Origin of the sequence: Nonomuraea thailandensis, from assembly GCF_024172165.1 — a bacterium.
In the GTDB taxonomy this organism is placed as follows: Bacteria; Actinomycetota; Actinomycetes; order Streptosporangiales; family Streptosporangiaceae; genus Nonomuraea; species Nonomuraea thailandensis.
Genome location: NZ_JAMZEB010000002.1, coordinates 10,673,638 through 10,784,919, shown reverse-complemented (window position 1 = coordinate 10,784,919; position 111,282 = coordinate 10,673,638). Strand labels below are relative to the sequence as shown.

At 71.5% G+C, this 111,282-nt stretch carries 106 protein-coding genes and 4 tRNA genes (1 of these 110 only partly in view); 61 read left to right on the top strand and 49 right to left on the bottom strand.

Features of this window, described 5'->3' with window-relative positions; translation table 11 throughout:
• Both HD597_RS54125 and pdhA read right to left on the bottom strand, forming a co-directional pair.
• On the bottom strand, positions 1 to 475 hold the beginning of the coding sequence (locus tag HD597_RS54125; protein WP_253755823.1) for an alpha-ketoacid dehydrogenase subunit beta. The gene continues 506 nt to the left of window position 1, outside the view; the window shows 475 of its 981 coding nt (coding positions 1-475); it begins with the start codon at positions 473 to 475; the stop codon falls past the left edge of the window.
• 60 nt (positions 476 to 535) lie between these two features.
• Complete coding sequence (pdhA, locus tag HD597_RS54120) at positions 536 to 1,618, bottom strand: pyruvate dehydrogenase (acetyl-transferring) E1 component subunit alpha (protein ID WP_253755821.1); 1,083 nt, start codon at positions 1,616 to 1,618, stop codon at positions 536 to 538.
• Positions 1,619 to 1,848: 230 nt separating this feature from the next.
• Here pdhA and purS point away from each other — a divergent pair, with 230 nt between their 5' ends.
• From purS to purL, 4 genes are all read left to right on the top strand, one after another.
• Positions 1,849 to 2,094: a phosphoribosylformylglycinamidine synthase subunit PurS gene (gene purS, locus HD597_RS54115; protein WP_253755819.1), complete on the top strand. Its 246-nt coding sequence runs from the start codon at positions 1,849 to 1,851 to the stop codon at positions 2,092 to 2,094.
• A 219-nt stretch (positions 2,095 to 2,313) separates the two neighbouring features.
• Entirely contained in the window at positions 2,314 to 2,700 is a 387-nt protein-coding gene (locus HD597_RS54110) for an ATP-binding protein (protein ID WP_185100353.1), read from the top strand.
• Between the two features lie 142 nt (positions 2,701 to 2,842).
• Entirely contained in the window at positions 2,843 to 3,523 is a 681-nt protein-coding gene (gene purQ, locus HD597_RS54105) for a phosphoribosylformylglycinamidine synthase subunit PurQ (RefSeq protein ID WP_253755817.1), read from the top strand.
• Positions 3,520 to 5,769, top strand: coding sequence for a phosphoribosylformylglycinamidine synthase subunit PurL (gene purL, locus HD597_RS54100; protein WP_253755815.1), 2,250 nt, complete (start codon positions 3,520 to 3,522; stop codon positions 5,767 to 5,769). The genes purQ and purL overlap by 4 nt, the downstream gene beginning before the upstream one ends.
• Before the next feature lie 48 nt (positions 5,770 to 5,817).
• Here the strand turns inward: purL and HD597_RS65415 are convergent, their stop codons facing one another.
• Positions 5,818 to 6,753 (bottom strand): collagen-like domain-containing protein, encoded by a 936-nt coding sequence (locus tag HD597_RS65415; RefSeq protein WP_276083265.1) that lies wholly within the window; start codon positions 6,751 to 6,753, stop codon positions 5,818 to 5,820.
• A 196-nt stretch (positions 6,754 to 6,949) separates the two neighbouring features.
• Here HD597_RS65415 and HD597_RS66290 point away from each other — a divergent pair, with 196 nt between their 5' ends.
• Genes HD597_RS66290 through HD597_RS54080 form a run of 3 tightly spaced genes read left to right on the top strand, consistent with a single transcriptional unit; the run spans position 6,950 to position 11,183 of the window.
• Entirely contained in the window at positions 6,950 to 8,971 is a 2,022-nt protein-coding gene (locus HD597_RS66290; RefSeq protein ID WP_253755813.1) for an adenylate/guanylate cyclase domain-containing protein, read from the top strand.
• Positions 8,972 to 9,004: 33 nt separating this feature from the next.
• Positions 9,005 to 9,667, top strand: a complete 663-nt coding sequence (locus HD597_RS54085) for a Crp/Fnr family transcriptional regulator (RefSeq protein WP_253755811.1) — start codon at positions 9,005 to 9,007, stop codon at positions 9,665 to 9,667.
• A gap of 46 nt (positions 9,668 to 9,713) precedes the next feature.
• Complete coding sequence (locus tag HD597_RS54080; RefSeq protein ID WP_253755809.1) at positions 9,714 to 11,183, top strand: MFS transporter; 1,470 nt, start codon at positions 9,714 to 9,716, stop codon at positions 11,181 to 11,183.
• Here the strand turns inward: HD597_RS54080 and HD597_RS54075 are convergent.
• On the bottom strand, positions 11,144 to 11,890 hold the full coding sequence (locus HD597_RS54075) for a methylenetetrahydrofolate reductase (RefSeq protein ID WP_253755807.1): 747 nt from the start codon (positions 11,888 to 11,890) through the stop codon (positions 11,144 to 11,146). The genes HD597_RS54080 and HD597_RS54075 overlap by 40 nt on opposite strands.
• Before the next feature lie 10 nt (positions 11,891 to 11,900).
• Complete coding sequence (locus tag HD597_RS54070; RefSeq protein WP_253759865.1) at positions 11,901 to 12,545, bottom strand: TetR/AcrR family transcriptional regulator; 645 nt, start codon at positions 12,543 to 12,545, stop codon at positions 11,901 to 11,903.
• A gap of 75 nt (positions 12,546 to 12,620) precedes the next feature.
• On the opposite strand from HD597_RS54070, the gene HD597_RS54065 reads away from it, so the two are divergent.
• On the top strand, positions 12,621 to 14,039 hold the full coding sequence (locus HD597_RS54065) for a DHA2 family efflux MFS transporter permease subunit (RefSeq protein ID WP_253755805.1): 1,419 nt from the start codon (positions 12,621 to 12,623) through the stop codon (positions 14,037 to 14,039).
• Here HD597_RS54065 and HD597_RS54060 read toward each other — a convergent pair.
• Together HD597_RS54060 and HD597_RS54055 are read right to left on the bottom strand one after the other, a co-directional pair.
• On the bottom strand, positions 13,997 to 15,880 hold the full coding sequence (locus HD597_RS54060; RefSeq protein ID WP_253755803.1) for an ABC transporter ATP-binding protein: 1,884 nt from the start codon (positions 15,878 to 15,880) through the stop codon (positions 13,997 to 13,999). The two genes, HD597_RS54065 and HD597_RS54060, sit on opposite strands and share 43 nt — an antisense overlap.
• A 34-nt stretch (positions 15,881 to 15,914) precedes the next feature.
• Positions 15,915 to 17,999 (bottom strand): PhoX family protein, encoded by a 2,085-nt coding sequence (locus HD597_RS54055; RefSeq protein WP_345694348.1) that lies wholly within the window; start codon positions 17,997 to 17,999, stop codon positions 15,915 to 15,917.
• 114 nt (positions 18,000 to 18,113) lie between these two features.
• Between HD597_RS54055 and HD597_RS54050 the strand changes: the two genes are divergently transcribed.
• The gene (locus HD597_RS54050) at positions 18,114 to 18,551 is read left to right on the top strand and encodes a sterol carrier family protein (protein WP_253755799.1); all 438 of its coding nucleotides are present in this window, start codon (positions 18,114 to 18,116) and stop codon (positions 18,549 to 18,551) included.
• On the opposite strand, the gene HD597_RS54045 is transcribed toward HD597_RS54050, so the two are convergent.
• Positions 18,548 to 19,843, bottom strand: a complete 1,296-nt coding sequence (locus HD597_RS54045; RefSeq protein ID WP_253755797.1) for a hypothetical protein — start codon at positions 19,841 to 19,843, stop codon at positions 18,548 to 18,550. The genes HD597_RS54050 and HD597_RS54045 overlap by 4 nt on opposite strands.
• A gap of 141 nt (positions 19,844 to 19,984) precedes the next feature.
• On the opposite strand from HD597_RS54045, the gene HD597_RS54040 reads away from it, so the two are divergent.
• From HD597_RS54040 to purM, 4 genes are all read left to right on the top strand, one after another.
• Positions 19,985 to 20,401: a MarR family winged helix-turn-helix transcriptional regulator gene (locus tag HD597_RS54040; RefSeq protein ID WP_253755795.1), complete on the top strand. Its 417-nt coding sequence runs from the start codon at positions 19,985 to 19,987 to the stop codon at positions 20,399 to 20,401.
• Between the two features lie 72 nt (positions 20,402 to 20,473).
• A complete protein-coding gene (locus HD597_RS54035) occupies positions 20,474 to 21,217 on the top strand; it encodes an SDR family NAD(P)-dependent oxidoreductase (RefSeq protein ID WP_253755793.1) in 744 nt (247 codons plus the stop codon).
• A 51-nt stretch (positions 21,218 to 21,268) separates the two neighbouring features.
• Entirely contained in the window at positions 21,269 to 22,705 is a 1,437-nt protein-coding gene (purF, locus tag HD597_RS54030) for an amidophosphoribosyltransferase (protein WP_253755791.1), read from the top strand.
• A gap of 67 nt (positions 22,706 to 22,772) precedes the next feature.
• Positions 22,773 to 23,798 carry a phosphoribosylformylglycinamidine cyclo-ligase gene (gene purM / locus HD597_RS54025; protein WP_308210893.1) on the top strand — a complete coding sequence of 342 codons (1,026 nt, stop codon included), beginning with the start codon at positions 22,773 to 22,775 and terminating at the stop codon, positions 23,796 to 23,798.
• Positions 23,799 to 23,992: 194 nt separating this feature from the next.
• On the opposite strand, the gene HD597_RS54020 is transcribed toward purM, so the two are convergent.
• Entirely contained in the window at positions 23,993 to 24,223 is a 231-nt protein-coding gene (locus HD597_RS54020; RefSeq protein WP_080047438.1) for a DUF3073 domain-containing protein, read from the bottom strand.
• Between the two features lie 151 nt (positions 24,224 to 24,374).
• Positions 24,375 to 25,454 carry a Leu/Phe/Val dehydrogenase gene (locus tag HD597_RS66285; RefSeq protein WP_253755789.1) on the bottom strand — a complete coding sequence of 360 codons (1,080 nt, stop codon included), beginning with the start codon at positions 25,452 to 25,454 and terminating at the stop codon, positions 24,375 to 24,377.
• Positions 25,455 to 25,561: 107 nt separating this feature from the next.
• On the opposite strand from HD597_RS66285, the gene HD597_RS54010 reads away from it, so the two are divergent.
• Together HD597_RS54010 and bldC are read left to right on the top strand one after the other, a co-directional pair.
• Complete coding sequence (locus HD597_RS54010) at positions 25,562 to 26,425, top strand: DUF8083 family protein (RefSeq protein ID WP_253755787.1); 864 nt, start codon at positions 25,562 to 25,564, stop codon at positions 26,423 to 26,425.
• A gap of 322 nt (positions 26,426 to 26,747) precedes the next feature.
• The gene (gene bldC / locus HD597_RS54005) at positions 26,748 to 26,951 is read left to right on the top strand and encodes a developmental transcriptional regulator BldC (RefSeq protein WP_013133571.1); all 204 of its coding nucleotides are present in this window, start codon (positions 26,748 to 26,750) and stop codon (positions 26,949 to 26,951) included.
• Between the two features lie 140 nt (positions 26,952 to 27,091).
• On the opposite strand, the gene HD597_RS54000 is transcribed toward bldC, so the two are convergent.
• Positions 27,092 to 27,742, bottom strand: a complete 651-nt coding sequence (locus tag HD597_RS54000; RefSeq protein ID WP_253755786.1) for a TetR/AcrR family transcriptional regulator — start codon at positions 27,740 to 27,742, stop codon at positions 27,092 to 27,094.
• Positions 27,743 to 27,909: 167 nt separating this feature from the next.
• On the opposite strand from HD597_RS54000, the gene HD597_RS53995 reads away from it, so the two are divergent.
• From HD597_RS53995 to HD597_RS53980, 4 genes are all read left to right on the top strand, one after another.
• The gene (locus HD597_RS53995) at positions 27,910 to 28,959 is read left to right on the top strand and encodes a LacI family DNA-binding transcriptional regulator (RefSeq protein ID WP_276083264.1); all 1,050 of its coding nucleotides are present in this window, start codon (positions 27,910 to 27,912) and stop codon (positions 28,957 to 28,959) included.
• A gap of 120 nt (positions 28,960 to 29,079) precedes the next feature.
• Positions 29,080 to 29,328, top strand: coding sequence for a hypothetical protein (locus HD597_RS53990; protein WP_253755782.1), 249 nt, complete (start codon positions 29,080 to 29,082; stop codon positions 29,326 to 29,328).
• A gap of 81 nt (positions 29,329 to 29,409) precedes the next feature.
• Positions 29,410 to 30,240, top strand: a complete 831-nt coding sequence (locus HD597_RS53985) for an N-acetylmuramoyl-L-alanine amidase (RefSeq protein ID WP_253755780.1) — start codon at positions 29,410 to 29,412, stop codon at positions 30,238 to 30,240.
• Positions 30,237 to 31,829: a beta-N-acetylhexosaminidase gene (locus HD597_RS53980; RefSeq protein ID WP_253755778.1), complete on the top strand. Its 1,593-nt coding sequence runs from the start codon at positions 30,237 to 30,239 to the stop codon at positions 31,827 to 31,829. Before HD597_RS53985 ends, HD597_RS53980 begins: the two co-directional genes overlap by 4 nt.
• On the opposite strand, the gene HD597_RS53975 is transcribed toward HD597_RS53980, so the two are convergent.
• From HD597_RS53975 to HD597_RS53965, 3 genes are read right to left on the bottom strand one after another with little or no spacing between them, the layout of a single operon-like run.
• A complete protein-coding gene (locus HD597_RS53975) occupies positions 31,826 to 32,380 on the bottom strand; it encodes a GNAT family N-acetyltransferase (protein ID WP_253755776.1) in 555 nt (184 codons plus the stop codon). The two genes, HD597_RS53980 and HD597_RS53975, sit on opposite strands and share 4 nt — an antisense overlap.
• An 18-nt stretch (positions 32,381 to 32,398) precedes the next feature.
• A complete protein-coding gene (locus tag HD597_RS53970; protein WP_253755774.1) occupies positions 32,399 to 33,451 on the bottom strand; it encodes a quinone-dependent dihydroorotate dehydrogenase in 1,053 nt (350 codons plus the stop codon).
• 6 nt (positions 33,452 to 33,457) lie between these two features.
• Positions 33,458 to 34,108, bottom strand: a complete 651-nt coding sequence (locus HD597_RS53965; RefSeq protein ID WP_253755772.1) for a response regulator — start codon at positions 34,106 to 34,108, stop codon at positions 33,458 to 33,460.
• Positions 34,109 to 34,129: 21 nt separating this feature from the next.
• Here HD597_RS53965 and HD597_RS53960 point away from each other — a divergent pair, with 21 nt between their 5' ends.
• Both HD597_RS53960 and lpdA read left to right on the top strand, forming a co-directional pair.
• Positions 34,130 to 34,504: a tautomerase family protein gene (locus HD597_RS53960; RefSeq protein ID WP_253755770.1), complete on the top strand. Its 375-nt coding sequence runs from the start codon at positions 34,130 to 34,132 to the stop codon at positions 34,502 to 34,504.
• Positions 34,505 to 34,543: 39 nt separating this feature from the next.
• On the top strand, positions 34,544 to 35,923 hold the full coding sequence (gene lpdA / locus HD597_RS53955; RefSeq protein WP_253755768.1) for a dihydrolipoyl dehydrogenase: 1,380 nt from the start codon (positions 34,544 to 34,546) through the stop codon (positions 35,921 to 35,923).
• 43 nt (positions 35,924 to 35,966) lie between these two features.
• On the opposite strand, the gene HD597_RS53950 is transcribed toward lpdA, so the two are convergent.
• Positions 35,967 to 36,773 (bottom strand): hypothetical protein, encoded by an 807-nt coding sequence (locus tag HD597_RS53950; RefSeq protein ID WP_253755766.1) that lies wholly within the window; start codon positions 36,771 to 36,773, stop codon positions 35,967 to 35,969.
• 223 nt (positions 36,774 to 36,996) lie between these two features.
• Between HD597_RS53950 and HD597_RS53945 the strand changes: the two genes are divergently transcribed.
• Together HD597_RS53945 and HD597_RS53940 are read left to right on the top strand one after the other, a co-directional pair.
• Positions 36,997 to 37,485 (top strand): hypothetical protein, encoded by a 489-nt coding sequence (locus tag HD597_RS53945; protein ID WP_253755764.1) that lies wholly within the window; start codon positions 36,997 to 36,999, stop codon positions 37,483 to 37,485.
• A gap of 149 nt (positions 37,486 to 37,634) precedes the next feature.
• The gene (locus HD597_RS53940) at positions 37,635 to 38,444 is read left to right on the top strand and encodes a hypothetical protein (protein WP_253755762.1); all 810 of its coding nucleotides are present in this window, start codon (positions 37,635 to 37,637) and stop codon (positions 38,442 to 38,444) included.
• On the opposite strand, the gene HD597_RS53935 is transcribed toward HD597_RS53940, so the two are convergent.
• Positions 38,441 to 39,301, bottom strand: a complete 861-nt coding sequence (locus HD597_RS53935; RefSeq protein ID WP_253755760.1) for a fructosamine kinase family protein — start codon at positions 39,299 to 39,301, stop codon at positions 38,441 to 38,443. The two genes, HD597_RS53940 and HD597_RS53935, sit on opposite strands and share 4 nt — an antisense overlap.
• 173 nt (positions 39,302 to 39,474) lie before the next feature.
• Here HD597_RS53935 and HD597_RS53930 point away from each other — a divergent pair, with 173 nt between their 5' ends.
• Positions 39,475 to 41,514, top strand: a complete 2,040-nt coding sequence (locus HD597_RS53930; RefSeq protein WP_253755759.1) for a cellulose binding domain-containing protein — start codon at positions 39,475 to 39,477, stop codon at positions 41,512 to 41,514.
• Here the strand turns inward: HD597_RS53930 and HD597_RS53925 are convergent.
• From HD597_RS53925 to HD597_RS53880, 10 genes are all read right to left on the bottom strand, one after another.
• A complete protein-coding gene (locus HD597_RS53925; protein WP_253755757.1) occupies positions 41,508 to 42,566 on the bottom strand; it encodes a DUF6461 domain-containing protein in 1,059 nt (352 codons plus the stop codon). The two genes, HD597_RS53930 and HD597_RS53925, sit on opposite strands and share 7 nt — an antisense overlap.
• Before the next feature lie 68 nt (positions 42,567 to 42,634).
• Positions 42,635 to 43,276 carry a response regulator gene (locus tag HD597_RS53920; RefSeq protein WP_308210892.1) on the bottom strand — a complete coding sequence of 214 codons (642 nt, stop codon included), beginning with the start codon at positions 43,274 to 43,276 and terminating at the stop codon, positions 42,635 to 42,637.
• Positions 43,269 to 44,417, bottom strand: coding sequence for a sensor histidine kinase (locus HD597_RS53915; RefSeq protein ID WP_253755755.1), 1,149 nt, complete (start codon positions 44,415 to 44,417; stop codon positions 43,269 to 43,271). The genes HD597_RS53920 and HD597_RS53915 overlap by 8 nt, the downstream gene beginning before the upstream one ends.
• A gap of 2 nt (positions 44,418 to 44,419) precedes the next feature.
• Positions 44,420 to 45,115 (bottom strand): ABC transporter permease, encoded by a 696-nt coding sequence (locus HD597_RS53910; RefSeq protein WP_253755753.1) that lies wholly within the window; start codon positions 45,113 to 45,115, stop codon positions 44,420 to 44,422.
• Positions 45,116 to 45,126: 11 nt separating this feature from the next.
• The gene (locus HD597_RS53905) at positions 45,127 to 46,017 is read right to left on the bottom strand and encodes an ABC transporter ATP-binding protein (protein ID WP_253755751.1); all 891 of its coding nucleotides are present in this window, start codon (positions 46,015 to 46,017) and stop codon (positions 45,127 to 45,129) included.
• 104 nt (positions 46,018 to 46,121) lie between these two features.
• Positions 46,122 to 46,889 carry an SDR family oxidoreductase gene (locus HD597_RS53900; protein ID WP_253755749.1) on the bottom strand — a complete coding sequence of 256 codons (768 nt, stop codon included), beginning with the start codon at positions 46,887 to 46,889 and terminating at the stop codon, positions 46,122 to 46,124.
• 457 nt (positions 46,890 to 47,346) lie between these two features.
• Positions 47,347 to 47,423 (bottom strand) — tRNA-Phe (locus tag HD597_RS53895).
• A 5-nt stretch (positions 47,424 to 47,428) separates the two neighbouring features.
• Positions 47,429 to 47,503 (bottom strand) — tRNA-Asp (locus tag HD597_RS53890).
• A gap of 97 nt (positions 47,504 to 47,600) precedes the next feature.
• A tRNA-Glu gene (locus tag HD597_RS53885) sits at positions 47,601 to 47,673 on the bottom strand.
• Positions 47,674 to 49,176: a metallophosphoesterase family protein gene (locus tag HD597_RS53880; protein ID WP_253755747.1), complete on the bottom strand. Its 1,503-nt coding sequence runs from the start codon at positions 49,174 to 49,176 to the stop codon at positions 47,674 to 47,676.
• Between the two features lie 93 nt (positions 49,177 to 49,269).
• On the opposite strand from HD597_RS53880, the gene HD597_RS53875 reads away from it, so the two are divergent.
• Complete coding sequence (locus HD597_RS53875) at positions 49,270 to 49,620, top strand: metallopeptidase family protein (protein ID WP_276083262.1); 351 nt, start codon at positions 49,270 to 49,272, stop codon at positions 49,618 to 49,620.
• A gap of 110 nt (positions 49,621 to 49,730) precedes the next feature.
• Positions 49,731 to 51,011, top strand: a complete 1,281-nt coding sequence (locus HD597_RS53870; protein WP_253755743.1) for an MFS transporter — start codon at positions 49,731 to 49,733, stop codon at positions 51,009 to 51,011.
• Here HD597_RS53870 and HD597_RS53865 read toward each other — a convergent pair whose 3' ends face one another.
• The gene (locus HD597_RS53865; protein ID WP_253755741.1) at positions 51,012 to 51,299 is read right to left on the bottom strand and encodes a PspC domain-containing protein; all 288 of its coding nucleotides are present in this window, start codon (positions 51,297 to 51,299) and stop codon (positions 51,012 to 51,014) included. It abuts the gene before it with no gap.
• Between the two features lie 90 nt (positions 51,300 to 51,389).
• Here HD597_RS53865 and HD597_RS53860 point away from each other — a divergent pair, with 90 nt between their 5' ends.
• Both HD597_RS53860 and HD597_RS53855 read left to right on the top strand, forming a co-directional pair.
• Positions 51,390 to 52,544 (top strand): acyl-CoA dehydrogenase family protein, encoded by a 1,155-nt coding sequence (locus tag HD597_RS53860; protein WP_253755739.1) that lies wholly within the window; start codon positions 51,390 to 51,392, stop codon positions 52,542 to 52,544.
• 49 nt (positions 52,545 to 52,593) lie between these two features.
• A tRNA-Lys gene (locus tag HD597_RS53855) sits at positions 52,594 to 52,669 on the top strand.
• A gap of 70 nt (positions 52,670 to 52,739) precedes the next feature.
• Here the strand turns inward: HD597_RS53855 and HD597_RS53850 are convergent.
• Positions 52,740 to 53,693 (bottom strand): NAD(P)-dependent alcohol dehydrogenase, encoded by a 954-nt coding sequence (locus HD597_RS53850; protein ID WP_253755737.1) that lies wholly within the window; start codon positions 53,691 to 53,693, stop codon positions 52,740 to 52,742.
• A 105-nt stretch (positions 53,694 to 53,798) separates the two neighbouring features.
• Between HD597_RS53850 and HD597_RS53845 the strand changes: the two genes are divergently transcribed.
• From HD597_RS53845 to HD597_RS53825, 5 genes are all read left to right on the top strand, one after another.
• Entirely contained in the window at positions 53,799 to 54,383 is a 585-nt protein-coding gene (locus HD597_RS53845; protein WP_253755735.1) for a TetR/AcrR family transcriptional regulator, read from the top strand.
• 80 nt (positions 54,384 to 54,463) lie between these two features.
• Positions 54,464 to 55,207, top strand: coding sequence for a hypothetical protein (locus tag HD597_RS53840; protein WP_253755733.1), 744 nt, complete (start codon positions 54,464 to 54,466; stop codon positions 55,205 to 55,207).
• A 348-nt stretch (positions 55,208 to 55,555) separates the two neighbouring features.
• Entirely contained in the window at positions 55,556 to 56,863 is a 1,308-nt protein-coding gene (locus HD597_RS53835) for an MFS transporter (protein WP_253755731.1), read from the top strand.
• A 225-nt stretch (positions 56,864 to 57,088) separates the two neighbouring features.
• Entirely contained in the window at positions 57,089 to 57,388 is a 300-nt protein-coding gene (locus HD597_RS53830; protein ID WP_253755729.1) for a hypothetical protein, read from the top strand.
• A 194-nt stretch (positions 57,389 to 57,582) separates the two neighbouring features.
• Positions 57,583 to 58,140, top strand: coding sequence for a DUF6461 domain-containing protein (locus tag HD597_RS53825; RefSeq protein ID WP_253755727.1), 558 nt, complete (start codon positions 57,583 to 57,585; stop codon positions 58,138 to 58,140).
• Between the two features lies 1 nt (position 58,141).
• On the opposite strand, the gene HD597_RS53820 is transcribed toward HD597_RS53825, so the two are convergent.
• Positions 58,142 to 58,903 (bottom strand): IclR family transcriptional regulator, encoded by a 762-nt coding sequence (locus tag HD597_RS53820; RefSeq protein ID WP_253755725.1) that lies wholly within the window; start codon positions 58,901 to 58,903, stop codon positions 58,142 to 58,144.
• A gap of 68 nt (positions 58,904 to 58,971) precedes the next feature.
• Here HD597_RS53820 and HD597_RS53815 point away from each other — a divergent pair, with 68 nt between their 5' ends.
• The 3 genes from HD597_RS53815 to dmpG are packed head-to-tail and all read left to right on the top strand — an operon-like array spanning position 58,972 to position 61,762.
• Positions 58,972 to 59,796: a 2-keto-4-pentenoate hydratase gene (locus HD597_RS53815; protein ID WP_253755723.1), complete on the top strand. Its 825-nt coding sequence runs from the start codon at positions 58,972 to 58,974 to the stop codon at positions 59,794 to 59,796.
• Positions 59,793 to 60,737 (top strand): acetaldehyde dehydrogenase (acetylating), encoded by a 945-nt coding sequence (locus HD597_RS53810; RefSeq protein WP_253755720.1) that lies wholly within the window; start codon positions 59,793 to 59,795, stop codon positions 60,735 to 60,737. Before HD597_RS53815 ends, HD597_RS53810 begins: the two co-directional genes overlap by 4 nt.
• A complete protein-coding gene (gene dmpG / locus HD597_RS53805; RefSeq protein WP_253755718.1) occupies positions 60,737 to 61,762 on the top strand; it encodes a 4-hydroxy-2-oxovalerate aldolase in 1,026 nt (341 codons plus the stop codon). The genes HD597_RS53810 and dmpG overlap by 1 nt, the downstream gene beginning before the upstream one ends.
• 10 nt (positions 61,763 to 61,772) lie before the next feature.
• On the opposite strand, the gene HD597_RS53800 is transcribed toward dmpG, so the two are convergent.
• The gene (locus HD597_RS53800; RefSeq protein WP_253755716.1) at positions 61,773 to 62,417 is read right to left on the bottom strand and encodes a TetR/AcrR family transcriptional regulator; all 645 of its coding nucleotides are present in this window, start codon (positions 62,415 to 62,417) and stop codon (positions 61,773 to 61,775) included.
• A 171-nt stretch (positions 62,418 to 62,588) separates the two neighbouring features.
• Between HD597_RS53800 and HD597_RS53795 the strand changes: the two genes are divergently transcribed.
• The 8 genes from HD597_RS53795 to HD597_RS53760 all read left to right on the top strand — a co-directional run bounded on the left by HD597_RS53795 (position 62,589) and on the right by HD597_RS53760 (position 69,562).
• Positions 62,589 to 64,133 carry a bifunctional 3-(3-hydroxy-phenyl)propionate/3-hydroxycinnamic acid hydroxylase gene (locus tag HD597_RS53795; RefSeq protein WP_253755714.1) on the top strand — a complete coding sequence of 515 codons (1,545 nt, stop codon included), beginning with the start codon at positions 62,589 to 62,591 and terminating at the stop codon, positions 64,131 to 64,133.
• Between the two features lie 30 nt (positions 64,134 to 64,163).
• Positions 64,164 to 65,096 (top strand): VOC family protein, encoded by a 933-nt coding sequence (locus HD597_RS53790; protein WP_253755712.1) that lies wholly within the window; start codon positions 64,164 to 64,166, stop codon positions 65,094 to 65,096.
• Complete coding sequence (locus HD597_RS53785) at positions 65,096 to 65,941, top strand: alpha/beta fold hydrolase (protein WP_253755710.1); 846 nt, start codon at positions 65,096 to 65,098, stop codon at positions 65,939 to 65,941. Before HD597_RS53790 ends, HD597_RS53785 begins: the two co-directional genes overlap by 1 nt.
• A gap of 141 nt (positions 65,942 to 66,082) precedes the next feature.
• The gene (locus HD597_RS53780) at positions 66,083 to 67,105 is read left to right on the top strand and encodes a zinc-dependent alcohol dehydrogenase family protein (RefSeq protein WP_253755708.1); all 1,023 of its coding nucleotides are present in this window, start codon (positions 66,083 to 66,085) and stop codon (positions 67,103 to 67,105) included.
• 248 nt (positions 67,106 to 67,353) lie between these two features.
• Positions 67,354 to 67,560, top strand: a complete 207-nt coding sequence (locus HD597_RS53775) for a cold-shock protein (RefSeq protein WP_253755706.1) — start codon at positions 67,354 to 67,356, stop codon at positions 67,558 to 67,560.
• Between the two features lie 217 nt (positions 67,561 to 67,777).
• Positions 67,778 to 68,008: a hypothetical protein gene (locus HD597_RS53770; RefSeq protein WP_253755704.1), complete on the top strand. Its 231-nt coding sequence runs from the start codon at positions 67,778 to 67,780 to the stop codon at positions 68,006 to 68,008.
• 105 nt (positions 68,009 to 68,113) lie between these two features.
• Positions 68,114 to 68,503 carry a hypothetical protein gene (locus HD597_RS53765; RefSeq protein ID WP_253755702.1) on the top strand — a complete coding sequence of 130 codons (390 nt, stop codon included), beginning with the start codon at positions 68,114 to 68,116 and terminating at the stop codon, positions 68,501 to 68,503.
• A 90-nt stretch (positions 68,504 to 68,593) separates the two neighbouring features.
• Positions 68,594 to 69,562, top strand: a complete 969-nt coding sequence (locus tag HD597_RS53760) for a threonine ammonia-lyase (protein WP_253755700.1) — start codon at positions 68,594 to 68,596, stop codon at positions 69,560 to 69,562.
• Positions 69,563 to 69,693: 131 nt separating this feature from the next.
• Here HD597_RS53760 and HD597_RS53755 read toward each other — a convergent pair whose 3' ends face one another.
• Complete coding sequence (locus tag HD597_RS53755; RefSeq protein ID WP_253755698.1) at positions 69,694 to 70,371, bottom strand: DUF4386 domain-containing protein; 678 nt, start codon at positions 70,369 to 70,371, stop codon at positions 69,694 to 69,696.
• A 116-nt stretch (positions 70,372 to 70,487) separates the two neighbouring features.
• On the opposite strand from HD597_RS53755, the gene HD597_RS53750 reads away from it, so the two are divergent.
• From HD597_RS53750 to HD597_RS53740, 3 genes are all read left to right on the top strand, one after another.
• Complete coding sequence (locus tag HD597_RS53750) at positions 70,488 to 71,300, top strand: class I SAM-dependent methyltransferase (RefSeq protein WP_253755696.1); 813 nt, start codon at positions 70,488 to 70,490, stop codon at positions 71,298 to 71,300.
• A gap of 138 nt (positions 71,301 to 71,438) precedes the next feature.
• Positions 71,439 to 72,542: a hypothetical protein gene (locus HD597_RS53745; RefSeq protein WP_253755694.1), complete on the top strand. Its 1,104-nt coding sequence runs from the start codon at positions 71,439 to 71,441 to the stop codon at positions 72,540 to 72,542.
• 134 nt (positions 72,543 to 72,676) lie between these two features.
• Positions 72,677 to 75,826 carry an amidohydrolase family protein gene (locus tag HD597_RS53740; RefSeq protein ID WP_253755692.1) on the top strand — a complete coding sequence of 1,050 codons (3,150 nt, stop codon included), beginning with the start codon at positions 72,677 to 72,679 and terminating at the stop codon, positions 75,824 to 75,826.
• A gap of 55 nt (positions 75,827 to 75,881) precedes the next feature.
• On the opposite strand, the gene HD597_RS53735 is transcribed toward HD597_RS53740, so the two are convergent.
• Both HD597_RS53735 and HD597_RS53730 read right to left on the bottom strand, forming a co-directional pair.
• A complete protein-coding gene (locus tag HD597_RS53735; protein ID WP_253755690.1) occupies positions 75,882 to 76,748 on the bottom strand; it encodes an LLM class flavin-dependent oxidoreductase in 867 nt (288 codons plus the stop codon).
• A 25-nt stretch (positions 76,749 to 76,773) separates the two neighbouring features.
• The gene (locus HD597_RS53730; protein ID WP_253755688.1) at positions 76,774 to 77,793 is read right to left on the bottom strand and encodes an aldo/keto reductase; all 1,020 of its coding nucleotides are present in this window, start codon (positions 77,791 to 77,793) and stop codon (positions 76,774 to 76,776) included.
• 103 nt (positions 77,794 to 77,896) lie between these two features.
• On the opposite strand from HD597_RS53730, the gene HD597_RS53725 reads away from it, so the two are divergent.
• Complete coding sequence (locus tag HD597_RS53725) at positions 77,897 to 78,496, top strand: TetR/AcrR family transcriptional regulator (protein ID WP_372513601.1); 600 nt, start codon at positions 77,897 to 77,899, stop codon at positions 78,494 to 78,496.
• Between the two features lie 6 nt (positions 78,497 to 78,502).
• Here the strand turns inward: HD597_RS53725 and HD597_RS66280 are convergent, their stop codons facing one another.
• The gene (locus tag HD597_RS66280) at positions 78,503 to 79,156 is read right to left on the bottom strand and encodes a TetR/AcrR family transcriptional regulator (RefSeq protein ID WP_253755684.1); all 654 of its coding nucleotides are present in this window, start codon (positions 79,154 to 79,156) and stop codon (positions 78,503 to 78,505) included.
• 131 nt (positions 79,157 to 79,287) lie between these two features.
• Here HD597_RS66280 and HD597_RS53715 point away from each other — a divergent pair, with 131 nt between their 5' ends.
• Complete coding sequence (locus tag HD597_RS53715) at positions 79,288 to 79,887, top strand: SRPBCC family protein (RefSeq protein ID WP_253755682.1); 600 nt, start codon at positions 79,288 to 79,290, stop codon at positions 79,885 to 79,887.
• Here the strand turns inward: HD597_RS53715 and HD597_RS53710 are convergent.
• Both HD597_RS53710 and HD597_RS53705 read right to left on the bottom strand, forming a co-directional pair.
• Positions 79,884 to 81,713 carry a serine/threonine protein kinase gene (locus tag HD597_RS53710; protein WP_253755680.1) on the bottom strand — a complete coding sequence of 610 codons (1,830 nt, stop codon included), beginning with the start codon at positions 81,711 to 81,713 and terminating at the stop codon, positions 79,884 to 79,886. The two genes, HD597_RS53715 and HD597_RS53710, sit on opposite strands and share 4 nt — an antisense overlap.
• A gap of 23 nt (positions 81,714 to 81,736) precedes the next feature.
• Positions 81,737 to 82,483 (bottom strand): SDR family oxidoreductase, encoded by a 747-nt coding sequence (locus tag HD597_RS53705; protein ID WP_253755678.1) that lies wholly within the window; start codon positions 82,481 to 82,483, stop codon positions 81,737 to 81,739.
• Between the two features lie 158 nt (positions 82,484 to 82,641).
• Here HD597_RS53705 and HD597_RS53700 point away from each other — a divergent pair, with 158 nt between their 5' ends.
• A complete protein-coding gene (locus HD597_RS53700) occupies positions 82,642 to 83,925 on the top strand; it encodes an acyltransferase family protein (RefSeq protein ID WP_253755676.1) in 1,284 nt (427 codons plus the stop codon).
• Here the strand turns inward: HD597_RS53700 and HD597_RS53695 are convergent.
• Positions 83,915 to 84,670, bottom strand: a complete 756-nt coding sequence (locus tag HD597_RS53695; protein ID WP_253755674.1) for a glucose 1-dehydrogenase — start codon at positions 84,668 to 84,670, stop codon at positions 83,915 to 83,917. The two genes, HD597_RS53700 and HD597_RS53695, sit on opposite strands and share 11 nt — an antisense overlap.
• A gap of 44 nt (positions 84,671 to 84,714) precedes the next feature.
• Positions 84,715 to 85,554 (bottom strand): helix-turn-helix transcriptional regulator, encoded by an 840-nt coding sequence (locus tag HD597_RS53690; RefSeq protein ID WP_253755672.1) that lies wholly within the window; start codon positions 85,552 to 85,554, stop codon positions 84,715 to 84,717.
• Between the two features lie 138 nt (positions 85,555 to 85,692).
• Between HD597_RS53690 and HD597_RS53685 the strand changes: the two genes are divergently transcribed.
• Entirely contained in the window at positions 85,693 to 86,919 is a 1,227-nt protein-coding gene (locus tag HD597_RS53685) for a cytochrome P450 (protein WP_253755670.1), read from the top strand.
• 54 nt (positions 86,920 to 86,973) lie between these two features.
• Here the strand turns inward: HD597_RS53685 and HD597_RS53680 are convergent, their stop codons facing one another.
• Entirely contained in the window at positions 86,974 to 87,807 is an 834-nt protein-coding gene (locus HD597_RS53680) for an SAM-dependent methyltransferase (RefSeq protein ID WP_253755668.1), read from the bottom strand.
• A 248-nt stretch (positions 87,808 to 88,055) separates the two neighbouring features.
• On the opposite strand from HD597_RS53680, the gene HD597_RS53675 reads away from it, so the two are divergent.
• Positions 88,056 to 88,706, top strand: coding sequence for a TetR/AcrR family transcriptional regulator (locus tag HD597_RS53675; RefSeq protein ID WP_253755665.1), 651 nt, complete (start codon positions 88,056 to 88,058; stop codon positions 88,704 to 88,706).
• Between the two features lie 31 nt (positions 88,707 to 88,737).
• A complete protein-coding gene (locus HD597_RS53670) occupies positions 88,738 to 90,291 on the top strand; it encodes a serine/threonine protein kinase (RefSeq protein WP_253755663.1) in 1,554 nt (517 codons plus the stop codon).
• Between the two features lie 579 nt (positions 90,292 to 90,870).
• Here the strand turns inward: HD597_RS53670 and aroQ are convergent.
• Positions 90,871 to 91,557, bottom strand: a complete 687-nt coding sequence (gene aroQ, locus HD597_RS53665; protein ID WP_253755661.1) for a gamma subclass chorismate mutase AroQ — start codon at positions 91,555 to 91,557, stop codon at positions 90,871 to 90,873.
• A 68-nt stretch (positions 91,558 to 91,625) separates the two neighbouring features.
• Between aroQ and HD597_RS53660 the strand changes: the two genes are divergently transcribed.
• Positions 91,626 to 92,390 carry an MBL fold metallo-hydrolase gene (locus HD597_RS53660; RefSeq protein WP_253755659.1) on the top strand — a complete coding sequence of 255 codons (765 nt, stop codon included), beginning with the start codon at positions 91,626 to 91,628 and terminating at the stop codon, positions 92,388 to 92,390.
• Positions 92,391 to 92,452: 62 nt separating this feature from the next.
• Here HD597_RS53660 and HD597_RS53655 read toward each other — a convergent pair whose 3' ends face one another.
• On the bottom strand, positions 92,453 to 92,614 hold the full coding sequence (locus HD597_RS53655) for a hypothetical protein (RefSeq protein WP_253755657.1): 162 nt from the start codon (positions 92,612 to 92,614) through the stop codon (positions 92,453 to 92,455).
• A 112-nt stretch (positions 92,615 to 92,726) separates the two neighbouring features.
• Between HD597_RS53655 and HD597_RS53650 the strand changes: the two genes are divergently transcribed.
• From HD597_RS53650 to HD597_RS53640, 3 genes are all read left to right on the top strand, one after another.
• Positions 92,727 to 93,191 (top strand): RrF2 family transcriptional regulator, encoded by a 465-nt coding sequence (locus HD597_RS53650; protein WP_253759860.1) that lies wholly within the window; start codon positions 92,727 to 92,729, stop codon positions 93,189 to 93,191.
• Between the two features lie 48 nt (positions 93,192 to 93,239).
• Positions 93,240 to 94,418 carry an MFS transporter gene (locus HD597_RS53645; protein ID WP_253755656.1) on the top strand — a complete coding sequence of 393 codons (1,179 nt, stop codon included), beginning with the start codon at positions 93,240 to 93,242 and terminating at the stop codon, positions 94,416 to 94,418.
• Positions 94,419 to 94,494: 76 nt separating this feature from the next.
• Complete coding sequence (locus HD597_RS53640) at positions 94,495 to 95,190, top strand: aspartate/glutamate racemase family protein (protein WP_253755654.1); 696 nt, start codon at positions 94,495 to 94,497, stop codon at positions 95,188 to 95,190.
• A 1-nt stretch (position 95,191) separates the two neighbouring features.
• Here the strand turns inward: HD597_RS53640 and HD597_RS53635 are convergent, their stop codons facing one another.
• Together HD597_RS53635 and HD597_RS53630 are read right to left on the bottom strand one after the other, a co-directional pair.
• Positions 95,192 to 96,565 carry a UDP-N-acetylmuramoyl-tripeptide--D-alanyl-D-alanine ligase gene (locus tag HD597_RS53635; RefSeq protein WP_253755652.1) on the bottom strand — a complete coding sequence of 458 codons (1,374 nt, stop codon included), beginning with the start codon at positions 96,563 to 96,565 and terminating at the stop codon, positions 95,192 to 95,194.
• Positions 96,562 to 97,518 (bottom strand): D-alanine--D-alanine ligase family protein, encoded by a 957-nt coding sequence (locus tag HD597_RS53630; RefSeq protein WP_253755650.1) that lies wholly within the window; start codon positions 97,516 to 97,518, stop codon positions 96,562 to 96,564. Before HD597_RS53630 ends, HD597_RS53635 begins: the two co-directional genes overlap by 4 nt.
• Before the next feature lie 115 nt (positions 97,519 to 97,633).
• Here HD597_RS53630 and HD597_RS53625 point away from each other — a divergent pair, with 115 nt between their 5' ends.
• Positions 97,634 to 98,602, top strand: coding sequence for a zinc-binding dehydrogenase (locus tag HD597_RS53625; protein WP_253755648.1), 969 nt, complete (start codon positions 97,634 to 97,636; stop codon positions 98,600 to 98,602).
• Positions 98,603 to 98,719: 117 nt separating this feature from the next.
• Here the strand turns inward: HD597_RS53625 and HD597_RS53620 are convergent, their stop codons facing one another.
• Positions 98,720 to 98,998, bottom strand: a complete 279-nt coding sequence (locus HD597_RS53620) for a helix-turn-helix domain-containing protein (protein ID WP_253755646.1) — start codon at positions 98,996 to 98,998, stop codon at positions 98,720 to 98,722.
• 192 nt (positions 98,999 to 99,190) lie between these two features.
• On the opposite strand from HD597_RS53620, the gene HD597_RS53615 reads away from it, so the two are divergent.
• Entirely contained in the window at positions 99,191 to 100,405 is a 1,215-nt protein-coding gene (locus HD597_RS53615) for an FxsB family cyclophane-forming radical SAM/SPASM peptide maturase (RefSeq protein WP_253755644.1), read from the top strand.
• Positions 100,406 to 100,409: 4 nt separating this feature from the next.
• Here HD597_RS53615 and fxsT read toward each other — a convergent pair whose 3' ends face one another.
• Entirely contained in the window at positions 100,410 to 102,872 is a 2,463-nt protein-coding gene (gene fxsT, locus HD597_RS53610) for an FxSxx-COOH system tetratricopeptide repeat protein (protein ID WP_308210891.1), read from the bottom strand.
• Between the two features lie 295 nt (positions 102,873 to 103,167).
• On the opposite strand from fxsT, the gene fxsA reads away from it, so the two are divergent.
• Together fxsA and HD597_RS53600 are read left to right on the top strand one after the other, a co-directional pair.
• Positions 103,168 to 103,359, top strand: a complete 192-nt coding sequence (gene fxsA / locus HD597_RS53605) for an FxSxx-COOH cyclophane-containing RiPP peptide (protein WP_253755640.1) — start codon at positions 103,168 to 103,170, stop codon at positions 103,357 to 103,359.
• Between the two features lie 200 nt (positions 103,360 to 103,559).
• The gene (locus HD597_RS53600) at positions 103,560 to 105,125 is read left to right on the top strand and encodes a tetratricopeptide repeat protein (RefSeq protein ID WP_253755638.1); all 1,566 of its coding nucleotides are present in this window, start codon (positions 103,560 to 103,562) and stop codon (positions 105,123 to 105,125) included.
• On the opposite strand, the gene HD597_RS53595 is transcribed toward HD597_RS53600, so the two are convergent.
• The 4 genes from HD597_RS53595 to HD597_RS53580 all read right to left on the bottom strand — a co-directional run bounded on the left by HD597_RS53595 (position 105,100) and on the right by HD597_RS53580 (position 111,155).
• Entirely contained in the window at positions 105,100 to 106,962 is a 1,863-nt protein-coding gene (locus HD597_RS53595; RefSeq protein WP_253755636.1) for an MFS transporter, read from the bottom strand. The two genes, HD597_RS53600 and HD597_RS53595, sit on opposite strands and share 26 nt — an antisense overlap.
• A 287-nt stretch (positions 106,963 to 107,249) precedes the next feature.
• Positions 107,250 to 108,053 (bottom strand): glycerophosphodiester phosphodiesterase, encoded by an 804-nt coding sequence (locus tag HD597_RS53590; protein WP_253755634.1) that lies wholly within the window; start codon positions 108,051 to 108,053, stop codon positions 107,250 to 107,252.
• A gap of 97 nt (positions 108,054 to 108,150) precedes the next feature.
• On the bottom strand, positions 108,151 to 109,050 hold the full coding sequence (locus tag HD597_RS53585; protein WP_253755632.1) for a sugar phosphate isomerase/epimerase family protein: 900 nt from the start codon (positions 109,048 to 109,050) through the stop codon (positions 108,151 to 108,153).
• A gap of 11 nt (positions 109,051 to 109,061) precedes the next feature.
• Positions 109,062 to 111,155, bottom strand: coding sequence for a PQQ-dependent sugar dehydrogenase (locus HD597_RS53580; protein WP_253755630.1), 2,094 nt, complete (start codon positions 111,153 to 111,155; stop codon positions 109,062 to 109,064).
• Positions 111,156 to 111,282: the final 127 nt, after the last annotated feature.

Sequence of the window (111,282 nt, the reverse complement as noted above, 5' to 3'; positions counted from 1 at the left end):
GGATCATGGTGTACGCGTCGGCCGGGTTGGAGCAGGAGACGACGCGCAGGCCGGCCGTGTGGGTGAAGTACGCCTCCGGCGACTCGCTGTGGTGCTCGACCGCGCCGATGCCGCCGCCGCAGGGGATGCGTACGACGACCGGCAGCTTGATCGCGCCCAGCGAGCGCATCGGCATCTTGGCGAGCTGCGTGATGATCTGGTCGGCGGCCGGGAAGACGAACCCGTCGAACTGGATCTCGCACACCGGCCGGTACCCGCGCAGCGCCAGCCCGATCGCGGTGCCGATGATGCCCGACTCGGCCAGCGGCGTGTCGATCACGCGGTCCTCGCCGAAGTCCTTCTGCAGGCCGTCGGTGACCCGGAACACGCCGCCCAGCTTGCCGACGTCCTCGCCCATGATGAGGACCTTGGGGTCGTCCTCCATGGCCTTGCGCATGCCCTCGTTCAGGGCCTTGGACAAACTGAGAACCGTCATGACGCCTCCTTCGTCGGCGCCATGAGAGTCACGCTGTGCCGAATGGTGCCTTCGCTCCGCTCAGTCACTGAACCCCTCCAAGTACGCGGCGAACTGGGCGCGCTCCTGGTCGATCAGGGCGTGGGGCTCGCGGTAGACGTGGTCGAAGATGTCGAGCGGCTCGGGGTCGGGCATGGCCAGGCAGCGCCTGCGCAGGTCCGCGCCGAGCTGGTCGGCCTCGGCGTCGATGGAGTCGAAGAAGGCCTGGTCGGCGTGCTCGTTCTTGAACAGGTACGCCTTGACCCGCTCGATCGGGTCCTTGAGCTTCCACGCCTCCAGCTCGCTGGCCACGCGGTAACGCGTGGGGTCGTCGGTGGTGGTGTGGGCGCCCATCCGGTACGTGAACGCCTCGATGAGCGTCGGCCCCTGCCCGGTACGAGCGGCTTCGAGCGCCTTGCGCGTCACCGCGAGGCAGGCGAACACGTCGTTGCCGTCGACCCTGATGCCCGGGAAGCCGAACCCGGAGGCCCGCCGGTAGAGCGGGATGCGGGTCTGCTTCTCCAGCGGCTCGGAGATGGCCCACTGGTTGTTCTGGCAGAAGAACACGATCGGCGCGTTGAACACGCTGGCCCAGATGAACGACTCGTTCACGTCGCCCTGGGAGGTGGCGCCGTCGCCGAAGTAGACGATGGTCGCCGCGTTGGCGTCGTCGCGCTGGATGCCCATCGCGTAGCCGACCGCGTGCAGGGTCTGGCTGCCGATCACGATCGTGTAGAGGTGGAAGTTGTGCTCGTTGGGGTCCCATCCCCCGTGGTTGACACCCCTGAACAGGCCCAGCAGCTTGACCGGGTCGACGTCGCGGCACCACGCCACGCCGTGCTCGCGGTAGGTGGGGAAGGCCATGTCGGTGTCGGTCAGGGCGCGGCCCGAGCCGATCTGGGCGGCCTCCTGGCCCAGCAGCGAGGCCCAGATGCCCAGCTCGCCCTGGCGTTGCAGCGCCACGGCCTCCAGGTCGATGCGCCGGACGAGCACGAGGTCGCGGTAGAGCGACCGGACCTCGTCCGGGGTCAGGTCGATGTCGTAGTCGGGATGCTCGACCCGCTCGCCCTCGGGGGTGAGCAGCTGGACGAGCTCAGGAGATGCTCCCGAGGCGTCTATGGTCATGCGCCACTCCTGCTGGTCAGGGGCCGGACTATGGATGGGGTTGCCACCTTAGGCCAGCCTTACCTAACGACGAACCGGTAGGTGGTGGTTCGTACGCGTTCGGGGCCATCGTGGCAGACGTCACAGCCCTGTGCGCAAGCCCCATGTCCTCCCCGTTCCCGTTGTAGTGACAGCCACACGCGCCGGTAGGCTGTGCTTCCCATCCACCCACCGCACCCAGGAGGAACGCAGTGGCCCGCGTCATCGTGGACGTCATGTTGAAGCCCGAGATCCTCGATCCGCAGGGCCAGGCCATCGCCAGGGCGCTGCCCAGGCTCGGCTTCTCCGGCGTCTCAGCCGTGCGCCAGGGCAAGCGCTTCGAGATCGAGCTCGACGGCCCGGCCGACGAGGCGGCGCTCGACGAGGTGCGCAAGATGGCGGAAACGTTGCTCGCCAACACCGTCATCGAGGACTACACCGTCCGGGTCGAGGGCTAAGGCACATTTGCCGCCCCGATTTCCCCTGGGGCGGTTAAAGCCCGGTTGCGACGTGCCACAATGCCACGGGCGTGCCAACACTAAATAACAACAACGTGATTTTGCGGTTAGCCCCGTTTTCTCAGGGAAACCTACTCCAGGTGAGATTCCGGCGCCCGGAGGAGTCCGGTGGATATTGAGTTCTCGTTGGCACTGCCTCGGGATGCGATCGGCATACCGATGGTCAGGCGAGTGCTTGGCGACGCCATGCGTTCACTCAACGTGAGCGAGACGTGCATCGCCGACATGCTGCTCGCCGTGTCCGAGGCGTGCTCCAACGCGGTCCGGCACGGAGGGCCGGCCAACCGCTACGAGGTGACGGCGGCCATCGGCGCCGGCCAGTGCGACGTGCGCGTGGCCGACAACGGTGACGGTGTCCCGACGATGCCGCATTCCTTTCCGCCTCCCGACACCGAGAACGGCCGCGGCCTGCTGATCATGCGCAGCGTCGTCGACGAGATCTCCTTCGGCGTCACCCCCGGCCGGGGCACCACGGTCCACCTGCGCAAGCACCTCGCCTGGGACGACGGCGCCGACGCCCGTCCCCGCGAGCTCGCCGCCGTCTGATCTGTAGCATCCGACCTGCGCCTTCGCTCGACCCCCGAGTCGATGCGGACCACCTGGGAGCACCCGATAACCTGAAGACACCGCCGTCCGCCCTGAAGGGACGGTGGTGCGCGCGCGCATTCCTCCGGAGGGGACCACAGTCATGAGCGCTGCCCGTGTGGGCGTAGTCACGTTTCCAGGAACTCTCGACGACCAGGACGCCGCCAGAGCCGTGCGCCTCGTGGGCGCGGAGGCGGTCCCGTTGTGGCACGCCGACCACGACCTGAAGGGAGTCGACGCCGTCTTCCTGCCCGGCGGCTTCTCCTACGGCGACTACCTGCGCTGCGGCGCCATCTCACGCTTCGCGCCGCTCATGGAGGAGCTCGTCCCCGCCGCCAGGGCGGGGCTGCCCGTGATCGGCACCTGCAACGGGTTCCAGATCCTGTGCGAGGCTCACCTGCTGCCCGGCGCGCTGACGCGTAACGCCTCGCTGCACTACGTCTGCCGCGACCAGCGGCTCAAGGTCGAGCAGAGCGCGACCGCGTGGACGAACTCGTTCACGCAGGGCCAGGAGATCACGCTGCCGATCAAGCACGGCGAGGGCCGCTACGTGGCCTCCGACGACACGCTGGCCGCGCTGGAGGCGGGCGGCCACGTGGTGTTCCGCTACGTCGGCAACCCCAACGGCTCGCTCAACGACATCGCGGGCATCCGCAACGAGGCGGGCAACGTGGTCGGCCTCATGCCGCATCCCGAGCACGCCGTCGAGGACCTGGTCGGCGCCCCGAGCACCGACGGTCTCGGCGTCTTCACCTCCATCCTGAAGAACCTGGTGAACGCATGACAGACAGTGTGAAGCGGGCGGCGGAGACTCCCGACGAGCCGATGCCCTTCGCCGAGCTGGGGATGAAGCAGGACGAGTACGACCGGGTCAAGGAGATCCTGGGCCGCCGTCCCACCGGCTCCGAGCTGGCCATCTACAGCGTCATGTGGTCCGAGCACTGCTCGTACAAGTCGTCCAAGGTGCACCTCAAGCAGTTCGCCACCAAGGCGCCCAAGTCCGAGGCGCTGCTCGTGGGCATGGGCGAGAACGCCGGCGTGGTCGACATCGGCGACGGCTGGGCGGCCACGTTCAAGATCGAGTCCCACAACCACCCGTCGTACGTCGAGCCGCACCAGGGCGCCGCCACCGGCGTCGGCGGGATCGTGCGCGACATCATGTCCATGGGCGCGCGCCCGATCGCGGTCATGGACGCGCTGCGCTTCGGCGCCGCAGACGCCGTGGACACCCGCCGCGTGCTGCCCGGCGTGGTCGAGGGCATCAGCAGCTACGGCAACTGCCTGGGCCTGCCCAACATCGGCGGCGAGGTCGTCTTCGACCCCTGCTACATCGGCAACCCGCTGGTCAACGCCCTGTGCGTGGGCCTGCTGCGCAAGGACCAGATCAAGCTGGCCACCGCGCCCGGCCCCGGCAACAAGGTCGTGCTGTTCGGCGCGTCCACCGGCCCCGACGGCATCGGCGGCGCGTCCGTGCTGGCCAGCGCCACGTTCGAGGACGAGTCGCAGGCCAAGCGGCCCGCCGTGCAGGTGGGCGACCCGTTCATGGAGAAGCTGCTCATCGAGTGCTGCCTGGAGCTGTACGCGGCCGACGTGGTCGTCGGCATCCAGGACCTCGGCGCGGCCGGCGTCTCCTGCGCCACCACCGAGCTGGCCGCCAAGGGCACCGGTGGCATGAAGGTGGACCTCAACCTGGTCCCGTTGCGCGACCCCTCGCTCAGGCCCGAGGAGATCCTCATGAGCGAGTCGCAGGAGCGCATGATGGCGGTCGTCCGCCCCGACGACATCCCCGCGTTCATGGCGATCTGCGAGAAGTGGGACGTGCCCGCCACCGTCATCGGCGAGGTCACCGACACCGGCCGCCTCGTCATGACCTGGGACGGCGAGGTCATCGTGGACATCCCGCCGGGCACCGCCGCCGACGACGGCCCCGTCTACGAGCGGCCCTTCCACGAGCCGGCCGGGCAGTCCGCGCTCAACGGCGACACGCCCGACCGCCTGGAGCGGCCCGCCGACCTGCGGGCGACCCTGCTCAAGCTGCTCGGCTCCCCCAACCTGGCCTCCAAGGCGTGGGTGACCGACCAGTACGACCGGTACGTGCGCTCCAACACCGTGCTGGCCCAGCCGGCCGACGCGGGCATGCTGCGCATCTCGGAGGTCATCGAGGGCGCCGAGCCGACCACCCGCGGCATCGCGCTGTCCACCGACGGCAACGGGCGTTACGCCAAGCTCGACCCGTACGCGGGGGCGCAGCTCGCGCTCGCCGAGGCGTACCGGAACGTGGCCGTGACCGGCGCCAAGCCGCTGGCCGTCACCAACTGCCTCAACTTCGGCTCCCCCGAGGACCCCGAGGTGATGTGGCAGTTCGCCGAGGCCACCCGCGGGCTGGCCGACGCCTGCAGGGCGCTCGGCGTGCCGGTCACCGGTGGCAACGTCTCCTTCTACAACCAGACCGGCTCGACGGCCATCCACCCGACGCCCGTCGTCGGCGTGCTCGGCGTCATCGAGGACGTCGCCAAGCGGGTGCCGTCCGGGTTCACCGCCGAGGGGCTGCGGGTCGTGCTGCTCGGCGACACCGGCGAGGAGTTCGGCGGCTCGGAGTGGGCCCACGTCGAGCACCGCCACCTGGGCGGGCTGCCGCCGCACGCGGACCTGGAGGCCGAGCAGGCGCTGGGCACCGTGCTGGTGGAGGCGGCCCGGCGGGGGCTGCTGGAAGGCTCGCACGACCTGTCGGACGGCGGGCTGGCCGTCGCGCTGGCCGAGTCCTGCCTGGCGCGGGGCGTCGGGGCGCGGGTCGAGCTGACCGGTGATCCGTTCACCGACCTGTTCAGCGAGTCCGCGGCGCGGGCGCTGGTCGTGGTGCGGCCCGAGGCCTACGACGAGTTCGCCTCGCTGTGCGGGCGGCACGACGTGCCGTGCTACGGGCTCGGCGTGACCGGTGGGGCGTCGCTGGCCGTCAAGGACGTGTTCGAGGTCTCCGTGGAGGAGCTGCGGGAAACGCACTCGGCTGCGCTTCCCGCGCTGTTCGGCTGAGGTCTTACGGGGAGGGCCGGCACGGGGTTTCCGTGCCGGCCCTCTCGCTCACGCCTTCTTCAGGCAGACGACGTAGATGTGACCGCTGACGCTGGCGCCGTTGTTGCCGCCGCCGTGGCCGTAGGTCTGCGCGTCCTTCTCGGCCGGTGTGTTCGTGGGCGTGGCCGTCGGGGCGGCGGCCTGCCTGTCGTAGTCGTTGCCGCCGCCGTTGTCGTCCTTGACCACGGTGACCGTCCAGCTGGAGGCGCCCGAGGGCGCGCTGCTGGTGACGGCCGCGTTCTTGAACGTGCTGAACGAGAAGCCGCCGCCCGTCACCACGCCGGTGCCGCAGCTCACGGTCTCGGTGCCGGTCCCGTTGACGAACTCCTTGTTGACGTAGGTCGTGTAGGCGGCGCCGGTGCCGGGGTCGCCCTTCGGCCCCTGCGGGCCGCGCGCGCCGGTGTCGCCCTTCGGGCCCTGGGGGCCGCGGGGGCCGGTCTGGCCGTCCTTGCCCGGCAGGCCGTTCTTGCCGTCGTCGCCCTTCGGCCCCTGCGGGCCCTGGGGGCCGGTCGCGCCGGTCTTGCCGGGCTCGCCCTGGGGGCCGGTGGCGCCGGTCTTGCCCGGCTCGCCCTGCTCGCCCTTGGGGCCCTGGGGGCCCGCGACGCCCTGCTTGCCCTGCGGCCCCACAGGCCCGGCCGGGCCCTGGACGCCCTGCTTGCCCTGGGGGCCGGCCGGGCCGCGCTCGCCCTGGCGGCCCTGCTCGCCCTGCTGGACGGTGGTCGTGGAGGTGGAGGAGCCGCCGATCAGGATCCGCTCCTCCGTCTTCCTGCACTTCGTCGTCGGGTTGACGATGCGGGCGTACCGCGTCTTCTTGTGCACGCAGGCGTGCACCTCGGAGCCGGCGGACGAGGCGGTGGCGACGCCACCCACGGTGAGGAGCGAGGCGGCCAGCGCCCCGACAGCGGCGAGCGTGATCGTGCGCCCGCCGCGAACCTTGATAGCCACGGCTTTCCTTCCAAGGAACGAGTGATGCCCAAGTGGTGCATGAGATTCACGCTTCGAACGTTCCAAGGGATGACGCAAACTACATAACGTATACATCACGAAACGGAGCGTTACTGACCGGATTGACGGATTGTCTCCGACTCGGGTGAGTAAAAGGACGCGTTGGCGAGACCGATCGCCCGTGGATAATCGGTCTGTGCCAACGCGCGGTCCCACGCCCTACCTTCCCCCGGCCACCCAGCCCGTACGCGGCGTGGTGTGGGCCATCCACCTGATCCTGCCCCTGCTCGGCCTCTGGCTCCTGCTGGCCCAGCCGCACATCAACGTCTTCTGGCAGCACAACGCGAGCCACTTCTGGCTGATCATCCTGGTCGCCGGCGTCAACGTGGTGCTCGGCGTGCTCATCAGCGAGTCCTCCAGGCGCCGGCAGGACGCGCGGCTGTTCCTGGTCTCCATGGTCTTCCTGAGCAGTGCCGGGTTCTTCTTCCTGCACGGCCTGGCCACGCCGAAGGTCATCCTGCCGACCGGCTCCATCGGGTTCGACCTCGGCCAGCAGGTGGGGCTCACGATCGCCTCGGCGTTCGCGTTCGCCTCGGCGCTGCCGCTGCGGGAGCGGGCCGCCAAGGCCGTGCTCGGGTCGCAGCACTTCATCCGCGGAGCGCTGATCGGGTTCATGGTGCTCTGGGGCGTCGTTTCGCTGGTCCCGGGCCTGACGCCGCTCAGCGAGCCGCCGATGGTCTCGCCGATGGACTGGCTGGTGTGGGCGTCGGTGCCCGGCCTGCTGCTGTACGTGGCGGCGAGCGTGATGATGTTCCTGCTGCACAAGCGGCGGCCGGCGGCCATGCTGATCAGCCTGATCACCGCGTACGCGCTGCTGGCCGAGTCGATGATCGCGGGAATGTCGCAGCTCAACTGGCACCTGTCCTGGTGGGAGTGGCACCTTCTGCTCACCCTGGCCTTCGTCTTCGTCGCCTACAGCGCCTACCTGCAGTTCAGGCGCGAGGGGTCGAGCGCGGGGCTGTTCGACTCGGTGGCGCTGTCGGCGACCGTGCGGCGCATCCAGCGTGACTACGACGAGGCGCTGGAGGAGCTGGTCGAGCACGTACGCCGGGGCGAGCCGCTGGCCGCGACCCGGCTGTCGGGCAAGTTCCGGCTCAACGAGGGCCAGGCCGCGGTGCTCGACCGGGCGGGCGAGGCGCTGGCCAACGAGCGGGAGCTGTCGGAGCGGCTGGCCGCGCTGGTGGCGGTGAGCGCGCAGACCAAGGTCGGGCTGCCGGAGAACGAGCTGCTGACGGTGTCGCTGGAGCGGGTGCGGCAGGCGTACGGGGACGTCAAGATCGCCCTGGTCTCGGAGGGCCGGACGCAGATCGGCTCGCGCGACTACGCGTTCACCGACGGCAACCCGATCAGGCGCGACCAGCTCCTGGCCTTCCCGCTGACCGTCAAGGGCAACCTGGCGGGCGTGCTGGAGGTGCCGGTCGGGCGGACCAACCAGGACGAGGCGCTGGCCGCGACGCTGGCGGGGCAGTTGTCGATCTCGCTGGAGAACGCCCGGCTCTACCAGGAGCTGCACACGCTCTTCCACCAGTACATGTCGCCGGACGTGGCGCACGCCCTGCTCGCCGACCCCGCGCAGGCGGAGCTGGGCGGCCAGCTCAAGGAGCTGACGGCGCTGTTCGCCGACCTCAAGGGCTTCACCACGTTCTCGGAGAAGGTGACGCCCGGCGAGATCGTCGAGATGCTGAACCGCTACCACACGGCCGCCGTCCCCTGCATCCTGAACAACGGCGGCACGATCGTGCAGTTCGTCGGAGACGCGCTGCTGGCCCTGTTCAACGCTCCCGCCTCGCAGGACGGGCACGCGCGGCAGGCCTGCAAGGCGGCGCTGCAGATGCAGCAGGCCGCCGCCGAGATCGCCGAGGAGATGGCCTGGAAGGTCGACACGGTCGAGTGGCCGACGTTCCGGGTGGGCGTCAACACCGGGCCCGCCCTGGTCGGCAACATCGGCAGCCCGGAGCTGCGCGGCTTCAACGCCATGGGCGACGCCGTGAACGTGGCCGCCAGGCTCCAGGCCCTGGCCGAGCCGGGCACGGTGGTGATCGGCGAGACGACGTACGGGCAACTGGGCGAGGGCGCGAAGGTGAACCCGCTGGGGCCGCTCAACCTCAAGGGCAAGGATGAGCTCGTTACGGCCTACGTTCTGACGGAATTGGCATAGTAGGACGGTGCAGGTACCGACATAATCGGGCGCATGGATTCAGAGCCCGGAGAGTTCCTCACCATGCTCACGGCCGAGGAGGTCGAGGCCCTGCGCTCGGCCGGTCGGCTGCGGCGCTGGGACCGGGGCACGACCATCATGACCGAGGGCGACACGTCCGACTGGGTGCTCGTGCTGATGGAGGGCAGGGTCAAGTGCTCCTCCCACACGAGCGGCGGCACCGAGGTGGTGCTGGCCGTGCGCGGGCCCGGCGCGCTGCTCGGCGAGCTGTCGGCCATCGACGGCTCACCCCGCTCGACCACCGTGACCGCGCTGGAGCCGATCGCCGGTCTGGTGGTGCGTGACTTCACCGGCTTCCTGGAGAGCCACGGCCGCATCGCCGTCCTGCTCATGCAGCTCATCAGCAACAAGCTGCGCGACTCCGACCGCAAGCGCATCGAGTACGGCGCGTTCGACACCACGGGAAGGGTGGCGACGCGGCTGCTGGAGCTGGCCGAGCGGTACGGCGAGAAGACCAACAGCGGCGTGCGCGTGGCGCTGCCCCTGTCGCAGGACGAGCTGGCCGGATGGACCGGCGCCTCCCGTGAGGCCGTCAGCAAGGCGCTGCGCACCCTGCGCGACCGGGGCCTGATCGAGACGGGCAGGCGGCGCGTGGTGATCCACGATCTCGAAGGGTTGCGCAAGCGAGCAAGGTGACCCCTGGGGAGAAACCGGACGTACGCCGTACGTCATAGTGGAGGGCATGGTCGCGGTAACCCCCCAAGACGACACCCGCCTGCGTTACGCCTGGCAGGTGTGCGCGGTCACCAGCCTGGGCCTCGTGCTCATCGGCATCGCCGGCAGCACGCTGAACGTGGCGCTGCCGACGGTCGTGCGGCACTTCCGGGCCGACGCGCTGGAGTCGGGCTGGATCCTGCTGTCGTTCCTGCTGGTCAACACGGCGAGCCTGGTGCTGTTCGGCCGGGTGGCCGACCTGCTCGGCAGGCGTGAGGTGTATCTCGCGGGGTTCGCGCTGTTCACGGTGGCCTCGCTGCTGGCCGGGCTGTCACCGGACGTGTGGTTCCTGATCGCGATGCGCGTCCTTCAGGCGATCGGCGCCGCGATGATCCTCGCGAACGGCACCGTGATCATCACCGACGCCTTCCCGCCCGACCGGCTCAGCCAGGGCATGGGCGTCTACATCGGCACGCTGTCGGTGGCCCAGCTCGCCGGCCCGACGCTCGGCGGCCTGATCGCCGAGGCGGCCGGCTGGCAGTGGATCTTCTGGGTGAACGTGCCGGCCGGGCTGCTCGCGCTCGGCGTGGGGGCGGCGATCTTACGCAAGATGCCCAGGCAGCCGAAGGAGCCGGTGGACGCGCTGGGCAACGTGCTGGTGTTCGCGGCGCTGTCGGCGCTGCTGCTGGCGCTGTCCACGGCGGGGTCGAGCGGGCTGTCCAGCCCCGTGGTGCTGATCGGCGCGGGCGTGTTCGTGGTGCTGCTGCCGCTGATCGTGCTGGCCGAGCGGCGCGCTCCGAACCCGGTCCTGGACCTGCGGCTGTTCGGCGGGCGGCTGCTGGCCTACGCGAACCTGGCCTCGTTCTGCAACGCGCTGGCCCGCTCGGCGCTGATCCTGGTGGTGGCGCTGTACTTCCAGGCCGCCCGGGGCGTGGACGCCTTCACGGCGGGGCTGAGCGTGCTGCCCGTGCCGATCGGGATCGGGCTGGCCTCGCCGATCGTGGGCATGCTGGGGCGGCGGGTGTCGCCGTACGCGCTGTCGATCGGCGGGGCGGTGCTGAGCGCGGCCGGGCTCGGCACGCTGATGCTGACGGCCGATCCGGCGACGCCGTACTGGGTGATCGGGATCGGCCTGTTCGTGGCGGGCTGCGGCAGCGGAACGTTCCTCACGGGCAACACCACGCAGGTCATGCGGGCGCTGCCGGTCGGCAGCCTGGGCGTGGTCAACGGGTTCCGCGTGATGGTGATGAACGTCGGCATCGTGATCAGCGTCGGCCTGTCGCTCAGCGTGCTGACCGCCTCCGTGGGGCCGGACGTGCGGGCCCAGGTGTACGCCGGAACCCTGTCCACCTTGTCACCGGTGGCGGTGGGGCAGCTCATGGACGGGTTCCGGCTCGCGTACGCGGTGCTGTTCGGGGTGGCGCTGCTGGGCGCGGTGCTGGCGGCCCTGGCGCGGCCTCAGAGGGCGGCGGCCAGCCGGGACTCGACGTCGCGGTAGCGGGCGACCGGGACGAGGTGAACGCCGGCGAAGGCGCCGGTGTCGCGCAGCGCGAGGACCTGCTCGCAGGCGGCCTCCACGCCCGCCATGCGGTCGGCCGCCACCCTCGCGATCAGCTCCTCCGGCAGGGCGATGTCCGGGATCGCCGCGGCCAGGGTGCGCGCGTGCCGCTCGCTGGCCAGGACCATGACGCCGGCGTAGACGGGCACGTCGACCGGGTGCTGCTCACGCCACCGGAGCTGGTCCTCCACCGAGAAGCTGACCTGCGAGAACAGGAAGTCGGCCGTGCGCTTCCACGCGGGCAGCGGGCGCAGCCCCGCGGCGGCCCCCACGCGGAGGTCCGGCGAGAACCTGCGCGCCTCCTCGATCATCGAGCGCACGTTCAGGTCGCTCGTCCGGTTGCCGCTCGTGGGCTTGTCGCCGTAGACGAAGAGGAACTGGTCCACCCCGTACGCCGCGGCCGTCAGCAGGTCGCGGCGGAAGCCGAGCAGGTTGCGGTCGCGCGAGTTGAGGCAGGCGATGCCGCGCCCGCCCATCGCCTCGACCTCGTGCACCACGGCCACGCTGGAGACGGTCGCGCGGCCGATGTGGTTGTCGGGGATGAGGAACGCGTGGGCGATCTTGCTCAGGGTGCCGATCTGGTGCCGTACGTGCTTCAGATCGGGCTTGGTGGGCGGTTCGATCTCGCAGATCAGCTCGAAGGGCATGATCTGGACTCTAACGTCTGGCCGCGAGCGCCTCTATGCCGCTCAGCACGAGGTCGACCCCAAAGGTGTCGTACAGCGCCGGGTCCGTGCCCTCCACCAGCGGCCCGGCCATCTCCACCAGGTGCGGGTACCTGTCCGTGGGCAACGACTGCAGCCCGACCCGCTTGAGCCTGACACGTTCGGCCCGGTCGGGCTCGGCCGCGCCGTGGACCGGGGCGTCGGCGATGGCGATGGCGCTCTGCAGCAGGTACTTGGTGATCAGGCAGCTCTCCTCCACGCCGAACCCGGCCTGCCTGGCCAGGCCGAGTGCCTGGTCCCACACGGCCAGGAAGCTCGGCACCGCGACCGGGTCGATCTGCTCCAGCACGTCCTTGGCGCAGGGGTGGACGCGCAGCGTCCTGATCAGGCCCTCGGTCAGCGCGCGGAGCCGGGCCTGCCAGGGGCGCTCGTCGGCGGGCTCGGGCGCGAAGCCGCCGATGAGGTGGTCGGCCATGCCGACGATCAGCTGTTCCTTGTTCTTGTAGTGCCAGTAGAGCGCCATCGGGGTCACGCCGAGATCCGTGGCCAGGCGGCGGATGGTCACGGCGTCGAGGCCCTCGGTGTCACCGATCTCCAGGGCCCGCTCCGCGATGCCCTGGGCGGTCAGTTTTCCCATCACGGTTGACAACTATACGCCGTACAAGTTCCATTATACGACGTACAAGTACGCTGTTTAGGAGGAGGAGCAGCGATGCGATGGTGGGCGTTGGTCGCCGTGACCCTGGGCACGTTCATGACGTATCTGGATAACAACGTGGGAAATGTCGCGTTGCCGACGATCCAGCGGGACCTGGGGCTGACGATCTCCGGGCTGGAGTGGATCGTGAGCTCGTACATCCTGGTCTTCGCCGGCCTCATGCTGGCCGGCGGGCGGCTCGCGGACGTGCTGGGCGCCCGCAGGGTCTTCCTCGGCGGGCTGGCCGTCTTCACACTGGCCTCGCTCGCGGCCGGGCTGGCCACCTCCGGCGGGACGCTGATCGCCGCGCGGGCCGTGCAGGGCGTCGGCGCCGCGCTGCTGACGCCCACCACGCTGTCGCTGATCAGCCAGATCTTCCCCGACCCCGCGGAGCGCGGCCGGGCGGTGGGCATCTGGAGCGCCTCGGGGGCGCTGTCCATGGCTCTCGGGCCCACCCTGGGCGGCCTCATCAGCGAGAACCTGCACTGGGGCTGGATCTACCTGATCAACGTGCCGATCGGGGCGGTCACGGCCGGGCTCGCGCTGTGGGCCGTGCGGCCCGCCGTCACGCGGGTGCGCCACAGCCTCGACCTGCCGGGCCTGGGCCTGTCGGCGCTGGCCCTGTTCGCGCTGACGTTCGCGCTCATCGAGGGCGAGACCCTGGGCTGGGCCTCGGCCCCGATCCTGGCCGCGTTCGGCGTGTTCGCGGCCGCGGCGGCGGGGTTCGTCGCGGTGGAGGCGCGGGCGGCCGAGCCGATGATCGCGATCTCCCTGTTCAGGTCGCGCGTCTTCACCGGCGGGGTGCTGACCAGCGGCATCTGGTCGTTCGGCGTCTTCGGGATCTACTTCTTCAGCGCCTTGTGGCTGCAGAACGTGCTCGGCTTCACCCCCACGCAGGCAGGCATCTCCTTCGTGCCGATGGCGCTGGTCATGGGCGTGATGGCGATCCTGTCGCAGCAGGTCAGCGCGCGGCTCGGCATCGGCCGCACGGTCGCGCTCGGGATGGCGCTGATGGGGACCGCGATCTACCTCATCTCCCGCGTCGGCGCCGACGGCGACTTCGCGGACGTGGCGCCCTGGTTCATCCTGTACGGCCTCGGCGGCGGCCTGCTCGTCCCCCTGACCTCCGCCGTCGTGAGCGGCATGCCCAAGGAGCGCTCAGGCGTCGCCTCGGGCGTGCTCAACGTCTTCCGCGAGGTCTTCGGCCTGCTCGGCATCACCGTGCTGGGAGCGCTGCTGACCGCCAGGCAGAACGCGAGCGGCCTGCCGCCGCTGCCCGCCTTCCTCGACGGGTACCGGTTCACGCTGGTCGTCGCCGCGGTCGTGGTGCTGGCGTCCATCCCGGTCGCGCTCTACTCGCTGCGCCCCCGGCCGGCTCCGCCCGGCGAGCCTCAGGCCGCGGCGACCCCGGAGGCCGTCGGGTCCTCGAACTGAGTGCGGTACAGCTCCTCGTAGCGGCCCCCGGCGGCCAGCAGTTCGGCGTGCGTGCCGCGCTCGGCCACCCGGCCGTCCTCGATCACCAGGATCAGGTCGGCGGCGCGGACGGTGGACAGCCGGTGCGCGATCACCACGGCCGTCCTGCCCTCCAGGGCCTCGCCCAGCGCCGCCTGCACCGCCGCCTCCGAGGTGGAGTCGAGCGCCGCGGTGGCCTCGTCCAGGATCACCACCCGGGGCCTGGCCAGCAGGAGGCGGGCGATCGTCAGGCGCTGGCGCTCGCCGCCCGACAGCCGGTAGCCGCGCTCGCCGATGACGGTGTCGAGCCCGTCGGGCAGCGACCTGATGAGCGTGGCCAGGCGGGCGCGGCCGAGCGCGTCCCAGATCTCCTCCTCGCCCGCCTCCGGCCTGGCCAGCAGCAGGTTGGCGCGGATCGTGTCGTGGAAGAGGTGACCGTCCTGGGTGACCATGCCGAGCGTGTCGCGGATCGAGTCGGCGCTCAGGTCCCGGACGTCCACGCCGCCGAGCCGTACGGCGCCGGAGTCGACGTCGTACAGCCTGGGCAGGAGCTGCGCGATCGTGGACTTGCCCGCGCCGGACGAGCCGACCAGCGCCACCATCTGCCCGGGCTCGGCCCGGAACGAGACGCCGTGCAGCACCTCGACGCCCCCGCGCGTGTCGAGCGTGGCGACCTCCTCCAGCGAGGCCAGCGAGACCTTGTCGGCCGCGGGATAGGCGAAGCGCACGTCGTCGAACTCCACCGGGACCGGCCCCTCCGGCACCTGCCGGGCGTCCGGCTTGTCCTGGATGAGCGGCTCCAGGTCGAGCACCTCGAAGACGCGCTCGAAGCTGACGACCGCGCTCATCACGTCCACGCGGGCGCTGGCCAGGGCCGTCAGGGGTGCGTACAGGCGGGTCAGCAGCATGGCCATGGCCACCAGCGCGCCGGGGGCGAGCTGGCCGGCCAGGGCGTAGAAGCCGCCGAGGCCGTACACCAGGGCCAGCGCCAGCGCCGAGACCAGCGTCAGCGCGGTGACGAAGGCCGACTGGGTCATGGCCGAGCGCACCCCGATGTCGCGCACGCGGCGGGCCCTGCGCGCGAACTCGGCCGACTCGTGGGCGGGCCGGCCGAACAGCTTGACCAGCGTCGCGCCCGGCGCGGAGAACCGCTCGGTCATCTGGGTGCCCATGGCCGCGTTGTGGTCGGCCGCCTCCCGCCGCAGCCGCGCGATCCTGGTGCCCATCCGCCGGGCCGGCAGCACGAACACGGGCAGGAGCAGGAGCGCCAGCAGCGTGATCTGCCAGGAGATGCTGATCATCGCGACGAGCGTCAGCAGGAGCGTCACGACGTTGCCCACCACGCCGGACAGCGTGTCGGTGAAGGCGCGCTGGGCGCCGATCACGTCGTTGTTGAGCCGGCTGACCAGCGCGCCGGTGCGGGTGCGCATGAAGAACGCGATCGGCATGCGCTGCACGTGGTCGAAGACGGCCGTACGCAGGTCGAGGATCAGGTCCTCGCCCAGGCCCGCCGACAACCACCGGTTCACCAGGCCCAGCCCCGCCTCCGCGATCGCCAGCCCCGCGATGGCCAGCGCCACCGTGACGACCACGCCGAGCGGCTCGCCGGCGAAGATGGCGTCCACCACCCGCCCCGCCAGCAGCGGCGCCCCCACCGCCAGGCCCGCCATCACCACGCTGAGCAGCAGGAACAGCGTCAGCCTGCGACGGTGCGGGCGCGCGAAGGCGCCGATACGCCTGAGCGTCGCCCTGGATACAGAGCGACGCTCGGGCCGGTTGTTCATCGAGTACAGCTGATGCCAGGCGGTCACTTCCATGCTCATGGCATGGACGCTAGGCCCTCAAGTTAAGTTGAGGTCAAGCCCCGATCTTCTTGCCCCTGCCGTGCCAGACCACGGCCACCGACGGGCGGGGCTGGCTGCTGCCGCCGTCGGGCCAGTGGCTGCTCGGGGTCTCCGGGCTGGCGTCGTCCGTCTCACCCGGGTGCTGCACCGCCACGAAGACGCTGCGCTGGTCGTCGGAGACGAGCGGGCCGCAGGTCTCGGCGCCGACCGGCACGGTGAGGAACTGGCGCACGTAGCCGCGCTCCTTGCCCCTGACCGGCATCACGAACAGGCCGTCGTTCTTCTCCAGGGCGTTGCCGTCCGTGGAGATCCAGAGGTTGCCGTCCTTGTCGAACGTCACGTTGTCCGGGCAGGAGATCGGCGAGACCTTGGTCTTGTCGAAGCCGGCGAAGTAGGTGGTGGGGTCGTTCGGGTCGCCGCAGACCAGCGGGAGCGACCAGGCGAACGTCTTCTCGCCCGCGTCGTTGCGCCGCTCCGCGATCTCCAGCACGTGGCCGTGCTTGTTGGACGGGCGCGGGTTGGCCTCGTCCACCTGGGCCGCGGTGCGGTTGGAGTTGTTGGTCAGGGCCACGTAGACGCCGCCGGTGACCGGGTTGCGCTCCACGTCCTCGGGGCGGTCCATCTTCGTCGCGCCGCCCTCCACCTTGTCGGCGGCCGAACGGGTGTAGACCAGGACCTCCTGGGCGGTCATGCCGTCCACGAACGACCTGTCGCCCGAGACCAGCGGCTTCCACTCGCCGTAGCCGTCGAACTGGCCGTCGGAGGGCAGCTTGCCGGAGCCGTCGAGCTCGGCGGCCGGGCTGTCGCCGGTGAACTTGGCCACGTACAGGGTGCCCTCGTCCAGCAGCTCCCGGTTGTGGCGGTCGAAGCCGGGGATGTAGCGGTCCTTGGAGACGAACTTGTAGATGTACTCGAAGCGCGAGTCGTCACCCATGTAGACGACCAGGCGGCCGTCGCGGGCCAGCGTCGTGGTGGCGGCCTCGTGGGCGAAGCGGCCGAGCGCGGTGCGCTTGATCGGCGTCGAGTCGGGGTCGAACGGGTCGATCTCCACGATCCACCCGAACCTGTTGACCTCGTTCGGGTGCTTGGCCAGGTCGAAGCGCTCCTCGACACGGTCGAACCGGCGGCTGGAGGAGGGGGTGCCGGTCGTGATCGAGTAGCGGGTGATGTACGGCTTCTGCGCCTCGGGCACCTTGTCGCCGTTGATGAAGTACTGGTTGAAGTTCTCCTCGGCGGTCAGCACCGTGCCCCACGGGGTGGTGCCGCCCGCGCAGTTGTTCAGCATGCCGATGGGCGTGGTGCCCTTCGGGTCGGCGGCCGTCTTCAGCAGATCGCTGCCGGCGGCGGGGCCGCTGAACCGCATCTTCGTCTGAGCGGTGATGCGGCGGTTGTAGCGGCGGCGGCCCCTGGTGACCAGCTTCCACTCACCGGTGTCGCCGGCCCGCTCGATCTCCACGACCGAGCCGCCGTGCGCGGCCAGCCCGATCCTGATCTGATCCTCGGTCGCCGCCGCGCCACCGGTGTAGCCGCGGAACATCAGGCTCTCGTCGGTGTACTCGTGGTTGACCCACATCAGCGCGCGGTCCCGGCCCATCGGGAAGACCGTCACGAAGTCACAGTTGTAGCCGAACTGCTTGTTCTGGGCGTCGGCGGTCTGGTTCTCGAAGTCGAACGCCGGCGCGTCGGGCAGCACCGGGTCGCCCCAGCGCACGACCACGGAGGACTTGTAGCCTTCCGGGATGGTCAGGGCGTCATCGGTGTTCGGCTGCACGGCGGTGAAGCGGATGTCGCTGTTGCCGCCGCCGCCGTTCCAGCCGTGCCTGGCGGCCTCCGCCTCGGGCTCGTCGGCCAGGGCCGGCACGGCGCCCGCCACGCCGGCGCCCACCACGACCGCGCCGAGCGCGCCCGCGCGCAGCACGCCGCGCCGGGACAGCGCCTCCTTCACCACGTCGCCGAAATAGGCGTTGTCGGCGGTGTTGGCCACGTCATGCGCGCACGCGTTGCCGCAGCGGAACTGACAGGTCAACGCGGAACGGCCACCTTTGTGCGGGGTGGAAAGCAGCGGCAGCAGCCGCGGCCCCGCGTTGGGGTTCGCCACAGGTCCTCCATATATGTGCGCGGTTGTACCGCCGGGAGGCTACGTTCGCCGTCGAAACCGGAGGTGAACGATGACCTCCGTCTCGATGAACGCTTCCCGGGAGAGAATGGCAGGGTGCCACCACGCAAGATGGATCAGGAGAAGCTGAGAGCGGCCCTCGACGGCCAGCTCGTCGCTCTGGACGAGCCCTCCTACGACGGGCCCGCCTCCACACTGGCCGACGCGCTCGTGGCCGCCGTGCTGGCGGCCTACGAGCGCGGGCTCCAGCCCGAGCGCGACGCGGCCAGGATGGCGGTGCGCCACCTGCTCGACAGGCTGGCGAGCACGGCGCCCGGGCGGACCGTCGAGGTGCGCGTGCCGCCGTACGCCGCCGTCCAGGCCATCGAGGGACCCCGGCACACCCGGGGCACGCCGCCGAACGTGGTCGAGATGGACGGGCGGACCTGGATCCGGCTCGCGCTCGGGCGGATGACGTGGGACGAGGCCATGGCGGAAGGCGCCGTGTCGGCCAGCGGCGCCCGAGCCGACCTATCCGGATATTTGCCGCTTTAGCGGGTGCCGCTCATCCAGGGGAACTTGTCCTCGAAGCACCGGTCGGCGAGCTGGCCGGGCAGATGGGCGCACTCCTGGACCACGTTCCAGAACCAGATGGCCACGATCGCGAACAGGATCAGCGACAGGACGCTGATCACGATGCCGGCGACGGCGCGGCCCTTGCCCGCGCGCTTCGCCAGCGCCACCCAGCCGAAGACGATCGACAGGATCGCGGTGATCAGGCCGGTGAAGCAGACGAACACCAGGAAGGGGCTGGCCACGCCGAGGACGAGCGAGGCCGTGGCCAGGCCGCTGCCCGGCTTGGCCTGCTCGTACTGCCCGTACTGGCCGTACTGGCCGTACTGACCGTACTGACCGTACTGCCCGGGCTGGCCGTACTGGCCCGGCTGGCCCGGCTGGGAGCCGTAGGGGGCTCCTGGGGGCGGGGGCGGCGGGTAGCCGGGCGGGCCGCCGTACGGGCTGGAGGGCGACGTGCCCGGCACCGTCGGATCGGGCTCCTGCCCGGGCGGGACGGCGTGCCCCTGGTCCGGCGTGCCGCCCTCGGGCGGCGTCCCCTCCTGACCGCCCTGCGCGCCTCCTGGGGGGACAGGGATCCCTCCGGGCGGCGTGTTCTCCCAAGGCGCCGGGCCCTCCCCGGACGGGGTGCTCTCCCAGCGGGACGCGCCCCCTCCCGACGGGGTGCTCTCCCAGCGGGACGCGCCCTCCCCCGACGAGGTGCTCTGCCGGGGAGACGCGCTCTCCCCGGACGGGGCGCCCGCCTCGGGTGGTGCGAAGTACGGCTGCTGCTGCGGCCGGTCGCCCTGGTCGTAGCGCGAGGGCTCCTGCCTGGCGGGCCGCTCCTCCTGCGGCGTTTCGCCCCAGCCCGGATAGGACGGGGTGGCGCCGGGGATCGGGTACACCTGGGTCGCCTCGGCGTCGCCGCCCGTGGGCTCCGGCGTCTCGGGCGAGGTGGGCAGGTCGGGGTGGGACGGCTCACCGGCCGGCCTGGGCTCGTGCGTCGGCGGCACGTCGGGGCGGGGCACCACCGGCGGAACCGGCGAGATCGGCTCCTCCTCCCCCGGCCCGCGTCCCGGCACGATCCCCGGCTCCTCCTCGGGCGCGGTGCCCGGAGCCGGCCCCTGCCCGGGCGTGACGTCCGGAGCCGCGCCCTGCCTGGGCGGCCGCTCGTCCTCCGGCAGCGTGCCCTCGCTCCACCACTCGGGCTCGTGCTGGGCGGGCGTGCTGTCTGGCTGGCCCTCCCGCGGGCGCTGCCCTTCGCGGGGCTCGTTCGGGTCCTCAGGTGTGGTCACGTCTGCGTCTCCCGAGGGTCTGCATGCCGGATACTTCACCCTTTCGCGGAAGCCGTCGGCTAAACCACGCGACACGGTAAGAGGCCGCTCATCGTTGGGTCACCATGCGCCAAAGCACCAGGCGGGAGGCAAGATGAGTGCATGCTGGACGAGACCCTGACGTACGCGCTCATCAAGCTCATGAAGGCCCACCGCAACCAGCTCGCCGCCGCGCTGGTGCCGCTCGGCCTGCACGTGGGCCAGGAGCTGCTGCTCAACCAGCTGTGGCGGGAGGACGGCCTGACGCAGGGCGAGCTGATCGCCAGGCTGGGCGTCGAGCCGCCGACCGTCACCAAGACCCTCCAGCGCCTGGAGCGCGGGGGCATCGTCTACCGCGCCCCCGACCCCGACCGTCCCCGGGTCGGCCGGGTGTACCTCACCGACACGGGCAAGGCCCTGCGCGAGCCGGTGGAGGGCATCTGGAAGCAGCTGGACGAGGACCTCCAGCGCGGCTTCACGGCCGAGGAGCGTGAGCTGCTGGCCCGGTTCCTGCGCGCCACGCCCGATTTTCACTGCTAGCGAAACGCCCTTGCACGCCGGCGCGGCGCACAGTTAGCTGGCTAATTAGTCGGCTAATTCAAGGAGTGGACCATGCACGTGCTCATCACCGGCGGCTCGTCCGGCATCGGCGCCGCCACCGCGCTCGCGTACGCCAGAACCGGCGCGGACGTCACCATCACCTACAACACGGGCGCCGACCGCGCCGCCGAGGTCGTCGCGCGCGTCGAGGAGGCCGGCGTCCGGGGTGCGGCCGTCCGTCTCGACCTGGAGGACCATGCCACCATCGCGCCGGCGGTCGCGCAGGCGGGCCCGGTGGACGCGCTCGTCGCCAACGCCGTCCGCTGGGGGAACGTCCAGCCGGGCAGCGTGGCGTTCGAGGACGTCCCGGCCGCCGAGTGGTCCGCGACGATGCACGCCAACGTGGTCGGCAACGCCCTGCTCGTCCAGGCGGTGCTGCCGGAGATGCGGCGCAGGCGGTGGGGACGGATCGTGCTGGTCTCCTCCGGCATCGGCGAGGAGGGCGTGCCGGGCCCCGGCCCGTACGGCACCGCGAAGATGGCCCTGCACGGCATGGCCAGGGCCCTGGCCTGGGAGGCGGGCCGGGACGGCATCCTGGTGAACGTGGCCGTCGCGGGCCTCACGGTCACCGGCGTGCGCCCGTTCCCGCAGGACGTCCTCGACCGGCTCGCGGCCCGCACGCCCACCCGCAGGCTCTCCACCGCCGACGACATGGCGGCGCTGATCGTCTTCCTCGGCTCGGCGGCCAACCACAACCTCACGGGAGAGATCATCCGAGACGGTTCGAATGCGGGCAGGTCAGCCCACGCCATCTGATCTCACACCCGGGTGTGCGAGCACGGAAGTGGCCGACCTAAACTGAGGCATGTGCTGAAGGGCGACGGCCGGCTCGGCCATGATCTGGACCCCCACGACCGCGCTCCTAAAGACGCCTGCGGTGTCTTCGGCGTCTGGGCTCCGGGCGAGGAAGTTTCCAAACTCACCTACTACGGGCTGTACGCGTTGCAGCACCGCGGCCAGGAGTCCGCGGGCATCGCGGTCAGCGAAGGCAGCCGCATTCTCGTCTACAAGGACATGGGGCTGGTCGCCCAGGTCTTCGACGAGTCGGTGCTCAGCACCCTGCGCGGTCACCTGGCCATCGGCCACTGCCGCTACTCCACGACCGGGTCCAGCGTGTGGGAGAACGCTCAGCCCACGCTGAGCTCCACCGAGGTGGGCGGCCTGGCGCTGGCCCACAACGGCAACCTGATCAACACCCCGGAGCTGGCCCAGCGCCTGGCGCCCGGCTCCATCCGCGCGACCACCGACACCGAGGTCCTCACCACGCTGCTCGCGCAGGACCGCAGCCGCTCGGTCGAGGACGCCGCCGCGGAGCTGCTCCCGCAGGTCAAGGGCGCCTACACGCTGGTGTTCATGGACGAGAAGACGCTCTATGCGGCCCGCGACCCGCAGGGCATCCGCCCGCTGGTCCTGGGCCGCCTGGAGCGCGGCTGGGTGGTGGCCTCCGAGACGGCGGCGCTCGACATCGTGGGCGCCACGTTCGTGCGCGAGGTCGAGCCCGGCGAGCTGCTCACGATCGACGAGCAGGGCGTCAGGTCCCGCCGCTTCGCGCTGCCGGAGCCGAAGGGCTGCCTGTTCGAGTACGTCTACCTCGCCCGCCCCGACACCACCATCGCCGGGCGCGGCGTCCAGGTCACCCGGGTCGAGGTCGGCCGCGTGCTGGCCCGTGAGCACCCGGTGGAGGCCGACCTGGTCATCCCCACGCCGGAGTCGGGCACGCCCGCCGCCGTGGGCTACGCCCAGGAGAGCGGCATCCCATACGGCCAGGGCCTGGTGAAGAACTCCTACGTCGGCCGCACGTTCATCCAGCCCTCGCAGACCATCCGCCAGCTCGGCATCAGGCTCAAGCTCAACCCGCTGCGCGAGGTCGTGGAGGGCAAGCGCCTGGTGGTCGTGGACGACTCGATCGTGCGCGGCAACACCCAGCGGGCCATCGTCAAGATGTTGCGCGAGGCGGGGGCGCGCGAGGTGCACGTCCGCATCTCCTCCCCGCCCGTGAAGTGGCCGTGCTTCTACGGCATCGACTTCGCCACCAGGGCGGAGCTGATCGCGGGCTCGCTGTCGGTCGAGGAGATCCGCGCCTCGCTGGGGGCCGACTCCCTCGGCTACATCTCGCTGGAGGGCCTGACCGAGGCCACCACGATCCCGGCCGACCGGCTCTGCCGGGCCTGCTTCACCGGCGAGTACCCGATCCCGATCGACCAGGACAACGTGGGCAAGTTCGTGTTGGAGAGCAAAGCGTGAGAGAGCGTAGCGAACGAACCATCAAACGCAGCAGTACAGTGCTCACACTGCCTCCGAAGGAGGCCGTGTGAGCACCTATGAGGCCGCCGGGGTGGACATCGAGGCGGGCGAGCGTGCCGTCGCGTTGATGAAGGACAAGGTGGCGCGCTCGCGGCGGCCCGAGGTGGTCGACGACGCCAGCGGCTTCGCCGGCCTGTTCGACGCCTCGGCGCTGCTGAAGTACCGGCGCCCGCTGCTGGCGACCTCCACCGACGGCGTGGGCACCAAGGTCATGATCGCCCAGCAGTACGGCAAGCACGACACGATCGGCATCGACCTGGTCGGCATGGTCCTCGACGACCTGGTGGTCTGCGGGGCCGAGCCGCTGTTCATGACCGACTACGTCGCCTGCGGGAAGGTGGTGCCCGAGCGCATCGCCGAGATCGTCGGCGGCGTGGCCGAGGGCTGCCGCCTGGCCGGGGCCGCCCTGGTGGGCGGCGAGACGGCCGAGCACCCCGGCGCGATGGGCCCCGACGAGTACGACCTGGCCGGGGCGGGCACCGGCGTGGTGGAGGCGTCCGCCATGCTCGGGCCCGAGCGGGTGGCCGCCGGTGACGTGGTGCTGGGGATGGCCTCCTCGGGGGTGCACTCCAACGGCTACTCGCTGGTCCGCCACGTGCTGCGGGAGAGCTCCCTGTCCCTCGACACCGTGCTGCCCGAGCTGGGCCGGCCGCTGGGCGAGGAGCTGCTGGAGCCGACGCGCATCTACTCGCTGCACTGCCTGGAGCTGGCCAGGGCGGTCGAGGTGCACGCCTACGCGCACATCACCGGCGGCGGGGTCGAGAGCAACCTCTCGCGTTCGCTGCCGGCGCACCTCGACGCGCTGCTGGACCGCTCGTCGTGGACGCCTCCGGCGATCTTCGGCGTGCTGTCGTCCTACGGGAAGATCGCGCAGCGCGACCTGGACCGCACCTTCAACCTGGGCGTCGGCATGGCGGCCGTGCTGCCCGCCGACGCGGCGGACGCGGCCGTCCGGCTGCTGGCCGGTCGCGGCCTCGACGCCTGGGTGATGGGCGAGGTCGTGCCGGGCAGCGGGCAGGCCCGCTACCGCTGAGGCACCGCGGACGGGTCAGGCGTGCGGAACGCCTGGCCCGGCACACACGGAAAGGGACGCATCACCAAGGATGCGCCCTGATTTCCGGCACACGTGACGAAAGCCCCACGGTTGCCCGTGGGGCCCGACGAACGTGAGCGAGGATCCCGGCACCTGCGCCGCCGGGCCCTCGATCACATCACTCAGGAGAACGGCTATCGACGGCCGGACGTACGGCCGTCGTCGTCGTCTCCGGCGCCATAGTCATCGGCGTAATCGGCATAGCGATCCGCCAGCTCATCGTTGAGGTCGTCGGCGTCGTCATTGCGGCTGGAGTCTCCGACCCCGAGTTCGTCGCGAAGACGGTCAAGATCCGTGCCACCGCTGTTGTACTTCAGCTGGCGAGCAACCTTGACCTGCTTGGCCTTTGCTCGGCCGCGCCCCATTGGCTCGACCCCCTCGTGTGGGGTCGTCCCCGACCCCTCGTCGCTAACGCACCACACACTGACGCCGCCTGACTACGGGCGTCAGCCTATCGTTCGCCTATTACCGTACCTGTTTTGTGCCCAGCTCGGTACGCCGTATGGGCGCGGGGCGTCAGCGGCCTAGCCAAATGGACCGAATACGCCCGACTTCCGACATTCTGCGCTCGGCCAGCCTATCTGCTGCGACCGCGGGTGGAACGCCCTCATCGGCCGCGATTCCGAAGATCTTCAGAGTCGTGTCGTAGATCTGGGCAGCCTTCGACCTGGCCCGTTCCATGACGAAGCCCTCGATCTCATCGGCGACCTGGATCACCCCGCCGGAATTGACGACATAGTCGGGCGCGTACAGGATGCCGCGATCGGCGAGCTGCTTCTCCACGCCGGCGTGGGCGAGCTGGTTGTTGGCCGCGCCGCAGACGATTTTCGCGCGCAGCGTAGCCACCGAGTCGTCGTCGAGCGCCCCGCCCAGCGCACACGGGGCGAAGACGTCGATGTCGGAGGCCATCAGCGTGCGCGCGTCGGCGACCACGTCCGCCTCCGGGTGCCGCAGCCGCACCCGCTCGACCGCCCTGGGGTCCACGTCGCAGACCACGACCTCGGCGCCGTCCTCGCGCAGGAGCTCGACCAGGCGGTGGCCCACCTTGCCGACCCCCTCGACGCCCACGCGCCTGCCGTGCAGGGAAGGCGTGCCGTAGACGCGCTCGGCCGAGGCCCGCATGCCCTGGAACACGCCGAACGCCGTGAGGATCGAGGAGTCTCCCGCCCCGCCGTGGGCCAGCGTGCGGCCCGTCACGAAGCGCGACTCGCGGGCCACGATGTCCATGTCCTCGCTGTAGGTGCCCACGTCGCAGGCGGTGATGTAGCGCCCGCCGAGCGACTGGACGAACCTGCCGTACGCGCGAAGCAGCGCCTCGCTCTTGTCGCGGGCCGGGTCGCCGATGATCACGGCCTTGCCCCCGCCCAGGTCGAGGCCGGCCAGCGCGTTCTTGTACGCCATGCCCTTGGCCAGGTTGAGCACGTCGGCCAGGGCCGCGGACTCGCTCTCGTAGGGATAGAACCTCGTGCCACCCAGGGCCGGGCCCAGCGCCGTGTTGTGGATGGCGATGATGGCACGCAGGCCGCTCTGCTCGTCAGCGCAGAAGACGACCTGCTCGTGAACGTCTTTGTGAGACGCTCCGAAGACGTCGGTCACGGTAGTGACTCCCTGTCCGGTCCGCCGCGCCGTCGCGGCGGAGATCGCTTCACAGAGTAGTAAGCCTCGACGGTGCACGCAGGTTCGCTTCGTGACACGATGCCTCCGTGCTGCCCTATGCCGCCTACCTCCGTGTCTATGAGCCACTGACCGCGTTCGCCGAGTCCGAGCGCAAGGTGTGGGCCGACTATGCCGACTCACGTGACCGACCGCGACGCGCGAACGCGCTCAATGCGGAGCACGGCGAGTCCGTCATGCGCCTGCTCGGCATGCCCCCTCAACCCGTTCCCGCCCAGGAGAGCCCCAATGCCTATCTCCGGCGCGTTGAGGACCGGCTCTATGTCTGCCCCTGGCAAACCCGTTTGCGCTCGTGGCTGGCGTTCTCACGGCTTCGTGGCACTACTCCCGTGAAACTGATGGACCATCTGGTGCCCAAGGCGATCGCCGAGCAGACGGCCGACGACTTCGACCGTTACAAGCGGCAGGCCGGTTCCGACGCGTTGCGCACCCACATCCGCACCACGGCGTGGCACGTGCCGCCATCGTGGTTCGTGCCGTTTGATGGGAACGAGCGCTGGCTGGTGCTCGGCTCCGCCAATCCGGGACAGGACGTGACCACCACTACCGGGCGTAACCTGATCTACGTCACCTCCATGGCCCAGGCCAGGAGGCGCACGGCGCGGGCGCTCAGCGTGCTGCGCAGGCACCTGGGCGACGTCGCGGCCAACTTCGACGTGGAGGACGTCGCCAGGTGGCTGGAGGAGTTCCACCCCCACTCGCTGGTGGAGCTCGACTACGGCGGGCTCGTCCACCTCATGGACGACGACGCGCTGCAGGCCGACCAGTCCGTCGCGGAGCTTTCGGCGGCCCTGACGGGCCTGGACACGGGTCAAGAAGAACTTGCCTACGCCATGTACCAGAGGGTCATCCTGCGGTGGAAGTCAATGCAACTGCTGGAATCTGCCAACTGAGCCCCAATACGGGTGTCTGACCTGCATGAGTAGGTCACGTCTCGCGGCTGCTCTCTTCTGCGAACTGAGTAGTTTGCCGTTTTCACTGCGATACCACGAACCGTGTCGCTAGAATCACCGAGCGTGACATGGCCACGGGGGCGGGCAGTTGGGTCAAAGAAGGGCTCGCCAATCGCTCTGCGTGGCGGTATGGTCACATCGGGTGATGCCGCATATGGCTCAGAAAAGCCGCACGCTCTGCGCCATAGGGGGACATCCGTGACACGCGCAAAGGCAGTCACAGGATCGCTACGCCGGTCCACACGGAGGAGAGGCCGCACAAATGTCAGCTCGTACACCCGAGGCCGAGCCACTGCTCACGCCCGCTGAGGTCGCGACCATGTTCAGGGTCGACCCCAAGACCGTTACGCGGTGGGCCAAGGCGGGCAAGTTGACGTCGATTCGTACCCTCGGCGGTCATCGGCGTTACCGGGAGACCGAGGTTCGCGCGCTGCTCGCGGGGATTCCGCAGCAGCGCTCCGAGTAGCGGGAGGTCGGCACCGACCTCAGGGGGGTTTGAAGGGGGTGGACCAGGTCGCCACGTGGCCCGGTCCACCGCTGAGACGACGGAAGGTTGGCGCCGCCCGCGCCGGCGCCACTCTTCCCCTGCCCCGCCTCGTTACCCGCTCACGCCAGCCGCTCCAGCAGCCTGGCGACGTCGCCGTCATGGGCGGCGGCGACACCGAGCAGCGCCACCATGTGCTGCACCAGCATTCGCTCCAGCATCGGCCGTTCGAGGTCGCGATGCTCCAGCCAGTCGAGGCCCGCCGTCTCGACGGAGGCGATCCACGACCGCAGCGTCGTGCGCAGCACCGGGCTCGGCTCCTCGACGCCCATCTGCTTCTGGATCAGGCGGAAGAGCCGCCTGCGCACCCCGTCGACGATCTCGCCGACCTCGCCGGTCCTGTTGGCCGGGCCGCCCCGCAGCAGCGCGGCGAAGCCCGCCGCGTGCTCCTCGACGAAGTCGAAGTACCGCTCCAGCCCTGAGGCCAGCTCGTCGAGCGGCCTGCCGCCCCCCTGGGGCCGCAGCCGGGACTCCAGCTGCTCCGCCGCGCTCCTCAGCGCGGCCACGTAGAGCTCCTGCTTGCCGCCGAAGTAGTGGTAGACCAGGGCCCGCGAAGCCCCCGCCGCCGACGCCACGTCGTCGATCGAGACGTCCTCCGCGTCGCGGGTGCTGAACAACTCCAGCGCCGCCGTCATGAGCTCTTCCCGACGCCGGTCCACGCTGAGCCTGCGCCGCGCCGGCCGTGCCGTCTCGGCTGACTTCCCGGGTGTCACATCTGTACGGTATCCGACGCCGTACCCAATAGCTGACGTGGAAGCTTTCAGTCAATAACCGGCTTTCGTCACTGAGCTTGGGCCAATCCGTAACGAAGGCCGTACCCTGCGGCTAACTCGATCGTTTGGTCAGACAGGTGCCCATATCCGCATCGCGGGGGAGACACATGTCAGGACCGCCCGTCAACACTTCAACCATCACTGAGCTAAGAGAGGTAGACGCACTGCCTCGGCCCAGACCTACCATCCGTAACGTCGCCGAACGAGCCGGCGTGTCGAAATCGCTGGTCTCACTCGTGCTGCGCGGATCCCCGCACGTGAGCGAGCACCGGCGCCAGGCCGTGCTGCAGGCCGCCCGCGAGCTCGGCTACCGGCCGAACGCGGTGGCGCGGAGCCTGGTCGAAGGCCGCACCCATCTGGTGGGCGCACTCGTCGCCGACCTGCACAACCCGTTCTACGCGGAGTTCCTCGACGGCCTGCAGGAGAGTCTGCACGGCGACGGGCTGCGCATGCTGATCGGGAACAGCCAGTGGGACCCGGCGTTCGAGGACGAGGCCGTGGAGGCCTTCCTCGAGCTGCGGGTCGACGGGCTGGTCCTGCTCGGCATCCCGCCGACCAGCGAGACGCTGATCGAGGCCACCGCGTACACGCCCACGGTCGTCGTGGGGGAACGTGACATCGAGCTCGACGGCGTCGACATCGTGGTCGACGACGACCAGCTCGGCGCCCGTCTGGCCATCGACCACCTGGTCGAGCACGGCCACAAGCGGATCGCGCACATCGAGGGCCGGCGATCGTCGCGCTGCGAGGGTTATCTCGTGGCGATGCGCAGGCACTCGCTGGCGCCGTACATCATGGTCGAGGCCGCCGACTCGACCGAAGAGGGCGGCAGGGAGGCGGCGATGGCGCTGCTGACCCGCGACCCCAGGCCCACGGCGATCTTCGCCGCCAATGACGTGGTTGCGCTCGGCGTGCTCTCGGCCGCGAGCGAGCTGGGCCTGCGCGTGCCCCAGGACCTTTCGGTGGTCGGCTACGACAACACGCACCTGTCGGCCTCCCACCACATCTCGCTGACCTCGGTCGACCAGGCCCGCCGCAGCATGGGCAGGTCGGCGGCGGCGTTGCTGAGCGACCGGATCGGGGATCCCGCCAAGGTCGCGCGCATGCGCGAGGTCCGCCCGGAACTGATCGTGCGACGGAGCACGGGACCTGCCTAAGGATGCCCCAAGGCTGGGTCAAGCCGTGTGGCGGCGCGGCCACACGGCGGTTTACTCGTCAGGGTCATGCTAAGGGTGGCCGGATTCGGTCCGGCCACGGTCTGATCCGGGGGAACAGTCATGCGTGATCCGGAACTGGTGTCCTGTGCCCAGCGCGCGGCGGCCGAGCTCGAGCGCGCCTGGGGACAGTGGCGGGCGGGCAGGGGGCGGGGCGCCGACGGCGGCGCGGAGTCCGTCGCCAGCTACGTCGCCCACTCGCTGGACCATCCGTGGGGCCGCCCCCGCGTCGTCCTCGGGCTCGACGCCGAGGACGCGCGGGAGCTGGCCGCGCTGCTCGAACGGCAGGAGGTCGGCGAGCGCGTCTGGTGACCCCTCTGGTGACTTCGTAGGGACTCGCCACGCTTGGCATAAGACGGGCTGCAGCTTCCGCTCTGCCGTAAGTTGGACGGCATGCGTGCTCTACCAGCCTCAGTCCTCGCCGTTTGCGGCCTGATCGCCTCCGCGTGTGGCGGCACCGGATCCGGTGGCGCCGCGGCAGGTCAGGCCGCCCCCGCGACCACGCAGGCGCAGGCTTCGCCCTCCTCGGCGCCCGCCAAGGAGGCTCCACCGGACGCCAAGCCGCTCGAAGGCAAGGTCATCGTCATCGACCCCGGCCACAACGGCGCGAACTACCGGCATCCCGCCCAGATCAACCGCAAGGTCAACGTGCTGACCCAGTGGAAGGCGTGCGACACCACCGGCACCGCCACGAACAGCGGTTACAGCGAGGCCGCCTTCACCTGGGACGTCTCCCAGCGAATGACCAAGATCCTCGAACGTCGCGGCGCGACCGTGAAGCTGACCAGGCACAACAACAACGGCGTCGGCCCCTGCATCACCGAGCGGGCCGCCATCGGCAACAGGGCCGAGGCCGACGCCGCGATCTCCGTGCACGCCGACGGCTCCGACAACACCAGCCACCGCGGCTTCCACGTTATCCTGCCCAAGAAGATCAACGGGCCTGTGGACAAGGTGGTGGGCGCCTCCAGCAAGCTGGGGATCGCCGTGCGCGACGCGTACCGGAAGGGAACGGGCATCCCCTACTCCAACTACATCGGCAGGAACGCGCTCGACTACCGCAGCGACATCGGCGGGCTCAACCTCTCCACGGTGCCGAAGGTCCTGTTCGAGAGCGGCAACATGCGCAATCCGGGCGAGGCTGCCAAGTTCGAGGATCCCAAGTTCCGCCAGAAGATCGCCCTGGCGCTCGCGAACGGGTTGCAGCACTATCTGGAAGCATGATTCCTCGTCCTCAGCTCCTCCGTGATCTCTCCGCCTCCTACACGCTGACCTCGGGCGCCACGGTGTCCGGCGATCTGGTGGACGCCGTGCGCACGGCGCTGGCCCGGCTCGACCCGCTGCCCGGCGACTCCGGCGAGATCGACGTGCGGCGGGATCCGGAGCTGGGCGAGGAGGCCTACCGGCTGACGGTCGGCTCCAGGGGCGTGGAGATCGCGGCGGGCGGCCGGGCGGGCGCGTTCTATGCGGCGCAGTCGCTGCACCAGTTGCTGCCCGACGCCTCCTACCGGTTCTCCGCCGGCGGCTCGTGGCCCGTTCCAGGCGTGCGGATCGAGGACGCGCCGCGCTTCTCCTGGCGGGGGCTGCACCTCGACGTGGCGCGGCACTTCTTCCCCAAGCGGGAGGTCCTGCGGCTGATCGACCTGATGGCCGCCCACAAGCTGAACCGGCTGCACCTGCACCTGGTCGACGACCAGGGCTGGCGGGTGGAGAGCCGGGCGTACCCGCTGCTGCACGAGGTCGCCTCCCACAGGCCGCGCACGGCCACCAACCACTACCGGGAGCCGGAGACCTACGACGACCTGCCGCACGGCGGCCACTACACGCTCGACGACCTGGCCGAGCTGGCCGCCTACGCCCGCTCGCGCTGCGTCACGATCGTGCCCGAGATCGACGTCCCCGGGCACGCCTCGGCGATCCTGGCGGCCTACCCCGAGTTCGGGGCCACCGGGGAGCGGCACGACGTGCTCGACCGCTGGGGCATCTCCCCCGCGATCCTGTCGCCGCTGCCGCCGACCGTGGAGTTCCTGACCACGATCTTCGACGAGCTGCTGGGAGCGCTGGGCGAGACCCCGTACGTGCACATCGGCGGCGACGAGGTCGTGCTCGACCACTGGGCGCAGTCGGCGGAGATCGTCGCCTACCGCGAGTCGCTGGGGCTGGAGACCTCCAACGACCTCCAGGCGTGGTTCCTGCGGCGGCTGGCGGACGCGCTGGCCGAGCGGGGCGCGCGGGCCGTGGTGTGGGACGAGGCCTTCGTCAGCGGCGGGCTGCGGCAGGACACGATCGTCATGCCCTGGCGCGGCATGAACGTGGGCCGCCGGGCGGCGGCCGCCGGGCACGACGTGGTGGCGACGCCGGTGTTCCCGCTGTACTTCGACTACGCCGAGGCCTCCTCTCCCGACGAGCCGATGGCCATCGGCGACGCGATCACGATGGCGGACGTGGCGGCGTTCTCGCCCGCCCCCACTGAGTGGTCGCAGGAGGAGCGCGACCGCGTCCTCGGGGTGCAGGCCCAGCTCTGGACCGAGCGCGTGCCCGACGCCCGCACGGTGGACTACCGGCTGTGGCCGCGCGCCTGCGCGCTGGCCGAGGTCGCCTGGTCGGGCGACACCTCGGCGGACTTCGACGGGCGCCTCGCCGAGCACCTGGGGCGGTTGGACGCGCTCGGGGTCGAATATCGTCCGCTGAACGGGCCGCACCCGTGGCAGCGGCGCCGCCCGCACCGGCCCAGCGGCGTGCGCGTCACCGAGGTGATGGCCCGCATCGACGCCATGACCCACCACGCGGAGTCGACGCGGCCCAGCATCTAGAAGGCCGGGCGGTCGTTGAGAATGAGCTGGAACAGCCGGTGGTCCTGCCACCGGCCGTCGATCTCCAGGTAGCGCGGTGCGGTGCCGAACAGCTCGAACCCGCACTTGCGCAGCACGCTCTGCGACGCCTGGTTGTGCAGCAGCGTGGCCGCCGCCACCCTGTGCAGGCCGAGGTCCTGGTCGGAGATCCTGCACACCTCGCGCACGGCCTGCGTGGTCAGACCGCGGCCCAGGTACTCGGAGTCGATCCAGTAGCCGAGGTGGGCGTTGAGGAACGGGCCGCGGACGATGTCGCTGAGCGTCATGCGGCCCACGACGCGATCGCCGTCGGCCAGCACCCAGGCCACCGCCTGGCCCCTGCCCTGCTGCTCCAGCAGGGCCTTGAGGCGCGTGGCCTGGCCTTCCACGGTGAAGAACTCCTCCGGCCTGCGCGGCTCCCAGGGCTTCAGGTGGTCGCGGTTGCGGACGTAGGCGGAGTGCAGGGCCTCGGCGTCCTGCTCGGCCGCGAGGCGGAGGACGATGTCGCCGGCGAGGGAAACTGGTTCGATCACCGTCCTACGATAGGGGCTTCAGGCGGTGCGGCCGATGGCCTCCGTGACCGACTTCAGGCCATGGCGGCGCACCCGGCGCAGGAGCTGCCGGTGGATGTGCGCGGCCCACAGGGGCCCGCCGTAGATCCAGCCCGTGTAGCCCTGCACCAGCGTGGCGCCGGCCAGGATGCGCTCCCAGACGTCGTCCACGTCCTCCACGCCGCCCGCCGACACCAGCGTGATGCGGTCGCCGACCTTGGCCCGCAGGCGGCGCAGGACCTCCAGCGAGCGGGCCTTGAGCGGGCGGCCCGACAGGCCGCCGGTCTCGCCCCCGTGCTTGATCGTGGTGTTGGTCGCGATGATGCCGTCGAGCCCGAGCTCCAGGGCCAGCTCGGCGACCGCGTCGACGTCCTCGTCCGCCAGGTCCGGAGCGATCTTGACGAGCAGCGGCGTACGGCGCGGCGTGGCGTCGGCGACCTGCTTGACGGCGGTGAGCAGGGGCCGCAGCAGCGCGACGGCCTGGAGGTTGCGCAGCCCCGGCGTGTTGGGCGAGCTGACGTTGACCACCAGGTAGTCGGCCAGCGGGGCGAGCTGCCTGGCGCTGGCCACGTAGTCGGCCGTGGCCTCGGCCTCCGGGACGACCTTGGTCTTGCCGATGTTCACCCCGATCACGACCGGCACGCCGCGCGTGCGGCGCAGCCTGCGGGCGGCGGCGACGGCGCCGGCGTTGTTGAAGCCCATCCGGTTGATCACCGCGTGCTGCCGCACCAGCCGGAACAGGCGGGGGCGCGGGTTGCCGGGCTGGCCGTGGGCGGTGATGGTGCCGACCTCGACGTGGCCGAAGCCGAGCGCCGCGACGGCCTCCGCGCAGGCGGCGTCCTTGTCGAAGCCGGCGGCCAGCCCGAACGGCCCGGGGAAGTGCACGCCGAACGCGGTCACGCGCAGGGCCGGGTCGTGCGGCGCGAACACCCGGTGCAGCAGCCGCTTGACCAGCGGCAGCCGGGCGAGGAGCGCCAGGGCGCTCACGGTGAAATGGTGCACGGCCTCGGCGTCGAGACGCTGCAAGACCTGCGAGAACACGAGGCGATACATCACGGGTCAGGCTACCAAGCCGGCCTCGTGGGCGATGATCGCGGCCTGTACGCGGTTGCGCACGTCGAGCCGCGTGAGGATGGCGCTCACGTACGCCTTCACCGTGCCCTCCACGATGTGCAGCTCGCGGGCGATCTCGGCGTTCGACAGGCCCGCCCCCAGCAGGGCGAGCACCTCGCGCTCGCGGTCGGTGAGTGCCCCGATGCGGTCGCGGGCCAGCGCGCCCCTGGACATCCTGCCGCCGGAGAGCTGGGCGATGACGCGCTGGGCGACCTTGGGCGACAGGTAGGCGGCCCCGCCGGCGACGGCGTGGATCCCGGCGATGAGCTCGCGCGGGTCGCCGGACTTGAGCAGGAAGCCGCTGGCCCCGACGTCGAGGGCCTTGGCGATGTAGTCGTCCTCGCCGAACGTCGTCAGCATCACCACGGCCGTGCCCGGCGCGGCCCTGCGCAGCTCCGCCGCGGCGGCGAGCCCGTCGAGCCGAGGCATGCGGATGTCGAGGAGCGCGACGTCGGGGTGGTGGCTGATGGCCAGGTCGACCGCCTGCCTTCCGTCACCGGCCTCGGCCACCACGGCCAGCTCGGGATCGGACTCGAGGATCGCCCGGACCCCTGCCCTGATCATGGCCTCGTCGTCGGCCAGGAGTATGCGGATCACAGTCCTCTATATTGGCCGACCATGGGACAAGTGAAGGTGTACGGGCGCAGGGACGTGTGGGCGGGGCGGCAGCGGGAGCTCTCGGATCTCCTGCAGTCTTGTCTGGTGGACGCGTGGGGGATGCCGGAGGAGAAGCGGTTCCACCGGTTCCTGCTGCTGGAGGAGGACGACTTCGTCTGCCCGCAGCGGAGTGAGCGTTATCTCATCATCGAGGTGCTCTGCTTCACGGGCCGCAGTGACGACGCCAAGCGGGCACTGATTCGTGCGATCTACGACAAATCGGGATTCGATCCTGAGGATGTGGAGATCAACATTATCGAGACGCCCAAGGTCAACTGGGGAATTCGCGGTGTTCCCGCAGATGAGCTCACTCTGTCGTACAAGGTGGAGGTCTGAGGTCAGGGGCAGAGTCAGGCGAGCGGTATGGTCCGACTCATGAGCACTCACTATGACGTCGTCGTCCTCGGCGCGGGTCCTGGAGGTTACACGGCCGCGGTCCGCGCCGCCCAGCTCGGACTGCGCACCGCGGTCGTCGAGGAGAAGTACTGGGGTGGCGTCTGCCTGAACGTGGGCTGCATCCCGTCCAAGGCGCTGCTGCGCAACGCGGAGCTCGCCCACATCTTCCACAACGAGGCCAAGACCTTCGGCATCAGCGGCGAGGTCACCTTCGACTACGGCGCGGCCTTCCAGCGCAGCCGGAAGGTGGCCGACGGGCGGGTCAAGGGCGTTCACTACCTGATGAAGAAGAACGCCATCACGGAGTACGACGGGCGTGGCACGTTCCTCGACGCCAACACGCTCCAGGTGAACGGTGAGACGATCACGTTCTCCCACTGCATCGTCGCGGCCGGCGCGACCACCAGGCTGATCCCCGGCACGCAGCTGTCGGAGCGCGTGGTGACGTACGAGGAGCAGATCCTCACCGAGGAGCTGCCGGGCAGCATCATCATCGCGGGCGCCGGCGCCATCGGCGTGGAGTTCGCGTACGTGCTGCACAACTACGGCGTCAAGGTGACCATCGTCGAGTTCCTCGACCGGGTCGTGCCGCTGGAGGACGAGGAGGTGTCGGCCGAGCTCGCCAAGCGGTACAAGCGGCTCGGCATCGAGGTGCTGACCTCCACCCGCGTCGACTCCATCGAGGACACCGGCTCCGGCGTCAAGGTCACCGTCACGCGCGGCGACCAGACGCAGGTGCTGGAGGCCGACAAGGTGCTGCAGGCCATCGGGTTCCAGCCGCGCGTGGACGGCTACGGGCTGGAGAAGACCGGCGTGGCGCTGACCGAGCGCGGCGCGATCGCGGTCGACGGGCGCGGGCGCACGAACGTGCCCAGCATCTACGCCATCGGCGACGTCACGGCCAAGCTCATGCTGGCGCACGCCGCAGAGTCGATGGGCATCATCGCCGCCGAGACGATCGCGGGCGCGGAGACCATGGAGCTCGACTTCGTGATGATCCCGCGGGCCACGTACTGCCAGCCGCAGGTCGCCAGCTTCGGCTACACCGAGGCGCAGGCCCGCGACCTGGGCTACGACGTGAAGGTGGCGAAGTTCCCGTTCACGGCCAACGGCAAGGCGCACGGCCTGGGCGACTCCGCCGGCTTCGTGAAGATCATCAGTGACAACACGCACGGCGAGCTGCTCGGCGCGCACCTGATCGGGCCCGAGGTGACCGAGCTGCTGCCCGAGCTGACGCTGGCGCAGCAGTGGGACCTGACCGTGCACGAGGTGGCCCGCAACGTGCACGCGCACCCGACGCTCGGGGAGGCCGTCAAGGAGGCCGTCCACGGGCTCGCGGGTCACATGATCAACATGTGAAGAGACCTCGACGGTGATCGGTACGGCCCCGCGGTCGTACCGGTCACAGGGTTCTTCCGGCGGCGACGGCCTCGCGCAGGGTGGCGGTCAGGGCGTCCGCCTGGGCGGTCAGGGCGCGCACGCCCTCCGTGTCGCCCGTCTGGGCCAGCAGGTCCAGGTACTTGTCGTTGCTCTGCTGCAGCTCGCTCGCCCGTAACGCGGAGTCGGCCGAGCGCACGCGGGAGGCGTACACCTCCAGCTCCCACACCCGCTCCGTGACCGCCGCCACCGAGCGGCGCAGCGCCTCCCGCTGCGGTTCCAGCACGGCGGTCAGCTCGGGGGTGATCACCTCGGTCAGCGCCTGGGCCTGCTCGGCGCGCAGGTCGGCGTGGATGCGGACGAGGCGGGCGATCTCCCACAGGCGCTCGGGCAGCACGACGTCGTTGGCGACGGCGTCGAGCAGGCCCCGGCGGTGCACGCGGGAGCCGGTCACGTCCATGACCGCTCTCCTGGCCCTGGCCAGCAGGTCGAGGGCGGGGTCGTCCAGCTCGGCGGGGATGACGTAGCGGCCGGCGTACCGGCGGGCCAGGCGCTCGGCCGGGTTCGGCAGCCAGACGCCGATGAACAGGACGCCGGTGAGGAAGGCCATCATGCCGATCAGGCTGTGGCGCCCGGCCTCGACCGCCGCCAGGCCGTGCACGGCCCCCGACACGGCGGCGCACAGGCCGCCGAAGCCGAACACGCGCCGCATCCAGCGCGGCGGCTCGGGATCGGACCGGCCGAGCAGGAGCGACACCGCCGCACTCAGCCGCCGCCCGTCCCGTCCGGGAACGGCGGGGTCGGTGATCGGCTGGTCGATCCAGTTCTCCAACGGCGGCACCCCCTCGTGGAACGTCCTCCTCCGAGCACACCCCGCGCGGCCCCGCACACTCCACCAGGCCCGTGTGCGGATGTCGTGAAGATGTCGTGCAGGGACCATCGTCCCCCGACTTCTCACCAGATCTTCAGAATTCGCCCAGATTCCTCTGAGGATGCCTGGAGACGTTTGAGGCGACTTCGAAAGAGACCCCTCGCATCGGACGGTGGTCCCGTACATGACCTCAACTCCCCCTCAGACGACCGCGCGGCCGTCGCGCCGGCTCGCCGCCCCGGGCACCCCGCTGCTCCGGCTCGGCCTGCTGGCGCTGGTCGCGATCGGCATCGTGGGCGCCGCGCTGGAGCTCGCCTTCGAACGCCACTGGGAAAGCCCCGTGCAGCTCATCCCCTGGGTGGCCCTGACACTGCAGGTCGTCGCGCTGGTGCTGCTCCTCCTGCGCGACGCCGGGCCGGTGCTCACCGTCGTGCGCGTGCTCGCGGCGATCGTCCTGCTCGCCTCGCTGTACGGCGTCTTCGTGCACGTGTCGGTCAACCACGGGATGGGGGCGATGGACCCCCAGTGGGACGCGTACTCGCCGCTCACCCAGTGGTGGAACGCGCTGACGAAGTCGGTCGGGATGGCACCGCCGCTCGCCCCCGGCATGCTCGCCCAGAGCGCGCTGCTCCTGCTGCTGGCCAGCGTCACGCCGAAGAGGCGGCAGGCCTGACCCCGCGCTTCCCGGTGCCGGCGCCCTCGATCGGGGGCGCGCCGGCACCGGGCGTTTTCTGAACGTCCGCTGAACGATTCGGAACCTTCATCGCTTTCCTCGCGTCTCACCCAGGCAAAAGCACTGTGACAGGTGAGGCTGGTGAGGTTGTGGCATTACGTCGCACAGTCATCGCGGCGGCCGTGATGGTGGCCACCGCGTTCAGCGCCGAAGGAGCGGCGGCCACGGTCGCGCCGCCCCGCCCGGCGGTCCAGAAGGCCCAGGCGGTGGCCACCGCGGAGCCGACCCAGGAGGCGGAACCGGCCGCCACGTCCACGGCCGCGTCCACGACGTCCGCCGCCGAGCCGGTGTGCGTGCGGCTCAAGGGCGCGGAGGCGTGCGTCGGCCCCGACGGGAGCGACCGGCCCGGCATCACGATCGAGGACACGGCCGACGACCACCGCCATCCCGCGGTCGAGTACTACCTGAACGGCTACCTCGGCACCAAGTACGTCATCCACAACCTGGGCCGTTCGGGCGAGGTGCGCGGCAACCGCGAGATCGGCAGGATCGTGACGTTCCGCGCCGCCGTGTACGAGGGCGGCCGGCGGGTCAAGTACGGCCGCTGGAAGACCGTCCGAAATGTCGCGAAATATCCCGTCAAGCGTGACACCCGGACCACCCCCGCCGGCGCCCGCGGCAAGTCCAGGACCTGCGCCTCGACGAAGGCCGCCGCGACCATCTGCTTCGGCGAGCGCAAGACGTTCGTCTACGCCTGCGACACCAGCGCCGACGAGTACCAGGCCCGCGCCGAGTACTTCGTGGCCGGAGACCCGACCACCCGCTACGAGATCCACCAGCTCGCCGGCGTCGGGACCTGCGGCAAGGCCGAGCACGGCGACCTGTCCATCAGCATGTACCGGGCCTCGGTGTTCGACCACGGCCGGCGCAAGGCCACCAGGCTGTACAGGTACAACTAGAAAGGGGCGATGATCTCCCGCACCTCCTCGGCGCACTCCCTGGTGTTGTCGTCGTGGGCGATGCTGCTCAGCAGCTCCCGCAGGTGGTAGATCCGCATGCGCTCCTGCCAGCCGTCCGGCAGGGGCGCGGTGGCCGCGTACACCTCGAAGAAACGGCCGGCGGCCGGCGGGCGCGGCGAGCACCACAACATGCTGAGGTCCGCCTCCGCCCAGCTGTAGGAGACGGCCGGGTCGATCAGCGCCGGGCCGCCGGCGGAGCCGGACAGGACGTTCTCGCGCCACAGGTCGCCGTGCGTGAGCACCGGTGGCGCGGGCGGCAGCAGATCGGGCAGGGCCGCGCAGAGGCGCTCCAGCGCCAGGCGCTCCTCGCGGTCCAGCACCTCCTCCACCAGCGGCTCCGGCAACCACCGCAGGATCCGGCGCTGGGCGAACCAGGCGTGCCCGTCGCCGTCCCAGGTGTTGTCCTGGCGCAGGCGGCCCAGCCAGCCGTCCCGGTGCCAGCCGAACCGCTCTCCCACCACGCCGCCGTGCAGGCCGGCGACCGCGAGCGCCAGCTCCTCCCAGAACAGCTCGTCCTCCTCGCGGCGCGGCGGCAGCGGCTCCAGCACGAGCAGGTCGGGCGTCACGGCCAGCACCTCGGGGGTGGTGACGCCGCCCAGCTCGCGCAGCGCGCGCAGCCCGGCCGCCTCGATCTCGAACAGGTCGGGAGCCGCCGTGCGCAGCGTCTTGGCGAACACCTGTGACCCGTCGCGCAGCCTCGCCATGCCCGCCGCGGCCACCACGCCGCCGGGCGCCGGCCGTACGGACTCGGCCTCGAACCCCGCCGCGCGCAACCGCGCCAGCAGCAGCTCCATCATCGGTCTCCTCCAACCTGGCTCGCCGCCCCGCATGCGGACATCCTCCCGCGCCCCGGGGCGTGAAAGTTTCAGCCTCGATTGACGCCCGTGCGGCCACCGCCCATGATCATGATGCTTCCTGGTCAGGAGGAGGCGTCGAGCTGAATACCCGCAATCCAGCACGAGGTGCGCCGATGCCGAAAGTCCCCCTGCGAGCCACGTTGGCAGCCCTGCTGACGCTGACCGCTCTGAACGCTCCCGCCGCGTACGCGGACGAGCCCGCCGCCGTCGAGGTGACGGTGAACGCCCGCGCCGCACTGGCCACCGTCCCCGAGACGGGCCTCGGCACCAATCACGCGATCTGGGACACCAACCTGGGTACGAACGAGACCGCCGACCTGCTCAAGGACGCGGGCATGAAGCTGCTGCGCTACCCCGGCGGCTCCTACTCCGACATCTACCACTGGGCCGACCACACCGCCCCCGGCGGTTACGTGGCGCCGAACACCGACTTCGACTCGTTCATGAGCGGCGTCCGCCGTACCGGGGCGCAGCCGATGGTCACCGCCAACTACGGCACCGGCACCGCCGAGGAGGCCGCCGCCTGGGTGCGGCACGCCAACATCACCAAGGGGTACGGCGTCAAGTACTGGGAGATCGGCAACGAGAACTACGGCAACGGCCACTACGGCACGGCCTGGGAGGCCGACGACCATGCCGACAAGAGCCCGAACGAGTACGCCCGCCACGTCGTCGCCTACGCCGACGCGATGAAGGCCGTCGATCCCACCATCAAGATCGGCGCCGTGCTCACCACGCCCGCGAACTGGCCCGACGCCATCGTGGCCGAGGGCGACAGCGGCTCCTGGAACAAGGTCGTGCTCTCCGCCGCCGGATCGAAGATCGACTTCGTCATCCTGCACTGGTATCCCGGCGCCCTCGACAGGACCGGGCACGTCCCCGACATGATCCAGCTCACCCGCGAGCAGATCGCCAGGTACGCCGGGCCGGGCTCGGAGCGGATCGGCATCGCGATGACCGAGTTCAACACCGGCTCGAGCAGCAACGGCACCAACACCCAGCCGGGGGCGCTGGCCGCCGCGGACGCGTACGCGACGCTGCTGGCCAACGGCGTGTTCACGGTCGACTGGTGGAACGTGCACAACGGCATCGGCACCGTCACCGAGGTCGAGGGCCACACCGACTACGGCGACTTCGGCCTGCTGTCCAGCGGCGCGTGCACCTCCGACGGCAGCGTCTGCGAGCCTGCGCTGAACACCCCCTTCGCGCCGTACTACGCGTTGCAGATGATGAGCAGGTTCGCCCGCCCGGGTGACCGCTTCATCCGCGCCGCCACGGACCAGCCGAAGGTCACCGCCCACGCGGCCCGCCGCCCGAACGGCGACCTGGCCGTCCTGCTGATCAACACCTCGTCGGACACGTCGTACCCGGTCGAGCTCGGCTACTCCGGCTTCAGCCCCGCGGCCGGCGCGCCCACCGTCCTGTCCCACACGAACGGCGCCACCGCCATCACCACCTCGGCGGCCGGCACCGCCACCGCCCAGACGCTGCCGCCCCTCTCCCTGACCACCGTCGTCCTCAAGCCGTCCGCCGTGCAGCCGGGCCGCCCCGGCGCCCCCGGCCAGCCGTCCGTCACCGGCGTCACGGACTCGACCGCCACGATCACCTGGCCCGCCGCCAAGCCGGGCAGCCGCCCGATCGCCAAGTACGAGCTCCACCGCCAGAACGGCGCCATCACCGAGCAACTCGGCGAGACCGCCGGCACCACCTTCACGGTCCGCAACCTCAAGCCCGGCACCCGCTACACGATCAACGTGATCGCCAGGGACGCCGGCGGCGCCACCTCCGACCCCTCGTCCCCGCTCACCTTCACCACCGGCACCCCCGCCACCAGCTCCTGCTCCGTCAAGCTGACCGTGCAGACGGACTGGGCCAGCGGCTACGTCGGCTCCATCGACATCACCAACAACGGGGCGCCGCTCAACGGCTGGACCCTGGCGTTCAGCTGGCCGCGGCAGTGGCAGAGCTTCGGGAGCGGGTGGAGCGCCGTCTGGACGCAGTCCGGCTCGGGCGTCAAGGCCGTCAACGAGGCGGCCAACCCGTCGCTCGCCACCGGGGCGACGACCACGATCGGTTACGTCGGCAACTACAGCGGGCCCAACGTGCTGCCGTCCGTCTTCACCCTGAACGGCACGGTCTGCACGACTCAGTGACCCTCTCCCCGGAGCACGCGCACGATCGCCGCCGCGTGCTCCGGGTCGGTGGCGGCCACGGTGAGATGCACGTCGTAGGCGGCCTCGCGCTCATCGGTCGCGAACGCGCTCCGCACCGCCGTGGCCGCCTGCCACCGGGCACGGGCCCGATCACGCTCCTCACCGCTCGGACGCCGCCAGGGCGCGCACGTCGGGCACGTCCGCTCCCCTGTGCGGGAGTCGACGAACGTCACCGTGTACCTGCCGCCCGGCGAGCGGTGGACTCCTCGCACGGATCGACGATCCGCTCGCCGGTCTCCCGATCGATCGGCCGGCCCGTGGCCTCGGCCTCCCAGACGCGTACGAGCCTGTCCAGAGCCGGGCCGTCGCCGCCCTCCCCCCGCTGCGCCCGCCCCAGGGCCTCGGCCAGTGAGCGCGTGGCCGGCCAGCGGGTCCGCCGCGGGCGGCGGGTCGTCCGGCACCGGAACGGTGATGACCCCGCCGAACAGCGGCTCCCCCAGCATCCCGTCGTCGAACAGCACCCCGCTGATCCGGCTGGCCAGCGCCAGCGAGGCCGGCACCGCCACGTTCCAGTCGTCGAGCTCGTCGTCCGGCTCCGTCGGCAGCCCGAGCTCCCTCAGGTGCCCGTTCAACGCGTCGGGCAGCGCGCCCCACCGCTGCTGCGGCCACTCCGGGCGGAAACCCGTCCGCTCCACTCCGTCCACGGCGTGCATGAACCGGTGAGAGGCCGCGTAGTCGTGCCGCATGACCGTCACGGCCTCGCCGCCGCGCGACAGCTCCCGCAGCGTCTCCCACCTGATGCCCTGCCAGCCGTTGAGCTCGAACGCGACCGTCCAGCCACCCGCGCGCGCCGCGACCACCACGTCACAACAGCCGTCGGTCTCCTCGACGCGCTCCCATAACTCCTCCCACGCGTACGAGCGCATGTCCTGATCGGCGACGCCGAACCTGCGCAGCGTCTCGCGCTCGTCCAGCCCCCGGACGAACGTGACGGTGTAGATCTCCTCCCAGCCGTGCTGCCAGGCGTAGTCCTCGACGGTGGCGTGCGACATGCGGGGCTCTCCCTCGCTCGGTCCCTGCGGTACGGCGGAAGTTACCGCACGCTACCGACACCCCCGAGTCAGTCGTTGTCCACCGCGAGCAGCCCGCGCCGGAAGGCCGTGGCGACGGCGGCGGCGCGGTCGTTGACCCCCAGCTTGGTGTAGATGTGCAGCACGTGGCTCTTGACCGTGGCCTCGCTGATGAACAACCGCGCGGCGGCCTCGCGGTTGGTCGCGCCGTCGGCGATGAGCCGGAGGATCTCCAGCTCGCGGGCGCTCAGCGGGTCGGCGGGGGTGCGGACCTGGCCGAGGAGGCGGGTCGCCACCGACGGGGAGAGCACGGCCTCGCCGCGGGCCGCCGTCCGGACGGCGCGGACGAGCTCGTCCCGGCCGGTGTCCTTGAGGAGGTAGCCGGTGGCGCCGGCCTCGATGGCGGGCATGACGTCGCGGTCGGTGTCGTAGGTGGTGAGGACGAGCACGCGGGCCGGGCTGCCCAGCCTGGCGAGCTCCTTGATGGCCGCGACACCGTCCGTTCCCGGCATGCGCAGGTCCATGAGGATCACGTCCGGGCGCAGCGCCCGCGCCAGCTCGACGGCCTGCGCGCCGTCGGCGGCCTCGCCGATCACCTCGAAGCCCGGGTCGCCGGCGAACATGCCGCGCAGGCCGTCGCGGACGATGGGATGGTCGTCGGCGATGAGCAGCCGGATGCGGGGCTCAGCCACGGGCCACCGCCGGGAGGCTCGCCGAGAGCGCGGTGCCCGTGCCGGTCTCGGACTCGATCTCCAGCGTGCCCGCCAGCCGGTCCACGCGCTTGCGCATCGCGGTCAGTCCGAACGCCGTCAGCTTGGGGTCGAAGCCGATGCCGTCGTCGCGTACGTCGAGGGTGACCACGTCCTCCATGTACGACAGGGTCAGCCCGACCCTGGAGGCGTTCGCGTGCTTGGCGACGTTGGCCAGCGCCTCCTGCGCGGTGCGCAGCAGCGTCTCCTCGACCTCTGGGTGCATGGGTCGGACCGTACCAGTGACGGTGTATTCGGCCGGTGTCCCGTGCAGCTCGTTCCACCGGTCGACGACGTCCTTGAGCGCCTCGGGCAGCGGGGCCGCTTCCAGCTGGCCGGGGCCCACCGCGTTCACGGAGCGCCGGGCCTCGGCCAGGCTCTCGCGGGCCAGCCGTACGGCGAGGTCCACGTGATGCCAGTCCTGGCCCTGCCGGGCCGCCTGGAGCTGGGTGATGATGCCCGTCAGCCCCTGGGCGAGGGTGTCGTGGATCTCGGCCGCCATGCGTTGCCGCTCGTCGAGCACGCCCGCCTCGCGGGCCTGGACCAGGAGCTGGGCGTGCAGGCCCGCGTTCTCCCGCATGGTCTGCTCCAGCTGGGTCACCATGCGCTTGCGCTCGGCGCTGCGCTCCGCGGTGATCTCACCGACGAAGCTGAACAGCCCGACCCCGGCCACGATGGCGCCGGTGAAGAACAGGAAGGTGAGGATCGAGAACGGTGTGGGCTCCGGCAGGCCGCCGCTGTAGGCCGCGCTGCAGATCGCCGCCGTGCCGGTCACTCCGGCGAAGCGCCACTTGCCCTTCAGGTAGTGCCAGGAGTGGAGGTATCCGGTGAAGCCGAAGAAGCTGGCGAACCACACCCCCTGCGTGCAGAGCGCGCCGATCAGGGCGACCAGCCCCGTCACGTACACCGCGCCCCGCGGCACCAGCCACAACCACGCGGCGGCGAGCACGGCCAGCCCGACGGTGAGCCACGGCCGGCTGCCGGCGAGCAGGGCGAGGACCGTGGAGATCACCAGCAGCACGTACGGCGCAGCCGCGAGCTGGCGCTCCAGCAGCGCCTCCCATCGGTCGAGGCGACCGACCATCTTCACTCCCAGCGGAAGAACTTGGTTGCCACGAGGCCGATGACCAGGGTGTACGCGGCCATCACGCCCAGCGTCAAGAGGCTGGGAGCACTACCCGCCCAGACGTCCCGAAGACTCTCCACAAAAGCGCCCAGGGGAGTGAATGTCCCTACGAGCGCCACCATATCCGGCATCTGATCCACGGGCTGCATGAGTCCGGCGAGATAGGCCATCGGGAAGTACAGCAGGACGCCGAACCCGTTGGCCGCTCTGCCGTTCGGCGCCAGGGCCGCCACCAGCGAGCCGATCGCGAACATGCTCGCCGTACCGAGCAGGAAGGCCAGCACGCCGGAGAACACCAGGGCGGGCAGGTGCGCGCCCAGCACCGTGCCCGCGACCGCCATCAGCAGCCCGCAGGCGACCACCACCAGCACGAGCTGGAGCAGCAGCTGCACCACCAGCAGGCTTCCCGGATGCACCGGCGTGATGGACAGCCTGCGCAGGATGCCCCGTTCGCGATAGGTGGCCAGGGTGGTGGGGAGCAGGTACAGGCCCACCAGCCCGACGGCGATGGCCAGCGCCATCGGCAGCAGCACGGTGTCTCCCGGCTGGATGGAGCTGCCGAACACCACCAGGATGAACAGCGGGATGAGCAGCGAGAACAGCGCCCCCGGCTCGCGGGTGAGCAGCTTGGTCTCCACCAGGGCGAGCTTCATCATGATCCGTCTCCTCAGAAGGACTTGCCGGTCAGGGCGGTGAACGCGTCTTCCAGCGTTCGCTTGTCGATGCGCAGGTCACTGACCAGCACGTGGTGGCGGGCCAGGTGCGCCGTGACGGCCGTGGCGAAGTCGCCCCTGCCCGTGACGACCACGCGGTTCCCCGTCCTGGACACCCCGGTCACCCCCGGCAGCCCCGCCAGGTCGCCCAGGTCATCCGCCTGCGCCGTGAACCGCATCTGGTGCTCGCCGCCGACCAGCCCCGCCGGCGTGTCCAGCGCCACCACCGTGCCGCGGTCGAGCACCGCGACGCGGTCGCACAGCTCCTCCACCTCGTCCATGAAGTGGCTGACCAGCACCACCGTCACCCCGTTCGCCCTGATCCGCTTGATCAGCTCCCAGGTCGTGCGGCGGGCCTGCGGGTCCAGCCCCGTGGTCAGCTCGTCCAGGAACGCCACCTTCGGGTTGCCCACGAGCGCCAGCGCGATGAACAGCCGCTGCTTCTGACCGCCGGACAACTTGCCGAACCTGGCGTTCCGCTTGTCCGCCAGCCCCCACTCCTCCAGCAGCTCGCGCCAGTCGCGGGGCCGGGCGTAGAACGAGGCGTACAGGTCGAGCGCCTCCCACACCTTCAGGTTCTCGGGCAGCTGGGTCTGCTGGAGCTGCACCCCGATCTGCTCGTGCACCAGGCGCGCGTCCTTCCCGACGTCAAGGCCGAGCACCCTGATCGTGCCGCTGTCGGGGCGGCGCAGGCCCTCCACGCACTCCACGGTGGTGGTCTTGCCGGTGCCGTTCGGGCCGAGAATGCCGAAGATCTCGCCCTCCTCCACGGAGAACGACACCCCGTCCAGAACCGTCTGGCCCGCGTACGCCTTGCGCAGGTCCGTGACCTCGATGACTGCCATGGCTCCAGCATGCTGCCGGGGCCCCTCGCGCCGAATCGACCTGTCAGCCACACTCGGCGGGGGATGATGCTGACCCGCGAATCCACCGAACGGTGGATGGACACTCACCTCGGGAAGCCGTACTCCCCGGCCAGTTCGGCGACGCTCAGCGTGCGTCCCGCGTGCCGCCCCACGTCGGGATCCTCCAGCAGGGCCCGCACGGCCCGCCCGGGGACCTCCACGGAGTCGCCCTCCGTGACGTCCTCCCCCAGCTCCGCCAGGATCGCCTCCGTACGCGTGAACCCGGGCGAGAGCGCCAGCGCCGTGACCCCGTGCGGCCGCAGGTCGTGGGCCAGCGAGCGGGCCAGGCGGCTGACGCCCGTCATGGCGAGATCGTAGAAGAGGTGCCCGGCGATCACCTCGGCGTCCGGGTCGGCGTAGCCCGTGAGGACGATCAGGCCGCCCCGCTCGATCAGCAGCGGCGCGGCGTGCAGGGCCGAGACGAGGTGGCTGCGCAGCCCGAGGTCGATCATGTTGTGCCAGTGGCCGAGCGGGAGCGTCCAGAACGGGCCGCCCCGGAACGGCAGGGCGTTGCCCGCGAAGGCGTTCGCGACCAGCAGGTCCAGCCCTGCGCGCTCTTCGCGCACCCGCGCGAACAGCGCCTCCACCGCCCGGTCGTCACCGTGATCGACCCGGACCGGCACCCCGCTGCCGCCACGCTCGCTCACCTGCTCGGCGGTGTCCTCCACCGTGCCGGGCAGTTCGGAGTGGCGCCGCTCGCGGCTCTCGCGGTCGGTGACGTAGACGGTCGCCCCGGCTTCGCCCAGCACCAGGGCGATCCCGCGCCCGATCCCGCGTGCTGCTCCGGTGACGACAGCGACCGTACCTGCCATGCGGGCCTCCTCGAAGCAGGCATCCCGTACTTCTCCTCAGGATCCCTCAGGCGAACGTGTGGCGCGCCGGTCAGCTCGGCGTGGCCCCTTCCGATCCGGGGTCAGCTCCGCTCCTCGGCGCAGAACACCGCCTTGCCGAGGTTCCCCAGCGCCGGCGGGAACTCCTTGAGCGCGTCCACGTTGGTCTCGCCGGGGGTGATCGAGCCTGATCAACGATCACTTCGAGTCGCCGAAACACGGACCCGATCGCCACCAGGCTTCCGATCGCGGCGCCAAGAGCAGCCCCGATCACATCGATCCACTGAGGCGTCACAGGTTCGGAGGCTGGTCACGCATCTTCAGTAGGTCAGTGATCGCCAGCGCCACAGTGGCCCAGGCGTCATCGCGACGTTGCTGTCAGCGGACATCAAAAAGCCCCGAACGATGACTCGCTCGGGGCATTTCTGCTGTTCGATGCTGGTGGTCAGGGGCAGGGTCGAACTGCCGACCTTCCGCTTTTCAGGCGGACGCTCGTACCAACTGAGCTACCTGACCCAGAGCGGTCCTGACGGGACTTGAACCCGCGACCTCCACCTTGACAGGGTGGCGAGCACTCCAAACTGCTCTACAGGACCTTGCATCTTGCGTTTCGTTCTGTTTGCGCTCGCTTAGCTTACCAGCTCTTCGGTGGCCTTCGACCATCCGTTTTGCGGGTGCGCTAGGCGCTCGCGGTGCCCCCAACGGGATTCGAACCCGTGCCGCCGCCTTGAAAGGGCGGTGTCCTAGGCCGCTAGACGATGGGGGCTTAGGTTTCCCTGTCGCCTTCCGTCGGGGACCTCTGAAGCATAGGGGACGATTGCCCTTGATGCCAAAGTGGCGGACCGGCGGCCGGCGAGGCGGGGGTGCCAGTGACTGTTCCCGTTGGCGACGGGGCGGTCGTTGGCTCCGGGGAAATCATACGTTGTGGGTCGGGCTCCACGTGACGCTGGATGTAGACGGACTGCTCCCCCAGGCCGCCCAGCGTGATGTCGTCCCACGCCTGCAGGCGTCTGGTCTCCCTGTCGAAGTACAGGACCGAGGCCTGGACCGGCGTGGGCTGGGCGTGTTCGAGGGCGCGCAGGCCCGCGCCGCCCGTCGAGCCCTGGATGAGCATGCGGGTGCCCGTCGGGAAGACGGTGGTGCGGCGTTCGTGGGTGTGGCCGGCCAGGATCATGGGGGCCGCGCCGGAGAAGCCGTTCCCGACCTCCCCGTCGTGCACGGCGATCAGGTCCGCCTTGCCGGCCTTGGCCTTGTGGGCGCGGCCGAACTCGGCGAGCGCCGCCGGGTCGGAGTCGACGGTGACGGACTTGTCCGGGGTGAAGCGGGGGTCGCCGAGGCCGTAGATGGTCAGGCCCGCCACCTGCTGCGCGGTGTCGTCCAGGACGATGGCGTTCTTCTGCTTCTCGACCGCCTTCTGGGTGGTCATCGAGTCGTGGTTGCCGCGGACGAACACGTACGGGACCTGGAGGGTGCGGATCTCGTCGACGAACTTGTTCTCCGCCTTCGTGCCGTGGTCGGAGATGTCGCCCGTGTCGACGATCAGGTCCACGGCGAACTGGTCCTTGAGCGAGCGGATGACGTTCCAGGCGATGGGGTTGAGGTGGATGTCGGAGATGTGCAGGACCCGGATGGTCTTGGGGTCGGCGTCGTAGAGCGGCAGGGTCGAGACCGTGTCGTACAGCTTCGAGACGTTCGTCACGAGTTTGGTGAGCTGGGAGCGGTACGACTCGAAGCGCGTGACGATCGACTCGGCGCTGCCCACGAGCGACGGGGCGGCGGCGACCAGGCCGGAGTAGCGCGGCTCCACGAGCGAGCCGGGCCGGAACGTGAGCGCCGCGAGGGCTCCGGTCGCGGCGAGGGCCACCGAGGCCGCCAGAAGGCCCACCAGAGCCGTTCTCGGGCGCCGGAAGACCATGAGGACGGCGATGAGGGCTCCGGCGCCCGCACAGAGCAGTGAGCGGATCACGAGGGCCCGCACGCCGTCCAGCAGATCGTCCTCGATCACGCCCGGCAGGCGGTCGGCGATGCGCGGGTCCTCCAGGAGGGCCTTGGCGCGGTCCTGGTCGATGTTCTCGAGCGTGATGCGCAGCCTGAGCGGGGCGCTGTGGGTCTGGAAGGTGAGGGTGCCGAGCGGGCTGGCGTCCACGACCGTCTCGCCGTCCCAGGCCGGGCGGAGTGACATTCCCGTCTCCACCGGGCCCACCTGGGCGCGTACGGTGCCGCTGAGGAAGATGCCGAGCCAGGCACCCACGGCGGCCACGAGGAGCACCGCCGCGATCCTCGCACCACGCGATCGAAGGACTGCCTTTGACCTGTGCACGAACTTCATACGGTTTCTTGCTTACCTGTCGGGCGGGGCAGAATGGCAGGTGTGATCGAGGTTTCGCGGGAGAAGTTCGAGGAGCTCGTGGCCGAGGCTTTGGACACGATTCCACCGGAGCTCACGCGCGCCATGAGTAACGTCGTCGTCACGGTCGTCGATGACCCGCCGGAGCCCCACCTGCTCGGCCTGTACACCGGTGTCCCCCTCACCGAACGCGGCGACTGGTACTCAGCAGTTCTGCCCGACCGGATCGAGATCTACCGCAATCCCATATGTGAAATTTGCGATACCGAGGAAGACGTGATCGACGAGGTCCGCATCACGGTCGTGCATGAGGTCGGGCATCACTTCGGCATCGACGACGCCCGGCTTCACGAATTGGGCTGGTAACCCTTTGCTTTTGGTTGGCTGCTTTCGGTTGCGGTCAGCCCTGGTCGTCGGGCACCTTAGGTCACATAGCGAGCACCCTGAGTCAGGCACAGCGGAGTCCAGTGGGGGCCATGCGGGCGCGACGGCCGCCGGGACGGCATCGCCGTGCCGGAGAAGTACGACAAGTCACATATCGGGAAGTCATCGCCGTCAAGGAGTTCCGGGCACTCTGGTACGGCCAGGGCCTGTCGCTCCTCGGCGACCAGCTCGCCCAGGTGGCACTCGCCGTCCTCGTCTACGACCGCACCGGCTCGCCGCTGGCCACGGCCGCGGTGTACGCGCTGACGTACCTGCCCTCCATCGTCGGCGGGCCGCTGCTGGCCGGGCTGGCCGACCGGTTCGCGCGCAGGGGCGTCATGCTGGCCTGCGACCTGCTGCGGGCCGCGCTGGTGGCGGTGATGGCGGTGCCGGGGGTGCCGTTCTGGGCGCTGTGCGTGCTGGTCTTCTTCGTCGTGCTGCTCAGCGCGCCGTTCTCGGCCGCGCGGGCGGCGCTGCTGCCCGAGGTGCTCGAAGGCGACGCGTACGTCATCGGCTCCGCGCTGCAGAACATGACGAACCAGGCCGTGCAGATGCTCGGCTTCGCCACCGGCGGAGCGTTGATCGCGACCATGGGCCCGTACCGCGCGCTCGCCCTCGACGCCGCCACGTTCCTGGGATCGGCGCTGATCCTGGTCTCGGGCGTACGCCGCCGGCCCGCGTCGGCGGGCGCGTCCAAGCCCTCCATGTGGTCGATGACCGCGAGCGGCGCCCGGCTGGTGTTCGGCTCGCCGAAGCTGCGCACGCTGGTGCTGTTCGCCTGGCTGTGCGGGTTCTACATCCTGCCCGAGGGCATCGCGGCCCCGTACGCGGCCACGCTCGCCGACGGCTCGTTGCCCGTGCCCGTGATCACCGGGCTGCTCATGGCGGCCATGCCCGCCGGGACGGTCCTGGGGGCGTTCCTGTTCAGCAGGTTCGTCTCGCCGCCGCGGCGGCTGCGGCTCATGGGCTGGATGGCCATGCTGAGCTGCGCGCCCCTGATCGTCACCGCGGTGCGCCCGCCGCTGGCCGTGGTGCTGGCGGCATGGGTGCTGTCGGGGATCGGCGGGGCGTACCAGCTCGCGGCGAACGCCGCCTTCGTCCAGTACGTACCGGCCGAACGTCGCGCGCAGGCGTTCGGCCTCGTGCAGTCGGGGCTGATGGCCGTGCAGGGCATCGGCATCCTGGTGGGCGGGTTCGCGGCGGAGAGACTCGGCCCCGAGCCGGTGGTCGCGCTGGCGGGGATCGCCGGGGTGATCAGCGCGGCCGTGCTGGCCCTGGTCTGGGCCGAGTCCCGTGACAAGACCGCCCGAGTGCCTGCCGAGGCCACCGCCTGATCACTGCTGCGGCTTCTGCTCGCCGCTCCAGTCGGTCGAGGTGGCCTTGTTCTGCTGCTTGTTGATGAGGTCCTGGACGATCGAGGTCTCGTGCTCCTCGTCCGGCATGAGGAGCCAGCCGATCGCGTACAGGGCGACACCGGCCCCGCCGAACAGGGTCGCGATCGCCAGCGCGATCCTGACCAGGTTGGCGTCGATGCCCACGAACTCGCCGACGCCCGAGCAGACACCCGCGATGATCCGGCCCTTGTGCGTCCGACGCAGCTTCTTGACGTTGTATTCGCTCATGCCTCAAGACTGCCCGGCGGCCCGGTGTTCGCACATCAGGATTGCCCCTGGTAGAACCCTGGTAGTCCCCCTTGCACGAGAGGACCCGCCATGGACGACCTGCTGCGCCTGGACGACAAGCTCAACCCTGACCAGCGGCTCATCCGCGACACGGTCAGGTCGTTCGTCGCCGACCGCGTGCTGCCCCACGTAGGGGACTGGTTCGAGGAGGCCGTCTTCCCCGCCCGCGAGCTCGCGCCCGAGCTCGGCTCCCTCGGTCTGCTCGGGATGCACCTCACAGGGTACGGCTGCGCCGGCACGGACGCGGTGTCGTACGGGGTGGCCTGCCGCGAGCTGGAGGCCGGCGACTCCGGCCTGCGCTCCTTCGTGTCCGTGCAGGGCTCGCTGGCCATGTTCCCCATCTGGAAGTACGGCTCCGACGAGCAGAAGGCGGAATGGCTGCCCCGGATGGCCGCCGGCGAGGCCATCGGCTGCTTCGGCCTCACCGAGCCCGACCACGGCTCCGACCCCGCGGGCATGCGGACGTACGCCAAGAAGGACGGCTCCGACTGGATCCTGAACGGCTCCAAGATGTGGATCACCAACGGCTCGATCGCCGACGTCGCCGTCGTCTGGGCGCAGACCGACGACGGCGTCCGCGGCTTCGTCGTCCCCACCTCCACCCCCGGCTTCTCCGCCCCTGAGATCCACAAGAAGCTGTCCCTGAGGGCCTCGGTCACCTCCTCCCTGTACTTCGACGACGTCCGCCTGCCCGCCTCCGCCGCCCTGCCCGGCGTCACCGGCCTGCGCGGCCCCCTGTCCTGCCTCTCCGAGGCCCGCTACGGCATCGTCTGGGGCGTCGTCGGCGCCGCCCGCGCCTGCCTGGAGGCGGCCGTCGAGTACGCCAAGACCCGCGTCCAGTTCGACAAGCCGATCGGCTCCTTCCAGCTCACCCAGGAGAAGCTCGCCTGGATGTACGTCGGCACCGCCCAGGCCGGCCTCACGGCCCTGCACCTCGGCGAGCTGAAGGACGCGGGGCGGCTGGAGCCGCGGCAGATCAGCTTCGGCAAGCTGGCCAACGTACGGGCCGCCCTGGACATCGCCCGCCAGGCTCGCACCATCTTGGGCGGGAACGGGATCACGCTGGAGTACCCTGTGATCAGGCACATGAACAACCTGGAGAGCGTCCTGACGTACGAGGGGACTCAGGAGATCCACACGCTGGTGCTGGGAGAGGCGCTCACGGGGATGGCGGCTTACCGGTGATGGAGGCGTCGCGGACAGGGCGGTAATCTCTGTACCCTTGCTGGTGCGAGGGGCGTTAGCTCAATTGGCAGAGCTGCGGACTTTTAATCCGTAGGTTCCGGGTTCGAGCCCCGGGCGCCCTACCACTTCAGCAGGCAAGAGTTCGCGCAGGTCACAGTTTCCCGAACAGGATCGTTGCGCCGCGGCGCGCACGGGTCAGCGCTGCATGTCGATGATGAGCTTTCCCCGGACTCCGCCGGCCTCGAGTCGCCGGTGAGCCTCTGCGACCTCGCCGATCGGGTAGACGGTGTCGATCACAGGGCGGATGCCGCCCGCCTCGGCGGCGGCGGTGAGCTCGGCGATGCGGGCGGGGGAAGGGTTGTTGCTGAAGAGTTTCATGCGCCGGGGCGAGAGGGCGGCTCGCAGTCCCGTGGTGGCCATGGAGGTCAGGATGCGGTCCTGGTCGAAGGCGAGGGCGACCATGCGGCCGCGCCGGCTGAGCCGGGACCGGTAGGCCCCGAGGTCGGTGCCGACGACGTCGAGGATCACCTCGTAACGGCCGAGGTCCTGCGGCCGGGTCGTGCGGTAGTCCAGGGCCGCGTCGGCGCCGAGTTCGGTGACCCAACCGAGATTGCGGGCGCCGGCGAGCGCGGTGACGTGGGCGCCGAGCGCCTTGCCCAGTTGTACGGCGATGCTGCCGACGCCGCCGGTGGCGCCGCGGACCAGGAGCCGTTCGCCGCTGGTGAGGCCGGCCTTGTCGGTCAGGGCGGTCAGGGCGGTGGTGCCCGACGAGGGCAGGGCGGCGGCGTCCAGCAGGGTCAGGTTCCTGGGGGCTCGGGCGAGCCGCTGTCCGGGGACGGTGACGTAGTCGGCGATGGCGCCGAAGGCGAAGTGCGGCATCAACCCCCACACCTCCTCCCCCTCGCTCCAGGCGTGCGCTCCGGGGCCCAGGGCCGCGACGCGGCCGGTGAAGTCGCCTCCCAGGCCGCGGGGGAATCGGGCTCGGGCGATGCCGCGCAGTCGGCCGGCGCGGAAGGCGAGCTCTCCGGCGTCCACGCTCGCGGCGCGGACCTCGACGAGCACCTCTCCCGGCCCGGGCCGAGGCGTGGGCACGTCGGTGACGCGCAGCACCTCGGGAGGGCCGAAACGGGTGTATTGCACGGCGCGCATGATCTCTCCCCCATCGTTCGGAACATAAGTGGGCTCGCGGCCCACTTACGGTTCGGCTACTCTAACCGGAGCGCCAGCCCACTTGTCAAAAGCCTGGAGGAGGCCATGCCCCACGCCGTCCAGCGACGGCCCCTGCGTGCGGACGCCCAGCGCAACTACGACCGCATCGTCAGCGCGGCCCGGGACGTCTTCGCACGTGACGGCGCTGAGGCCGCTCTGAAGGAGATCGCCCGTCAAGCCGGGACGGGGTCGGCGACGCTGCACCGCCTCTTCCCCTCCCGCCGGGCCCTGCTCGAAGCCGTCTTCCACGACCGCGTCGAGGAGCTGTGCGCCATGGCGGCGCGACGCGCCGAGGAGAGCGAGCCGGGCCCCGCGCTCCTGGCCTGGCTGGCGGACCTCAACGCCTACGCGAGCGCCAGCCGCGGTCTGGCCGCCTCGCTGCTGCACGGCAGCCGGGACGCCGACCTGCTGGAGCAGAACGAAGGCTGCCAGGCGATGATCACCGATGCGGCGCGCGAGCTCCTGCGACGAGCACAACAGGCGGGCGCCGTACGCCCCGGGGTCCGCGCCGAGGACCTGCTCGCGCTCGTCAACGCCATCTCACTGGCCACCGAGCAGCACGGCGACGACGAGCAGGCGGGCCGGCTGCTGGACATCGCGATCCAGGGCATCCAGGGCCGGGCCGCATGACGGATGAGGTGGACCCCGTCCCTGCCCTGTCGCGGCCGGGGCGCGGGGGGATGTCAGTGGCGCGTGGCAGTGTGACGTCCGTGAATACGAGCGTGCGTGAGGCCGTCCTCGACGCCGGGCGAGCCCTTGGGATACCCGAGCCGGTGACCGAGGCGTTCATCCGCCTCCTGCGCCCCTGCGTCTACCTCTGTCCCTACGACGAACTGCCGGAGGAGCTGAAGAAGGACGCCCGTCCGGCCGCCCGGGCCCGCGGGCTCGCCCATCTGCCCGAGCACGTGCGAGTGCCCTCGTACGTGCCGCACGTGGTGACCATCGACTGCGCCGCCCTGCCCACCGGCGTCCTCGACATCGACTTTCCCGCCGACGGCCACCTGGTCGTCCTCGCCGAGGTCACCGACTGCGACGAAGGCTTCCTCATCCACCTGCCGGCGGGCACCGAGACCGTCGAACGACGCTCGCAGCCGGAGTCTCACGAGCCGTTCCCGCTCTACGCGGTCCCGGGCACCACCAAGCCTGATCTCCGTTGGCCCGAGATCGCGGAAGCGGCCGACTACGCCGGGGACGACGCCGAGCGGGCCCGCCTCGTGACCAAGTTGATCGAGGAAATAGGGGAGATTCCCGGCATCCGGTGGAGATATGACATCCAGCTCGGCGGCTGCTCCCGCGCCTGGCACAACCCGGTGGAAGACCGCGGGAAGGTTCTGTTCCTCTCCATGCCGGAGAGCCCGGCCTTCGGGGACGGTTGCATCACCCTCGTCTCGGGGACCCGGGAGCAGATCGCGGAGCGCCGCTACGACGAGCTCGAGTTCGACGTCGAGTGCTGACGCTTCCAGGGCGGGCGGCCGGCGGCAGGGGCGACGACGCCCACCGGCCGGCGCCTGCCCTCATGCCCTCGAAGGGGGCTGCCGCCACGGCGCAGGTCTGGTTATGATCGCCGCATGCAGCTCATGGATGTCTAGCTGAGTGACCGAGCCTGTCGTGACAGCCGATCACGCGTCGCCGCAGAGGCGAGTTCTTCGTGCTCGTGCCGCTTGTCACGCGGGTTCCCTTCGGCTCCGCCCCGATGGTCGCCTCCTTGAGCGTTCTCACCCGCCGTGCACGCCGCGGCCAGGACGTCCTCGAGCCCAAGCTCGCCGACCCGGGATCCTCCTGCGCTGAATCCGAGGTCACCCATGTCATCCGCAACGCCGGCCGTCCTGCCGCGCCGCGGCTCGGCCGCCCTCATCGCGTCCGTCGTGCTCGCGTCCATCGGCAGCGGGCTGTTCATGCCGCTGTCGATCGTGTACTTCACCGCCCTGTCCAGCGTCCCTCTGCCGCTGCTGGGCACGCTCCTCGGCGCGGCCAACCTGATCACCGTCCCGATCCCGCTGTGGGCCGGTCTGCTGGCCGACCGGTTCGGCGCGCGTCCGCTGGTGATCGTCGCCCAACTCCTCCAAGCTCTGTCCTTCCTCGCCTACGTCCGGGTGCACGAGCCCGTCGGGATCTTCCTCGCCTCCTCGGTGGGAGCCGTCGGGGTCAGGCTCTACTGGTCGTCGATCTTCACGCTCATCGCCGACCATGCCGATCACCACCGCTCCGCCGGCAAGGACCTGTGGTACGCACGGGCCAACATCGCCCGCACGGTGGGGATCGGTGCGGGCGGGTTCATCACCGGCCTCGTCATCACCGACGGCCGCCCGGCCGCCTACCACGCGATCGCGTACGCCTCCTTCGCTTGTTTCCTGCTCGCGGCGCTCGCACTCGCGGCCCTGCTGCGCCTGCCGCACCGCCCGGACCCGGACGCGCCTCCCGTCGCCGGCTACCGCGCCATGGCCCGTGACCGGGCGTTCATGGGACTGACCGCGCTCAACGTCATCTACGCGCTGTCCACCCTCATGCTCGGGCTGGCGCTGCCGACCTTCATCAGAACGGCCCTGAGCGGCCCCGCCTGGCTGACCTCGGTGGTCCTGGTCGGCAACGCGGTGCTCATCACGGCGTCGGGCAGCGTGCTGACCCGCAGGCTGTCCGGCCTGCGCCGCACCCGAGTCCTGTGCGTCGCCGCGGCACTGTGGTCGGGGTGGGGCCTGTCCCTGGCGGCCATCGCCCAGGGTCGCGGCGCGTGGGCGGCGGCGGTGCTCGTCATCGCGACGCTCCTGTTCACCATCGCCGAGATCATGCACGCCCCGGCCTCGATGGCGCTCGCCGCCGCCATCTCTCCGGACCGGGCCCGCGGCCGGTACCTCGCGATGTTCCAGTACTCCTTCATCGCCGCCGAGATCATCGCGCCGATCTTCTTCACCACCCTGTTCGACCGGGGCCATGCCGTCCCCTTCCTGGCGCTCGCCGTGGCCAACGGCGTGGCGATCGTGTGCGGCATCAGGCTCGAACGGCACCTGCCACCGCACGCCCTGCACCCATCGCCGCAGCCGCCGCCCGGCGACCGCGATGGAGCGGCTGCCTCAGAGACGCCGTCCCGCAGCGGCGGGCGTGCCCCGGTGTAGCGGTGAGCCCAGCCGCCGCGCCGGGTCGCTGCAGGCGGGTGATCGCACGTTCCTGGTGACCCTGCGTGACCGGGCGAGTAGAGCAGTCACCTTCATCTAGTGCCCATCGCTGCCGGCGCCGACAATCGTGGCGGCAATAGTTGAAAGTTGCCTCAGCCCCTCATGAGTCAAGGGCGCGGCTGGAACGGCCGCCCTCCACGCTCTTCACGGAAGGGAGCAAGAGCAGTGCGAATCCTCATGCGCCGGCTCGTTCCGGCCTCTGTCGGGCCGGCCACCGCGGCCCTCGTGGCGTTCAGCGGGCCGCCCGCGTCCGCCGGCACCGCCGAGTTCTGGGAATCGTTCCGCGACCGGACAGCCGAGCTGGCGATCGCGGGCGCCGTCCAGGAAGCCACCATCTCGGCCACGGTCACCTCCGGCACTCTCGATGTCACCTGCGATCACATCGTCCCGCCGGTGGTGACCCCGATCACCGGCGACCCATGGTACAAGTGGAGCGCCTTCGTCCGCCTGCGCTGCACGGGATAACAGCGGATCGCCGTCGCCATGGCGGGGACCAGCGGGAGCAGCGCCCTGCCGGCAGCCAAGGCCCCTGCCATGGCTGATCCGCTACCGGTCGTTCCGGGGCCTCGTGGAGCACCACTTCGGCAGTTACCTGGCCTGATATCCGTGCGCCTCTGAGAAGATCGTCTCGATCGTCGAGCTTCGGGAGATTCACGGCCATGGTCAAGGCGATGGCAGCCACTTATGAGTGGCTGTACCAGGAGTTCACGGACGGCGTGGGCGATGCCTGGCTCTGCGCCGCCTTCGTGCGGGACGTGCTTCCGGGAGACGCTCTGCGCCGGATCGACGTAGTTCCGGGCAGCCCTATGGAAGGAGAGGGTTTCGGCGTCGCGGCCTATCGCGCCAAGGGCGGAACGGCCCTGGTCGAGTACGGATGGGGTGGCGTCCTGCGCGATCAAGCCGGCCTTCTGTCCGAGGGGTCGGCCGCCGCGACCGTGCGTGTGACGATCAAGGGAGCCGACTTCTCCTTCCATGAGAACGGCGACCTGATCACCACCTTCAGCCTGTACAGCTATCGGTTCCGAGAGGGCACGGATCCCGATCGCTTCCAGAGCGACGTCGCCGACCTCGGGCTCCACGGCGACGGCGACGAGCCCGGACACACCTCGGCGGCCCTGGCGCTCGCGGAGCGGGCCGCCGGCGTTCACCTGTCACGCGCGGCCTACAGCCGCACGCCGCTGGTCGGCTCGACGGTGCGTCTCCACCCTTACGTGTAGGTCACCGGAGGAGGTCGCGTCGGCTCAGGGTGCTGCCGAGCGCGGCCGCCGCCGCGCGTACCGCGACCGCCTGCCCCTCGGGCCGGAACCTCCCGGTGGGACCCGCCACGCTGATCGCGGCGAGCGGCTCGTCGTCGCGGCCCAGTACCGGCGCGGCGACGCACAGGAGCCCGACGGCCGACTCCTCCGCCTCGAACGCGACGCCGGTCTCCGCGACGCGCTGCAACTGGCTGCCCAGGATGCCGGGCGCGACCACGGTGTGCGGGGTGCGGCGTTCGAGCGGGCCGGTCAGCACTTCGCGCTGCAGGTCGGCGTCGGCGTACGCGAGCAGCGCCTTGCCGATCGCGGTGCAGTGCAGCGGCATGCGGCCGCCGGGGCGCGAGGGCGCTCTGGCCTGGCGGTGGCCGCCGATCTTGGCGATGTAGACGACGTCGTGGCCGTCTCGCACCCCGAGATGGACGGTCTCGTGGGTGCGTTCGTAGAGGTCCTGGAGGAACGGCATCGCCACTTCGAGCAGGCTGCGTTCGAGCGAGGCGAGCATGCCGAGCTCGAACAGGCCGCCGCTGAGCCGGTAGCCGCCGTCGGCGCGGTCGAGCAGGCGGTTGGCGACCAGGTCGCGTGAGAGCCGGTGCACGGTGGCCTTGTGCAGGCCGGTACGCCGCACCAGCTCCGCGAGGCTGACGACCCGGTCCTCCGGCCTGAAGGCACGCAGGATCGTCACCGCCTTGCCCAGGACGGTGTCGAGGTCCGCTGTCTCCGGCACACCTCCAGCGTATCGCTGAGCGAGACGATGTGCTGGTCGGCACCGCATCGTGCCTGCACTGTGGGGGTGTGAAAGAAACCACCGGACTCGCCGCCGCCGGCCGGCCCGAGATCGTCGCCGCGGTCGAGCGGCTCACCGGGGCGGCCGCGTCGGGCGTGCCCTGCGCCCCCGTGCGCGACCTGATCGGCCCGGACGACCTGGCCGCCGCGTACGCCGTCCAGGCCGCGCTGACCGAGGGCCGTCTCGCCGCCGGCGCCCGGATCGTCGGCCGCAAGATCGGGCTGACCTCGGAGGCGGTGCAACGGCAGCTCGGCGTCGACCAGCCCGACCTCGGCGTCCTCTTCGACGACATGGCCTACGCCGACGGCGACACGATCCCCGCCGGGCGGGTGCTCCAGCCACGGGCCGAGGCGGAGATCGCTTTCGTGCTCCGTTCCGACCTGGCCGGCGGGCCGCTCGACGCCCCGCAGGTCCGGGACGCGATCGAGTACGGCGTCGCCGCCCTCGAGATCTGCGGCAGCCGGATCGCCGGGTGGGACATCACCTTCGGCGACACGGTCGCCGACAACGCGTCCTCGGGCGCGTACGTGCTCGGCAGGCGGCGCCACGCCCTCGACGCGTTCGAGCCGAAGGACGTGGTGATGTCGATGAGCGTCAACGGCGAGGAGGTCTCCACCGGGACCGGCGCGGCCTGCCTGGGCGACCCGATCGAGGCGCTCGTGTGGCTGGCCCGCACCGCGTACGAGCTCGGCGAGCCGCTGCGCGCGGGGCAGGTCGTGCTCTCCGGCGCGCTCGGCCCGATGCGGCCGGTCTCCGCCGGCGACACCGTCACCGCCACCCTGTCCGGCCTCGGCACGGTGACGGCCCGTTTCACCGAAGGAGCAGCATCATGAGCAGGACGAAGGTCGCGATCATCGGATCGGGCAACATCGGCACCGATCTGATGATCAAGGTGTTGCGGGGGGCGGGGCACCTCGAGATGGGGGCCATGGTCGGCATCGACCCCCGGTCGGACGGCCTGGCGCGCGCCGCCCGGCTCGGCGTGCGGACCACGTACGAGGGCCTCGACGGGCTCATCGGGCTGCCGGACTTCGGCGAGATCGAGATCGTCTTCGACGCGACCTCGGCCAAGGCGCACGAGGTCAACGCCGCCAGGCTCGTCCCGCTCGGGAAACGGCTGATCGACCTGACCCCGGCGGCGGTCGGACCGTACGTCGTCCCCGCCGTCAACCTGGAGGAGCATCTCGACGCGCCCGACGTCAACATGGTCACCTGCGGAGGCCAGGCCACGATCCCGATCGTCGCCGCCGTCAGCCGGGTGGCCCCCGTCGAGTACGCCGAGATCGTCGCCTCGATCGCGTCGAAGTCGGCCGGCCCGGGCACGCGCGCCAACATCGACGAGTTCACCGAGACCACCTCGGGCGCCATCGAGCAGGTCGGCGGGGCACGCCGCGGCAAGGCCATCATCGTGCTCAACCCCGCCGAGCCATCGCTGATCATGCGGGACACGATCTTCTGCCTCGTCGCGGCGCCGGACCCGGCCGTACGCGAGGAGATCCGCCGCTCGGTCGAGAAGATGGTCGCGGACGTCGCCGCCTACGTCCCCGGCTACCGGCTCAAGCAGGAGGTGCAGATCACCGAGGTCCCCCCGGACCAGCCGGTCGGCACGCTCCTCGCCGGCGGCGCCGCCCGGCCCACCCACCAGGTGTCGGTGTTCCTCGAGGTCGAGGGCGCCGCGCACTATCTCCCGGCCTACGCCGGCAACCTCGACATCATGACCTCCGCCGGCCTGCGGGTCGCGGAACGCATCGCGGCACGGAAGGCGGGCCTCTGATGGGTACCCCGATCTTTGTCCAGGACGTCACGTTGCGCGACGGCATGCACGCCGTACGCCATCGGGTCGGTCTGGAGGACGTCAAGCGCATCGTCACCGCGCTCGACCGGGCCGGCGTGGACGCCATCGAGGTCGCGCACGGCGACGGCCTCGCCGGAGGGTCGCTCAACTACGGCCCCGGGTCGCACACGGACTGGGAGTGGCTAGAAGCCGCGGCGTCGGTGCTGGTCAACGCCCGCCTCACCACGCTCCTGCTGCCGGGCGTCGGCACCGTGCACGAGCTGAAGCGCGCCTACGACCTGGGCGTCCGCTCCGTCCGCGTCGCCACGCACTGCACCGAGGCCGACATCTCCGCTCAGCACATCGCCGCGGCACGCGAGATCGGCATGGACGTGGCCGGATTCCTGATGCTCTCCCACATGGCCCCGCCGCGGGAGCTGGCCCGGCAGGCGAAGCTGATGGAGTCCTACGGCGCGCACTGCGTCTACGTGACCGATTCCGGCGGCCGGCTCACGATGAACGACGTGGCCGCGCGGGTCCGCGCGTACCGCGACGTCCTGGACCCGGGGACCGAGATCGGCATCCACGCTCACGAGAACCTCTCGCTGTCGGTCGCCAACTCCGTCGTCGCGGTCGAGAACGGCGTCCGCCGGGTCGACGCGTCGCTGGCCGGTCACGGCGCGGGTGCCGGCAACTGCCCGCTGGAGGCGTTCATCGCGGTGGCGGATCTCTCGGACTTCGAGCACCGGTGCGACCTGTTCCGGCTCCAGGACGCCGCGGACGACCTCGTCCGCCCGCTGCAGGACCGCCCGGTGCGGGTCGACCGGGAGACCCTCACCCTGGGGTACGCCGGCGTCTACTCGTCGTTCCTGCGCCACGCGGAGGCCGCCGCCGCGCGGTACGGCCTCGACGTCCGCGACATCCTCATGGAGTGCGGGCGCCGCCGGCTGGTGGGCGGCCAGGAGGACATGATCGTCGACATCGCGCTCACGATCGCCGCCGCGCGCGAGCCGCGGACCGCCTGACAGGGGCGCCTCAGCGGCGCGCGATCACCGCCTCGCCGATCGCCACCATGGCGTCGGCGAGCTGCTCCATGAACTCCGAGACCGGCTTGCCGTCCTCGGACTGCAGCGAGACGAACGCGCCGTCGAACCCGGCCATGCCGAAGTGGGCGAGGGCGCCGGCGACCGCGTCCGCGGTGTCCTCGCCCTCGCCGGCGAACGACGAGCGGATCATGTGCCGCATGTAGTCGCGGCCCTCGTCGCGGACCGCGATCACGGTGTCCATCGCCTCCCGCGCCTCGGCGGCCTCGCGGCTCATCACGAGCACCAGCAACAGCCGGAGGAACTCCTCCCGGTGCACGAAGACCTCGCCCGTCTTCTGCAGGTACCACCCGAGGCGCTCCCGCGGCGTGCCGCCCTCCGGTGGGTCGCGGTGGGCCTGGCGCATGGCCTCGAAGAACCCCTGCGCCCCCTGGGCCATGACGGCGGAGAGCAGCCCCGCCTTGGACTCGAAGTGGTGGTAGAAGGCGCTCTTCGGCAGGCCCGTCTCCTTCACCAGCGTCGAGATCGACGTGCCGGCGTAACCGCGCACGGACATCACCCGCGCCGCCGCGTCGAGGATCTCCTGCCTCGACCGGCGGCCGCGGCGGTTCCCGGTGTGCGCCTCCTGCGTGTCCACGTGTCGAAGTCTAGGGAGCCGCGGACGGCGGCTCGGCCCGGCGCCGTGGGAGATCTTCCGAACGGCTCTTGACATGTCGCCGCAGGTCATTGTTACCCTCCTCACTATTGGACCGAACGTTTGGTCCAAAAGTGCCGCAACGAGCACGGGCGGCCGAGAAGGAGTCAGCGCATGACCGAGAGTTACGATGCGGACGTCGCGATCGTCGGATACGGCCCGACCGGCGTGATCGCCGCACTCACCCTCGCCAGGTACGGCGTCTCCGCCGTCGCCCTCGAGCGGGACAAGGACCTCTATCCCCGGGCCCGGGCCGTGACCGTCAACGACTGGACGATGCGGATCTTCCAGGACCTCGGCATCGACGAGCGGATCGAGAAGAAGATCGATCCGCAGCGGGCCCTGCGGTGGGTGACCTACGGCGGCACGGAGATCATGCGGATCGAGCACCCGCCCTCGACGCTGGGCCGCAGGCCGCGCTTCTACAACATCTACCAGCCGACGATGGAGACCGAGCTGCGCGCGGCCGCCCAGGAGCGCGGCGACCGCGTCACCGTCCACTACGGCGCCGAGGTCACGGGGATCGGCCAGGACGCCGACGGCGTCACCGTCACCTCGACGGACACCGCGACGGGCGAGATCCGCACCACCCGCGCCCGGTACGCCATCGCCGCGGACGGCGGCGGCAGCACGACGCGGGGCAAGGTGGGCTGCCGCCTGCTGGGCGACACCAACGACGTCACGTGGGTGGTCATCGACTGCCGCGTCAAGCGGTGGTGGCCCGACCGGGACTTCTTGACCTTCTGGTCCGACAAGGAGCGGCCGGTCGTCGACATCGCGCTCTCGGCCGGCAACCACCGCTGGGAGATCCCGCTCAGGCCCGACGAGTCCCCCGCGGACTACCCGACCAGCGCCGAGGTGTGGCCGCTGCTGAAGGCGCTCGGCGTCACCGAGGACGACGTCGAGATCCACCAGCACGCCTTCTACAGGCACCACGTCCGGATGGCCGACACCTGGCGCAGCGGCCGGGTGTTCCTGGCCGGGGACGCGGCCCACCTGATGCCGCCGTGGGCCGGCGCCGGGATGCAGACCGGGATGCGCGACGCCCACAACCTGGGCTGGAAGCTCGCCCGCGTGATCAAAGGCGAGCTGCCGGAGAGCTGGCTGGACACCTACGAGGCGGAACGCCGCCCGGACGCCGCCTTCTACACCGGGCTCGCGGTCCAGCTCGGGCGGGTCATCAAGCAGGAGCTGTCGCGGGAGGAGCAGGCCGCGATGAACGCGGTCCCCCAGGACACGGTCACCCCGTTCGAGCCGCCGCTCACCGCTCCGCCGGTGCTCCAGGGCGGATGGATCAGGGGGCCGCTGGGCGACGCCAGCATCGTCGGCCGGATGGTCCCGCAGCCGATCGCCGGCGACGCCGTCGGCCGGATGACGCGCCTGGACGACCTCCTCGGCGACGGCTTCGTGCTGCTGGGCGACGACGTCGACCCGGCGACCCTGCTGACGGCGCAGGAGAGGGCCGGCTGGGACGCGCTCGGCACCCGTTACGTCGCGGTGCGGCCGAAGAGCGCGTACACGCGGGGACCGGACGAGCTGGTCGACCTCGACGAGGTCCTCCTGCCGTGGCTGCGCAGGTACGGCGCCCGCGCCGTGGCGCTCCGCCCCGACAGGTTCGTCGCCGCGGCGGACGTCAGCGGTCTCGCCGTCCCCGCCTGAGCTCGATCATCTGAGAAGGAGAGAAGAGGAATGTTCGGAGTCAAGGAGCTCGGATACGTCGTCTACGAGGTCGGCGACCTCGCGGACTGGGAGCACTTCGCCGTCGAGCTGCTGGGCATGCAGGTCGCGGAGAAGATCGACGGCGGCTTCACCCTGCGCACCGACGAGAAGGCCCACCGCTGGATCGTCACCGAGGGGCCCGCCGACGACCTGGTGGCCACCGGCTACGAGGTCTCGGACGCCGCCGCGCTCGACGCGCTGGTCGGGCAGGTCCGCGCTGCCGGGGTCGAGGTCACGGAGGGCGACGCCGCCCTGGCCGCCGCCCGCAAGGTCGAGCGCGTCTTCGTCACCGCCGACCCCATGGGCAACCGGGTCGAGCTGGTCACCGGCCTCGCCGACGCCGCCACGCCGTTCGAGTCCGCGAAGCTGCTCGGGGGGTTCGTGACGGGCGCCGGCGGCGCGGGCCACCAGGTGCTCCTGGCGCACGGCGTGTCGCGGGAGGCGTACCTGCACTTCTACCTCGACCTGCTCGGCTTCAAGATCAGCGACATCATCGTCGAGGAGCTGGCCCCGGGCGTGGTCGCCGACCTGATCTTCCTGCACTGCAACGGCCGTCACCACACCGTGGCCTTCGGCGACCTGCCGTCGCCGAAGAAGACCCATCACTTCATGGTCGAGGTGACCGACATCCGCGACGTCGGCCTGGCCTACGACCGGTGCATGGACGCCAGGCAGCCGTTCGAGATGACGCTCGGGATGCATCCGAACGACCACATGTTCAGCTTCTACGTCTTCACCCCCTCGGGTTTCAGCATCGAGTACGGCTGGGGCGGGCTGATCATCGACGACGAGACGTGGGAGGTGAAGACGCTCGACAAGCTGCACAGCTGGGGCCACCGCTCCCCGGGCGTCGTCGCCGGGCTGCTGGTCGCCGCGCCCGTACCGAACGAGGAGGCCAAGTGATGGCACTCGACCCCAAGGACCTCGCGCGCACCGTCCAGACCGAGGACTGGAAGCTCCGCTACTACGAGGCGGGCTCGGGCCACCCGGTCGTGCTGCTGCACGGCAGCGGCCCGGGCGCGACAGGGTGGAGCAACTTCGCCGGCAACATCGAGGCGCTGGCCGAGCGCTTCCACGTCCACGCCGTCGACATGCCGGGCTGGGGCGAGTCCGACGCGGCGACCGTCGACCGGCTCGACCACGTGGAGGCGGCGATCCAGTTCCTGGACGCCCTCGGCATCGAGCGGGCCGCGTTCGTCGGCAACTCGATGGGCGGGCAGACCTCCCTGCGGCTGGCCACCGAGCACCCCGGCCGGATCTCGCACCTGGTCACCATGGGGCCGCCGGTCGGCCGGACGCCCACGCTCTTCGGCGCCGGCGACGGCCCGTCCGAGGGCCTGAAGGTGCTGATCGAGGCCTACCGCGACGCGAGCCCGGAGAACATGCGCCGGCTCGTCGAGATCATGGTCTACGACAAGGCGCGGTTCGCCACGCCCGAGCTGTGCCAGGCACGATCGGACGCCGCGCTCGCCCGTCCCGACCACCTGCGCAACTACGTGGACGGCCTGCCGAAGGGCGCCCCGCTGCCGAAGTGGGTCAGGCCGGAGCTGCTGCCGGCGATCCAGGCGCCCACCCTGCTCATCCACGGCCGCGACGACCGCGTCGTCTCCTTCGAGACCTCGCTGTACCTGCTGGCCAACATCCCGGACAGCCGGCTGGTGGTGCTCAACCGCTGCGGGCACTGGGCGATGATCGAGCACGCCGACGAGTTCAACCGGCTGGTCGCCGACTTCATCGCGAACAACTGACCGGACGGGCAAAGCAACCTTACGGACACGGCCATTTTCTCGCCGGGCGCGGACCATCCGGGGCGCTGGCGGTAACAGGGCGTCTGAGGGGCGGGAGCGACCGCCGCGGAAGCAGACGGAGACGTCCGAAGGAGATCCACCATGCGCGGTGCAGTTCTGTACGCCCCAGGCGACGTCCGCGTCGAGGACCGCCCGGACCCGGTGATCGTCGAGCCGACGGACGCGATCATCCGCCTGACCGCGACGTGCATCTGCGGATCGGACCTGTGGCCCTACCGCGGGGTGGACGCGGCCGAGGGGCCCGCGCCGCTGGGGCACGAGTACGTCGGCGTGGTGGAGGAGGTCGGCGGCGAGGTCACCACGATCCGGCCGGGCCAGTTCGTGGTGGGCTCGTTCTGGGCCTCCGACAACACCTGCGAGATCTGCCGGTCGGGCTACCAGTGCGCATGCGTGCGGCGGGTGCTGATGGGCACGATCGGCACCCAGGCGCAGCTCGCGCGGGTGCCGCTGGCGGACGGCACGCTGGTGGCGACCCCCGGCATGCCGGAGGCGGACCTGGTGCCCAGCCTGCTGGCCGCCTCCGACGTGCTGGGCACCGGCTGGTTCGCGGCCGCCGCGGCGCAGGCGGGGCCGGGCAGGACGGTGGCCGTCGTCGGGGACGGCGCGGTCGGGCTGTGCGGGGTGCTGGCCGCCAGGCAGCTCGGCGCCGAGCGGATCATCGCGATGAGCCGGCACGCGCCGCGGCAGGAGCTGGCCCGCCGGTTCGGCGCCACCGACATCGTCACCGAGCGCGGCGACGACGGCGTCGCGGTGATCAGGGAGATGACCGGCGGGCTGGGCGCGCACAGCGTCCTGGAGGCGGTCGGCACCCAGGAGTCGATGTTGCAGGCCATCCGCGCCACCCGCCCCGGCGGGCACGTCGGCTTCGTCGGGGTCGCCCATGACGTGGCGCTGCCCGGTGACCTGCTGTTCGACTCCGTGGTGCACCTGCACGGCGGCCCCGCGCCGGTGCGTCAGTACCTGCCCGAGCTGATCGACCTGATCTGGAGCCGCACCATCGACCCGGGCAAGGTCTTCGACCTGGCCCTGCCCCTGGACGAGGCGGCCGAGGGGTACCGGGCGATGGACGAACGCCGCGCCATCAAGGTGCTCCTGCAGCCCTGACCCTCCCCCGGTCCGTGCCGAGTGGACTGCGACGACACAGATTTTCTTGAGCGAGGATCACCGGAAAGTGTGCTAGCCTGATGAGCGTTGCAGTTATGGTACCCATAAAGACTTTATGCGCGCCTGTAGATTGATCGACGGGCGCGTTTCTGTTTTCCGGCTTTTCCGGATGGGCTCATCGCGGCGGCACGAGATTCACGAGGTGTGAATTCTCCAGTTTTTCCCGGCACTGTCTGAAGGAGATCGACATGGCCACCGGCACCGTCAAGTGGTTCAACTCGGAAAAGGGCTTCGGCTTCATCGCGCAGGACGGCGGCGGCGCCGACGTCTTCGCCCACTACTCCAACATCGTCGCCAACGGTGGCTACCGTGAGCTGACCGAGGGGCAGAAGGTGTCCTTCGACGTCGTCCAGGGCCAGAAGGGCCCGCAGGCGGAGAACATCGTCACCGCCTGACCTGGCACATCACGAGGCCGGGTCCGCGCTCAGGCGCGGGCCCGGCCTTCGGGTCCCCACCCCGCCGTCTCCCCGCCGCCACAGGGCCCCGACCGGCCCCGTCACCGTCGCGCGGAGCCCGGCGCGCACGGCCCGGCCGCCCCCGCCGGACCCGAACGGGACGGGCACATTTCCCATCGGGGTCGATTTATTCGCCGCCGGGGCGCATACTTGCCCAATGAGACGTACTTCTCCGGCCGGTCGGCGGCGCCTGCCGGGCAGCCCCTTCGACACCCCGGAAATACCTCCCCCGCCTGTCGAGCAGTTCGCGGCCGGAGACCGGGTGAGCCATGACAAATACGGCCTCGGCCGAGTTCTCGCGGTCGATCAGGATGACGCTGTTCTCATCGATTTCGGCGCGGCCACGTATCGAATCGCCTCACCGTACGCCAAACTCGTGAAGCTGTGACGGGCGCCGCGCCTCCCCGGTGCTCTCGTCGCCGGCCGGTCCTGCGACAGTTCGGGAGGATTCATCATCATCAGCGAGCCCAGCGTGCGCGGCACGCACCGTCGCGTGGTCGAAACCGCGATCTTCGGCATGGGCGACCAGTCCCACCCTGAGACAGCCCGATGGACGTGCCCCCACGGGCGGCACGTCGGCCAGGGCTGCGTGCCGTGCTACCGCGCCGCGACCGCGCCCGACCCGGCCCTGCCGCTGTGGGCCGCCGTGGTGTGGTTCACCTCGCCCCGGCCCATCCCCATCAAGGTCCTGCACGACGTGCACCGCCATGGCCGCCACTTCGCCCTCGACCAGCCCTCGACCCCCCTGGTCTTCCTCCTCACCGGGCAGGCGCGCGCGGCTGAGGGCGTGGAGGCGGTGGCGGGCCTGGTCGGCTTCCTCCTGCAGAGCCGCGGCGCCGTCGACGACTTCACCGTGACGGAAGTACGCGCCACCCGCTACTGACGCGCCGGCACCCCTCGAACGACGTCGGGATCCCGGCCTCCGGCTCTCCCGTTGATCTTCCCGTACGGCGCGGCGCTACGCTGCTGTGTCATGCAGGGGACCCGCCTCGACACCGCCCGGATCCGGGCCGCCCGCCGGCTGATCGACCCCGTCTTCCTCGACACCCCGCTGTACCGGTGCGAGGCGCTGGAGCCCGCCCTCGGGTGCTCGGTGAGCATCAAGCTGGAAACGGCGAACCCGGTGCGCAGCTTCAAGGGCCGCGGCACCGAGGTGGTCGCGAGCCTGCTCGCCGAGCACGGCCGGCGAGCCGTGGTGTGCGCCAGCGCGGGCAACCTCGGCCAGGCCCTCGCCTGGTCCGGCCGCAGCCGGGGGCTCGACGTCACCGTCGTGGCGTCCCGCTCCGCGCCTGTGGCCAAACTCGATCGCATCCGCGCCCTGGGCGCCCGGCTGGAGCTGGTGGACGGCGACTTCGACCGGGCTCGCGAGCGGGCGGCGGACCTCGCGCGGCACGACGGCATCCGGCTCGTGGAGGACAGCCTGGACCTCGAGACCTGCGAGGGCGCGGCGACCATCGGCCTGGAGCTGGTGGAGAGCACGCCGCCGTTCGACGCCGTTCTGATCGCACTCGGCGGCGGGGCGATGGCCACCGGCGTGGGTCACGTGATCAAGGCCCTGGCGCCCGGCGTCGAGGTGATCTGCGTCCAGCCGGTGGGCGCGCCCGCGATGACGTACTCCTGGCGGGAGCGGCGGGTCATCACGACCGAATCGACCGACACCATCGCCGACGGGGTCGCCGGCCGGTGCCCGATCCCGGCCGTCCTGGACGATCTCCTGCTGGTCGCTGACGACGCCGTCCTGGTGCGGGAGGCGTCGATCGTCGCCGGCATGCGGATGCTGCTTCACCACGGCGGGCTCGTGGTGGAGCCGTCGGCCGCGCTCGGGGTCGCGGCCATCCAGGAGAATCGTGACCGCTTCGCCGGCCGGCACGTGGTCACCATCGTGTGCGGCAGCAACGTCGACGTGGACGCCTATCACCGCTGGGTCGGCGCGACCTCCTGACTAACGGGAGCGGGCAGCGAGCCGATCGGCCACCATGCTCCATCCCGTCGGAGTCGCTCCCGCTCCACGGTGCTGATCTCCAGCGGGAGAGGGCGTCCGCGACCAGGTGCACGTCCTCCCGCAGGGTCGCCTCATCGTCTCCCATGACGATCAGCGTAGTCAGGGCGAGCCGCCGGGGTCAGACCTCTGGTCATCAGCCAGACGGCCAGGACGAGGGTCTGCAGGGCCAGCGGCGCGTTCATGGTCAGGTAGAGCGGCGTGACCACGCCGGTCACCTGGGAGAGCACCAGGAAGCTCGCCGTCATCGCCGCTCCCGTGCCGAGGAGTCCCCATGCGGACAGCCAGCGCGGGACGAGCCGCGACCGGTGCAGGATGCGGAACAGCAGGAGGTCTCCGAGGCCGAGGGCGAGGATCAGCGCGACGTGGTTGACCAGGTCGCGGGCCGTGCGCAGCAGCTCGCCCAGCGTCTCGACGCCGGGGGCGGCCGAGGCGTGTTCCTGGCCCAGCACGAGGAACAGGGGCAGGATAATCACGCCCGCCAAATGGAATGTCGCCGCGATCAGCCTGAATCCAAGGAAGCCCGGAGCGAGCGCTGCGCTTTCCGCCCGCAATGCCGGATACAGGCAGAGCGCGAATCCGACATAGGCGGGAATCATGACGAACTGGGCTATGGCGCCGAGGATGAACTGGCTCTCGTGTGCGGGAATGAGAGCGAGATAATCCGGCTCCTCAAGAGCGGGGACGACACTCAGCACACCGGCGAGCATGCCGGCGATGAGCAATGCGCCCGCGAGCCTGTCCGTCTTCATGGTGAATCCTCACGCGTTCCAAAGCCAGACTTACACATGTAAGGACGGTATCCCTTACAGGTGTAAGGCGGCAAGACCTGCTTGTCTAGTGGGCGCTTGGTCACTATGGTGGGCGCATGCCCACTTCATCGCATGAGCACCTTCAGGCGCACCAGGCTAGGCAGATCGCGGAGTCGTTCGGCACGGACGCCGAGCGCTACGACCGGGCCCGGCCCTCCTACCCCGACGCCCTGGTGGAGCGGATCGTCGCCGCCGCCCCCGGGCCCGACGTGCTCGACGTCGGCTGCGGCACCGGCATCGAGGCCCGGCAGTTCCAGGCGGCCGGCTGCACGGTGCTGGGCGTCGACCCCGACGCGCGCATGGCGGAGGTGGCCCGGCGCGGCGGGATCGCGGTCGAGGTGGCCACGTTCGAGGCGTGGGATCCGGCGGGCCGCTCGTTCGACGCGGTCGTCGCCGGACAGTCCTGGCACTGGGTGGACCCGGTGGCGGGGGCCGGCAAGGCGGCGCGGGTGCTGCGGCCCGGCGGGCGCCTGGCGCTGTTCGCGCACGTGTTCAACGCTCCGCCGGCCATCGCGGAGGCCTACGCCGCGGTCTACCGCCGGGTGGTGCCCGACTCTCCGTTCAGCGACCAGGCGCCGGGGCACGCCCTGGCCGTCTACGAGGCGATGTTCGCCAAGTTCGCCGACGGGATCCGGGAGGCCGGCGGGTTCGGCGAGCCGGAGCGGTGGCACTTCGCGTGGGAGCAGCCCTACACGCGTGAGGAGTGGCTGGATCTGCTGCCCACGACCGGCGCGCTGACCCGGCTCCCCGCGGACAAGCTGGCCGAGGTGCTCGACGGGGTCGGAGCGGCCATCGACGCGATCGGCGGCCGCTTCACCGTGCCCTACACGACGCTGGCCGTCGTCGCGGCGCGCAGCGGCGCCGCCTGAACGGACTTACTCCCGCATCTGCCGGCAAATGCGCTGATCAGGGACCCGTAACAACGTCAAAAAGGCTTCACGCCAGCGGTGGATCGAGCATCCTGAGCATGGCACTCACCGCCTGCCCCCCTGCGTGAAGAGGTCCTCGTGACTCGGTATGCCATCGACGACGCCTGCAACGCGCTCGTCGCCTCATGGAGCACCGGCATCGGCGACGCCGCCGCCGTGGTGACCGAGCTCCCCCGTACGGAGCTCGACCGGCAGCAGCTGCGCCGGCTCGCCGCCGACCTGACGGCCCTGTCGCAGCTCTGCTGGCGGTCCTACACGCATCCGGCCAGCGCGGCCGACCAGCACGGGCCCGACAGCGTCGGCCGGCGCAGGCAGCAGGAACGCGACGCCTTCGCCACCGTGCTCCCCCTGCTGATCGACGCCGGGCAGGCCGCGGGCGAGCCGGTCGGCACCAAGGTCGGGCGGGCCGCGCAGGCCGTCGCGCGCACCCTGCGCTCGCTCGACACCCCCCAGCTCACCACACAGATCGCCGCCGACGTGGCCACCGAGCTGGCCGCCGTCGAGCAGGCCGAGCTGGGCGACCTGTCCGACCGGGCCGAGCAGGCCGTCGCGCTCAGCCGCGAGGACGCCTCGCCCCTGCAGATCTCGCAGGCCGACACCCTCCTGCGGGCGGACCCGTTCGGCTGCCCGGCGCTGCTGACCCAGATCGACCCCGCAGCGGCCGCCGTCGCCGCCGCCCACTGGTTCCACGCCGCCGTCACCGTCGCCGCCCGGCAGGCCGGCCTGCACCCCATCCAGGTCGTCGCCTCGGCCGAGCAGCACGGCAAGCCTCTGGCCGTCGAGAGCCTCACCGAGATCGCCTCCTTCATCACCGCCGGCGGCCGGCCCCGGCACGTGGTCATGCCCCTGATCCGCACCGCCCTGAACGTCGGCGAGGGCCACCTGCGCGGTATCACCGGCCTGCACGAGCGGGTCACCGCCGCCAGGGAGCTCCTCGACAAGACCCACACCGACCATCCCGACCTGGACCTCTCCCCTGACACCGTCCACGTGCCGCTGACCCCGCTCAACCCGGCCCGTCCCGCCCCGGACCTGCTGGACAACCTCCTGAACGGCATGCAGACCTGCTGGCACACCTACCAGCACAGCCGGCGGGACGAGCTGCCGCGGGAACAGCTCCGTCACGCCTTCCTCACCGCGGTCCGGCAGGAGGCGCACGCGCAGGGCGAGCGGCTGCTCTAGCCCGCGCGAGGCGAACGGCCTGCTCGCGCGGGCCTGCCCTTGACCGATCCTTCTGACCAACGTATGCACTGCGTAGACGAAGATCCGTGTCAAGCGCGATCTCCCGACGATCGCGTGGGTGGAGGGAAGCCCCGATGTCACCTGACGCTCCTGGCTCGACCGGCTCGCTGTCCCGCCCGACCCGCCGGGCCGTCCTGGCAGGCGGCGCCGGTGCCGCCCTGACCGCCGCGATCGGCCCCGTCGCGGCCTCCCCTGCCAGGGCCGGCGCGGCAGGCAGGACCTCCGTCGCGACCGGCACCGACTTCGCCGTCGCGCCCTCGCCCGACGGCCGCCGGCTGGCCATCGACCTGCTCGGGGTGTTGTGGATCTGCTCCGCCTCGGGCGGCACCGCCCGGCGTCTCACCAGCGATCTGTACGACATCGCCCAGCCCGACTGGTCCCCGGACGGCTCCGCCCTCGTCTTCCAGTCGTACCGCGACGGCGTCTTCAACCTGTGGACGATCCGGCCCGACGGCTCCGGGATCAGGCAGCTGACCAAGGGCCCGTTCGACCACCGCGAGCCCCGCCACAGCCCGGACGGCCGCACCGTCGCCTACTCCTCCGACGTCGGCGGCAGCTACGGCATCCACCTGCTCGACGTCGCCACCGGAGCCTCGCGCGCCCTCACGGACACGCCCAGCGAGGAGTACGAGCCCGCCTGGTCACCCGACGGCGCCAGGATCGCCTTCGTCGTCGCCGACACCAGGATCGACGTCGTCGAGGTCGCCACCGGCGCGCGCAGCACCGCGGTGACCGTCCCCGCGGGCCAGGTCATCCACCAGCCGTCCTGGCTGCCGAACGGGACCGACCTCGCCTACCACCTGTTCCGCGCGGGCCTGAACGAGCTGGCGAGCACCGCCGGCCCCCTCGTCACGGGTGAGGAGGTCTTCCCGTTCCCGGCCAGGTTCGTCCCGGACGGGCGCTACTTCTACACCTCGGCCGGCGCCATCAGGACCCGCCGCCTCGGCTCCGCCTCCGCCGGCACGGTCGGCTTCACCGCCGCGCTGACCACCACGACCCCGAAGTACCGGAAGAAGGCCCGCGTGTTCGACGCGCCCGGCTCGTTCCCCGTCGTCGGGATCGGCAGCCCGGCCGTGTCCCCGGACGGGTCCACGGTGGCGTTCCGCGCGCTCAACGACATCTACCTGATGCGGATCGGCGGCACCCCCCGGCCGCTCTTCCGCGACCGCTGGTGGAAGGCCGACCCGGATTTCTCCCCTGACGGGCGGAGCCTGGCGTTCGTCACCGACCGCACGGGGACGCTGAACATCTGGGTCCGCGACCTGGCCACGGGCGAGGACCGGCAACTGACCCGGCTGACCGACTCCGCCGCCCTGTCCGTCAGGTGGTCGCCCGACGGCAGGGAGATCGCCTACCTGGACCAGGACGGCGGCCTGTGGGTCCTGGACGTCGCCACCGGCGACCTCCAGAAGGTCTTCAACGCCACCTTCGAGCCGGGCCGGCCGACCTGGTCGCCCGACGGCAGGACGATCGCGCTGGCCGCCGTCGTGCCGTACTCGCGGCGCTACCGCGAGGGACTGTCCAAGATCCTGCTCGTGGACCGGGCCACGGGCGCGGGCACGTACGTCGATCCCGCGCCGCACCGCTCCCTGCAGACCCGGGGCGACGACGGCCCCGTCTGGTCACCGGACGGCAGCATGCTCGCCTTCGCCATGGAGTCGCTGATCTGGGTGCTGCCCGTGGACGGCGCCGGCCGCCCCACCGGCCGCGCCCGCCAGGTCACCCGCGAGGTGTCCGACGCGCCCGTCTGGGCGGGCGACTCGGCCACGCTCCTCTACCTGAACGGCGGGCGGCTGCGGAGCGTACGCGTGGCCGGCGGGTCCGCCCGCACCGTCCCGCACCGCCTGACCTGGCGCAACGACCCCGGCCCCGAGCAGGTCGTGGTGCACGCCGGCCGCATGTGGGACGGCGTGTCCGCCACCGTCGCCCGTGACGTCGACATCATCGTCCGGGGCCAGCGCATCACCGCCGTCGAGCCGCACCGGGACGGCCGCCCCGGCACCCTGGTCGACGCGAGCGACAGGTTCGTCATGCCGGGCCTGATCGACATCCATCACCACCGCGAGATGCAGGGCTACGCCTACGGCTCGCGGCAGGGCCCGCTCTGGCTGGCCCTCGGCATCACCACGACCCGTTCACCGGGCTCCCCCGCGTACCACATGGTCGAGGAGCGGGAGTCGGTGCAGTCGGGCGCCCGGCTCGCGCCGCGTTACCTGGGCACCGGCGAGGCCGTCGACGGGCCGCGCATCTACTACAACTTCATGCGGCCGACGTTCACCCATGACCAGTTGCGGCTGGAGCTGGAGCGGGCGGCCGACCTCGACTACGACCTGATGAAGTGCTACGTGCGGCTGCCGGTCGCCTGGCACCGGGAGGTCATCGACCGGGCGCACCGCCAGGGCAGGCCGGTCACCTCGCACTACCACTACCCGGCCATCGCCATGGGCGGCGACCAGACCGAGCACGTCGGCGCCACCAGCCGGTTCGGCTACTCGCGCACGGTCACGAACGTCGGCACCGCCTACTCGGACGTCATCGCCATGTTCAACGCCTCGAAGATGGCCAGGACGCCCACCCTGTTCAACTCCACCGCCCTCTACCGGGAGGACAGCTCGCTGGCCTCCGACGAACGCGTCCTGCGCCTCTACCCGAACTGGCGGATGGCCGCGCTCAGGGCCACGGTCGCCACCGCCCAGAACGCCGACCCGGCGGCGATCCAGGTCACGCTGCGGAACCTGGCCAACCAGGTCGCCCAGCTCGCGGCGATGATCCGGGGCGGCGGCGTGGTCACGGTCGGCACCGACGCGCCCATCGACCACGTCGCGGTCAGCCTGCACATGAACCTGCGGGCGATGGTGAGGCACGGCCTCACCCCGCTGGAGACGCTCACCGCCGCGACCAGCGTGTCCGGCGAGTTCCTCGGCCAGCCGCTGGGCAGGATCGGCAGGGGCATGTACGCCGACCTGGCCATCGTCGACGGCGACCCGCTCGCCCGCATCGAGGACGCCGCCAACGTCACGGCCGTCCTCGTCGGCGGCAGGCACCATACCGTCGAGCGGCTACTCGCGCCGTACCCGTCCGCCACCGCCACCGACCAGCCCGCCCTCGTGCCCTCCGGCAGGGTCAGGGAGCCTGTGCCCGCGCACGCGAGCACCGCGGCCTACTGGTGGAACGAGCCCGCCGAGCTGGGCAGGGCTCGCCTCTCCTGCTGCCACGACGCGTAGGCGGCCCGGAGGCACGGCGGGCGGCCGGCGCCGGCCGGGCACGCCGCCGGGCGCGTCATGATCTGGCGATGAGCTCGCCGGCGACCCACCGGGCGACGCCCTGGGGGAACGGCGCCGGCAGCCCGAGCACGATGTGACTGAAACCGGCGTCGAGCGACTGCGCGATGGCTTCCCGGGTGCGGGCGGGCTGCTCGTACGAGACCGGCACGTGGATCGAGCGCACGATCGAGGCGGGGTCGCGGCCGAGCTCGGCGCAGTAGCGGTCCAGCATCGTGCCGCGGCGCACGACGTCGTCGAGGTCGCCGCCGGGAACGTTCCAGACGTCGGCGTGCTCGGCGGCCACCCGCAGGGTCGAGGCGGCGCGCCCGCCGATGACGATCGGCGGATGCGGCCGCTGGACGGGCTTGGGGTTGCAGAACGCCCCGGTGACCCGCACGTGGTCGCCCTGGAAGTCGAACGGCTCGGTCTCGGTCCACAACCGCCTGATCACCGTGCAGGCCTCGGCGAGGGCGGCGACGGCGTGGGCGGCGTCGTGGTACGGCAGGCCGTGCGCGTCGTACTCGCGGCGGGCCAGCGGGTGGCCCGGCCGGGAGCCGGCGCCGATGCCGAAGTCGAGCCGTCCGCCGGAGACGCTGTCGACGGTCGCGGCGATCTTGGCGAGCATCGCGGGCGGCCGGAAGCGGTTGCTGGTCACGAGCACGCCGACGCGCAGCCGGCGGGTCTGCGCGGCCAGGGCCGACAGCAGCGTCCAGCCCTCGTGGGTGGGGCCGTCCGGGTCGCCGTGGATGGGCATGAGGTGATCGAACAGCCACGCGTGCTCGATCTCGGGAATCGTGTCGGCCTCGCGCCAGACCCGCAGGACGTCCTGGTAGTCGACCTGCGAGGGGGCGGTCATGATGCCGAAGCCGGGGTCGTGCGGCATGGGCCTGGTCCTTCCGGTGCGAGGCTCAGCGGCGGCGCAGCGCTGCGTCGAGCAGGGCGGGCGGGGTGTCGAAGTTCTCGTGCGGGGCCAGGTCGACGCCGGGTGCGACGATCTCGTCGATGGCGTCGAGGACGTCGGCGGGCAGCACCGTGTCCGCGGCGGCGAGCTGGGAGCGCAGGTGCCCCAGGGTGCGGGGGCCGATGAGCGCGCTGGTCACGGCCGGGTGGGCGGTGACGAAGCCGAGGGCGAGCTGGATCATCGTCAGCCCGGCCGCCTCGGCCACCTTCGCCAGCCGCTCGACCGCGTCGAGCCTGACGCGGTTGAGCGGGATGGACAGGTCGAAGCGCTCGGGCATGAAAGCCGAGCGGTGGGTGGCGATCTGCCTGCCCTCGCGGACCGCGCCGGTCAGCCAGCCCGAGGCCAGCGGGCTCCACGCCAGCACCCCGAGGCCGTACTGCTCGGCGACGGGCAGGACGTGGGCCTCGATCCCGCGTTGCAGGATCGAGTAGCTGGGCTGCTCGGTGACGTACCGGCCGAGGTGGTGCTCCTTGGCGGCCCACTGGGCCTGCACGATGCGGTAGGCGGGGAAGGTGGAGGAGCCGAAGTAGCGGATCTTGCCGGCGCGTTGCAGGTCGGTCAGGGCCGACAGCGTCTCCTCGTCCGCGGTCGCCGGGTCCCAGCGGTGGAGCTGGTAGAGGTCGACGTGGTCGACGCCGAGGCGGCGCAGGCTGTTGTCGAGCTCGGTGAGCAGCCAGCGGCGGGAGCCGCCCTGGTGGTTGCGGTCCTGGCCCATCGGCAGGCCGGCCTTGGTCGCCAGCACGACGTCGTCGCGACGGCCGGCGATGGCCTTGCCGACCATCTCCTCCGACTCGCCCGCGCCGTACATGTCGGCGGTGTCGATGAGGTTGATCCCGGCCTCGAGGGCGGCGTCGACGATGGCGGTGGCCTCGTCCTGGGTGGTGCGGCCGATGGCGCCGAAGTTCATCGCGCCGAGCGCGAGGGAGCTGACCTGGACGCCGGTACGGCCCAGGGTGCGGTACTGCATGACGGTGTTTCCCCCTGATCTGGCATCATGGATAAGCGGAACGAGGTTCCGGTAGCAGCCACGATAAGGAACCGTGTTCCGTTTAGCAAGTCCGGAGTGGAGGATGCGGCGCATGAACGACAACGACGGGGGCGCGGGGCGGGCGGCTCCGCGCAAGCGGGCGGACGCCCGGCGCAACGAGCGGACACTGCTCGACGCCGCCGCGGCCGTCTTCGTGACCTCAGGCGTCGAGGCGCCGATCCGCGACATCGCGGCCAGGGCGGGCGTCGGGGTGGCCACGATCTACCGCCACTTCCCGACCCGGGCGGATCTCATCATCGCCGTCTACCGGCACCAGATCGAGGCCTGCGCCGAGGCAGGGCCCGTCCTGCTGGAGAGCGGCCCGACCCCGCACGCGGCGCTGGGGCGGTGGATCAACCTGTTCGTCGACTTCCTGGTCACCAAGCACGGGCTCGCCGCCGTGCTGCAGTCGGACGAGGCCGGCTTCCAGCAGTTGCACGCCTACTTCCTCGACCGGCTGCTGCCCGTGTGCGCCCGGCTCGTGGCCGCCGCGGCCGACGCCGGCGAGATCCGCCCGGACCTGGAGGCGTACGAGCTCATGCGCGGCGTCGGGAACCTGTGCATCGGCGCGGACAACGATCCCCGCTACGACGCGCGCCGCCTGGTCGGCCTGCTCATCGACGGCCTGCGCCTCACCCGCTAGCCGGAATCACGTTTCGGAACTCAGCAGCTCTCGCAGCTCGGACTCGAAGAACAGCGCGGCGTCGAAGCGCATCCCGGTGAAGTGGCCGGCGAGCTCCAGCGACAGCACGCCGTGCATGCGGGTCCAGAAGGTCAGGGCGCGGCGCAGGACCGCGGGCGGGGCGGGATGCTCTCCCGCCCACTGCCGGCGCTCTTCGAGGTGCCCGTCGAACGGCGTCGCCGTGCCGTCCGGGGGCAGCGCGGCGCAGGCGTCGAGCAGGGTCGTCATGATCTCGTCGGCGATGAGGGTGACGTCGTCGGGCGCGCGGTAGCCGGGCACCGGCGTGCCGTAGATGAGGAAGTAACGCTGCGGGTCCTCCAGGGCCCAGCCGCGCAGGGCGTGCGCCAGCGCGGCCAGGTCGGGGCCGGCGCCGGCGGCTGTGCGGAAGGTGTCGGCGAGGCTGCGGTAGGCGTCGGTGATGAGCTCGGTGAGCAGGTCGTCGCGGCCCGCGAAGTACCGGTAGAGCGCGGGGCCGCTCATGCCCATGCGCTTGGCGATCGCGTTGAGGGAGAGCGCCGACGCACCGGCCGAGGCGATCTGCTCCCAGGCGTGCTGCTTGATCTCGCCGCGCACCTGGGTGCGGTAACGCTCGCGCGGGGCCTTCGCATCGGTGTCCGCCACGCCCCTCACCCCTCCACACCGCTACGGCTTCAAGCGTTGGTTAGAACCTATCACGCTTCAGCTTGACCATCCCGCTCATGCCGTTATACCTTCTAACTGTCGCAAGATCCTCTAACTCGCAGGAGAACACCATGTCGAACGCCCGAGTGCGCACCGCCGCGGTCACGGTCTCGCTCGCCGTCGCCGGCCTGCTCGCCGGCACGGTCACGCCCGCGCAGGCCACCACCGCTCCCCAGCAGTGCCGCGGTCAGGGCGTGGACCCCGGCGCCCGCATCCGCTACCAGTCCGACATCGTGATCAAGGCGCCGCTGAGCAAGGTCTTCAAGCTGCAGACCGACGTCGAACGCTGGACGGAGTGGCAGTCCCCCGTCCTGACCGCGAAGCGGCTCGACCACGGCGCCCTGCGCACGGGCTCGCGGTTCCGCTGGACCACTCCGGCGCCCGCCACGCCCACGACCCCCGAAACCACCCTGGAGATCACCTCCACCGTCCGGCAGCTCGATCGCGGCTCGTGCATCCTGTGGACCGGGCCCGCGATCGGCAAGGGGCTGCGCATCGACGAGGGGATCCACCTGTGGACCTTCACCAAGGTGAAGGGCGGCGTCCGCGTGCACACCGCGGAGACCTGGACGGGCGCGCAGGTCGAGGCCGACATCCCCACCGCGACCGCGGTGCTCGGCGCGGGCCTCGAAGCATGGCTGCGCGAGCTGAAGGCCGCCGCCGAGGCCTAACCGGCGGGCTTGGCGATCCTCTCGCTCGCCCGCCAGCCGCGGTAGGTGGTCGTGAAGACCGACTCGTAGACGCCGCTGCCGCTCACCGGGACCTTCCAGGTGAGGACGAACCTCGTCGGCCGGTTGCCCGCGTCCGTCGTGAGCCGGTAGCTGAGGTAGGAGGAGCCGCTGGCCTCGCTCACGTCCGCGCCCAGCCAGGAGTCGAGCAGCCGGCGCAACCGGCCGCCGGTCTCGCCCGCGGGCAGGACGCCGGTGTAGGTACGGCCGTCGGCGCGGAGGTCGGCGGTGTTCAGCACGACCTGCTGGATGACGGACGGGCCCGCCATGCCGGCGACCATGAGCGCGTACCAGTCCACGTCCTCCGGCTTCTGGTCCTCCAGGCGCATGGCGGCGGCCCCCGGCCGGTCGCGGTAGAACAGCCCGTCCGTGACGACGTAGCGGCCGGTGGGCTCCTCGGCCGGATCGACCGCCATCGCGAAGTCGTCCTCCGTCCTGGAGTCGCCGCTCAGCAGGCGGCCTCTCGCCTCGGCGGCGGCGCTGCTCTGGGTGAAACCGCCCTCGAAGGTGAAGTCGGCGGTGGGCGTCACGCCGAGCGACAGGTCGAGCGCGGCGGCCAGGGCGCCCGCCGTGCTGGGGGCGGGGGCCGGGCGGCTCGCGCTCGGCGTGGCCGGCGAAGCGGACGGCGTGGCCGATGGCGAGCCGATCGCCGAACCGGTGGAGGGTGCGCCGGCCCTCGCGTCCGAGGGCGGTGCGGCGGACGTGCCGGTCTCCGCGTCCGAGGGGAGGTTGAGCAGGATCGCCGCCGTGCAGGCGAGAGCCGTCACCGCGGCGACGACCGGCGAGAGCCGCCGTAAGCGGCCTCGTGGTGACGGGGTCTCCCGCGGCCAGGCGGCGGCGTCCCGCGCGGGCACGGACCAGACGCGCTCCAGGCGGGCCGTGACGTCGGCCGCGGGGTTCCACGTGGCGGCCGCGGCCTCGCCGTGCCGGTCGCGCCAGGCGCGGGCGACCACCGCGAGCACCTGGTCCATCGCGGGGCGCGTGCCGGGCGTCTTGGCCAGGGCCGCGTCGATCGCCGGCCGCAGCTCGTGCGGCACCGCGCTCGTGTCGACGGCCTCGTTCATGACGCGGTAGGAGAGGACCTCGGGCCGGCCCACCCCGTACGGGAGCCTGCCGGTCGCCGCGAAGACGACGACCAGCGCCCAGCCGTACACGTCGGCGGCGGGGCCGGTCGGGCCGCCCGCGTACTCCTCCGGGCTCACCCAGCCGGGAGAGCCGATCACGAGACCGGTGCCGGTCAGGGACGTGCCGTCGAGCGCGCGGGCGATCCCGAAGTCCACCAGCCTCGGGCCGGCGGGTGACACCATCACGTTGGCGGCCTTGAGATCCCGGTGCACGACCTGCGCGGCGTGCACGGCGACCAGGGCCTCCGCGAGCCCGGCGGCGAGCCCGAACAGCTCGTCACCGGCCAGCGGCCCGTGCGCCCTGACATGCTCGTCCAGGGTGCGCCCGTCGATGTACTCCGTCGCCAGCCACGGCTGCTCGGCCTCGGCGTCGGCCGCGAGGATCCGTACGCAGCAGGCGCCCCGGACCCGGCGCAACATCGCCACCTCGCGCCGGAACCTGACCCTGAACTCGGGATCGGCGGCGTAGGTGTGGTGGATCAGCTTGACCGCGGCCCGCTGCCCGGCGGCGTCCACACCCGCGTACACGACGCCCATGCCGCCGGCCCCGAGCCGGCCGGCGATCCGGTACGGCCCCACCTTCGCCGGATCCTGCGGGCGGATGCTCACGAGGCCCCACTTCGACTGGGTGTCAGTGATCGCCAAGTGATTATGCCAGCCTGCCGCGGTCAGGGCCTGTCGGCGGACCAGTCCTGGAAGCGGATCCGGCCGAGGGCGGCGCCCTCGCCCGGCACCAGCGCCCGCTCGCTCACCTCGGTCCCGAAGTAGCGCGCGTGCGGATCGGTGACCACCTCGCGCGGGTCTCCGGAGGCGGCCAGCGCCTCGCGGAAGAACTCGTCCATCCGGTACTGCTCGGGCCCGGCCACCTCGACCCCGCCGTTGAGCGGCGTCCCCACCGCGACCCGGCCGACCGCCTCGGCCACGTCGTCGCCCGCGATGGGCTGGAACAGGACCGGCGCGATGCATACCTGGCCGTCCTGGGCGGACTCGTCGGCGATGCCGCGGACGAACTCGAAGAACTGCGTGGCGTGCACGATCGAGAACGGGATGCCCGACTTCTCGATGAGCTGCTCCTGCACCCGCTTCGCCGCGAAATAGTCGTTGGTGGGCGTGCGCCCCGTGCCCACCACCGACAGCGCGACGTGATGGCCGACGCCCTCCGCCGCCTCGGCCGTGAGCAGGTTGCCGGTGGAGGTCTCGAAGAACCTCAGCACCTCGGCGGCCTCGAAGGACGGCGAGTTCGACACGTCGACCACCACCTGCGTGCCCGCCAGCGCCTCGGCCAGCCCCTCTCCCGTGAGGGTGTTCACGCCGGTCCTCGGCGAGGCCGGCACCGCCTCGTGCCCCTGCTCCTCCAGCCAGGCCACCAGTTTCGAGCCGATCAGCCCGGTCCCACCGATCACCACGATCTTCATGACGACACCTCCCCCTCACTACGGAGGTTAGGCAGGGCGACAGGGTCGGGACATCCCGCGGAAAGGAATATTCACCATAGGTTTCGTGCAAGACAAGAAGCCGCCTGACCTGGACTTGTTCTGAGCATTCGCTCAGGTTGACCCCCTAACGTGACCGGGTGTCTATCAACCTGGCAGCCCTGAAGGGCGACGGCGGGCCGCGGGACGGCGTCCGTACGCAGCCGCCTCCGCCGTCGCGCAGGCAGACCTGGCTGGACGCCCTGCGCGGCCTGGCCGTGCTCGCCGTGCTCTTCGAGCACCTGCTCGACCCCCTCTTCCCCGAGGTCCGCGCGACCGTCAGCCCGTGGTTCGACTTCGGGCAGTACGGCGTCATGGTGTTCTTCCTGGTCAGCGGCTATGTGGTGCCGGCCTCGCTGGAGCGGCGCGGCAGCGTCACCGGGTTCTGGATCGGCCGGGCGTTCCGCCTCTACCCCCTGCTGATCGTCGCGGCGGCGGCCGGGACCGGGTTCGGCCTCCTGCGGGTGTACTCGGAGCTGCCCGCCCAGCTCGGCGAGCAACCGGCCGTGGCCGGCCTGGCCCACCTGACCATGTTGCAGGACTTCCTCCAGGTGGTCAGCGTCGTCAACGTGTTCTGGACGCTCTCCTACGAGATGGTGTTCTACCTGCTGGTGACGGCGATCTTCGTCGTCGCGCCGCGCCGGCCGCGCACCACCGGCACCCTCGTCGTGCTGATGGCGGCCGTGCTCGCGGGCGGGCTGCTGCCGGCCGGCGCGGTGTCGCGGGGCCTCGGGGTCGGCACCGTCGTGCTGGTGGTGACCGCCGTCCTGGTGGCCGGGCTCGCCGCGGTCCTCAGCGGCGGCCACCGCGTACGCCTGTGCGGCGCCGCCGCCCTGGCCGTGCTCGCCGTCGTGCTGCTCGGCGCCAACAGCCGGATCGGGGCCTGGCAAAGCCTGGCCATCGTGGCCACCATGTTCGCCGGGACCGCGCTGCGCCGGCTGGACCAGGGGCAGCTCCACCGAGGCGCGAGGTGGGCGGTGGGGCTGGTGCCCGTCGTGTGCGTCGGGGCCGCGCTCTGGTTCGGCCCCGGCTGGGGGATGTCCGACGAGCGGGCGCTGGCGTTCCGGTGGAGCTGGTCGGCGGCCGTGGCGGCGGCCTGGCTGACCTTCGCGGCCTTCCGCCTGCTGCGGCGGCCGTCCGCCCTCCTGGTACGGCTCGGGCTGATCAGCTACTCCGTCTACCTGCTGCATCCCCTGGCGGTGCAGGTGCTGCGGCGGCTGGTGCCGTACCCGGGCGAGGTCTCACCGGCCGGGCGGGTCACCTGGTCGCTGGTGCTGGGGGCCGTGGTCGTCGCCGTGGCCACCCTGGCCTACCGGTTCGTCGAGCTGCCCGCCCAGGAGCTGGGCCGCCGCGTGATCCGCGCGCGGGCGAGGGTCAGCCCGTGAGCCCGGAGGCGGTGGCGACCAGGCCGCCGTCGATGACCAGGTCCTGCCCGTTGACGTAGGAGGCCTCGTCCGAGGCGAGGAAGGCGACCGCGCCCGCCACGTCCTCGGCGGTGCCCAGGCGACCTGCGGGCACCGCGGCGAGCACGGCGGCCTCGGCCTCTGCGGAGATGTTGTCGTGGAACATCGGGGTCTCGATGTAGCCGGGGCTGACCGAGTTGACCCGGATGCCCCTGGGCGCCAGGTCGGCCGCGAGCGTGTGCGCCAGGTTGTGCACCGCCGCCTTGGTCGCCGCGTAGATCGAGGCGCCGGGCAGGCCGCGGTGCAGCGTCCACGAGGCGTTGATCACGATCGCGGCGCCGTCGGCGAGCAGCGGCAGCGTCTTGTGGACGGTGAAGAACACCCCCTTGAAGTTGATGTTCACGACGCGGTCGAACTCGGCCTCGGTGACCTCGCCGAACGAGGCGACGCCCGCGTTGGCGAACACCACGTCCAGCCGCCCGTACCGGTCGCGGATCGCGGCGGTCAGCGTGTCCAGCCCGGCCAGGTCCGCCACGTCGCCCTGGACGGCGAGCACGCGGTCACCGCCGCCCAGGTCGTCCAGCGCGGTGTCCAGGCGGGCCTTGTCCCTGCCGGTGATGACCACCTGCGCGCCCTCGGCGAGCAACCTGCGGGCGGCGGCCAGGCCCATGCCGCTCGTGCCGCCGGTGATGAGCGCGATCTTGCCGTCGAAACGTGTCTTCGTCATGGCACCCAGCCTGCCGACCGGCTCGCGGGCGAAACAGTGCGTGCTCAGCCTGGGTCCGACACCACCACCTTGGACAGGCGCTCCTCGGTCCCGGGCCGCGGGTTGTACAGCTCCAGGTGCCAGTCGGGCCGGTCGGCCACGGTCAGGGTCGTCATCTCGAAGAACAGGTCGCCCGCCGCGGGGTGGCGCACCGCCTTCACCGCCTGGACGGCGGCGCCCACCTCGTGGCGGGCCCAGAGCTCGGCGAACTCGGGGCTCACCGCGCCGAGGTCGGCCACCAGCCGGTCGAACTCGGGATCGCCGGGCGCGTGCCCCGCGTCGGCGCGGAAGGCGGCGACCACGGCGGGCGCGACCGCGTCCCACTGCACGTGCATGCCTCGGTAGCGGGCGTTGGTGAAGAACGAGACCAGGCAGTTGTGATCGGTGTCGTCGTAGCCGAACACCGCCCGCGTCCCCTCGTTGATCGCCAGCAGGTTCCAGCGGCTGTCCCGCAGGATCGCCGGTCGCGGCGCCCACGCGTCGAGCAGCCGCCGCAGCTCCGGGGTGACCTCGGCGCGGGGCCCGCCGCCGGGACGCGGCGGGTTGAGGCCGGCCAGCAGGTACAGGTGGGCGCGCTCCGGCTCGGTCAGCCGCAGGGCCCGGCCGATCGCGTCGAGCACCTCGGCCGAGACGTTGATGTCGCGGCCCTGCTCCAGCCACGTGTACCAGGACACGCCGACCCCGGCCAGCACGGCCACCTCCTCGCGCCGCAGCCCCGGGGTCCTGCGCCGGCCCGCGTCCGCCATGCCGACGTCGCCGGGGGTGAGCCGCGCCCGGCAGGCGCGCAGGAAGTCGCGGAGCTGCTCGCGGCGGTGCCGCCGGGCCTCGGGGGTCTCGCTGGTCATACGCCACGGTAACCGGCGCCGGGTTATAGTCAGGGCAATTGCCATCTTCCGGACTTTCAAGCTGTTCAGGCTTCCCGACCTCCAAGCTGTTCAGGCTTCCCGGCTTCCGTTCCGGGCTTCCAGGCGAAGGTGATGGGCATGTCGCTGGGTGACCTGTACGAACCGCTCCACGAGCACCACGCCGATCCCTACCCCTTCTACGCGCGGGCCCGCCGGGAGGAGCCGCTGTTCTACTCCCCGGTGATGGGGGCCTGGGTGGTGACGAAGATGGCCGACGTACGCCGGATCCTGCGTGACGGCAGCCGGTTCTCCTCGGCCAACACCCTGCGGCCGTACGCGCCGTTCCCTCCGGCGCTCATCGCGGAGCTGGAGAAGGGCTTTCCCAACCGGGGCTCGTACATCACGATGGACGGCGAGGAGCACCGGCGGCGGCGGGCGCCCGCGGCCGCGGCGCTCACCCCCGAACGGGTCGCCGCGATCGAGCCGTACGTCACCGAACGCGCCTCCCAGCTCATCGACGGCTTCGCCAAGGACGGCGGCGTCGAGTTCATGGCCGGGTACGCCAACCGGCTGCCCGTGGACGTGATCGCCAGGCTCGTCGGGTTCGCGGAGGAGGACAGCACGGCGTTCGGGGACGACAGCCGGGCCGCGGCGGCCGTCTCGATGGGGCACCGGTTCGCCTCCGAGGAGGAGCAGCTCGCGTGCGCCCGGGCGTGGGTGCGCTTCCAGCGGCTCATCGAGCGGTACGTGAACGAGCGCCGCGCCGCGCCCCGCGACGACGTGATCAGCTCCTACCTGGCCGCGTTCGCCCCGGGCGACGGGCCGCTGTCCTTCGAGGAGATGGCCGAGCTGGTCGGCCTGGTCCTGGGCGTCGCCCTGCCGGGTCACATCACCACCTCGGCGCTGCTCGGCAACGGCCTGCTCCAGCTCCTCTCCCGGCCGGACCAGTGGCGGCTGCTGTGCGAGCGGCCCGACCTCGCGCCGAACGCCGCCGAGGAGATCGCCCGCTACGACACCCCGACGCACATCTTCCTGCGGGTGTCGACCGCCGACGCCGAGGTCGGGGGGCGGGAATTCCCCGCGGGCACCGAGTTCGCCCTCTGCCTGGCCTCCGCCAACCGGGACGAGGACGCCTTCGAGCGGGCCGAGACGTTCGACATCACCCGGCCCCCGCACGCCAACGTGGTCTTCGGGCAGGGCCCCCACTACTGCCCCGGGGCCGGCCTGGCGCGCCGGCAGGCCGAGATCTCGCTGCGCCTGCTCGCCGAGCGCCTGCCCGGGCTGCGGCTCGTGCCGGACCAGCGGATCGAGTACCGCGGCACGCTCGACCACCGGGGGCCGCTCGCGTTGCGGCTCGAATGGTGAGCCCCGCGGGTCAGGACCCGCGACTGATGAGCCCGCGTGGTCAGGGCTCGCGGGTCAGGGCTTGCGGCCCACGCCGCCCGCGATGCAGTTGCCGGCCAGGTCGAGAGGCTGCCTGACGGGCTCGTCCGGACGCCACTCCGGCAGGTGCACCACGCCCGGCTCGACCAGGTCGAGGCCGTCGAAGAAGCGGGTGATCTCCTTCAGGTCGCGGGCCCTGCCGGTGCCCAGCATCGACAGCAGGACCCCTTCCAGCGCCCGCACCTCGGGCGCGCACGAGCAGAAGTGCGTGAGCTGGAGGTAGCTGCCGGAGGCCAGGCGGGACTTGTAGGTGTCCACCAGCTCCGCCGGGCCTTCGTCGTCGCCGAGGTGGTGCACCACAGCCACCAGCAGCAGGCCGATCGGGCGGGAGAAGTCCAGGAAGCCGCGCACCTTCGGGTGCTCGAAGATGGCCTCGGGCTCGCGCATGTCGGCGGTGATGACCCGGGTGTTGTCGTTGGTCTGCAGCAGCGCCCGGGCGTGGGCCAGCACGATGGGATCGTTGTCGACGTAGACGACGCGGGCGTCCGGGTTGATGCGCTGGGCGACGGAGTGGGTGTTGTCCATCGTGGGCAGGCCGGAGCCGACATCGAGGAACTGGTCGATGCCCTGCTCCGTCATGAACTTCACGCCCCTGAACAACATCGCGCGGTTGTTGCGCGCGCCGCCGCCGCCGTCGGGGAAGTGCTTCATGCCCTCCGTCGCGATGGCCCGGTCGACCGCGAAGTTGTCCTTGCCGCCCAGGAACGCGTCGTAGACGCGGGCGATGCTGGGTTTGCTGGTGTCGATCTCCGGAGGCAGGTAATCAGGGTCCTGATGGGTCCAGATCCGCTCGGGGGACGCCTCGCTCATGGTCACCTTCCGCCGTGGCCCAGTGATCGGCATCGATGCGTGCCGCGAGCATAGCGGGCATGTCTCTCATGCCACAGCTTCACGTGAAACTTTCACTCAGGCGGGCCGAGCGCTGCGGTGGTGGCGCGGCCGGCGCTCCCGCGCGGGGGCGCCGGGTGGGTGGCCGGTCCAGCGGCGGGGCTCCTGACTCCTTGCGCGAGGGCTGATCATTCTTCTAAGTTAGGCACCGTAACTTAGGGGGCTCACCCATGAAGACCGGCGGGCGCACGGCCAGCTTCACGCTTGGTGACGTGGTCGAGGCCGGCACCCGCATCGGCCTCGACCAGCTCAGCATGCAGGGCGTCGCCGACGCGCTCGGCGTCACCACCGCGGCGCTCTACCGCCACGTGACCGGCCGGTCGGAGCTGGAGCGGCTGGTCGGCGAGGCGATCCTGGGCAAGCTGACGCTGGTCGACGACCCCGCCGAGCCCACCGCCGCGCACCTCGCCGGCTTCGCCGTGCAGTTGCGGCGCTTCACGCTCAGCCACCCCGGGACGGCCGAGTACATGCAGCGGCTGTTCCCGCGCGGGCCGTCCGGCCTGCGGCTGCTGGAGCACCAGATCATCGCCCTGGGCCGGCGCGGATACGAGCCTGCCGCCGCCGTCGCGCTCTCCTCCGCGATGGCCACCATGGCCATCGGCGCCAGCGTGGCCGAGCAGTGGCGGACGAGCCTGCTCGGCACCCCGGCCGTCGACGAGGCCATGAGGGTGATGGCCGGCTCGGAGCTCCTGCGGCGGGCCACCGCCGGCATCCCCGCGCACACCCAGGAGGACTTCTTCGTGTTCATGATGTCCGCGGCCGCCGAGGGGCTGGTCGCCCACCTCCCGCCGGGCCGGCCGATCCCCGGCGTACCGTCCTGAGCCCCGCCGAGCACGACGTCGAGGAGAACCCGTGCCCGAGCCCATGAGCCTGCTCCCCGAAGACCCCGTCGAGGTCGGCCCGTACCGCCTGGAGGGCCGGCTCGGGTCGGGCGGGCAGGGCGTGGTCTACACGGGCCGCGGCCCTGGCGGCGTGCTCGTCGCGGTCAAGCTGCTGCACTCGCATCTCATCGCCGACGACGCGGCCAGGATCCGGTTCCTGCGGGAGGTGCAGACGGCCAAGCGGGTGGCGCCGTTCTGCACGGCGCAGCTGCTCGACTCCGGGTTCGTGGGGGCCCGGCCGTACATCGTCAGTGAGTACGTGCACGGGCCCTCGCTGCAGGACTCGGTCAGGGAGAGCGGGCCGCGCGGCGCGGCGGCGCTGCAGCGGCTGGCGATCAACACCGCGACGGCGCTGGCCGCGATCCACGCGGCCGGGGTGGTGCACAGGGACTTCAAGCCGGGCAACGTGCTGCTGGGGCCCGACGGGCCCGTGGTGATCGACTTCGGCATCGCCAAGGCCCTGGACGTGAGCCAGTCGGTGGCCAGCAGCCAGCCCATCGGGAGCCCCGCGTACATGGCGCCCGAGCAGATCGCCGACGAGGACGTGGGGCCGGCCGCCGACCTGTTCGCCTGGGCCGCGACCATGTACTACGCGGCCACCGGGCGGCGGGCCTTCCCCGGCGACTCCATCCCCGCGGCCCTGCATTCGGTGCTGAACAGCGAGCCGGATCTGGGCGGGGTGGACGGGCGGCTGCGGCGGCTGCTGGAGGAGTGCCTGGCCAAGGACCAGACGCGGCGGCCCACCGCGGCCCAGGTGGTCGAGCGCCTGCGCGCCCTGCCCACCCCGACCTGGCAGGCCGCCGCCGACGGCCCCGTGGGAGGCGCCTTCGCCGGACACTCCACGAACGGGCACGTCGCCACCCAGGAGGCCCTCGCCGGGAGGCCCGCTCGCCGTCGTATGTTCGCCGTCGCCTCGGCGAGTGCGGCCATGATCGTCGCCGCCGGTGTGGGCATCGGCGTGTACGCCCTGGCGCCCGCCACCGCCCAGCGGCAGGCGGCCCTGGCGCCGGCCACCTCGGTCCCGCCGTCGGCTCCGGCGTCCACCCCCTCGCCCGCGCCCACCGCGTACGAGCTGCTCGCCACGACGAGGCCCGGCAAGGCGACGACCGGCCCCGCGCAGGCGTCCCCGGTGAAGACGCCCCGCAAGTCGGCGACCCCCACCCGCGACCAGGACTCGACGCCGGGCACCAGCCCCACCACCCCGACCAGGAAACCTCGGACGACGCCCAAGCCCACCGCCAGCAGGTCGCCCGCGAGCAAGAGCACCACCGGCCCGCCGTCCTCCCCCAAGCCGTCGCTCCAGCCCAGCACGGGCACGGTCACGTGGAACGACGTCGGCGCGTACTGCAAGGCGCAGGGGCACACGATGACGTACGGCGCCAGTTGGGCCACCCTGAAGTGCGCGGACGGCACGGAGGTCACGGTGTCGGCGGTGTGCGCGTGGAAGTACCCGGGCTACGCGAACGCCGTGGGTGTGCCGCCGGAGCAGGCGTGGTACCCCTCGGCCACCTGCAACCTCTCCTGACTTGCGCACCGAGTCCATCAGGCCCGTTTAGTCCGGTTCTGGTGCGGTAGGGGGCGCTCGTTGGCGGAACGTGTAACGAGGCGGTCCACATCCGAGCGGCCGCCCGGCGCCACAGCAGGAGGTGACGATCATCCTCGCGGCATTGGCCATCCCGGTGGCGGCACTGATCGGTCTGATGCTCATGCAACTGCTGGAGGACGCGCTGCTGCCTCCTCTCGCCGGCTCCCGAAAACCCGACGCCACCGAACCGGTCCCCACCGGACCGGCCCCCGCTCAGCCGGCCCTCACCGCAACGGCACTCGCTGAGCCCGCACCCGCACCCGCTGAGCCCGCACCCGCACTCGCCCAGCCGGCGCTCGCCGAGCCCGTACCCACCGCAGAGCTCGCGGACGCGGAGCCCGCACCAGTCGCTGAGCCGGCGCCCGTCGCGGCTTCCACGGCCGTGGTCATCCCGCTGCCCGTGCCGACGCGCCCCTACGCCTCCGGTCGCGGGCGCCCGGCCACCCGAAGGCCGCCGAGCTGTGCGCGGGTCGCCGCGAGCGGGACAGGGCCGTGGTGTTCCGCGCCCCGGACCCGGCATCAGGTGACGCGCTCGGCCTGACCGGGAGAGCAGAGCGGGGCGAGGGCCGCGTCGAGGGCGTCGCGGTGCAGCCGGTCGAGGACGGTACGCGTCCCGACGGCGAGCAGCGCCGCGGCCAGCCCGGCCCGGCAACGGCCGGCGGACGCGCGTACCGGCTCGGTCTGCTTGAGCAGGCGCAGCAGCGGCGGCGTGAGCCGGTCGAGCCGCGGGCGCACTTCGGCCGCCAGGTCGGGGCGCCGCCCGGGACGCAGCTCCGGATGCGCCCGCCAGCGCGCGTGCAGCCCGCGCTGGACCATCTTGCCCGCCTCGATCTGCGCCCGGAAGAACCGCACCCCGGCCTCCGGCGCCAGCCCGGCCCGGGCCGCCAGGTCGGCGACCGCGCCGAGCAGGCGCCGCTCGCGTACGGGATCGGTGATCGGGCGACCGTCGCCGAGCTTGGCCGCCGCCACCTCATCGGCCAGCAGCAGCCGCCGCACGGTCAGCTCCACCAGCGCCGCCAAGCCGACCCGATCGCCAGGATCCGGCGCGACCACGACCACATCCCCAGCACGGTCGGCGTGCGCGTCGGCGTGTGCGGCGTGGGCGCCGGCGTAGGCGGCGCGGTCGGCGTGTGCGGCCTGGGCGGCGGCGGGGTCGAGCAGCACCATGGCCACCGCCAGTGACGCGGACCTCACCACAACGGTCATGATTCTCCCACCCCTAGAACAACTACTCTGTGTAATATATCCGTCACATTAAGCTATAGGGGTTGGAAATGCGGATTCACTTCGTCGGCACCGGATCCATCTTCCACGACCGCATGAGCGCCTCCGCGCTGCTGGACCACAGGCTCCTCATCGACACACCGAACGGCTCCGTCAAGGCGATGCGCCGCTCGCGGATCGACCTGACCGCGATCGACCTCTGCCTCATCACCCATTTCCACGCCGACCACTTCTTCGACGTCATCTTCCTGCTCATGGAGCAGGGCCTGCTGCGCAAGCGGGAGCGCGAGCTGGTCCTCATCGGCCCGACCGGGTTCGCCGAGCGCGTGGCCCACCTGTTCGAGATCAGCTATCCGGGCGTCTGGGAGCAGGTGCGGCCCAACCTCCACCCGCGTTTCGTCGAGTTCGGCCAGGAGGGCGGGGAGTGGTCCGGGGAGGGTTACCGCATCCGGGCCCTGCCCGTGGAGCACACCACCCCGATCGCGCTCGGTTACTCCGTCACCGACACCGCCGGCGCCGTCTTCGGCTACACCGGCGACACCGTCCTGTGCCCCTCGGTCGAGCGGCTCGCCCGCACGAGCTCCGCCCTCGCGCTGGACGCGTCCTTCCTCACCTCGAAGGCCGGGCACATGGGCCTGGACGACGTGGAGCGGATCGCCGACGACCACCCCGGCCTCACGCTCTTCCCCACGCACCTGGGCGAGGAGGTCACGGGCTCCGACCGGCCGAACATCGTCTTCCCCGAGGACGGCCAGACCTTCGAGCTCGACCCCGGCGGCACGGTCTCCCCGGTCTCCGCCCCGCGGTCCGGCTGACATGCGAGACGGCGGCCCGCCCGCACGTGGGCGAAGGCCGCCGCCTTCCGGACCGTGATCGGCTAGATCGACATGGCCGATCCGCCGGACAGCTGCGACAGGTTCGCCCTCAGGCGCTCGGCCCGGTCGCGGATGTCCTGCGGCACGTCCTGACGGTCGACGGCCTGCTGGAGAAAGTCGTTGATCGAGCTCACGACATTCTGGATGCCATCGTTCTGAGCCATCTTTGCCCCCACCTCTCGACTACTTACCGTTATGCACCCTAACCCGAGAGTGGTCTCACATCCGTGACGACGCGCGGTCTATTCGGGACGTGTATTATCCCGGTTTGTGCAGATGGGTGAAGGAGTCGAGTGGGGGTTGCACTGCTGCGTGACCCTGGGCTGGCTCAGGGACGAGGGGCCGGTGTCGATCCGCAAACTCGCCGCCTGGTTCGACCTCCCACAGGAGTACCTGAAGAAGCGGCTCCAGGCCCTCACCAGGGCCGGGATCCTCGACTCGGCCCCCGGCGCCAGGGGCGGCTTCTCGCTGGCCAGGCCGCCGGAGCAGATCACGATGATGGACGTGGTGACCGCGCTGGAAGGGGCCGCGGAGGCGTTCCGCTGCGTCGAGATCCGGCAGCGCGGCGCCGGCGCGGAGGGCGGGCGGTTCCGCCGCCCCTGCGGGATCTCCATGGCGATGCGGCGGGCCGAGCTGGCCTGGCGGCGGGAACTGGCCGCGCGGACGATCGCCGATCTCATGGCGGACTCCGCCTCCTCGGGTGAGCGCACCCGTCGCAACTACGCGCGCATGCGCGGCTGACCCGGCCCCTCCCCGCCGTCCGGCGGTCTACTCAGGACAGGAATGAGGATGTCTCGTATCCCGGTCAGGATCCTGGTGCTGGGGCTCGGCACGTTCGCCGTCGGCACCGACGCGTACGTGGTGGCCGGGTTCCTGCCCGCGATGGCCAGGTCGTTAGAGGTCTCCGAGAGCACCGCCGGGCAGTCGGCCACCGTGTTCGCCGTCGCGTACGCGGTGCTCTCACCCGTGCTGGCCACGTTCACGGCGCGGGTGCCGCGCCGGGCCCTGCTGGCCACCGCGCTGGTCGTGCTCGCGCTGGCCAACCTCGGGTCCGCGCTGGCGCCCAGCTACCCGGTGCTGATGGTCACCCGGGTGCTGGCCGCCGCCGGGGCCGCCGCGTTCACCCCGAACGCCGGGGCCGTCGCCGCCTCCATGGCCGCGCCGGGACAACGGGCCCGCGCGCTGGCCGTGGTGGTCGGCGGGCTGACCGTCGCCACCGCGCTGGGCGTGCCGCTGGGCAACCTGGCCGACAGGACGTTGAACTGGCGGGTCGCGCTCGGGCTCGTCGCCGCGCTCTGCGTGATCTGCGCCGCCGGCGTGATCGCCGTCCTGCCCGCCCTGCCCGGCAGCCCGAGCGTCCCCCTGCGCGCCCGGCTCGACGCCCTGCGCCGCCCGGGCGTCGTCGCGGTGCTGCCGCTGACCACGCTCGGCATGATGGCCAGCTACGGCCTGTACGCCTACGCCGTTCCGCTCCTGCACACGCTGGGAGCCACGCCGGCGTCCGAGATGTGGCTGCTCTTCCTGTACGGCGCGGGCGCCTTCGCCGCCAACCTGGTCGCGGGCAGCGCCGCCGACCGGTACGGGCCCGTCCGGGTGCTGGCCGTGGGGTACGCGGCGCTCGCCCTCACCCTGGGCGCCTTCACCCTGGCCACCGGCACGGGGCCGCACCTGCTCCCCATCGCCGCGCTGCTGATGGCGGCCTGGGGCGCGAGCACCTGGTTCCAGACACCGGCGCAACAACTGCGGCTGATCTCCGCCGCCCCCCAGGAGACCGCCGTGGTCGTGGGGCTGAACGGCTCCGCCCTCTACCTCGGCATCGCCCTGGGGACGGCGCTCGGCGGGCTGCTGCTCCCTGTGGGAGCGCCGGTCGCGCTCGGCGTGAGCGCGGCGCTCGCCGCGGTGTGCCTGCTCTACCTGGCCGCCACCCGCCGCGCGGGCGAGCGGGCGACGGCGGGACAGCCGGGCTAGCCCGGGCGGCGGATCAGCGGAAACTGGACACTTTTCGGCCTGCCCAATGGGCAGGCGCCCCCTCTAGCCTGCCGCCATGCGCACTATCGGGCTGATCGGCGGGCTGAGCTGGGAATCGACGATCATCTACTACCAGATCATCAACCAGCGGGTACGCGAACGGCTCGGCGGCAGCCACTCCGCCAACAGCCTGATCTGGTCCGTCGACTACACGACGGTCGAGGACCTCATCTTCGCCGGCCGCTGGGACGAGGTGGGCACGATGCTGGCCGACGCGGGCGGCAGGCTGGAGCGCATGGGCGCCGACCTGCTGCTCATCTGCAGCAACACCTTCAACCGCGTGTGCGACGAGGTGGCGCGCGGCACCGGCGTGCCCGTGCTGCACATCGCCGACGCCGTGGGCGCGGAGGTCGTCTCCAGGGGCTGGCGCAGGGTCGGGCTGCTGGGCACCCGGTTCACCATGGAGGAGCCGTTCCTGCGCGACCGGCTGGCCGCGTACGGCTTCGAGGTGATCGTGCCCGGCCGGGAACGGCGCGAGCTGGTGCATCGGGTGATCTTCGAGGAGCTGGTGCGCGGCGTGCTCCGGCCGTCCTCGAAGGAGGCCTACGTGGAGATCGTCGCCGAGCTGGCGGCCTCCGGGGCCGAGGGCGTGATACTCGGCTGCACCGAGATCGAGCTGCTGATCAGCGACAAGGACACCGCGATCCCGGTGCTGCCGAGCGCCCGGCTGCACGCGGAGGCGGCAGCCGGGCTCGCCCTGGGAGAGCGCTGAGTCAGCGCAGCGCGCGGGCGCAGGCGCCCAGGCCGTACTCGCTGGACGCCTTGACGAACACCACGTCCCCGGGCTCGATCAGCTCCTTGGCCAGCGTGATCGCTCCCGTCACGTCCTCGCTCAGGTGCACGGTGACACCGGGCCCGGACAACCGCGCTTCCCGCGCCATGGCCGGCACGTCCTCCTCGCCCACGGCGATCAGCACGTCGATGCCCAACTCGGCCACGAGCCGCCCCACCTGGGCGTGCCGGGCGCGCGAGGCGTCGGCCTGCTGCCCCATCCCGCCGAGGATCGCGACCGTGCGGCGGCTGCCGGCCAGCGCCTTGAACGCGTGCAGCCCGGCCCGCATCGACTCCGGGTTGGCGTTGTAGGCGTCGTCGACGACCGTCACGCCGTCCGGGCGCTCGCTGATCTCGAACCGCCCCGGCGAGCGCCGGCCGGCCGCGCTCAGCCCGGCGGCGATCCCGTCGGCGGGCAGCCCGAGCGTGACGGCCGCCGCGGCGGCGCCGAGCGCGTTGGCCACCTGGTGCGCGCCGACGAGGCCGAGCCGGACCCTGGCCCGCCCCGACGGCGTGACCAGGTCGAACGCGGCCCTGCCCGCCTCGTCCAGCGCCACCCTCTCGGCTCGTACGGCGGCCCCCGGCGACCGTCCGTACAGCACGATCCGGGCTCTGGTGCGCGGCACCATGCCGACGACGTACGGATCGTCGGCGTTGAGCAGCGCGTACCCGTCCGGCGGAAGGGCCTCGACCAGCTCGCCCTTGGCGGCGGCCACGTCCGCCAGCCCGCCGCCCATGCGCGAGACGTGCGCGGCGCCGACGTTGAGCACCAGGCTCAGGTCGGGCGGGGCGATCCCGGTCAGGTACGTCAGGTCGCCCTTCGTGCCCGCGCCCATCTCCAGCACCAGGTACCGGGTGCCGGCGTCGGCGCGCAGCACGGTGAGCGGCAGCCCGAGCTCGTTGTTGAACGAGCGGTCGGTGGAGATCGTCGGCGCGTGCGGTTCGAGCACCTGGGCGAGCAGGTCCTTGGTCGTGGTCTTGCCCACGGAGCCGGTCAGCGCGATCACGGTCGGATCGAGCCGGCCGAGCACGTGCCGGGCGAGCACGCCGAGCGCCGACTGCACGTCCTCCACCAGGATCGCGGGCACCCCGACGGGGCGGGCGGCCAGCACGGCCACCGCGCCGTCGGCCACCGCGCCGGCCGCGTAGTCGTGGCCGTCCACGCGGGCGCCCGCGGTGGCGGCGAACAGGCCGCCGGGCCGCACCTCGCGCGAGTCGACCGCCGACGGCGCCGTCACCAGCGCGTGCGGATCCGGCACGTCGTGCAGGCCGGCGCCCAGCACCCGGGCGATCTCGGCCAGTGTCATCGGGATCATGAGCCGCTCCTGGCGAGCGCCAGGTCGATGAGGCGGCCCAACAGGTCCGGGTACGGGACCCCGCTGGCCTCCCAGGCCCTGGCGAAGACGGATCGAGGGGTGAAGCCGGGCATGGTGTTGATCTCCAGCACGTACAGGCGGCAGGTCTCCTCCTCGTAGAGGAAGTCCACCCTGGACAGCCCGTACCCGCCCACCGCGCGGAAGGCGCGCAGGGCCAGCTCGCGCACCTCCTCGGCCACCCGGCCGGGCAGCGCCGCGGGAATAGTGGCGATCTCCGAGTGGCTGAGGTATTTGGCCTCGTAGTCGAGCCAGTCGCCGTGGACGTTGAGCTCACCGGTCACCGAGGCCTCGGGGGTGTCATGGTCGCCGAGCACGCCGCAGATCAGCTCGCGTGCCACGACGCCCTGCTCGACGACGACCACCCGGTCGTAGGTCAAGGCCAGCTCGACCCCCGCCCGCAGCTCCTCGACCGAGGTGACGCGGGAGATGCCGATGGATGAGCCCATGTTCGCCGGCTTGACGTACATCGGCCAGCCGAGCGGCTTCACCAGGCTCCACGGGTCGGTCGTGGCGCGCCAGTCGTGCTCGCTGAACCAGACGTGCGGCGTGACGGGGATGTCCTCGGCGAGGAACGCCCGGCGCATCGCGCTCTTGTCCATCGCCACGGCCGAGGCCAGCACGCCGCAGCCCACGTACGGCAGGCCCAGCGTCTCCAGGTGGCCCTGGATGACGCCGTCCTCGCCGTACGGGCCGTGCAGCACGGGGAACACCACGTCCGCGATGCCGCGGCGCAGGTCCAGCGGCCATCTGCCGTGCCGGTCGATGATGACGGGGATCGTGTCGTACCGGTCCTTCGGCAACGTGTCGAGCACCGCCTGCGCCGACTGCAGCGAGACCTCGTGCTCGGGGGACGGCCCGCCCGCCAGCACGGCGACGCGCAGGCGTTCACTCATGATCGATCAGCCTTCCTCACCGGGAGCCAACCCGGTGATTCTGGGCGGTCCGGCTGATCGCTTCCCAGGCCGTTCACTGCCCATTTTCTGCCCGAGAAGCTGAAGGAGTCCAAGGATGCGTGCTGTCTGGTTGAGGGAGTTCGGCGGGCCGGAGGTGCTGCGGGTCGAGCAGACGCCGGATCCCGTGCCGGGTGCGGGACAGGTGCTGATCGAGACCGCGGCGATCGGGATCACGTACGTGGAGACGCAGGTGCGTTCGGGCTCGGCGCCCATGGCGTTGCCGGCGCTGCCGATCATCCCCGGCAACGGCGTGGCGGGCACCGTCGTGGCCGCGGGTCCGGACGTGGACGCCGCGCTGGTCGGCCAGCGGGTGGCCAGCACCACCGGCGGCTCGGGCGGGTATGCCGAGAAGGTGGCGGTCGACGCCGGCCTGCTGGTGCCGATCCCGGACGGGCTCGGCTTCCGCGACGCGGTCGGCCTGCTGAACGACGGGCGCACCGCCCTGGGCATCGCGCGGGCCCTGGCGCCCGCGGCCGGGGAGTGGGTGCTGATCGGGGCCGCCGCGAGCGGCGTCAGCAGCCTGCTGATCCAGCTCGCCAGGCAGGCGGGCGCGCGGGTGATCGCCGCCGCCAGCTCGGGGCCCAAGCTGGACCTCGCCCTGAGCAGGGGCGCCGAGGTTGGCGTGGACTACACCGAGCCCGGCTGGGCCGATCGGGTACGCGAGGCGACCGGCGGCGCGGGCGTGGACGTGTCCGCCGACCCCGCGGGCGGCGCCATCGGGCGGGCGGCGTTCGAGCTGGTCCGGCAGGGCGGGCGGTTCCTGGCGTTCGGGGCGGGGAGCGGGGAGATGACGTCGATCCCGGCGGAGGAGGCGACCGGGCGGGGCGTCACCCTGGTGCCGATGGGCGCGGCCTTCCCGTCGCCGGCGGCCGTTCACGAGCTGTCGGTGCGGGCGCTGGCCGAGGGCGCCGCCGGGCGGCTGCGGCCGGTGATCGGCCAGACGTTCCCGCTGGAGGGGGCCGCCGACGCGCACGCGGCCATCGGCAAGCGGGCCACGCTCGGCAAGACGCTGCTCATCCCCTGAGACACCGGCGTCCCGCCGCCGGGCAGCACCTCACCCACAGCGGGGAAGCGCTCGAGACCCACAGCGGGGAAGCGCTCGAGCCGGGCCGAGGGCGGACCGAGCGAGGCGGGACGCCGCTCATGCCGGCCGGCCTGTCTCCGGACGCGGCGCGGGGCTCGTCCCCGTGCCGGCCGGGACCGGCTCGATGAGCTCCTCCATCGTGCAGTCGAGGATGTCCAGCAGGGCCATCAGCACGCGCAGGTTGAGCCGCACCGGCCGCTCGGCGACCAGCCGGTAGACCTGGCTCTGCGACAGGCGGAAGCCCCGCTCCGCGAGCAGGGGCCGCAGGTCGGTGGTGGCGTACATGCCACGGACGGCCATCATCTTCCGCAGGTGCCAGCGGTAGTCCGGACTCACGGTCTCGTGCTCCCCACGGCACCGGAGCGTCTCACGGCCGGATGGCCGAAGTCATGACCGTTTCCTGCCCGGTCGTTGTCCAGGTGGCGGCTACCAGCCCGGCGTTTGCCGATCTCCGATCCGGGGCATCCCCGTGCCGCCGAGCCCTCAGCCGCCGCTGCGCTCGCATCTCGCCATCAGGAGCTGATCAGCGTGGGAAACAATGCCCGGCGCGAGCTCGAATGGCCGGCCGATCTCGACGTCGGCAACCTGCTGGAGTCGGGGTGGCGGCCGACGCCGTTCCGGCAGTTCATCCTGAAGCTGCACAGCCGCTGCAACCTGGCCTGCGACTACTGCTACGTCTACGAGATGGCCGACCAGGGCTGGCGCGGCCAGCCGCGCCGCATGTCCAAGGCGACGATCGACCGGGTGGCCGCGCGCGTCGCCGAGCACGCCGAGGCGCACGGCATGCGCGCCGTCGAGATCGTCCTGCACGGCGGCGAGCCGCTGCTCGCGGGTGTCGAGCACACCCGCTACGCGGTGAACCGGCTGCGTGCCGAGCTCGGCGACGGCGTCACGGCGACCGTCCGGGTGCAGACCAACGGGGTGCTGCTCAACGAGGCGTTCCTGCGGCTGTTCGCCGAGCTCGACGTGCGGGTGGGCGTCAGCCTGGACGGCGACGAGGAGGGGCACGACCGCCATCGCCGCCGCGCGCAGGGCACCGGCACCTACGCCGAGGTGCGGGCCCGGCTGGAGAACCTGACCTCGCCCGCCTACCGGCACCTGTTCAGCGGCCTGCTGTGCACGCTGGACCTGGCCAGCGATCCGGTCGTCACGTACGAGGCGCTGCTGCGCTTCGGCCCGCCGGTGGTGGACTTCCTGCTGCCGCACGGCAACTGGGACACCCCGCCGCCCGGCTGGTCGAAGGACGGCACGCCGTACGGCGACTGGCTCGTGGCCGTCTTCGACCGCTGGTACCAGGCCCCGGCGCAGGAGACGCAGGTCCGGCTGTTCAGCGAGATCATCCGCCTGCTCCTCGGCCGGCCCTCGCGCAGCGAGGCGATCGGCCTGTCGCCGGTGGCGGTCGTGGTGGTGGAGACGGACGGCAGCATCGAGCAGGTCGACACGCTCAAGTCGGCCTACGACGGGGCCACGGCGACCATGCTGCACGTGCTGCGCGACTCGTTCGACACGGCGCTGTTCCTGCCGTCGGTGGCGGCGCGGCAGATCGGCGAGCAGGCGCTGTCGGCCGGCTGCTCCTCGTGCGCGATCGCCCGCGTCTGCGGCGGCGGCCTCTACCCGCACCGGTACCGCTCCGGCGCGGGCTTCCGCAACCCCTCCGTCTACTGCCGTGACCTGTACCGGCTGATCACGCACGTCCGGCGGCTCGTGGCCGACGACGTGGCGCTCCTGACCGGCCCGGGCTGAGCGGCTAGATCGGCGGCGGGTCGAAGTCGAGGTCGAGGTGGCGGCCTTCGGCCGCCGCCAGCGCGTCGAAGTGCTCGCGCCCGAGCGTCTCCTCGTAGCGCCGCATCGTCTCGTCGAACAGCCGCTTGGCCTCGTCGCCCCGGCCGGCGGCGGCCAGGTCGGTGGCCAGGTTGGCGGCGGCGGCCAGGGAGGCGGGATGGTGCTCGCCCAGGAGCCGGCGCAGCCGCTGCAGCGACTCCTCGCCCAGCCGGCAGGCCCGGTCGAGCTCGCCCAGCGCGGCCAGGTCGCTGGCCAGGTTGACCGCGACGGTGAGCACGTAGTGGTGGTCGCGCCCGAACCTGCTCTCCAGCCCCGCCAGTGCCTGCTCGTTCAGCTCGTACGCCACCGCGGGCTCGCCCCGCACCCGCTCCAGCAGCGCCACGTTGCTGATGCAGCCGTAGTGGTACGGGTGCTCGGAGCTGTAGACCCGGGCGTAGCGGTCGCGGGTGTCCTTGGCGAGCCGGTAGGCGTCCTCCGGCAGGTCGTTGGTGCGCAGGGAGTTGGCCAGGCAGGCGGCGGCCGCCAGCGTGCCCGGGTGGTTGAGGTCGTAGATGCGCACGTATCGGGCGTGCACGTCCCGGGCCAGCTCCAGGCCCTCCTCCCGCTCGCCCGCCCGGAGCAGGGCGATGGCCAGGTCCTTCTGCACGAGGAGCACGCGCGGGTGGTCGGCGTCGAGGTGTTGCCGCCCGTAGCCGAGCGCGTCCCTGCCCACGTCGCACGCCTCGTTGTAGTCGCCGCACTGCCGGACGGAGCGGGCCAGGCTGGCCCACAGGTTGAGGAAGGTGCCGCGGCTCACCTTGCCCTCGTTGGCCTGGGCGGCGCGGTAGGCCTCCTCCAGCAGCACCTGGGAGGCGCGGTAGTCGCTGGTGAGGCCGAAGTCGAGGGCCAGGTTGTTGATCGCGCGCAGCGTCTGCACGTCGTCGGAGCCGAGCACCGCCCGGTGCCGCTCCACCGACTCCTTGTCGTGCTCCCTGGCGTCGATGAACCGGCCGCGCCCGCGCAGGTCGGCGCCGATGCCGTTGAGCAGGATCAGCACCTCGCGGTGGTCGTGGCCGAGCACCTCGCGCATGGTGGCCAGCGTCGTCGTGTTCAGCTCGTAGGCGTCGGCGTAGCGGCCGAACTCGCGCAGCATGTCGCCCTTGACGCGCTGCGCCCGCAGCACGTCGGGGTCCGTGGCGCCGGAGTCGCGGGACCACTGCTGCACGAACGCTTCGGCGTACCTGCTGGCGGTGCGGTAGTCGCCCGACGACGCCAGGGCGCCCAGCATGTTGTGCGCGAACGAGCGCACGTCCGGCCGGGTGCTCTCCGCCACCTCCGCCGGGTCCACGTGGGCGAGCAGCGCCTGGTAGCGCGGCCAGTTCGCGGGGATGTCGGCGCCCGCGGGGGCCGCCTCGACGATGAGGGAGTGCACCTCGGAGCGGATCTCGCCCTGCAGCGCAGCCGGCAGCTCCTCCCTCAGCAGGGCCTGGATCAGCCGGTGCACCTGGAGCGTGCGCTCGTCGGGGTCGATGCGCACCAGCGCGTAGCGCGCCAGCGTCGCGATGGCCTTGCTCAGCCGGATGGGCGTGGCGAGCAGCTCGGCCAGCTCGGGCCGCACCGGGCCCTTGACCGGGCGGAAGGCGTCGCGCGGGATGGGCTCGGGGCCGAAGAACGCGCAGGTGCGCAGCAGGTCCATGGCTTCCGGCAGGTGCTCGCGCAGCTTGGTCACCGACAGCCGCCAGGCCGTCGTCATCGACCAGGGGTACTCCCGGGGTTTGCCCTCCTCCAGCAGGCTGGAGGCGTGCTGCTCGAACAGGCGCAGGTACTCCTGCGCCGACATGCCGGTCTCGACCTGGAGGGCGGCCGCCTGCTCCAGCGCCAGCGGCAGGTCGCCGAGTGCCTCCGCCAGCTTGTCGGCCTCCTCTACCGTGACCGACGGCACGCGCTTGGAGAGGAACTCCATGCTCTCCTTGCGCGGGAAGACGTCCACGGCGATCGTCTCGTAGACGCCGGCCCAGCGGTGGTTGCGCGAGGTGACCAGGACGTCGCCGGGGCCCGGCGGGATCAGCTCGCCGAAGTCCTCCGGCTGGTCGGCGTTGTCGAAGATGAGCAGCCAGCGGCCGTACGGCTCGCCCCTGCGCAGGGCGTCGAGCACGGCGTTGGCGGCGTCCTCGATGCCCGCCGTCGTGGCGTCGGGCACGCCCAGCTTCGGCGCGAGCTGTGCCAGGGTCGCGCGGACCAGGCCGGGCTGGTCGGCGGGGATCCACCAGACGACGTCGTAGCTGTCGCGGAAGCGGTAGGCGTACTCGATGGCCATCTGCGTCTTGCCGACGCCGCCCAGGCCGTGCAGGGTGTGCGGCACGACCGCCGTGACGTTGTCACCGATGCCCGTGTGCAGCCTGTTGAGCAGGGTCTCCCGCCCGGTGAAGTTCTTGTTCCGCGGGGGCACTTTCCACACCGTCGGAAAATCACGTGGTGATCGCTCCGTGGCGGACGGCTCTGAAACCATCACGTGTGCTGCCTCCCGTCCACTCGACCCGATGACGTTTTCGTTCGATGGATTGCGACTGCAAAGGCATGGGGAAGTAATGATGACGAGCACCATCCTAACCGCCCGGACCGGCCCCGCAGCGGTAGAGTCCAGACGAAGACTGAGATCGCCGGATTAATGGCTCCACGAAAGTCCAGATCAATTCAGCGGGGCGGAGCCACACCCGGCGCCTCATGGCCACGAGGGAGCGCTCATGCGACCGCAGCTTTCCGTACGACAGGGCGACCTGGTCGACGTTTCCGCCCTCTCCCCCGTCCACCTGCGCGAACTTGGCGACTCCGCCCTGGGCACGGCACTGCGCGAGCTGCTGGAGCCCGGCCGGGAGCAGGAGGACGTGTACGCGGCATTCGACAACAGCACGCCTCCGGCGCGCGCGGAGAACTGACCGCCGCCTTTCATTTCGGTGGCCCGAAATGGCCGCGCCCGACAAGTGCTCCACAGCGTCGTGCGGTACCTTGGAAATGTGGTGCGGAATGAGACATCATTGCGTTTCGGCCCGGGCGATATTTGATTTCGCACCGTGGCGTGCCGGTGCGATCGCCGGGCGGCGCAATATGTCGGCTCCTCGGTTAGCGAGGTCTCCCCATGGCAGGAATACCCGCGGCACTGCGGCGGCGACGCAGCCCCTTCATCGGCCCGCGGCCGTTCACCGCTCATGACGAGAGCCTCTTCTTCGGACGGTCCGACGAGATCCGGCTGCTGCGCGGGCTGTGGCGGCGCAACCGGCTGACGATCCTCCACTCCGACGCCGCCGCGGGCAAGACCTCGCTGCTGCGCGCGGGGCTCATCCCCAAGCTTCGCGCCGACAACGCCAACGTGCTGCCGCTCGGCCGGGCCACCTCGTGCCGGGTGTGGCCGGTCGCCGCGCTGCCCGGCCACAACCCGTACGTGCTCACTCTGCTGTCGTCCTGGGACCCGGAGGAGTCGCCGGGGCGGCTGGCGGAGCTGTCGATCGGCGAGTTCGTACGCGGCAGGCAGACGCTCGACAGCGACGGGGAGCCGGCCCTGATCTTCGCCGCCGTCGACCAGGCGGAGGCGTTCCTGCGCCGGCAGGAGCCGCGCAAGGGGCACCGCCGCCGGCTGCTGGACGAGCTCTTCGAGGCGCTGGCCCGCCGGCCGAACCTGCGCCTGCTCCTGGCCGTGCGCTCCGACTACCTCGACGACCTGCGCCACGAGGTGAAGGACGCGGGGCGGCCGGAGTGCGCCGAGTACCACCTCAGGCCCCTGACGCCCGAGGCCGCCGCCGACGTCGTGAGCCGCTCCGCCCAGGCCATGCGGCTGCACTTCCCCCCGGCCGAGGTCGAGGAGCTGCTGGAGGAGCTGCGCGCGATCAGGGACGGCAGCGGGCGCGTGAGCCGGCTGACCCGGGCGATCGACCCCCTGCTGCTGCAGGTGGCGGGCGCGCACCTGTGGCGCGATCCCCCCGCCCACGACCACTTCGTCTCCACGCGCCTGCGGGCCGAGGTCGAGCGGGCCCTGGCCGACTGGTGCGGCAGGACGCTCGCCGCCGCCGCGGCCGAGCACGAGCTGCCGCCGCGCGAGTTGGAGTCCTGGCTGCGGCGCGCCCTGCTGCAGCGCGGCAGCGCAGGCCCGGCCCCGCCCGCCGGGATCACCGACGCGTTCCTGCACTCGCTGGAGGACCGCCACCTCATCACGAACGCCCGGCACAGCGCGGGCCCGGACCTGCGCCGGCGGCGTCTGCTCGCCCCGCTGCGCAGGCTCGACGCCGGGCAGTGGCCCGCGCCCCCGCCGGACCCGGCCGCGCTGCTGTGCGCCGCCGGGCGCGCCCGCGACGCGGGCGAGCCGGGCCGGGCCGGGCGGCTGGCCCTGGAGGCCGCCCGCGTCTGCCCGCCGAAGGAGATGCGGGTGCGCGCCGACATCGAGTCGCTGCTCGGCAACCTCTGCTACGAGCAGCGCTCGCTGGACGAGGCCATAGCCCGTTACCTCGCCGCCGCGACCCTGTACGAGGCGCTCAACGACTGCGCCTCCGTGGGCTGGATACTCGCGGCGGTCGGCCGCATCTCGCTCGCGCAGGGCCGGCGGAGCACGGCCATCGAGCACCTGATGGCCGCCGTCAGCAGGATCCCGAACGACCCGGTCGTACGGACCGGCCTCGGCCAGGCGCTCAAAGGAGGCATCGCTGATCAGTGAAACCGCACTGCTCACCCTGATCACCGGCGGCAGCGCCGTGCTGGCCGCGCTGTCCGGCGCCGGTTCCTACGTGATCAGTGAGCGGAACAAGGCCAGGCAGGACCGCGCGGCGGCGGCGGAGGAGCGGGAAGCGCTCCGGCGGGACGCGCTGGTCAAGGAGCTGCTCGCGGCGTTCGCCGACGCGCAGGCGGCGGTGCTGAAGCTGGGGCTCGCCGTACGCATCTCTCTCGACATGCGCGGCAACAGCCTCGCCCGCCTCGGCGGCGAGGACCGGCCCGAGCAGCTTCGCCAGGTACGTGTGGAGTACCTGGCGGCCAGCGTCGCGGTCGCTTGGCTGCGGCCGCTGTGCCCGCCGCGGGTCCACCACAGGATCGAGTCGCTGACCCGGGCAGTCGACGAGGCGTATCTCCAGGCGTGGTCCACCTCGGTGCCCGCGGAGGCTCCTGCGGCGATACAGGCCAGCCTGCAGAGCAGCCTCCATGCGCTGAGCGACGACCTCTTCCACGACGTGGCCGGCGAGTTGCCCGCCCCCCTGCCGGGCCCGGTCGCCCGGCCGCTCCCGGCGGAGCCGGCGCCGGACGGCTGACGGGCGCCGCGGCGCGGAGATCGCCAGCGCCAGCCCGCCGACCACGAAGGCCACCAGGACGACGGCGCGCTCCGTGCCGAGCAGGGCCAGGAGGTAGCCGCCCGCCAGGGCGCCGAGCGGCACGGTGCTGCCGGAGAAGAACCGGATCACGCTGGTGACCCGGCCGAACAGCCGCTTCGGCACGCCCGAGGTCTGGTAGAGGGCCAGCGCGACGTTGATGTGCGCCCCGATGAACCCGATCCCGCCCCACGCGGCGGGCAGCACGGCGGCGACGTACAGGAACGAGCCGTGGTCGGTCACGGTGAGGCACGCGCTCAGCAGCAACCACGCCCAGACGCCCGCGACGATCAGCCGGGCCGGCTTCATCCTGCGCAGCATGCGCGGGGCCGTCAGCGAGCCCAGCACCCCGCCCAGCCCCGAGGCCGCGATGAGCAGGCCGATCATCAGGGGCGACATCTCCCGCTCGTGGGCGAGCAGGACCAGGGTGAGGCCCAGGGTCTGGAAGGCGAAGTTCGCCAGCGCGCAGACGATCATGACGCGGGCCAGGAACTCCTCGTGCCGCAGGAAGGTCAGGCCGCGCCGGAACGCGCGTAGCTGCCGCGCCGGCCGCAGCGGGCGCCTGACCGCGGCCCGCGCGAACCGTTTGTTGCGCATCCTCAGCAGGGTGAGCGCCGACACGACGGAGGTGGCGACGTCCAGCACGAACGGCCAGCAGCGGCCCAGCTCGAACAGCCACCCGCCCAGCGGCCTGCCGAGCAGCCCGGCCACGTGGGTGCGGGCCTCGTTGCCCGCCATGGCCCTGGCCAGCCGCTCGCGGCGCACCAGCCAGGGCACGGCCGTCGTCTCGGCCGTGCTGTAGAGCACCACGCAGATGCCCTGCGCGATGCTGACGAGGGGCAGCAGGTACACGATTCCCCCGTCTTCGCTGACGATCAGGCAGCCGACCATCAGCACGGCCAGCGCCGCGCGGACGAGCATGCTGCCGACCATCACGCGGCGCCGGTCGGAGTAGTCGGCCAGCACGCCGGCGGGCAGGTGCAGCAGGATGCGCGGCAGCGTGCCGGCGGCGGCGACCCATCCGGCGAAGACCGGAGAGCTGGTCAGCGTGAGCGCGAGCAGTGGCGCGGTCACCGTGGAGGCCATGTTTCCCAGCTGCGAGGCGGTGGAGCCGGTCCACAGGAGCCGGAGGTCCCGCCGCTCCGCCACGCCGGGGACATGGCCCGGTTGCGCGCTCTCGGTGCTGTCAGCCACCTCTATCCCTGTTCCCAAGGCGGCGCGCAGGGCACTGCGCGGCTGGCGTGCATGGAGGGACGCGCCTGCGCCGTAGGGCGGGAGCGTTTGCTTCTTGGCTTGATCGCACCGGTCACGCATGGAGATCTGGCCTGGCACGTTCCACGCTTCACCCATGGGACGGCATTTGTTCTGCACGGCTGTCGCGCACGTTGAGGCACGTTACCGTGACCGTCGGCGATACAAGGCCACAACACTGCAAGAACGCCTTTCACAGGTGGACGGCCTACCAGCCTAGGCGGCGGGTGTCACCCTCGGCGTACGACGGCATGGAGGCGGCCGGGCCTGTTGGTCATGATGCCGTCCACGCCGTAGGAAACCAGCCGCCGGATGAGGGCGGACCGGTCGGCCGACCAGGTGTAGACGCGCATGCCCCGCTCGTGCACCTTCTTGACGTACCCCGCGGTGAGCCCGGCGTGCGGAAGGGTGAGGCCGTCGGCGTAGCGGGCCACTTCGGCGAGCTTGCCGGCGGCGGGCCTGCCGAGCAGCGCGATGGGCAGGCCGGGCACCATGTCGCGCAGGACCCGCATCGACGGCCAGCCGAACGCCTGCACCGTCAGCCGCTCCGGGCTCCACGACTCGCGCTCCTCCTGCAGCTCGGCGGCCACGCGGCGGTCGATGTCCGGGCTGCGCGGGGAGTGCTTGATCTCCAGCAGCAGCCCTGTGCCGGTCTCGCGCATCGACTCCAGGGCCCTCTTGAGCGTGGGCACGCCCTCGCCGCGGAAACGCGCGGAGAACCACGAGCCCGCGTCCAGCCGCTCGATCTCCGCGAGCGTGAAGTCGGAGACCCACCACGGCTTCCGCCTGGGAAAGATCTTCTCGACGTTCGTGGTCCTACTCAGGGTCTCGTCGTGCATCAGCACGAGCCGGTGATCCTTGGTCTGCTGGACGTCGAACTCGCACACGTCGGCCCCCTGGGCCCTGGCCACGGCGCACGCCGCGATGGTGTTCTCGGGCGCGTGCGCCGAGCCGCCGCGGTGGGCGATGTTGTCCACCTGCGGCGGCGCGGCGGTGATGAACGCGGTGACGACGACACCGAGCGAGTGGTACATACTTCCCCCCAGGCCCCATATGTCTCAGTGCGGAGGAAAGTTCCCAGAAGACCGATTTCTACCGCGTGTCGGCGGCGTCAGCACGAACTCTTTACGCCTAGAAGCGGAGCTTGCGCAGGTAGCGGTAGCCGACCTGCGACGTCTGCCTCGGCGTCACGTCGGGGGTGTCGTTCTCCACGATGTACTCCCTGACCCGGTGGGCGTCGAAGACCCGGCGGAAGTCGATCGTGCCGGTGCCCAGGTCGGCCATGTCACCGTCCAGGTGCCGGTCCTTGACGTGGTACTGCAGCACCCGCTGCGGCGCCCGCCTGATGACGTCGATCGCGAACTTCACCGGGTCCCTGGCCCCGCGCCCGACGCCGCCGGTGACCGCCCAGTAGATGTCGATCTCCAGGTGGACCAGGCGCGGGTCGAGCTCGGAGGTGAGCACGTCCCACGGGGTCACCCCGCCGCCGAGGTCGGTGGTGAACTCGTGGGCGTGGTTGTGGTAGCCGTAACGCAGCCCGGCCTTGCGGGCGGCCTGCGCCTCGACGTTCATCCGCTCGGCCCAGCCCTTCCACTCGTCCAGGCTGTCCGAGGCCAGGTACGGCACGACCATGTAGGTCTGGCCCAGTGTCAGCGCGTTCTCGATCTTCGTCTGCAGCGCGGCGTCGTCGGGGCTGATGCCGTCGTGGCTGGAGCTGGCCTCGATGCCGAGCCCGTCGAGGAAGTCGCGTAACTGCCGCGCCGTACGGCCGAAGTAGCCCAGCGCCAGCTCGACCTTCGGATATCCGATCCCGGCGAGGTAGGCCAGGGTGCTGTCGTAGTTCTGGGCCAGGTCGTCGCGCACCGTCCAGAGCTGGATGCTGATCTGGCCGGGAGGCACTCGCTCCCTGCCGCCGTGGTGGTGCGGCGGTGAAGCCGCGGCGGCGGGGGACGCGGCGGCCAGGGCGGCGGCGCCCAGCCCGAGGCCCGCCGCGAGCAGGGAGCGCCTGCTGGGGCCGTAGCCGTAACACATGAGGGTGTCTCCTAACTGGTGGGCTCGAGCACGACCTGCGTGCTGGAGGTCAGCGGGGGCAGGCCCCCGGTGCCGGGATCGGTGTAGGTGGCCACGAAGACGCCGGTGAGCTCGTCGGTCTCCGGGTCGTGGCCGCTCGGCACGGTGGTCTGGATGGACCCCGTGCAGCCGCGGGCCGTGGTCTGCGGGTGGCCGTGGTCGTCGTGCCCGAGGATGTAGTCCACGGTGACGTTCGCGCAGTTCACCGGCTGGTCGTCGGTGACGCGCACCTCGAACTCGACCAGGTCGCCGAAGGCGAACGGCTGTCCGGCCACCGGCCGCACCAGCTCGACGGCCGGCGCGGCGTTGCCGACCACGATCCGCACCGAGGTGGCCGCCGACCTGCCGCTGGGATCGGTGACCCGCAGGGTGGCGTGGTAGATGCCGTTCTCCGTGTAGGTGAAGGAGCCGCCCGGGCTGCGGGAGTCCACCCGGCCGTCGGCGTCGAAGTCCCACGCGTAGCGGATCCGGTCGCCGTCGGCGTCGCTGGTGCCGGTGCTGGTGAAGGTGACGGTGAGCGGGGCCAGGCCGCTCGTCGCCGAGGCCTGCGCGGCCGGGATCGGCGTGTGGTTGCCGGTGTTGCCGATGTAGTCGATGCGGGCGAGCTGGGCGTCCGGGTTCTCGCTGAAGAAGCCGTCGCCGTACTCCAGGACGTAGAGCGCGCCGTCGGGGCCGAACTCCAGGTCCATCGGGTTGTCGAAGACGAACGAGGGCAGCACGGGCTCGATCCGCCTGCCGTTGTCGTGGAACGCCTTGACGTAGTCGCGGGTCCACTCGTAGAAGAGCGGGACGCCGTCGTAGTACCGCGGCCAGCCCACGGCCGTGCGGCCGCGCGTGTCGGACGGGTCGAAGTCGTAGGCCGGTCCCGCCATCGGGCCGATGCCGCCGGTGCCCAGCTCGGGGAACTCCTGCGAGGGCCCGTACGAGTACCACACGTCCGGCTGGACGACCGGCGGCAGCCGGCGCAGGCCGGTGTTGCGCGGCGACTCGTTGACGGGCGCGGCGCAGTCGAACGGGGCGCCCGAGGCGCCGGTGGCGAAGTCGTAGTCCACGTACGGCAGCCGCGCCGTCGCGCAGTACGGCCAGCCGTAGTTGCCCGCCCTGCGCACGACCGTCCACTTCCCGTGCCCCGCCGGGCCACGTGCCGGGTCGGCGTCCTGCTGGTCGGGCGAGTAGTCGGCGACGTACAGCTCGCCGGTGCGCCGGTTCAGCTCGATCCTGAACGGGTTGCGCAGGCCCATCGCGTAGATCTCCGGCCTGGTGCCCGCCGTGCCCGGCCTGAAGAGGTTGCCTCTGGGGATCGTGTACGAGCCGTTCTCGCGCACGCTGATGCGCAGGATCTTGCCGCGCAGGTCGTTGGTGTTCCCGGCGCTGCGCTGGGCGTCGAAGGCGGGGTTCCGGTCGGCCCGCTCGTCGATCGGCGTGAAGCCGTCGGACTGGAACGGGTTCGTGTCGTCGCCGGTGGACAGGTAGAGGTTGCCCGCGGCGTCGAAGACGATGTCGCCGCCGACGTGGCAGCAGATGCCCCGGTCCACCGGGACGTCGAGGATGCGCTGCTCGCTGCGCAGGTCGATGGTCGTGCCGCCCCAGCGGAAGCGGGACAGCCTGATCAGGCCCTTGAAGGGCGTGAAGTCGGCCGGCGTCCCGGCGAACGGGGCGTCGCCCTCGTTGACGTCCGGAGTCGCGGGGTCGTCGACCGGGGTGTTCAGCGGGGGCGAGTAGTAGAGGTAGACCCAGTCGTCCTTCTTGGAGCCCTTGCCGAAGCCGGGGCTGAGGGCGACGCTCTGCAGGCCCTCCTCGTCGTGCTCGTAGACGTCGAGGTCGGCGGCCAGCGTGTTGAGCCCGGTCTTCGGGTCGTGCAGCCAGACCTCGCCCTTCCTGGTCGTGTGCAGCACCCTGGAGTCGGGTAACACCGCCAGGTCCATGGGCTCGCCCGGGTTGTCGTTGAGCGTCACCTTCTGGAACTGGGAGTCGGGCGGCGGCGCCGCCACGCCTGCCTGTGCGGCGGCGGCCGGCATGAGAATCGCCGCAGCACTCAGGACGGCCATCACGGTTCTCGCGCTCATGCCTCTCTCCTTCGGTCTACTCGGGGGGATAAGAGAGGGCAAATTAACGTGAATGTAACCCGAGTTACGCCGATCGAGGAGGGCCTAATCGCCACTGATCCGCGCATCTCCCGCATCGGATCGCACT

Excerpts from the sequence above, each read along its gene's own strand:
- pdhA (WP_253755821.1), bottom strand. The coding sequence starts at position 1,618 with ATGACCATAGACGCCTCGGGAGCATCTCCTGAGCTCGTCCAGCTGCTC.
- HD597_RS54110 (WP_185100353.1), top strand. The coding sequence starts at position 2,314 with ATGGTCAGGCGAGTGCTTGGCGACGCCATGCGTTCACTCAACGTGAGC.
- purQ (WP_253755817.1), top strand. The coding sequence starts at position 2,843 with ATGAGCGCTGCCCGTGTGGGCGTAGTCACGTTTCCAGGAACTCTCGAC.
- purL (WP_253755815.1), top strand. The coding sequence starts at position 3,520 with ATGACAGACAGTGTGAAGCGGGCGGCGGAGACTCCCGACGAGCCGATG.
- HD597_RS54085 (WP_253755811.1), top strand. The coding sequence starts at position 9,005 with ATGGATTCAGAGCCCGGAGAGTTCCTCACCATGCTCACGGCCGAGGAG.
- HD597_RS54080 (WP_253755809.1), top strand. The coding sequence starts at position 9,714 with ATGGTCGCGGTAACCCCCCAAGACGACACCCGCCTGCGTTACGCCTGG.
- HD597_RS54075 (WP_253755807.1), bottom strand. The coding sequence starts at position 11,890 with ATGCCCTTCGAGCTGATCTGCGAGATCGAACCGCCCACCAAGCCCGAT.
- HD597_RS54070 (WP_253759865.1), bottom strand. The coding sequence starts at position 12,545 with ATGGGAAAACTGACCGCCCAGGGCATCGCGGAGCGGGCCCTGGAGATC.
- HD597_RS54065 (WP_253755805.1), top strand. The coding sequence starts at position 12,621 with ATGCGATGGTGGGCGTTGGTCGCCGTGACCCTGGGCACGTTCATGACG.
- HD597_RS54060 (WP_253755803.1), bottom strand. The coding sequence starts at position 15,880 with ATGAGCATGGAAGTGACCGCCTGGCATCAGCTGTACTCGATGAACAAC.
- HD597_RS54040 (WP_253755795.1), top strand. The coding sequence starts at position 19,985 with ATGCTGGACGAGACCCTGACGTACGCGCTCATCAAGCTCATGAAGGCC.
- HD597_RS54035 (WP_253755793.1), top strand. The coding sequence starts at position 20,474 with ATGCACGTGCTCATCACCGGCGGCTCGTCCGGCATCGGCGCCGCCACC.
- HD597_RS54020 (WP_080047438.1), bottom strand. The coding sequence starts at position 24,223 with ATGGGGCGCGGCCGAGCAAAGGCCAAGCAGGTCAAGGTTGCTCGCCAG.
- bldC (WP_013133571.1), top strand. The coding sequence starts at position 26,748 with ATGTCAGCTCGTACACCCGAGGCCGAGCCACTGCTCACGCCCGCTGAG.
- HD597_RS53995 (WP_276083264.1), top strand. The coding sequence starts at position 27,910 with ATGTCAGGACCGCCCGTCAACACTTCAACCATCACTGAGCTAAGAGAG.
- HD597_RS53990 (WP_253755782.1), top strand. The coding sequence starts at position 29,080 with ATGCGTGATCCGGAACTGGTGTCCTGTGCCCAGCGCGCGGCGGCCGAG.
- HD597_RS53985 (WP_253755780.1), top strand. The coding sequence starts at position 29,410 with ATGCGTGCTCTACCAGCCTCAGTCCTCGCCGTTTGCGGCCTGATCGCC.
- HD597_RS53980 (WP_253755778.1), top strand. The coding sequence starts at position 30,237 with ATGATTCCTCGTCCTCAGCTCCTCCGTGATCTCTCCGCCTCCTACACG.
- HD597_RS53970 (WP_253755774.1), bottom strand. The coding sequence starts at position 33,451 with ATGTATCGCCTCGTGTTCTCGCAGGTCTTGCAGCGTCTCGACGCCGAG.
- HD597_RS53960 (WP_253755770.1), top strand. The coding sequence starts at position 34,130 with ATGGGACAAGTGAAGGTGTACGGGCGCAGGGACGTGTGGGCGGGGCGG.
- lpdA (WP_253755768.1), top strand. The coding sequence starts at position 34,544 with ATGAGCACTCACTATGACGTCGTCGTCCTCGGCGCGGGTCCTGGAGGT.
- HD597_RS53945 (WP_253755764.1), top strand. The coding sequence starts at position 36,997 with ATGACCTCAACTCCCCCTCAGACGACCGCGCGGCCGTCGCGCCGGCTC.
- HD597_RS53935 (WP_253755760.1), bottom strand. The coding sequence starts at position 39,301 with ATGATGGAGCTGCTGCTGGCGCGGTTGCGCGCGGCGGGGTTCGAGGCC.
- HD597_RS53930 (WP_253755759.1), top strand. The coding sequence starts at position 39,475 with ATGCCGAAAGTCCCCCTGCGAGCCACGTTGGCAGCCCTGCTGACGCTG.
- HD597_RS53925 (WP_253755757.1), bottom strand. The coding sequence starts at position 42,566 with ATGTCGCACGCCACCGTCGAGGACTACGCCTGGCAGCACGGCTGGGAG.
- HD597_RS53915 (WP_253755755.1), bottom strand. The coding sequence starts at position 44,417 with ATGGTCGGTCGCCTCGACCGATGGGAGGCGCTGCTGGAGCGCCAGCTC.
- HD597_RS53910 (WP_253755753.1), bottom strand. The coding sequence starts at position 45,115 with ATGATGAAGCTCGCCCTGGTGGAGACCAAGCTGCTCACCCGCGAGCCG.
- HD597_RS53905 (WP_253755751.1), bottom strand. The coding sequence starts at position 46,017 with ATGGCAGTCATCGAGGTCACGGACCTGCGCAAGGCGTACGCGGGCCAG.
- HD597_RS53900 (WP_253755749.1), bottom strand. The coding sequence starts at position 46,889 with ATGGCAGGTACGGTCGCTGTCGTCACCGGAGCAGCACGCGGGATCGGG.
- HD597_RS53875 (WP_276083262.1), top strand. The coding sequence starts at position 49,270 with ATGGCAGGTGTGATCGAGGTTTCGCGGGAGAAGTTCGAGGAGCTCGTG.
- HD597_RS53870 (WP_253755743.1), top strand. The coding sequence starts at position 49,731 with ATGCGGGCGCGACGGCCGCCGGGACGGCATCGCCGTGCCGGAGAAGTA.
- HD597_RS53865 (WP_253755741.1), bottom strand. The coding sequence starts at position 51,299 with ATGAGCGAATACAACGTCAAGAAGCTGCGTCGGACGCACAAGGGCCGG.
- HD597_RS53860 (WP_253755739.1), top strand. The coding sequence starts at position 51,390 with ATGGACGACCTGCTGCGCCTGGACGACAAGCTCAACCCTGACCAGCGG.
- HD597_RS53850 (WP_253755737.1), bottom strand. The coding sequence starts at position 53,693 with ATGCGCGCCGTGCAATACACCCGTTTCGGCCCTCCCGAGGTGCTGCGC.
- HD597_RS53845 (WP_253755735.1), top strand. The coding sequence starts at position 53,799 with ATGCCCCACGCCGTCCAGCGACGGCCCCTGCGTGCGGACGCCCAGCGC.
- HD597_RS53835 (WP_253755731.1), top strand. The coding sequence starts at position 55,556 with ATGTCATCCGCAACGCCGGCCGTCCTGCCGCGCCGCGGCTCGGCCGCC.
- HD597_RS53825 (WP_253755727.1), top strand. The coding sequence starts at position 57,583 with ATGGTCAAGGCGATGGCAGCCACTTATGAGTGGCTGTACCAGGAGTTC.
- HD597_RS53810 (WP_253755720.1), top strand. The coding sequence starts at position 59,793 with ATGAGCAGGACGAAGGTCGCGATCATCGGATCGGGCAACATCGGCACC.
- dmpG (WP_253755718.1), top strand. The coding sequence starts at position 60,737 with ATGGGTACCCCGATCTTTGTCCAGGACGTCACGTTGCGCGACGGCATG.
- HD597_RS53795 (WP_253755714.1), top strand. The coding sequence starts at position 62,589 with ATGACCGAGAGTTACGATGCGGACGTCGCGATCGTCGGATACGGCCCG.
- HD597_RS53790 (WP_253755712.1), top strand. The coding sequence starts at position 64,164 with ATGTTCGGAGTCAAGGAGCTCGGATACGTCGTCTACGAGGTCGGCGAC.
- HD597_RS53785 (WP_253755710.1), top strand. The coding sequence starts at position 65,096 with ATGGCACTCGACCCCAAGGACCTCGCGCGCACCGTCCAGACCGAGGAC.
- HD597_RS53780 (WP_253755708.1), top strand. The coding sequence starts at position 66,083 with ATGCGCGGTGCAGTTCTGTACGCCCCAGGCGACGTCCGCGTCGAGGAC.
- HD597_RS53775 (WP_253755706.1), top strand. The coding sequence starts at position 67,354 with ATGGCCACCGGCACCGTCAAGTGGTTCAACTCGGAAAAGGGCTTCGGC.
- HD597_RS53770 (WP_253755704.1), top strand. The coding sequence starts at position 67,778 with ATGAGACGTACTTCTCCGGCCGGTCGGCGGCGCCTGCCGGGCAGCCCC.
- HD597_RS53760 (WP_253755700.1), top strand. The coding sequence starts at position 68,594 with ATGCAGGGGACCCGCCTCGACACCGCCCGGATCCGGGCCGCCCGCCGG.
- HD597_RS53755 (WP_253755698.1), bottom strand. The coding sequence starts at position 70,371 with ATGAAGACGGACAGGCTCGCGGGCGCATTGCTCATCGCCGGCATGCTC.
- HD597_RS53750 (WP_253755696.1), top strand. The coding sequence starts at position 70,488 with ATGCCCACTTCATCGCATGAGCACCTTCAGGCGCACCAGGCTAGGCAG.
- HD597_RS53740 (WP_253755692.1), top strand. The coding sequence starts at position 72,677 with ATGTCACCTGACGCTCCTGGCTCGACCGGCTCGCTGTCCCGCCCGACC.
- HD597_RS53735 (WP_253755690.1), bottom strand. The coding sequence starts at position 76,748 with ATGCCGCACGACCCCGGCTTCGGCATCATGACCGCCCCCTCGCAGGTC.
- HD597_RS53730 (WP_253755688.1), bottom strand. The coding sequence starts at position 77,793 with ATGCAGTACCGCACCCTGGGCCGTACCGGCGTCCAGGTCAGCTCCCTC.
- HD597_RS53725 (WP_372513601.1), top strand. The coding sequence starts at position 77,897 with ATGCGGCGCATGAACGACAACGACGGGGGCGCGGGGCGGGCGGCTCCG.
- HD597_RS53715 (WP_253755682.1), top strand. The coding sequence starts at position 79,288 with ATGTCGAACGCCCGAGTGCGCACCGCCGCGGTCACGGTCTCGCTCGCC.
- HD597_RS53705 (WP_253755678.1), bottom strand. The coding sequence starts at position 82,483 with ATGAAGATCGTGGTGATCGGTGGGACCGGGCTGATCGGCTCGAAACTG.
- HD597_RS53695 (WP_253755674.1), bottom strand. The coding sequence starts at position 84,670 with ATGACGAAGACACGTTTCGACGGCAAGATCGCGCTCATCACCGGCGGC.
- HD597_RS53690 (WP_253755672.1), bottom strand. The coding sequence starts at position 85,554 with ATGACCAGCGAGACCCCCGAGGCCCGGCGGCACCGCCGCGAGCAGCTC.
- HD597_RS53685 (WP_253755670.1), top strand. The coding sequence starts at position 85,693 with ATGTCGCTGGGTGACCTGTACGAACCGCTCCACGAGCACCACGCCGAT.
- HD597_RS53680 (WP_253755668.1), bottom strand. The coding sequence starts at position 87,807 with ATGAGCGAGGCGTCCCCCGAGCGGATCTGGACCCATCAGGACCCTGAT.
- HD597_RS53675 (WP_253755665.1), top strand. The coding sequence starts at position 88,056 with ATGAAGACCGGCGGGCGCACGGCCAGCTTCACGCTTGGTGACGTGGTC.
- aroQ (WP_253755661.1), bottom strand. The coding sequence starts at position 91,557 with ATGACCGTTGTGGTGAGGTCCGCGTCACTGGCGGTGGCCATGGTGCTG.
- HD597_RS53660 (WP_253755659.1), top strand. The coding sequence starts at position 91,626 with ATGCGGATTCACTTCGTCGGCACCGGATCCATCTTCCACGACCGCATG.
- HD597_RS53655 (WP_253755657.1), bottom strand. The coding sequence starts at position 92,614 with ATGGCTCAGAACGATGGCATCCAGAATGTCGTGAGCTCGATCAACGAC.
- HD597_RS53650 (WP_253759860.1), top strand. The coding sequence starts at position 92,727 with ATGGGTGAAGGAGTCGAGTGGGGGTTGCACTGCTGCGTGACCCTGGGC.
- HD597_RS53645 (WP_253755656.1), top strand. The coding sequence starts at position 93,240 with ATGTCTCGTATCCCGGTCAGGATCCTGGTGCTGGGGCTCGGCACGTTC.
- HD597_RS53640 (WP_253755654.1), top strand. The coding sequence starts at position 94,495 with ATGCGCACTATCGGGCTGATCGGCGGGCTGAGCTGGGAATCGACGATC.
- HD597_RS53635 (WP_253755652.1), bottom strand. The coding sequence starts at position 96,565 with ATGATCCCGATGACACTGGCCGAGATCGCCCGGGTGCTGGGCGCCGGC.
- HD597_RS53630 (WP_253755650.1), bottom strand. The coding sequence starts at position 97,518 with ATGAGTGAACGCCTGCGCGTCGCCGTGCTGGCGGGCGGGCCGTCCCCC.
- HD597_RS53625 (WP_253755648.1), top strand. The coding sequence starts at position 97,634 with ATGCGTGCTGTCTGGTTGAGGGAGTTCGGCGGGCCGGAGGTGCTGCGG.
- fxsA (WP_253755640.1), top strand. The coding sequence starts at position 103,168 with ATGCGACCGCAGCTTTCCGTACGACAGGGCGACCTGGTCGACGTTTCC.
- HD597_RS53600 (WP_253755638.1), top strand. The coding sequence starts at position 103,560 with ATGGCAGGAATACCCGCGGCACTGCGGCGGCGACGCAGCCCCTTCATC.
- HD597_RS53590 (WP_253755634.1), bottom strand. The coding sequence starts at position 108,053 with ATGTACCACTCGCTCGGTGTCGTCGTCACCGCGTTCATCACCGCCGCG.
- HD597_RS53585 (WP_253755632.1), bottom strand. The coding sequence starts at position 109,050 with ATGTGTTACGGCTACGGCCCCAGCAGGCGCTCCCTGCTCGCGGCGGGC.
- HD597_RS53580 (WP_253755630.1), bottom strand. The coding sequence starts at position 111,155 with ATGAGCGCGAGAACCGTGATGGCCGTCCTGAGTGCTGCGGCGATTCTC.